Genomic DNA, 115,343 nt, shown 5'->3' on the forward strand with positions numbered 1-115,343 from the left:
ATCTGCATGACGCCCAGGATGCCGACGGAGAAGACGACCAGGGCGGCCATGGCCTCGATGAGGCTGGTGCCGCGAGGGGATGAGCGCGAACGGTTCATGTGGACGCAACCTCCTAGAAGACGACGGCGGCGCCCGCGGGCGCGGAGACGGTGAGCAGCTTGGGCGTGAAGCCCTTCTCATCCTCGGTGCTGGGAGCGAAGGCGATCACGGCGCCCGAAGGCACGTTGCCCGTCATCACCTTCATGGTTCCGTCGGAGTTGAAGCGCAGCACGCCGTAGGGGCGGCCCGAGGGGCTCACACAGAAGTTGCAGCCGGCCGCCAAGTCCTGCGTGGGCTTGTTCAGCTCGGAGGGCGTGGTCTGCGGCGTGGTGAGCGGGATGGCGCTGAAGGGCGCCGGCAGCGGCTTGGTGATGCGGTTGGAGTCCAGGTCCAGGAAGGCCAGCCCACCCGAGTCCATGCCCGAACTCGCCGCCAGCACCAGCTGGTCGTGGATGGTGGCGTTGCGCGTCTCCAGGGTGTTGTTTGGCAGGGTGCGCGTGTAGGCCAGCACCACGTCCGGCTCCTGGGTCAGGTCCAGCGCGTTCCAGCTGATCGCGGTCCCGTCATCGGGGCGCTCCAGGAGCAGGAGGCGCAGCCGGTTGTCGGGCGTCTGGTGGATGAAGATGTAGTGGGGCGAGCCGCGGCTGATGGCACGCATCTGCGCGCTGTTGATCATCGCCGTCATGTCGAACACGGCGTTGTTCATCCGCGCCTTGCCCATGCCGTAGACCATGAAGGTCACGGCCAGGGCGGCCAGGATGATGAGGATGACGACCGCGGTCATCACCTCGATCAGCGTGAAGCCTCGGCGGAGTCGGGTTCGTGCGGGCATGCGAGGTCCTCCTGCGATGCCTCGCCTGTCGCAAAGAGCGGGCCGGCTCGGGCCCCGTGCAAAGCTGCGGAACCACGCGTGTGGGCGCGGCGCGCCTATGCAGCCCGTTGCGGGCCGCACCTCGCAAACTTTGCACGCCTCGGGGAGTGTCTTCCGCTAGACGAGCGGCGCTCCCGCCCCGCCTTGATCCTGGGAGGCGGGAGTCGTCATCCGCGCGTTGCGGCCGCGGCGCAGCAGCATGAACACCACGGGCCCGAGCGCCAGCAGCAGCTGAGGCACGAGCGAGACCGCATCCGGGTAGACGCCGAGCACCTCCACCTTGACGAAGGGGATGGGCATCAGCGGCAGCAGGGCCACCTCCTGCAGCGCGTGCAGGCCCTTGCCCAGCAGCAGCACGGCGGTGATGACGAGCACCACGGTGGACACGTTGAAGAGCGTCTTCATGGGCAGCCGGTAGCCCACGCGGTTCACGAAGAGCACCAGCGCCAGCAGCGCCACGCCGCCCGCCAGCGAGCCCCAGGCCACGCCCGCCGTCGAGTCCAGCGCCAGGCCCTGGAGGAACACCGCCGTCTCGAAGCTCTCGCGCAGCACCGCGGTGAAGGCGATGGTGAACAGGCCCAGCGTGCTGCCGCTGCCCAGCGCGCCCTGCATCTTCTGGCGCAGCTCGCCCATGAAGCGGCTCATGTTGGCGCGCGCGTTGAGCCACAGCGCCGCGTACACCAGCATGCCCACCGCCACGAGCGCGGTGACACCCTCGAGCATCTCGCGGTTGGCTCCGGCCAGCAGGCGCCGCCCGAAGAGGAAGGCCAGCGCTCCCACCACGAGCGCGGACACCCAGCCCGCGTGCACCACGCGCACCTGTCCCATCGCCTGCATCTTGCGCAGCGCCGCCAGCAGCGCTCCGACGATGATGGTGGCCTCGAAGCCCTCGCGCAGCAGGATGAAGAAGGTGAGCCAGAGCACGGACCACATGTCCGCCGCCGTGCCGCTGCCCCGCCGGGCCTGATCCAGCAGCGTCAGCAGCTCGCGCCCCTCATCCTGCAGGTGCGGGCTGTTGCGCTCGGCCGCGAGCCGGGACTTGAGGAACGCCTGCTCCAGCCTGTCCACCAGCGCCGCGTCCCGGGCGCGCAGCTTCACCTCCACGGGCTCCAGGCCGTTGAGGTAGCCCTCCAGCAGCTCGGCGCGCGCGCCCAGCATGTCGCCCGCGGCACCCTTGCGCAGCGCCTCCTCCACGTGGGTGCGCGCCACCAGCAGCGAGCGCTCCTCGTCCGCGTCCGGCAGCTTCTGCCGCAGGCACGCCAGGTTCTTATCCCCGTGCTCGGCGGCGAGATCCGGATCCGTGGCCGTGGCCAGCCGCTCCAGGGACACGCTGGGCGGAGTGCCCTCGCACGGAGGCTGGCGCAGGGTGAAGACGAAGAAGGCGAGCGACCAGCGCTGCTCCTCGGAGAGCGTGGGGAAGCCCGGCATCGCCGTGCCCGGCACGCCGAAGCTGATGGTGTTGAAGGCCTTGTACGGCATCAGCCCGGCCATCGTGGCCGGGTCATGGAAGTTGGCGGGCTTGGGGTCCATCGTCTGCGCGATGGGCACGTCGCCGCGGCCATCCGCGCCGTGGCAGGCGGCGCAGGACACCTTGAAGAGCTCCGCGCCCTGCGCGAGCTTCGGCGGCTGGCGCGGGCTGCGCGACAGGCCACCGGCGAGCACCAGATCCTCCACCAGCGCGCCGCAGTCCTTGCTGACGCCCTCTGGGTCCTTCCCCTGGTCCACCCGCGCCTTCACGTCCTGGATTCGCGGCAGGAAGCCCGCTCCGGCCGGCCCCAGCTCCCGGGCGGCTTCTGCGGCCTCGGCGATGAAGCTCTTCTGCTCGGCCAGCTCGAACTCGGACTGGGTCTCGATGGCGTTCGGGTAGTCCGCCTCCAGGTACTGGAGGATGCCCACGAGCCGGTGCCACGTGCGGGTATCGGACGACTCGCTCCCACCCTCGGCCCCCGCGGTCAGGGGCAGTGCGAGCAGCAGCGACAACAGGGCCAGGGCACGGGTGCGGTTCACAGGCTCACTTGTAGCAGCTTGAGGCCCGTGTCTCAATTTTGAGAATCAAAGTCAAAATTCGCGAGGGTGCGGCGCATCCGTTTCTACAAGCAGGCGCGCCTCAGCGCTCGCGCTCGTAGGTGAGGAAGGCGTAGGGGAGGGCGTCCGCCGTGGCGGCGGGGTGGTGCTCCTCCTCGAGCAGCTTCCACGTGGAGAGGTCCACCTCTGGGAAGCGGGTGTCGCCGGGGATGTCCCGCTCGATGCGGGTGAGGTAGAGCCTGTCCAGCCGCCCCATCGTCTGCGCGTAGAGCTCCGCGCCCCCGGCGATGAAGACCTCGTCCTCGCCCTGGGCGAGTGTGAGCGCCTCGTCCACCGAGTGGGCCACCTTCACGCCCGCGGGCGCGTAGCCCGGCTGGCGCGTCACGACTATCATCGTCCGGCCTGGGAGCGGACGGCCGATGGACTCGTACGTCTTGCGGCCGAGGACGAGCGTGTGGCCCATCGTCACCCGCTTGAAGCGCGCGAGGTCCGCGGGCAGCCGCCACGGGAGCTGGTTGTTGACGCCGATCACCCGGTTGGCCGCCATGGCGACGATGGCCGACAGCTTCATACGGCCACGGGCGCCTTGATGGCGGGGTGCGGCTCGTAGCCCTCGAGCGTGAAGTCCTCGTACTTGAAGGCGAACAGGTCCTTCACGTCCGGGTTGAGCTTCATCCGGGGCAGCGGGCGCGGCTCACGCGAGAGCTGCGTCCGAGCCTGCTCCACGTGGTTGAGGTAGAGGTGCGCGTCGCCGATGGTGTGGATGAACTCGTGCGGGGTGAGCCCCGTCACCTGGGCCACCATCATCGTCAGCAGCGAGTAGGAGGCGATGTTGAAGGGCAGCCCGAGGAAGATGTCCGCGCTGCGCTGGTAGAGCTGGCAGGACAGGCGCCCGTCCGCCACGTAGAACTGGAAGAGCACGTGGCAGGGCGGCAGCTTCATGGAGGGCAGGTCCGCCACGTTCCACGCGCTGACGATGTGGCGCCGCGAGTCCGGGTTCTTGCGCAGGCCCTCGACGAGGATGCGCATCTGGTCGATGTGCTCGCCGTTGGGCGCGGACCACGAGCGCCACTGGTGCCCGTAGACGGGGCCGAGGTTGCCCTGGGCATCGGCCCACTCGTCCCAGATGGTGACGCCGTTCGCCTGGAGCGAGCGCACGCTGGTGTCACCCTGGAGCATCCACAGCAGCTCGTGGATGATGGACTTCAGGTGGAGCTTCTTGGTGGTCACCACCGGGAAGCCCTGGGTGAGATCGAACCGCAGCTGGTGGCCGAAGACGCTCAGCGTGCCGGTGCCGGTCCGGTCACTTTTCTTCGTTCCGTGCTTGAGAACGTGTTCGAGCAGCGCGAGGTAGGGTTTCATGGCAGGTTCGAGGGCATGAAGATCTACACGAAGACGGGGGACGCTGGGGAAACGGGTTTGTTCGGAGGCGGGCGCGTTCCAAAAGACGACGAACGGGTCGATGCGTACGGCGAGGTGGATGAGCTGAACGCGACACTCGGGCTGGCGCGCAGCCTCTCGATGCCTCCGGACCTGGACGGGCTGCTCCAGCGCCTGCAGGACCAGCTGTTCACGGTGGGTGCGGCGCTGGCCACACCCATGGGCACCAAGGCGTCGGCGCACATCCCCACGCTCAAGCCCGAGTGGGTGGAGGCCATGGAGAAGGCCATCGACGGCTTCGAGGCCGAGCTGCCCGCCATGACACACTTCATCCTCCCCGGGGGCACCCAGGCGTCCAGCGCGCTGCACCTGGCGAGGACGGTGTGCCGGCGGGCGGAGCGGCGAGTCGTCCCGCTGCTGCGCGAGGGGAAGGTCCCCACCGAGGTGGGTGTTTTCCTCAATCGGCTCTCGGACCTGCTCTTCGTCCTGGCCCGGGTGGCCAACCACCGGGAAGGCGTCCCAGATGTGAAGTGGATACCGGAGAAGCCTCAGAAGTAGCTCCTTGCGGCCCGGGGAGCGTTAGAAGAGACGTGACGTGAACCCGCTCCCCACCGCCTACCTGCGCCAGCTCTCCGAGGCCGTTGGCTTCGATCTGGTCGGCTTCGCTCGCGCCGAGCCCATCCCGCCCGAGTCGCTCTTGTCGTGGATCGAGGCGGGCTACGCGGCGGACATGGACTGGATGACGGAGCGGGCGGCCGAGCGGCTCGATGTCTCCCAGCTCCTGCCGGGGGCGAAGACGGTGGTGGCCTTCGCCAACAACTACTACCGGAACGATGCGGAGGCGGAGGGCTCGCCCATCGCCCGGTACGCGCGAGGGAGGGACTACCACTCGACGCTGCGGGACCGGATGAAGGCCTTCCGCAAGGCGGTCCAGGAGACGTACCCGGGTATCGGCACCTACGGGAGCGTGGACAGCGGCCCGCTGATGGAGAAGGTGTGGGCGGCACGCGCGGGCCTGGGCTACGTGGGCAAGAACGGGTGCTTCATCACCGAGCCCTTTGGCTCCTGGGTGCTGCTGGCCACGGTGGTGCTGGACGCGGAGGTGGACGCCTACGGCAACGGCCCGCTGGCGGACCGGTGCGGATACTGCCGCAAGTGCCTCATGTCCTGCCCCACGGGCGCGCTGGTGGGTAACGGCCGGGTGGATGCGCGCGCGTGCCTCTCGTACCAGACGATCGAGAACCGCGAGCGCGAGGTGCCCGAGTCCTTCCGCGTGGAGATGGACAACCTCGTCTTCGGCTGCGACATCTGCCAGGACGTGTGTCCGCTCAACCGGCGGCCCGTGTTCGCGGAGCACCCGCGCTTCGCTCCGCGCGCAGTGGCGGGCCTGGGCGTGATGGAGCTGGCCGGGCTGACCCCCGAGCAGTACCAGAAGTTCATCCCGGGCACGGCGCTGGCGCGGGCCCACTACGATGGGCTGCGGCGCAACGCCGTCTATGCGCTGGGTGCGGCGCGGGAGGCGAACGCTCGACAGCTGCTCGAAAAGCTCAGCGGGGACTCGAGCGAACTGGTACGTAGCGCCGCGCAATGGGCGCTTCGACAGCTCGTGCAGTGAGCGACGCATCACCTTCCCCGACACCGCTCGGAAGGGTTTATGCGGCGCTGCTCTTCCAGGTGCTCATCAGCGCGGGGACGTACCTGGCCGCCAAGCGGGCCATGGAGGAGCTGTCTCCCGCGACGACGATCCTCTGGCGGTTCCTGATCAGCGGGGCGATGTTCGTGCTGCTGCTCCTGGTGACGCCCGGCCCGAAGCTGCCGCCGCGCTCGGAGTGGCGGAAGACGCTATGGCTCGGGCTGCTGGCGGGCCCGGTGAACCAGCTGCTGTTCTTCACGGGGCTGGCGCGCACTCCGGCGGCGCATGGGGCGCTGCTGTACGCGATGACGCCGCTGGGCGTGTACGTGACGAGCCTCATCCAGGGCCAGGAGCGGTCCTCCGCGCGAGCGGTGGCGGGCATCGTCACGGCGTTCACGGGCGTGGTGGTGCTCCTGCTGGGCCGCGGGCTGGCCAGCGCGCGCGGTTCGCTGATGGGGGACCTGCTCATCCTGGGCGCGGTGGTGGCGTGGGTGCTCTACACGACGGAGGGGCGTCCCTTCGCGGCGAGCCACGGGCCCATCCGGGCGACGGCGTGGAGCATGGTGGCGGCGACGCTGCTGATGCTCCCGATAGCGCCCTTCGCGCTTCAGCCCGCCCAGGTGCTGAACGCGAGCCTGGCCGCGCAGGGCTCCGTGCTGTACGTCGCGCTGCTCACCTCGGTGGTGGCGTACCTGCTCTGGTACTACGCGCTGTCCAAGGCGCCCGCGTCGAAGGTGGCCATCTTCTCCAACCTGCAGCCGGTGGCCACGGCGCTGGCCGCCTGGGCGCTGCTGGGAGAGGAGCCGCACTGGGAGCTGGCGGTGGGCGGCGTGCTCGTCATCGTCGGCGTCCGGCTCACGCAGGGCGCGAAGGTGCAGCCTGCCCCCTCGACAGCGCCAGAGGAGCGTCCGTCCCGCTGAACTTGGGGCGCGTCAGTCCCCGTTGGGGTCCCACTCGGAGATGTCCTTCTTGGGCTCGGGAGGCGGCTTCGGGCGCGGCGGCTCCACCCGGGGCGCGGGCTTCGGCGGCGGCGGTGGAGCCGGCGGCTCCTCCGCGAGCAGTGGATCCGATTCCTCCGCGGCCGTGGACGCGACCGCGGGCTCGGACTTTCCAGAGGACTTGGAGTCCGAGGGCCTGCTCGGCTCGGAGCTGTCGGTGGACTCGGGCTCCTTCGTGGGCTCGGGCTCCGGCTCGCTTGCCCGGTAGACGCCGCGGCGCGCCGTAGGCTGGGCGGGCTCGCTCGGTGTCGAGGCCGTCGCTGCCGGCTTCTTCTCCGCGGGCGAGCTCTTGCTGGCGGGCTTCTCCGAGCTGTCTTCCGAGGCGCGGTAGATACCGGAACGCGTGCCGCTGCTCGAGGAGGCCGGGGCGTCATCGCGCCACGACTTGTCGTCCTCGGAGTACCGGGCGGGCTCCTCGGGGGGCGCAGAGGGCGGCGGGGGCCCATTGTCCGGCGTGATGCCCAGGCTCTCCCGCTCCTGGAGCGCAAAGTGCCGGTCCCGACACAGGTCGTACTTCTCCTTGCAGCGCTGCAGACAGTTGCCAAGCTTGGCGTAGGTGCGCGAGCTGCTGCCGTACTCGACGGTGCAGTCCTCCCGACAGTCGGAGTTGTCGTCCTTGCAGCCGGAGGGGGCTGACGAGCCCTGAGCGAAGGCCGGCGCGGCCAGGAGGGTGAGCCACAGCAGCGGAAGTGCACGCATGACGGGGCGAGAAGTTAGCAGTCTTTACCCCCCTCTGGCTCGGGGGCCGCGCTATCGTCCCCGCCACCAGCGCCGTGGAGGACACACATGGCAGGCATCCGGATGGGCATCATTGGTGGCGCCGGGCTCCTGGAGTCGCTGGCGGCCACGGGTCGGGCGGATCCGCACATCATCGAGACCCCCTTCGGACCCACCTCCGGCCCCCTCTACACCCTGGAGCTCGAGGGCGTCTCGGTGGCCGCGGTGGCGCGCCACGGCGCCGGACACCAGTTCAGCCCCACCCGCGTCCCCTACCGGGCCAACCTCTTCGCCCTCAAGGTGCTGGGCGTCTCCCACGTCCTCGCCTACGGCATGGTGGGCAGCCTCCGCGAGCACATCCACCCGCGCCACCTCGTCATCCCGGATCAGGTCATCGACCGCACCTACCGGCGGCCCTGCACCTTCTATGACGACCTGGTGGTGCACGTGGAGATGACCTCTCCCTTCTGCGAGACGCTGCGGCACGTCCTCATCCAGGCGGCCGACGGCAACGACACCCAGCTGCACCCCCAGGGGACGTACGTCTGCATCGAGGGCCCGGCGCTCAGCACCCGCGCCGAGAGCGTCATGTACCGCACCTGGGGCGGAGACCTGATCGGCATGACGGCGATGCCCGAGGCCAAGCTCGCTCGCGAGGCGGAGCTGCACTACGCGCTGGTCGCCGTGCCCACCGACTACGAGTCCTGGCAGCCGGCCGCCAGCTCCGACGCGGAGGCGCTCAACGCCGCCCACTTCCAGAACCGCCAGGCCGCCAACGCCCACGCGCTGTCCCTCATCCGCCGGGCCCTGCCCCGGGTGGCTGCCGCGGCCTCTCGTTGCACCTGTGACTCCGCCCTGGCGCTGGGCATCTGGTCGGATCGCCGCCGCATCTCCAACGAGGTGCGCACCCGCCTGCGCCCGCTGCTGGGCAAGTACCTGCCGCCCGAAGTCGTCTGAAGGACAGAAGGAGAGCAGGGGCTCGCTCGCTCGCCTGCTGCACCCGGGCCACCCCATCCCCACCTTGCACTCCCCAAGCCAGGGGAGGCGAGCAAGCCAAGGGGGGCGGATGAGGTTGTTGAGGCTCAAGTACCTGACATGGCGCGAGTTCGGCCGGCGCTTCGTGAAGGAGTTCCAGGAGGACACCGTCACGGACTGCGCCGCGCAGCTCTCGTACTACTTCCTCTTCTCGCTCTTTCCGATCCTGTTCTGCCTCGTCACGCTGGTGGCCTACCTGCCCTTCGCGCACGGGGCGGTGGAGGAGATGATGCAGCGCATCGCTCCCCTGGTGCCGGCACAGGTGATGGCGCTGCTGGACGAGCACCTGCGCTCGCTGTTGAACCAGCCTCGGCCCAGGCTGCTCACCCTGGGCTTGGTGGTGGCGCTGTGGTCGGCCTCGCGCGGAGTGGACGCGCTGCGCAAGGCGCTCAACCTCGCCTACGACGTGCCCGAGTCTCGCCCCATCTGGAAGACGCAGGGCGTGGCGATGCTGATGACGCTGGTGGGCACGCTGCTCATCCCCGTGTCCTTCACCGTGTTCCTGCTGGGCGGCAAGGTGGGGGAGTGGCTCGCGGAGCGGCTGCACGTCGAGACCATCTTCTATCTCGTGTGGTCCTGGCTGCGCTGGCCCTTCACGGCCGCGCTGGTGATGCTGATGCTGGCGCTCTGCTACTACGTCCTGCCGGACGTGAAGCAGCGCTTCAAGTACATCACCCCCGGCTCGGTGATTGGCACGGTGCTGTGGCTGGGCAGCACCTGGGGCTTCACCCAGTACGTGGAGCACTTCGGCAAGTACAACGTCACGTATGGCTCCATCGGCGGCGTGGTGGTGCTGCTGCTGTGGCTCTACATCACCGGCCTCATCTTCATCGTCGGCGGCGAGCTGAACGCCATCCTCGAGCATGCCTCCCGGGACGCCAGGTCCAAGGCGAAGGGCGCACGAGCGCCGGGAGAGTCGCCGCCGCTCGAGCCGCCGCTCAAGACGCCGGGCGCGGCCAAGAGCGCCAGCAGCGCGCGCAAGACGCAGTTCGCCCGCTGGCGGTGGCGCCGGCGCGTGGCCCAGGGCAAGTCCCCCGAGCCCTCCAGCACCGAGCCTCCGAACCCCACGCTCCACTGAGTCGTGGCGCCAGGCGCTCCCTCTTCCGGCGCGGCACCGGCTAGGATGGGGCTCCCAAGGAGACTGTCCGAATGAAGAAGCGGTACCGGTGCCTCGCCTGCAGCCACGTGTACGACCCGGAGGAGGGAGACCCGGCCTCGGGCATCCCTCCCGGGACCGCCTTCGAGGATCTCCCGGCCGACTGGATCTGCCCGGACTGTGGCGCCACCAAGGCCGACTTCGAGCCGCTGGAAGAGTGGTAGCCAGGGCGCTCGCGGGCCCACCGCCCGGTGAGCCCGCGCACCCGGGGCCTACTTCCCGCCGAGCTTCTGCTTGATGGGCGCCAGCCGATCCGCGCCCACCTCCGTGCCGCTCAGCCCGTTCTGGGCGATGTACTTCTCCAGGTGGGCGATGCGGTCCGCGTTGGTGGGGTGCGTGCTCAGCCACTTGAGCACCCCCGGGGTGTTACCCTGCATCTGCTGGAGCTTCTGGAAGAAGGTGATGAGGCCTCGCGGATCGTAGTTCGAGCCGGCCGTGTACCTCGCGCCGTACTCGTCCGCCTCCGTCTCCTCGCTGCGGCCGTGCGCCAGCATCGCGCCGCCGCCCACCAGCTGCGCGGCGATCTGCGCCGCCGTGCCCGGATCCTTGCCCAGCGCCAGCTGGGTGATGGCCTGGATGCCGTACGCGTTCACCATCGCGCGCGCCGAGTGCCGGCCCACCACGTGGCCCGCCTCGTGCGCCAGCACGCCCACCACCTCCGCCTCGGTGCTGGCGGCCAGCAGCAGGCCCGTGTACACGTAGAGGTAGCCGCCCGGCGTGGCGAAGGCGTTCACCGTCTTCGGATCGTTGATGACGTTGACCTTCCACTTCACGCCCTTCCGGTCCCGGTTGGCCTGCTGGAGGATGGGCGTGGCGAGCCGGTTCACGTATTCCAGGATGGCCGGATCCTGGACGTACTGGATCTTCTCCTTCTGCTCGAGCTCCTGCTTCACCTGCAGGCCGAGCTGCTCCTCCTGCTCGTCGGTGATCAGGACATCGGCGACGGCCTTCTCCGCGGTGATGCGCTGCTTGGCACAGCCGGTGGAGAGGCCCGCCGCGACGGTGAGGCCCAGGAATACCGAGAGGATGCGCTGCATAGAGACGTCTCTTCCTTTCCTGACGCTGCGTGAGAGTCGCCGGACTCGTAGTCAGAGGCCCGGGTGGCGGCAAGCATCTCGTGCCGCCCTTTCTCACGGGACGGAGGGAGGTGGCGGGTATGCAACGCTCGTCGCGGCATGCCCCCCTGGCCGTTGCCCCACCGGGGTGCCGGGCGACCCTTGTCTCTACCGGGAGCGGGATGGACGTTTGAAGCCGGCGATCCGCGCACGGACGCCAGGGAGGCCCGAGATGTCACGTCCTTGCTGGGTCGGCTCACTGAGCTTCGGTCTGGTCCATGTGCCGGTGAGGCTCTACGCCGCGGTGGAGCCCAAGCAGGTCCGCTTCCATCTGCTGCACGAGGCGGACGGAGCGCGCATCCGACAGAAACGCGTGTGCTCGGTGGACGGAGAGGAGGTGCCGCTCGACGAGGTGGTGAAGGGCTACGAGCTGCGTAAGGGCCAGTACGTCGAGGTGACGCGGGGCGAGCTGGAGGCGTTCGATCCCAGGTCCAGCCGCATCATCGAGCTGGAGGACTTCGTGGAGCTCGAGGACATAGATCCTGTGTTCTACGAGGCCAACTACCACCTGGTGCCGGAGATGGGCGCGGAGCGCCAGTACGCGCTGCTCGTCACCGCGCTGGCGCGCTCCGGCCGGGTCGGCATCGGGCGGCTGGTCATGCGCCACAAGGGGCACCTGTGCGTGGTGCGCCCGTTCGGCCGGGGCCTGGCGCTCTCCACGCTGTACTACGCGGAGGAGATGATCTCCCAGGACCTGCTGCCCGAGCTGTCCGTGGTGGGGCAGCGCCCCTCCGATCAAGAGGTGGAGATGGTGCTGCGCCTCATCGAGTCGCAGTCCAACACCTTCGAGCCTCGCCGCTACCACAACACCCACCGCGAGCGGCTCCTGGCCTTCCTGGATCGGCGCGCCCGGGCCCAGGCGAAGCTCGTCGAGCCGGTGCCCCCTGCCGCCCCCGCGCCGGATGCCCAGGCCACCGCGGAGCGGATGGAGGCGTTCCGGCGAATCGAGGAGGGGATTGCCGCGCTGCGTCAGGGCGGGCGCGGAGGCGCTCGGGCGGAGCGGCGGGCTGCCTCGCAGGGGGCGCTGCGGTACCGCCCGCAGGCGGCGCGCGAGGTCCGTAGTCGCCAGGGAGAAGGGGCGGAGCACTCCCGGTCTCGCACGGACAAGGGCGAGCGCGAGCCCACCTGAGCCCGAAGGTCCGGGGTCCCTCGGATTTCGACTCCCGTGCCCCGGCTCCTTACCGGGCGAGCGAGCATGCGGCGGCGGAAGGTGGCGGTTACCATGGGCCGCCATGTCCGTCGCGCTCGAAAACCGCCTCGAGGTTCTTCGCTCCCACCCCCGCTTCCGTCCCGAGACCGTCGAACGCTTCGCGCGCTTCCTCGCGAACGCGTCAGATGACGCCCTGTTCCGGACCAGCCCGCTGCACTTCGCCTCGGACGAGGGCGTGCCGGAGAACGAGGCCATCGACCTGTTCCTGCGCGCCACCCACGCGGGCATCCTGGAGTTCACCTGGGGCGTGCTGTGCCCCGGGTGTGGCTCGTTCCTGACGACGCCCGCGGCGCTGCGCTCGCTCCAGAGGGAGCGTGACTGCCAGATGTGCCGCGTCAGCATCCGGGCGGAGGACGACAACATGGAGGTGGCCTTCAGCGTGGCGCCCTCCGTGCGTCGCACCCGCTTCCACCAGCCCGAGGGGCTGGATCTGCGCAGGGATCTGCTGGCGCTGATGTTCTCCCAGAGCCGCACCATCTCGGACGACATCCGCAAGACGGTGTCCGAGTCCGTCCTGGATTCGATCTCCCTGCCGCCCGGCGGTGTCCACCGCTTCACCGCGAAGCTGGAAGCTGGGAAGGCCTACTTCCTGGCCGTGCCGCTCCACCACGTGTGGTGCGAGCTGCCGGCCGTCGCCGACCGGGGCACGAGCTCCGTCGAGGCGGAGCTGATCGACGGCCGACTGCTGCCGGGCCACGTCGAGGTGCGCGCGGGCGAAGTCACGGTGACGCTCCACAACCGCACGCCCGCCACGGCGCGGGTGGCGCTGGTGAAGTTCTGGTTCACCCAGGAGCAGATGTCCTGCGACACCAACGGGCCGCCGTCCATGCACCTGCGGCGCTACCTCAGCGGCAAGCGGCTGGTGACGCACCAGACGTTCCGCGAGCTGTTCCGCGCCGAGAGCATCCCCTCCGAGGGCGGGCTCGAGTTCAAGTCGCTGACGGTGCTCTTCACGGACCTGAAGGGCTCCACGGAGCTGTACGAGCGCATCGGCGACCTGCGCGCCTACGGGCTGGTCCGCGAGCACTTCAGCGTGCTGCGCGACATCATCGCCGAGCGGGGCGGCTCCATGGTGAAGACGATTGGCGACGCGGTGATGGCCAGCTTCGCCGAGCCCACGCCCGCGCTGGAGGCGGCCACGGCGATGACGCGCGAGGTGCGGCGGGTGGCGCGGGACGGCGCGCAGCTGCAGCTCAAGGTGGGCATGCACACCGGGCCCTGCATCGCGGTGGAGCTCAACGAGCGGCTGGACTACTTCGGCCAGACGGTGAACGTGGCCTCGCGCGTCCAGGGCGTGGCGGCCGCCGATGAGATCGCCATCACCGAGCCGGTGTACTCGGCCCCCGGAGCCCAGGACATCATCCGCGCCGCGGCGCTGAACGCCACGCGCGAGCGGGCGCTCCTCAAGGGCGTGGAGGGCGAGACGACCGTCTACCGGCTGCGCTGAACCGGGGCCCTGAAAGCCGAAGAGGCCCCCACTCTCGCGGGAGCCTCTCGGTACACCCGGGGGGCGGCCCGGGGGTGGGGGGACTACTTCAGCCGGCCCTCGGCCGCGTCGTAGTCGATGTTGGAGAAGTACGCGTCCACGTACTTGGCGCGCTCGTTGGCCTTGTAGTCCGGCACGAAGGCGTGCTCCCACGCGTCCATGACGATGATGGGCTTGAAGCCGGCGATGTTGTTCGTCTCGTGCAGGGTGATCCAGTGGTTGGACAGCCACCCGGTGCGCGGATCCTGGAACGTCACCGCCCAGCCGATGCCCGGCATGGTGGAGATGGCGCGGAAGTCGGCCAGCCACGTCTCGAAGGAGCCGAAGCTCTCCTCCATGGCCTTCTTCAGCTTGGCCGGAGGGGTGGCGCCGCTGCCGCCCGCCTTCAGGTTGCCGAAGTAGTACTCGTGGAGGACGACGCCGTTGTACTCGAAGCCCAGCCGACGGGTCATCTCCGCGTACATCGGGTTGGTGCCGGCTGCCTCGCCCTTGGTCGCCATGCCCGAGAGCGTCTCGGTGAGCTTGTTGGTCCGGTTGACGTAGCCCTCGTACAGCTTGAAGTGGACCTCGAGCACCGCGTCGCTGATGCCCTTGAGCCCCTTGCAGTTCGGGAACTGCATCGGCGTGTACTTCTTGTCGGCCATACTGCCTCCCATGCGTGTGGAGATGATGAAGGCACCTCATTAGAGGAGGTGCCAGCGTTTGGCGCGCGCAACTTCTCGCGGGTGTACGCACTTCAACAAGTAAGAAATGCGTCGGCCCCGCGCACGGTGCTATGTGCCTGGGGCGGATGCCTGAGCTACCTGAGGTAGAGAGCGCCCGACGCAACCTGGAGCGTTGGTTTCACGGACACCGCGTGCTGAAGGCCGAGGCGGGTGATACCCGCATCTTCCGAGGCGCGAAGCGCAAGCAGTTCTCCGAGCTCACCGGGCGCGTCGAGTCCCTGGAGCGCCGGGGCAAGTACCTGCTGCTCACCTTCGAGGGCGGCCGGGGCCTGCTGGCCCACCTGGGCATGACGGGCAAGTTCGTCCGGCGCCGCGAGGGCCAGGTGCCGCCTCACAGCCACGCCCGCTTCCACCTGGAGGACGGCACCGTCATCCACTTCACGGACTATCGCCTCTTCGGGCGGATGGAGCCCGCGCCCGCCGCGAAGCTGCACCAGCTCGAGGCCATCCAGGCGCTCGGGAGGGATCCGGTGGCCGACGGGCTCACCGCGCAGCAGCTCCAGGAGGCGCTGGGCCGCTCCCGGATGGACCTGAAAGTCGCCCTGATGGACCAGGGGCGCATCGCGGGGCTTGGCAACATCTACGTGGCGGAGGCGCTCTTCCGCTCGGGCCTGCACCCGTCGCGCAAGCCCGCCACCCTCACGGCCGAGGAGTGGGAGCGGCTCACCCAGGCCATCCACGACACCCTTCGGTCCGCTCTCGAGCAGGAGCAGGGCGAGGAGCCGGTGTACCTGGAAGAGAATCGCTCGGAGAATCCGTTCCTGGTGTATGGCCGGGCGGGCGGGCCGTGCTCGAAGTGCCAGACGAAGGTCCAGTCCTTCACTCAGGGAGGACGCACCACGCACTTCTGCCCGAAGTGTCAACCGAAGCGCAGCAAGAGAGGGAAGCGATGAGCGTCAAAGCCAAGGGCCTCGACCACGTGGCCATCGCCGTGAAGGACCTGGACAAGGCCATCGCCCTGTACCGGGACACGCTGGGCCTGGAGCTGTCCGAGATCGAAGAGGTGCCCGAGCAGAAGGTGCGCACCGCCATCTTCGGCCACGGCAGCGGCCGCGTGGAGCTGATTTGTCCCACCTCCGCGGACACGGGCGTGGCGAAGTTCCTCGAGAAGCGGGGCGAGGGGCTGCACCACATCTGCCTCGAGGTGGAGGACATCGAGGCCTCGCTGGCGGAGCTGAAGGCGAAGGGGGCGCCGTTGATCGACGAGACGCCCAAGCCGGGCGCGGGCGGCGCGAAGGTGGCCTTCATCCACCCCAAGGGCAGCCACGGGGTGCTCGTCGAGCTGAGCCAGAAGCCCAAGCCCTAGTGCGTTGACAGGTGGGAAGGCTGGTGTGGTTGGCGTTGACACCCCTCCCCCCCGTGGCTTAACTCGCGCGCCCTCTGTACTCGGCCGCCCCGAGCGGTCCTGGAGAAAAGTGCCCATGTCCCACGTCCTGCTGGCGGCGTTGCTCGTCGCCTCCGCCACGGCCACCGCCCAGACGTCTCCCCAGAAGACGCCGGTGCCTGAGAGCGGGACGCCCGCGTCGGCGAAGCCTGCTCCCGCTCCCCAGCCCGCGCCCACGCCGGCCACCGCCGCTCCCGTCCCCGACGCGCCCCCGCAGCCGGGGCCCGCCACCCCGCCCGCTCCCGCAGCCGCGGCCCCTGCCTCCGAGGGCGCGCTCACGCCGGAGATGCAGGCGGAGCTGGATCGCCGGCTGGAGGCCGCCCGCCAGGAGATGCGCGAGGAGATCCGCGCGCAGATGGCCACCCAGTCCCTGTCCTCCGACTGGCAGCAGGAGTTCTCCGAGGAGAAGCGCAAGCTGGAGCTGTTCACGATGGACGGCTACTTCCGCGTCCGTCCGAGCCTCTTCTACAAGTTCGACCTGGGCAAGGCGCGCGAGCGGGCGCTGTTCCCCACGCGCTCGGAGAACGAGAACACGCAGGCGGGCGGCAACCTGCGCGTGCGGCTCGAGCCCACCTTCAACGTCTCCGAGGAGGTGCGGCTCAAGCTCCAGGTGGACCTGCTGGACAACATCCTGCTGGGCTCCACGCCGGACTCCACCCAGAGCGGCCGGGACGTGTTCACCATCTTCTCGCAGAGCCAGAACCCACCTCCGGCGGGTACGATCCTCAAGGACTCCATCTTCGTGAAGCGGGCCTACGGCGAGGTGAGCACGCCGGTGGGCATCCTGCGCTTCGGCCGCATGGGCAGCCAGTGGGGCCTGGGCATGCTGCACAACGACGGCAACTGCCTGGACTGTGACTTCGGCGACAACGTGGACCGCATCCAGTTCGTCACCGAGCCGTTCGCCGGCTTCTACGTGACGCCGATGGTCGACTTCAACTCCGAGGGCCTCACCAGCGAGTCCGTGGTGCCGGATCCGCAGCGCGAGTCGTTCGACTACACGAACTCGGATGACAGCCACAGCTACGTGATCGCCATCGCGCGCCGGGACACGGACCAGCAGACCCAGGAGAAGCTGGCGAACAACCAGGGCGTGCTCAACTACGGCCTGCACTTCACCTACCGCACCCAGCGCTGGGACACCGAGGTGACCGGCAGCCCCGTCACCTCGTTCGCCTTCGTGCCGCGCGACGCCACGCTCTACATGCCGGACCTGTGGCTGCGCTACGAGGAGCGCCTGTTCCGCATCGAGGTGGAGCTCGCCGCCATCGCGGGCAGCATCGGCAACCGGGCGGCCACCGCCGGCGATGCGAACAACCCGGCGCAGAACCAGTCGCTGCGCGTGCTCCAGTTCGGTGGCGTGGCGCAGGGCGAGTACAAGGTGCTCAACGGCAACCTGCACCTGGGGCTCGAGCTGGGCTTCGCCTCGGGCGACAGGGCCTCGGGCTTCGGCAACTACCAGCGCGGGCGCGTCGTCAACCCGGGCGGCGAGTCCGTCGACGGGCCCCAGTACAGCTGCGATCCGGGCGGCTGCGGCGACAACGCCATCCGCAACTTCCGCTTCAACCGCGCCTACCGCGTGGACCTCATCCTCTGGCGCGAGCTGATCGGCGCCGTCACGGATGCCGCGTACATCAAGCCCACGCTGCGCTACTCGCTGGCGGACGGGTTCGATGTGTTCGGCGGCGTCGTCTACTCGCAGGCGCTCTACGCGGAGTCCACGCCGTCCACCACCAGCCGCAGCCTGGGCCTCGAGGTGGACGTGGGCGCGCGCTACGAGACCGAGGACGGCTTCGTCGCGGGCATCAACTGGGGCATCTTCTTCCCCATGGCCGGCCTGCAGGAGCCGCCGGACATCACGGCTCGGGACTTCGAGACGGCCCAGGCGATCCGCGGCACGCTCGCGGTCCGCTTCTAGGGCGGCTGTCATGAACCGACTGTCTCGCGGGCTGCTGGTCCTCGTGCCTGTCGTGGGCCTCCTGCTGGGGGCCTGCGGCATCAAGGGGGCTCCTCGCCCGCCGCTGCCTCCGCCACAGCCCCCGTCGGAGACGCAGCCCCCGCCCGCGCCGGAGACCCAGCCGCCGGGGCAGTCCCGGGGGCCCTTCGAGCCCGCCGGACCGGGCCCTCAGGACGCAGGTTCGTGAACCACTTCAACTATCTCCGAGGCAGCCTCCACGCGGAGGAGGTGCCCCTGTCCGCCATCGCCGAGGCGGTGGGGACGCCCACCTACGTCTACTCCACGGCCACGCTCACCCGGCACTTCCGGGTGGTGACGGAGGCCTTCCAGGCCGTGCCGCACCTCATCTGCTACTCGGTGAAGGCCAACAGCACGCTGGCGGTGCTGCGCCTCTTCGCGGAGGCGGGCGGCGGCTTCGACATCGTCTCCGGTGGCGAGCTGGCGCGCGTGCGCCAGGCGGGCGGAGCGCCGGACAAGACGGTGTTCGCCGGAGTGGGCAAGACGCCGGAGGAGATGGAGCAGGCGCTCGCCGCCGGCATCCTCATGTTCAACGTGGAGAGCGCCGAGGAGCTGGAGGCGCTCGATGCGGTGGGGCGGCGGCTGAAGAAGCGCGCTCCGTTCGCCCTGCGCGTGAACCCGGACGTGGATGCACGCACGCACCGCTACATCTCCACCGGGCTGAAGACGTCCAAGTTTGGCGTGCCCTTCGAGGAGGCGGTGGCGCTCTACGCCCGCGCCCGGAAGATGAAGGGCCTGGCCGCCGTGGGGCTGGACTGCCACATCGGCTCGCAGCTCACCCAGGCGGCGCCGATGAAGGCGGCGATCTCCAAGGTGGCGGGGCTGTACCGCTCGCTGAAGGAGCAGGGCTACCCGCTCAGCTACCTGGACATCGGCGGTGGCCTGGGCATCACCTACTCGGACGAGCGGCCGCCCACGCCCGCCGAGTACGCGCGCACCGTGCTCGAGGCGGTGAAGGACACGGGCTCCACGCTCATCCTGGAGCCGGGGCGGGCGCTGGTGGGCAATGCCGGCGTGCTGCTGACGCGCGTGCTGTACCGCAAGCGCACGCCGACGAAGACGTTCGTGGTGGTGGATGTCGGCATGAACGATCTCATCCGCCCGGCGCTCTACGAGGCGCACCACGCCCTGCAGCCGGTGGTGAAGCGGCGAGGCAAGGCCGTGGAGGTGGACGTGGTCGGCCCGGTGTGTGAGTCCAGTGACGTTCTGGCCCGGGGCCGGGCGCTGGTGCTGCCCCAGCAGGGAGAGCTGTTCGCGGTGATGAGCGCCGGGGCTTACGGGATGAGCATGGCTTCCACCTATAACTCCCGCCCTCGGCCGGCGGAGGTGCTGGTGGACGGGGCCGCCTGGCGTGTCATCCGGGAGCGCGAGCGCGTCGAGGACCTCTGGCGCGGCGAGCGGGCCTGAACATATAAGCGGCGGTCATGAAGACCTTCGAAGGCTCCATGACGGCGCTCGCCACGCCTTTCAAGAACGGGAAGCTCGACGAGGACGCCTACCGAGCGCTGGTGGATCGGCAGGTCTACGGAGGCACGAGCGTCATCCTGCCCATTGGCACCACGGGCGAGGCGGTGACGATGACCGCCGACGAGCGGGCCCAGACGGTGAAGGTGGCGGTGGAGGCGGCGCGAGGCCGGGTGCCGGTGGTGGCGGGCGCAGGCTCCAACAGCACCGCGGAGACCATCGAGTCCGTGGGGCGCGTGCGCGAGCTGGGCGCGGATGGGGCGCTCATCGTCACGCCCTACTACAACAAGCCCACCCAGTTCGGCCTGCTGCAGCACTTCCGGGCCATCGCCAAGGCGCACCCCGGCTTCCCGCTCATCGCCTACAACGTCCCGGGGCGCACTGGCGTGGACCTGCTGCCCGAGACGGTGATGTGGCTGTGCGACATCCCCGAGGTGGTGGCCCTGAAGGAGGCCACGGGGAACATGGCGCGCGCGGTGGATCTGGTGGAGAAGTGCGGCGACCGCATCAGCCTGCTGTCCGGGGATGACTTCACGGTGCTGCCCTTCATCGCCTGCGGCGGCAAGGGCGTCGTCTCCGTGTCCTCCAACGTGGCGCCGAGGATGATGGCGGACCTGGTGGCGGCGGCCCGCGCCGGAGACCTGGCCAAGGCGCGCGATCTGCAGGTGCAGATGAACGCGCTGCACAAGCTGCTCTTCGTCGAGTCCAACCCCATCCCGGTGAAGTGGGCGCTGCACCTGATGGGCGTCTTCGGACCGGAGATCCGGCTGCCGCTGACGCCGCTGTCCGAGCCGCAGGCGGCGAAGCTGAAGGAAGAGCTGACGCGGCTGAACCTGCTGTGAGCCGTCGCCCCGAGGATTCCATGCTTCAGACCGTCATCACCGGTGTCTCCGGGCGCATGGGCAGCACGCTGCTGCGGCTGGCGCGGAGCTCCTCCACCATCTCCGTCGTGGGCGCCACGGCCCGGCCAGGCAGCTCCGTGGTGGGGCAGGACGCCGGGGTGGCCGCGCGCTTGAGCGAGCCGCTCGGGCTGAAGGTGGTGGACGGGCTGGGACAGGCGCTCGACGCGGGCGCCCAGGTGGTGATCGACTTCACCCACGCGGAGGCGAGCGTGGAGCACGCGCGGCTGTGCGCGGCGCGCGGCGTGGCGATGGTGATTGGCTCCACGGGCCTCTCGGCGCAGGCGCGCGAGCAGGTGGCCACCGCGGCCCGCTCCATCCCCGTGGTGCTGGCCCCCAACACCTCGGTGGGTGTCAACGTCGTCATCCAGGTGGCGGCGGCGCTGGCTCGGGTGCTGGGCGAGGGCTTCGACGTGGAGGTGGTGGAGACGCACCACCGGATGAAGAAGGACGCGCCCTCGGGCACGGCGCTGCGGCTGGCGGAGGTGCTCGCCCAGGCGCTGGGGCGCACGAGCGAGGACCTCGTCTTCGAGCGCCACGGCCAGGTGGGGGCGCGGACGTCCAAGGAGATTGGCATCCAGGCCCTGCGCGGCGGGGACGTGGTAGGCGAGCACACGGTGTTCTTCTTCGGCGACGGGGAGCGGGTGGAGCTCACCCACCGGGCGACCAGCCGGGACCAGTTCGCCAAGGGGGCGCTCCGGGCGGCAAACTGGGTGGTGGGGCAGCGCCCCGGGCTCTACGACATGGCCGATGTGCTCGGCCTGAAGAGGACATGATGAGCGTCACACGCTACTGCCGCTTCCTTCACGAGGGCCGTGCCTGGCACGGCCGCATCGAGGGCAATGAAGTCGTCGTCCTCAACGCCGCGCCGTGGGCCGGCGGCAAGGAGACGGGGCTGCGGCGCTCGCTGGCCACGCTCACACTGCTGGTGCCCTCCGAGGCCTCCAAGGTGGTGTGCATCGGACAGAACTACCGCAAGCACGCGGAGGAGATGGGCAAGCCCGTCCCGTCCGAGCCGCTCATCTTCATGAAGCCCTCCACCTCGCTCAACGGGCCGCGCTCGCCCATCCGCATCCCCAAGGCGAGCGAGGAGGTGCACTACGAGGCGGAGCTGGGGCTCGTCATCGGCGAGCGGCTGAAGAACGTGGACGAGGCCACCGCCGCGCGCGCCATCTGGGCGCTCACCTGCTTCAACGACGTGACGGCGCGAGACATCCAGCGCCGCGAGGTGCAGCACACCCGCGCCAAGAGCTACGACACCTTCTCCTGCGCCGGGCCGTGGGCGGTGACGGGCCTGGCGCCGGGGGATCTGCGCATCGTGTGCCGGGTGAATGGACAGGTGCGCCAGGACAGTCGGACCTCCGACATGGTCTTCAGCCCGGCGCAGCTGGTGTCCTTCATCTCCCACATCATGACGCTCCTGCCTGGAGACCTGATAAGCACTGGAACTCCCTCGGGAGTGGGGAAGCTGGTCGCTGGGGATACGGTCGAAGTGGAGATTGAGGGAATCGGGACCCTGACCAACCCGGTTGAGATGGAGCCGTGAGCACCGCCAACGTCTACGTCGGGCTGGGGTCCAACGAGGGAGACCGCGAGAGCCATCTCGTCGCGGCCCTGGAGGCCCTCTCGCGCATCGATGCGGTCGCCGTGCTGCGCTGCTCCTCGCTGTACGACAGCGCGCCGGTGGGCCCCGCGCAGCCGCGCTTCCTCAACGCCGTGGTCGCGCTGGAGTGCACGCTGCCTCCGCTGAGGCTGCTGACCATCCTCCAGCGCATCGAGCAGGACCTGGGCCGCCGCCGCAATGGCCAGCGCTGGGGGCCTCGGCCCATCGACCTGGACATCCTGCTGTGGGATGGCGAGCTGGTGGCGGAGGCGAACCTCCAGGTGCCGCACCTGGAGCTGCACAAGCGCCGCTTCGCGCTCGAGCCGCTGGCGGAGCTGGCCCCCGAATTGAAGCACCCGGTGCTGGGCGCGACGGTGGAGGAGCTCCTCGCCCGCCTGGCCCCGCAGGATGTCCGCAGGCGCTCGGCCACCCAATGGCCCGAAGCGAGCCCTCTGGTGAACGAGTCATGACCCTCTCTTTTGCTTTCGCGACCGCGGCCCTGCTCGCCGCCGAGCCCACCAACCTTCCGCCCAACCACCCGCCCGTCCCTCCGGGGACCACTGCCTCTCCCGCGCGGCCTGGCTCCATGCCTGAGGGGCATCCCGCGGTGCCGGGCGGCTCGGCCATGCCCTCGCAGGGCGCCCTGCCCGAGGGCCATCCGCCCATGCAGGGCAGTGGAGCCGCGCCACCGCCGCCGTCCGGGGCGCTGCCCGACGGCCACCCGCCGATGTCGGGCATGGGGCGAGCGCCGCCCAGCGCGGAGGAGCTGCTCAAGCAGCTCGACTCGACGGAGGGCCTGCGCGCGCGGGACAAGACGTTCGAGATCGCCTCCTCGCTCGGCAAGCTCTACTACACGAATGGCCGGCCCTCGGAGGCGATGGTGTACTTCCTCCAGGCCGAGCAGAAGGCGATGGGGACGCGGACACTGTTCGTGGAGCAGCGCAAGAAGCTGGGCAAGAAGCCCGTCCCGAGCGCTCAGGAGGCCAACTGCGGCTTCACCCCGTCCACTCCGGTGGAAGAGATGGGGAAGGTGGCGGAGGAGCGGGCGAAGAAGGGGGACACCGCGGGCGCGGTGGCCTGCGCGAAGGCCGCGCTGGTGCCGGTGGTGGAGGTGGAGGTGCTGCGTGGCAACGCCCTCTACCTGACGGGTGAAAAGGCGGGCGCGCTGGTGGTGTACGAGCGGGCGCTGGACGTGGTGCCTTCCAACCAGGAGGCGCTCTTCGCGCGCTCGGCGCTGCTGTACGAGTCGAAGGGCGAGGACGTGAAGGCGCTGCAGGCGGCGCACGAGGGCTTCGAGGCCTTCATCGCGGCGTATCCCGACTCGCCTCGGGCGGACCTGGCCAGGCAGCTCAGCAAGTTCGCGGAGGAGACGGCGAAGGCGGGCGGCCGGGAGAAGTGGAAGCAGGTGCGCGCGGAAGAGCGGCGCATCCGCCTGTCCCAGCCGAGGCCGTCGGAGCCCATGGCCATGGCACCCATGGCGGGTGCGACGGGGCCGATGGCGGGCTCGGCGGGCTCCATGGGCGGGCAGGGCCAGGATGGGCCGCCCGTGCTGACGCAGGAGATGGTGGACGCCGTCCAGAACACCGAGCGCACGCCCGAGCTGGAGGCCGGCCTGGCGAAGCTGGTGGAGGAGGGCGAGGAGAACCTGGCCAAGGGCCAGTATGACGCGGCGCTGGGGGTGTACCGGCGCGTGGTGCCCTTCCAGCCTGAGAATGGCCGCGCGAAGGCGGGCATGGCCTGGGCGCTGGTGGGGCTGGGCAGGCCCATGGCGGACCGGGTGTGGGGCGTGGCGGTGGGCTCGGATCCGGCGGCGGTGGAGAAGCTGGGCGACACGCTCATGGCCAAGGGTGACGCCAAGGGCGCCAAGGCGCTCTGGGCGAAGCTGCTCCAGTCCGTGCCGGACTACCCGAACAAGGCGGCGCTGCAGGCCAAGGCCAGCCAGTAGGCACCTAGCTCGCGAGCCGCAGCTCGGGAGGCGACAGGCGGCTCACCACGAGCTCCAGGGCCACCTGCGCGCCGAGCATCACCACCGCATCCGCCTCGGCCTCGCGGTAGGCCCGCTTGGCGGAGTGGAGCACCGTCCACGATGCGGGACTGCCGTCCAGCTCCGTGTACGCCTTCTGCACCGCAACCTCTGCCTCTTCCAGGCGCTTCGCGAGCGCCACGCTGTTCGTCGTGTCCATGGAGGCCGGGAAGTGCAGCCGGCGTGCCGGGGCAGGGCGGCGTGGCGGGCGCTGGGAGGCCTGGGCTTGACGGGGCGCGTCACCCGGAGCGTCGGGGGATGAGGCTCCCGGGCCGCTCCTGGCTTGCGAGAAGGTGAGTCAGAGGAACCGCGCGGACAGCAGGTCCTGCACGTCCAGCAGGCCCACGGCGCGACCCTCGGCGTCCACCACCGGGAGCTGGTCCACCCGGGCCTCGCGCATCTGGGCCGCGGCGGTGAGCACCAGCGTCTCCGGGCTCACGCACCTGGGGCGGCGGCCCATCACCTCGCGCACCGGGGTCGTGAAGTCCGTGCGGCCCTGCTCCACCAGTCGGCGCAAGTCGCCGTCGGTGAAGATGCCCACCAGCCGCCCCTGGCGGTCCACCACGTTGGTGGCGCCCGGTCGGCCCGGCGTCTTCGTCATGACGGCCACGGCGTCGGAGAGCTTCGCGGTGTCGCGCACCACGGGGTTGGCCGGGCCGGTACGCATCACCTCGAAGACGCGCTGCACGGAGCGGCCGATCTTCCCGCCGGGGTGCAGCAGCGCATACTCCTCCGTCCCGAAGGTACGCGAGCGCAGCAGGGTCATCGCCAGCGCATCGCCCACCGCATGCAGCGCGGCGGTGGAGGCGGTGGGCACCAGGCCCATGGGGCACGCCTCCTCGATGCGACCGATGTCGAGCACGACGTCCGCCCCGCGAGCCAGCGGGCTCTCCGGCTCGCCGGTGAGGGCGATGACGGGGGTGGCCAGGCGCCGGAACGAGGGCAGCAGCCGCAGCAGCTCCTCGGTGGAGCCGCTGTTGGAGAGGGCGAGGATGACGTCCCCCTTGCCCACGCGCCCCAGGTCGCCATGCACGGCCTCGGCGGGGTGGAGGAAGAACGAGCGGATGCCGGTGGAGGCGAGCGTGGCCGACAGCTTCTGGCCGATGAGGCCCGCCTTGCCCATGCCCGTCACTACCGCCTGACCCTGGCACTCGCGCAGCAGCCCGAGCGCCCGCAGGAACGAGTCTCCCAGCCGCACGCCCAGGATGGCGCGGGACTCGGCCTCGAGGACGCCCTGGGCGTAGGCGAGGGACGCCTCGGCCTCCTCGGTGCGAGGAAGTGCGCTGGCGAGGGCACGGCCGGGAAGGGCACGGAGGCGGGGCTTGTTGGCGGTGGAGCGGCGGGCGCGGGCCATGATCGCCGCTCTTCTACTCTTGGGGAGCGGCGGGCCGCCACCCTTGACGCGGTGCGGGCCATCGGTTACGCGCTCGCACGCCCGGTCCTCGGGCTGGAACGTTCACCCTGCGCACGCAGGTTTTCCCACAAAAGGGGATGAGATGAAGTTCTTCATCGACACCGCGGACGTTGGAGAGATCCGCAAGGCATACGAGATGGGCTGTGTGGACGGCGTCACCACCAACCCGTCGCTGCTGGCGAAGGTCGGCCGCGGTCTCGAGGAGACCATCCGGGAGATCTGCTCCATCGTGGACGGTCCGGTGAGCGCCGAGTGCGTCTCGCTGGAGGCGCCCGCGCTCATCCAGGAGGGGCGCACGCTGGCGAAGATCCACGACAACGTGGTGGTGAAGATCCCCATGGGCGTGGAGGGCATGAAGGCGGTGAAGGCGCTGACGGCCGAGGGCATCCGGACGAACGTGACGCTGGTGTTCTCGGCCAACCAGGCGCTGCTGTGCGCCAAGGCGGGAGCCACCTACGTGTCTCCGTTCGTGGGCCGGCTGGACGACATCTCCGAGGATGGGATGGAGCTCATCTCCAACATCATCGAGATCTACCGGAACTACGACTTCACCACGCAGGTGCTGGTGGCCAGCGTGCGCAACCCCATCCACGTGCTGCAGGCGGCGCGGCTGGGCGCGGACGTGGCCACGCTGCCCTTCAGCGTCATCAACCAGCTGGCGCAGCACCCGCTCACCGACATCGGCATCAAGAAGTTCCTGGCCGACTGGGAGAAGGTTCCCAAGAAGTAGAGCGCCAGCGCAGGGGCTGGAAATGGGACGGCCACCGGCTCCAGGGCGGAGCGCGGTGGCCGTCGTGCTTCAGGCGGTGCCGCTAGGGGTTACTCCAGGGTGCCGGGAGCCGATGCGGCTGCGCTGGTGCCGAGCGTGGTGATGGTCACCGTCAGGACGTCCGGTACACAGGACCCGCCGCCAGTAGAGCCCTTGACCTCCGCGATGTTCACGTGGTGCTTCCAGTCGTAGAAGAGGGTCTTCCAGATACAGATTGGGGCGTCGGGAGTGCACTCCTGGTTGTTGGAGGCGTTGACCCGCAGCCTTTCGATACCAAAGCCGTAGCCATCCAGCATCGTGCCACTGATCCGGACGCTCCCCTTGGCCGCGCTGTGGCTGATGCCGTACTGGCTGTTCGCCAGCTGAGGCCGGTTGAAGTAGTCGTCGAAGAAGAACGTATTGACGAACCAGCCCTGGTTCCGAGGCACGCAGCCCCAGGGGTTGGGGAGCAGGTAGCTGTTGTAGCTGACCGGGAAGCCCGAGTAGAGGATGTAGGTTGCGGTCCAGATGGAAGTGTCGTTGTCCCACCTCCCATTGGGGCCGTTCCACTGACCATCGGCAGGGGCTTCGTCGATATACGTTTCGCCCAGATCCCAGACGCCGTTGTCGTTTGAATCGACCAGGGGCTCGCCCTGGTCGATGAACTGCTCTCCGGAATCCCACTGACCGTTGTTGTTGGTATCCGAGAAGTACTCTTCGCCTCGCAGGTAGGCGATGACCGTGACGAGGCTGTCACGAGGGTTCTTGAGGACACTGCCTTCCGTGGCGGAAGGCTCCTCCTGCCGAGGCTGCGGATACTGATTGGGATCCGCGGGAAGGGGAGTGACGTTCAGGGGGAAGGGCGTGCCGCCCGTGGTATTGAAGAGCACCTCACCCGTGCCTTCGAGATCATTGTTGCCAGTGGGCGAGTAGGCCTTGGTCGCGACGGAGTTGGGGATGTTGCCGGCCTCGACCTTGAAGTTCACCGTGGTTCCGGTCCCCACGGGGTTGTTGTAGCGGTCCACCACCTTCACGTCGCAGCCGATGCTGAAGGGGCGAGGCTGGCCAGGAGAGGTGGACGCGCGGGTCCCGATGTTGGCCAGGTCACACCGGAGGTTGAAGCCCTGGTTGGACACCTTCGCTCCACGGATGCCGATGTTGGGGCTGTCCACCTCGACGCGGCCCTGGATGGCGACGGCATGCACCACGATGGCGCCAATGGTCGGTCCCGAGGACACGATCGCCGTCGCGATGCCCTGGGGGTTGGTGACGGCGGAGGGCGACACGGTGGTGCCCGTAGGCGGGTTCGGAATGCTGAAGGTCACCGGGATGCCCGCGACCGGCTGACTCGTCGAGTCCACCACCTTGAACGAGACCTGGGCCTGCTCGTTGAAGCCCGAGCCCTTCACTCCCATGATGGTGCACGTCACGCCGCCGCACGTGGTCGTCGTGTGGGTGATCTGCTGGATGTTGGTGATCTTCACCGCCACGCTCGCCTGAGCGCCTGACGCCGTGTGACGGGCGCGAACCGTCGCGTTACCCGTCGGCCCGCTCTCCACGAGCCGCACCATCGCCTTGCCCGCACCGTCCGTGCTCGCCTGGACGGACTGCGCCGGGGTATCGCTGGCGTTCACCTGGAGGCCGCCGAAGTTCGTATCGAAGGTGATGGACTCCCCCGGCTTCGGGGCGTTGTTGGTCCCGGTCAGCGTGGCGGTGATCTCCGCGTAGTCGCCCACGCTGGTGAAGACCGAGGTCTTGGAGCTGGCCACCGTCAGCTTCGTGCCACCGTCACCCGAGCCGCTGCCGCCATCGGGGTTGCCCGAGCCGCCGTCCGGGTTGCCCGAGCCGCCGTCCGGGTTGCCCGAGCCACCGTCCGGCGTGGTGCTGGAGCCGACCGTCAGGGTGACGGCCCCGGTGGCCGTGCCCCACGTACCGTCGATGCGCACGTTGCCCGCGCACTTCGGGTCCGCGGCCTTGTCGCAGGTGAAGCTCGTCGTCGCCTTGCCGTTGGCGAGCGTCACCGTCTCCTCAGCGGCGCTGTTACCCAGCGCGCCCGCCGCCGCCTTCAGCGTGACGGTCCCCGTGCCGTTCGAGCCGTCGCCATTCGTCGCGGTGATCGTGATCGTCGAAGCCTGCCCCTGGTTGCCGATCTGCCGGGGGGCTGCGGACAGGAGGAGCTCCGGCTCATCTTCGGTCGGCTCGCCACCGCCGCAGGCGGCGATGATACCCAGCGCGACCGCCAGGGCGGCGCCCAGGCGCCAAATCGGACGTTGCATAATCTCAGAACTCCTGATGATAGAGAGTGGAGCAGCAGTATTTTCGACGGTTCGCCGTTCGTCAAAGCGGCGATATTCCGCCTATCCCCACTCGGCGAGGAACCATGGACTTCCAGCTCACGGACTCTCAGCGCGCCCTCCAGGAGACTGCGCGCAAATACGCTCGCGAGGTCATCCGCCCCAAGGCCGCCCACTATGATGAGACGGCAGAATTCCCCCGGGAGCTGATCTCCGCCGCTCACGAGCTGGGCCTCGTGAACCTGGGCGCTCCCGCCGAGTATGGCGGCTCGGGGCTCACCCACCTGGAGCAGGTCATCGTCTGCGAGGAGCTGGCCTGGGGCTGCTCGGGCGTGGCCACCTCGCTCTACGTGAACGACCTGGCCAACCTGCCCATCCTCCTGGCCGGCACCGAGGACCAGAAGAAGCGGCTGCTCACGCACTTCGGCGAGCGCCCCAAGCTGGCCGCCTTCTGCCTCACCGAGCCCGCCGCCGGCTCGGACGTGGCCGGCATGAGCACCACCGCCCGCCGCGAGGGGGACCACTACGTCCTCAACGGCTCCAAGTGCTTCATCAGCAACGGCGGCTACGCCGAGCAGTTCACCGTCTTCGCCACGCTCGACAAGAGCAAGCGCCACAAGGGCATCTCCTGCTTCGTCGTCGAGGGCAAGCCCGCCGGGCTCACCATCGGCAAGCACGAGAACAAGATGGGCCAGCGCGCCAGCAACACCGTCTCGCTCACCTTCGACGAGGTGCGCGTGCCGGTGGCCAACCGCGTCGGCGAGGAGGGCGAGGGCTTCCGCATCGCCATGGAGACGCTGGACAACAGCCGCCCCGTCACCGCCAGCTTCTCGGTGGGCATCGCTCGCGCCGCGCTCGAGCACAGCCTGGAGTACAGCTCGCAGCGCCAGACGTTCGGCAAGCCCATCCGCGAGCACCAGGGCATCCAGTTCATGCTCGCCGACATGGGCATGAACATCCAGGCCGCGCGCCTGCTGGTGCACCAGAGCGCCTGGCTGCTCGACAGCGGCCAGAAGAACACCCTGGTCTCCAGCTACGCCAAGTGCTTCGCCGCCGACATGGCCATGAAGGTCACCACCGACGCCGTCCAGGTGTACGGCGGCTACGGCTACATCAAGGACTACCCCGTCGAGAAGCTGATGCGCGACGCCAAGCTCATCCAGGTCTACGAGGGCACCAGCCAGGTCCAGCGCATCGTCATCGCTCGGGAACTGTTCAAGTAGAAAAGTTAATCTTCGGTTCCCGTCGGATTCCCGTTGCTCCGGCGGGAGGCGGATGCCTATTACTCCAGGCTGCTCGCGCGGTGCGTCAACATCCCGCGCGCCCAAGGAGAAGGACCGCCGTGAAGATCCTCGTCACCGCCAAGCGCGTGGAAGACCCCGAGTCGAAGATCAAGGTGAAGCCGGATGGCTCGGGCATCGTTCAGGAAGGGCTGAAGTACAAGATCAACCCCTTCGACGAGATCGCCGTGGAGGAAGGCCTGCGGCTGGTGGCCAAGCACGGCGGCGAAGTGGTGGTGGTGTCCATCGGCGGCAAGGAGGTGCAGGAGCAGCTGCGGCACGCCCTGGCCATGGGCGCCCACCGCGCCGTGTGGGTCAACCACACCGGGCCGCTGGATCAGCTGGGCATCGCCGGGCTGCTCCAGAAGGTGGCCGAGAAGGAGAAGCCGGACATCGTCGTGCTGGGCAAGCAGTCCATCGACGATGACCAGAACCAGGTGGGCCAGTACCTGGCCGAGTTCCTGGGCTGGAGCCAGGCCACGTTCGCCTCCAAGGTGGAGTCGCTCGAGAGCGAGCAGGAGAAGAACAAGGTGCCCGCGCTGGCCGTGGGCGCCGACGGCAAGTCGGTGCGCGTGGTGCGCGAGGTGGACAACGGGCTGGCCACGCTGGAGTGCGCGCTGCCGGCCGTCGTCACCACGGACCTGCGCCTGAACCTGCCGCGCTACGCCAGCCTGCCCGGCATCATGAAGGCCAAGAGCAAGCCCATCGAGGAGCTGACGCCGCAGAAGCTGGGCGTGGACGTCGCTCCGAAGATCCAGGTGCTGAAGATGTCCTCGCCCCCGCCGCGCAAGGCCGGCATCAAGGTGCCGGACGTCGCCACGCTGGTGGACAAGCTGCGCAACGAGGCCAAGGTCGTCTAGGCCCGATCCTTCAACTGCTTCGAGACTCTGGAGTCCAAGATGCCGACCATTCTCATCGTCGCCGAGCAGCAGCCGGACGGAAACCTGCGCAAGGCCTCCCTCAACGCCGTCTCCGCGGGCCGCGCCCTGGCCGAGAAGGCGGGTGCCGAGCTGCACCTGGTGCTGCTGTCCAAGGATCCCTCCAAGGTGGCCGAGGAGCTCAAGGGCCTGGGCGTGAAGGCGGTGCACACCGCCGCCGCGCCCGAGCTCGAGCACTACCTGGCCGAGGTGTACACGCCCGTCATCGCCGGCCTGGTGCAGGAGCTGAAGGCCGACTACGTGGGCATGGCGTCCACCGCCATGGGCAAGGACCTGATGCCCCGCGTGGCCGCTCGCCTGAAGGCCGCCATGGCCACCGACGTGATGGCCTTCAATGGCAGCGGGGCGGATGTCACCTTCACCCGTCCCATGTGGGCCGGTAACGTCTTCGCCGAGGTGAAGCTCACCACGCCGGTGAAGGTGTTCACCCTGCGCGCCACCGAGTTCCCCGCGGCCCAGGGCGGTCAGCCCGCCGCCGAGGTGAAGACGTTCTCGCCGAAGCTCGAGGCTTCCAAGACGAAGTTCGTCGACTTCAAGGAAGTGAAGAGCGCGCGTCCGGAGCTGACCGAGGCCCGCGTGGTCGTCTCCGGCGGCCGCGGCACCAAGGGCGACTTCAAGGAGATCGAGGCCCTGGCCGATGAGCTGGGCGCGGCGGTGGGCGCCTCCCGCGCGGTGTGCGACGCGGGCTGGGTGCCCAACGACCTGCAGGTGGGCCAGACGGGCAAGGTGGTCGCTCCGCAGCTCTACATCGCGGCGGGCATCAGCGGCGCCATCCAGCACCTGGCCGGCATGAAGAGCTCGAAGACCATCGTGGCCATCAACAAGGACCCCGAGGCTCCCATCTTCCAGGTGGCCGACTACGGCCTGGTGGCGGACCTCTTCAAGGTCCTCCCCGAGCTGCGCCAGGCGCTGCATTCGCTGAAGTAGCGCTCGGGCTCCGCATTCGGGGCCTGGAGCGGAGGGGCGGTGGCGAGACAGGACTCGCGCCGCCCCTCTGTCGTTGCGGGCTACAGGTTGAGGTCCGGCTTGCCCTCTTCGTCCTTCGGCCCGTCCTCGGGCGTCGGCGGTGGCGCATCGGGCGTGGGCGGCGCCAGCTCCCGCCGTGTCCCACCGCCCACCTTGTCCATCAAATCGATGGGCGGCTGTCCGGGCACCTCCACCTGGAGCACCTGGTAGGTCCAATCCTCGGCGCTCTTGGTCGCCTCGACGTGGAGCAGGCCGGCGGCCTTGGAGCCCTGAAGGGGGATGCCGAACCGGGCGCTGCTCTGGCCGTTGATGTACTGGACGGAGGTCTGCCAGTCCGAGCCCTCCTGGATGGGCGTGCCGAGCGTGGCCTGCACCTCCGAGTCCGAGGTGGCGATGGCCACGGCATTCACGGCCGCCGGGTTCTTCTTCGCGGCGGTGAAGCCCGTGAAGACGGCGATGGCGCCGAAGCACATGCACGAGGCCACGATGCCCAGGCACCCCACGGGCACCGCCCACTTCCAGTTCCGGCTCCACCAGCTGGGCTGTGGCGCCATGTTGCCTTCCGGCGTCATGTCTGCCCCTCCAAGGCTCGGCCCACCGTGACGGGGAGGGCGCGGCACCCGTCATATGCGGTTCCCGGGAAGCCACCCAGCGCCTTGTTCAGGGGGCAGGCGAGGGGCTGACGATTGGTGCGGACCGAGGGGAGGGGGTAGCATGGCCGCGTACTTCATGAGCCTGGGGGCCCCTGGCCGGAGGGCGAGCCGCCGGGAGATGGCCGTGGCTGCATTCCTTCCCAAGAATGGACGCGAGCGGCTCGCGGGCGCGGGCGCGGACGTGCTACGCGCGGTACCCCGGATCCACCCGGACGCTGGCGTGCAACGTGTGTCGGGGAAGCTGAAGGCGGCAGGGCCCGATGACTTCATGCACCACTTCGAGGACGAGCAGCGCCAGGTCTCCGAGGTGGCCGAGCGCATCGTGGAACTGGTGGACGGACGGCGGACGGTGGCCGACATCGTGGCGGTGCTGTGCGAGGAGTTCGAGGTGGAGCCGGAGGCGTGCCGTGAGGACACGGTCGCCTTCGTGAGACTCCTCGTGGAGAAGAAGGTGCTGGTGCTCGGCTCGTGAGGGCCGGGCACTCAGGCCGTGAGCGGCGGGCCGCTGGAGCCCGCCGAGAGGGTGAGAGACGTATGCGCCGAGCGGTATGGCAGTGGCTGCTGGTGGGCTTCGCCCTGGTGTGGGGCGCCTCGGGGTGTAACTGCGGCGAGCCGCCCGTCGAGTCTCAGCTCGAGGTGGCCTTCGATCGGCCCAAGGACGGCGATCGGCTGTCGGCGGTGGACGACGCGGATCCCGCCACGGACGGCTTCCAGTACGAGGTGGTCGCGGTGGCGCGCGACACGGCGGACCGGCCGCTGAAGCTGGCCAGCGCGAAGCTGGAGGTGCGCGGGCCCAACGAGCAGACGTGGAACGCGGGGCCGGAGGCCGTCATCGACGGGGCCACGGTGCGCTTCCCGGGCACGCTGCTGCAGCCGCGCACCAACCTGCTGCAGGTGACGGTGGAGGAGGCAGGCTCGCGCCGCACGGCCACCCAGCGCATCAGCGTGACGGTCGCCCCCGAGCCGCCGTCCGTCGATCTCACCCAGCCCGCCGAGGGCCAGGTGCTGCGCGAGAAGGATGACGCGGATCCAGACACCGCGGGCTACCAGCTCCACTTCTCCCTGCGCAGCTCCGGGCTGGCCGGGAAGGCAGGCACGCTCTACTGCGAGAACGCGTGCGGCGTGCCGCCCACGGACTTCACCGTGAACAGCAGCGGGCTGACGCAGGTGTCGGTGACGCTGACGCAGTCCGCGTGCGAGGCCCAGCAGGCCGCGTGCTACGCGGTGGTACGCAACGGCACCCAGGAGGTGACGTCCAGCAAGCGCAACATCCAGCTGGACACGGTGGCTCCGCGCGTGGAGCTGGCTTCGCCCGTGGCGCCCGTGACTTCCACGACCTTCAAGGTGGAGGCCACCGTGGGCTGCACCGAGCCCGGTGTGGTGGCGACCCTCTCGCGAGAGGGCATGCCGGACATGCCCGCTCAGGTGGTAGGCCGTGGCGTGACGTTCCCCGCCGTCACCGTGCCGACGGATGGGCAGTACACCTTCACGCTGCGCGTGGCCGACGAGGGGGGCAACGTCACCACCCGGCAGATCCCCGTCACCGTGGCGAGTACCCCTCCCACCCTCAAGCTCGTCGTGCCGAAGACGATCACCTCGGACACCGTGGATGGGCGGCTCGACAACGGCCTGCAGGCGACCGTGAGCGTGCAGGCGGACTCGCTGCCCGTCGGTACGGAGGTCCGGCTCTTCACCTCCGTCAACAGCCAGTTCGCTCGCCCGCAGCGGGCCGTGACGGCGACGGTGGGTGGCAACCGCGTGGCCACCTTCACCGCGCAGCTCGCCGAGGGGACCAACCCCGTGCAGGCCTGCGTGAGCAACGCCGCCGGCCTGGAGCAGTGCGCGGCCGAGTCCGTCACCGTCTCCACGAGCCGACCCGTCTGCCGCATCATCACTCCGCTCGCGGGTGCCCTCACTCGCACCTCGCCCACGGAGGTGCAGGTGGAGTCGGGGGCCGGCCCCGTCACCGTGGTGGCGTATGACCTGGACGGCATGGAGCGGGGCCGCGTCAGTGGGACGGCGTCCTCTGGCTCGGCGCGGGTGTCGATGCCGCTGGCGGCGGACGGTGAGTACCGCCTGGTGGCTTCCTGCCCCGGTGGGGGAACCAGCCAGGCGCTCTCCCTGGGCGTGGATACCACGGCTCCGGCGCTGTCGTTCAACGTGCATGGGCTGCCCACCGGGCAGACCACGCTGGGGCCCGAGCTGAACGATTCCTCCCTGAGCCCGGGCATCCAGGTCTCCCTGGATGTGACGACCGAGCCGCGCGCTTCGGTGCTCGCCACGGGCTGTGGCATGACGGTGGGGGTGGCCGGGCAGGCGGATGCGAGCGGCGCCCTCCTGCTGCGAGATGTCTCCGTGCCGGACAGCGGGACGTGTGAGCTGCGGCTGACCTCCACGGATCCCGCCGGGAATGTCACCACGACGACCCAGGCCCTGACGCTGGTCTTCGCTGGCAGCTCGCTGCGCTTCGTGTCACCCCAGGCCGGGCGCTACCTGGGCGCGACGGACGGGGTGATCCGGGATGACGGAGGGCTGCTGGTGTCCGTGGGCCTGGAGGTGGGGGCCACCGCGGCGGGAACCCTCCGCTTGCTGCGAGGTACGACGGAGATCGCCTCCTTGCCCGTGGCGGCCAACGAGACGCGGAAGACCTTCACGAACGTCGCCCTGGAGGATGGCGCCAACGTGCTGCGCGCCGAGCTCACCGGCCCCGGAGGCACGGTCGCCTGCGCGACCATCCTCCTGCTGGTCGACACCGAGCCGGGGAACATCACCCTGATCATCCCGACGACCGCGCCCGACCCTTACAAGGTCAGCCTGGATGCGGCACCGGCGCTGAGTGGCATCCAGGCCCAGCTTCAGTACAGCGCGCCCAACCGCTCGCCGAGCGCCGTCGTGGACATCTGCACGAGCGTGGCGCTCGTCCAGGGCGCTACCCCCTGTCGCGATGGGTCGGGCTGGTTCACTCTCGCCGCGAACGTTCCCCCCTCCGTCCCGAACTTCACCTATCCCGACGGCCGGTACGCGCTGAAGGCCGTGCTCGATGATGGGGCCATCTCCGTCTCCCAGGAAGTCACCCTCAGGGTGGACAGCGTCGAGCCCGTGGTCCGCTCCGTGGAGCTGCTCGGAGATACCAACGGTGACAAGCGACTGAACGCGGAGGAGCTCCCTACCGGAGCACCTCAGCTCCAGGTCGCCGTGGACGGCCTGGAGGATGGGAGTCCGGTGCAGGTGCGCGACCTGGAAAACCGGAATGTGATCTACGGCGAGGGCCGCGCCTCGGGCGGCCGAGCCACCGTCTCGCTGACGGCCATGCCGACGGGAGTGGCGGACGACTATTCCGTCGTCGTCACCGTGACGGACGCCGCGGGCAACCAGAACCGGGTGGACAATGACACGGTGTTCTACCCGCTCAATACGGCGGCCCGCTTCTCGTTCGTCCTCGATCGCGTGTTGCCTGTCCTGGTGCTGACCTCGCCCACGCGGACCTCGCTAGGGAAGGCGGACGACGCATCGACCGCCGGTGGCTTCCAGCTCAGCGTCACCGTCAACACCGCCGCGGACGTGGGGACGGGAGGCGTCCACATGGAGCTGTCGCCCGCTGGCGAGGTCGTGGACCTCACCCCGGCCTCGCTCGTCGCCAGACACGACTTCACCCTGCCGGAGACGGGGAAGGTGACGTACACGCTGACGGTCACCGCCACGGACACCTCGGGCAACCGCAGCGCCGCCGTGGTTCGCACCCTCACCGTGGACCAGGAGTCGCCGACCGTCACACTGGTGACGCCTACCGAGGGCACCTACGACAGCACCGAGGTGCCCGTTCAGGTGGACGTGGGCGGAGGGGACGTCGGCTCGGTGAGCGTCTTCTCGCAGGTGGGCTCGAGCGCCCTGGTGCTCATCGGCAACCTGCCCGTCGTGTCGGGGGTTGCGCAGGGCACCCTCAACTTCCCCATCGGGCTGCAGACGGTCTCGGTGCAGGCCAGCGACGCCGCGGGAAACACGGCCAGCGACTCGGAGCCGAACGTGGAGGTGCGCCAGGCCGGCTGCGACATCACCCTCACCGCTCCGGCCTCCGCGGTGGCCACGCTGCTCGCGAAGGATGACCAGGATCCGTCGACTCCGGGCTTGCAGTACCGCGTGAAGGGCAACAGCCAGTCATGCCGTGGCGCGGTGGTGTCGCTCTATCGAGGGACCTCCACCACGCCCGAGGCCACCACGACGGTGGACCCGGTGACGGCGGGCTTCTTGTTCGATGTGACGCTCGCGGACGGCGAGCAGACGCGCCTCACCGTGGAGATCATCAACGTCTCCTCCATCCGCACCATCGACTACGCGGACGTGACGGTGGACATCACCCCGCCGCTCATCACCTCCATCTCGCCGACCCCGACGACGCTCTACTTCGTGGCCAGCTCCAATGCGTACCTCTTCCCGACGCCCGCTCCCGATCGGGTGGTGGATGGCTCTCCGGGGCGGGATGCCGACGCGACCTTCACCCTCACCGTGGCCCAGGGCGTCGGGAGCAAGGTCCAGGCCTTCTACCGCGGCGTTCCCGTGTCGGCGGAGCGCCCCGTCGTGCTTGATCCGGAGACGCTGCCTGTCCCGGTGACGCTGCCCCACGACACCGTGGGCACGCTCGAGCTGCGCGTGCAGGACGCCTCGGGGAACGTGGCGCTCCATACCGTGGCGGCCACCGTGGACGTGATTCCGCCCACGGCTCCGACGGTGTCCCGGACGCTGGTGGCGGGGCAGGAGCGCGCGGCGAAGGTCAACGTGAGCTGGACCGCCAGCGGGGATGATGAGCTCTCGGGGATGCCCGCGGGCTATGACCTGCGCTGGACCGTCAACGCCCAGCTCAAGAACGGCATCACGGACGAGAACGCGTTCGCCAGCCCGAAGGTGAAGCAGGAGACGGGCAGCCTCCTGCCGGCCACCTCCACGAGCTACGAGCTGACGCTGCCGCCCCTGGCCAGCTACTCCATCCAGCTGCGGCCGCGAGACGAGGTGGGCAACTACCCGCCGTTCCAGGTGGCGGACTCGGCGCTCATCCCCAACTTCTGGACCACCAAGACGCTGAACAACCCCGGCGCCTCGACCGCCAGCTACGGCCTCTACATCACCTCGCGTGGAGACCTGAACGCGGACGGCTTCGATGACCTGGTGGTGGGGGCGTCCTTCGGCACTCCTGGAGCGGCCTACATCTATTACGGCTCGAACAACCCGCAGGTCGAGAACCGCCAGGATCTGACGCTGCCCGAGGGGGGCAACCAGTTCTATGGAGGAGACTTCGACGTCGGCGACGCCGGCAATCCCACGGCGGACCGGGTGCAGGACCTGCTGATCAGCGCGCGCGGCTATTCGAGCACCAGCGGGAGGGCCTTCCTCTACTTCGGGCGCAAGGGCACGACGGTGGACACCACGGGCGCCATCGAGTTCCGCCTCCCCACCAGCATCAACAACGCCTCCCTGGGCGGGACGGCGAAGATGATTGGCGACATCACGGGCGACGGGCTGCAGGAGATCATCCTCAGCTCGCACGGCGAGAACCCACCCAAGGCGTACATGTTCTATGGGCGCTCACCGGACGAGTGGCGCGCCCTGGGAAGCGGCTGCAACGCCAGCTCGGCCTGCGTGGTCCCCGCGAGCAGCGCGAACAAGATTTTCTCCGCGCCCGCGGGCACCTCCTTCTTTGGAAGGAATCGCGGCTATGTCCGGCTCGGGGACATCACGGGTGACGGGGTCACGGACTTCACCATCCCCTCGTCCCACGAGACGCAGAACAAGGTCTATGTGTACTCGGGAGCCACCGTGCGCTCGTTGCCTGGGAGCGCGGTCTCCATCTCCGATGCGCTCCAGGTGCTCAGCCAGCCTACTGGGGCCACGGCGACCAACGGCTTCGGTACCGAGGCCGCCGGAGGAGTGGATCTGGCCGGCGGACCGGGGCTCGACCTCGTGGTGAGCATGGCGGTCGAGAACAAGGTGTTCGTGTACCGGGATGGGAACGCGCAGGGCTTCACGACGTCCCCGCTGCTCATCCTGGGCGGAAGCCGGTTCGGCACGGCCCTGGCGCGCGGTGACCTGAACGGTGACGGTCGTCCGGACATCGCGATCGGGCAGAACCTCCAGCCGGGAGGTTCCGCGTACGTCTTCTACAACCGCGGGGTGCCCGGGGCGGAGTTCGACACGGTGGCGGAAGACGGCTTCTTCCAGTCCAAGCTGGAGTCCAACAGCTCGTTTGGCATCAGCCTGAGCATCCTGGACTACAATGGGGACGGAAAACCCGATCTGGCCGTGGGAGACCATCAATCGAGTCCGGCACGCGTCGTGGTGTACTATTAGAGGGGAGCCATGACGACGGCGCAGCCGAAACCAGCCGGGAAGAAGAAGGTCTACGTGCCACCCCAGGTGCGCTCGGAGAAGATCCTCGTGCCCGATCTCTTCCAGCCGAGCTGCTTCGTCGATCCCGAGAACCCCCCGAACTGCCTGTAGGCTTCGGAGCTCGAATGCGGCTGCTGCGCTTCGGTGACTGGAGCGTGGGAGTGGATGAGGAGCTCCTGACCCGGGCCGGCGAGCGGTGCACGCTGGCTCCCTTCCTGGCGCCTTCCGAGGGCTCCGTCCGGCTGCGGTTGAGGGCCAGGACGGTGCCGGCGGGGCAGGGGGCTCCGCTCGATCCCCGCAACCCGTCCGGGGCTCGCTTCCAGGTGCAAGGGGACGTGGTGGACGTGGAGCCCCCGCGCGCGGAGCTCGACACCGAGCTGGCCCTGCGCGTGGGCATGCAGCTCGCCACGCTCCGGCAGGGCGGCCTGCTGCTGCACGCGGCGGGCGTGTCCTTCCAGGGGCGTGGCGTGGTCGCCATCGGGCCGAGCGGGGCCGGTAAGTCCACGTGGACGCGGCTGTGCGCCCGGGCCGCCGGGGCGGACGTGCTCTCGGATGAGGTGGTGGCGCTCCTTCCGGACGGGTGGGCGGAGGGCAGCCCGTTCTGCTCGGACCTGGATCTCCCCTCCACCCTGGCGCGAGCACGGCTGGTGGCGGTGCTCCTGCTGCGCAAGGGCCCGGAGGAGCGGATGGAGGAGGTATCCGCCGACGAGGCCATCCCGGCGCTGATGGGGCAGGTGTTCCGGCCGCTCCCGGGGGAGGCCACTCCGGGAGACATCCTCCAGCGCCTGGCCGGCATCTCCGAGAAGGTTGCCCTGAGACGTTTCGTCTTCCGCAAGCATGAGGCCGCGGCGGGCTTCGTGCGAGAGTGGCTCGATGGCCAGTAGGCATCCCACGGATCTGGCGGCGCTCGTCGAGGCGACACCTCCCGGCCGGCAGCTCTGGCTGCGAGGCGCGGGGCGGAGCCTGTATCCGCTGCTGCGGAGCGGAGACTCGGTCCGGGTGCTGCGGTGCGAGCCGGAGGCGCTCGTCCGAGGGGACATGGCGCTCGTGAGGGTGGGGCGCAAGCTCGTCGCGCACGTGGTGGTCTCCACCCAGCCCGTGCTGACGGCTTCCCTGCTCGGCGGGAAGGATCCGGTGGGCGAGCCGCTCGGGCGCATCACCGCGCTGCGTCGGGGGCCCCTGCTCCTTCCGCTGCCCCGGCTGGCGAGCCCTTCGCTCTTCCTGGGGCAGCGGCTCCTGTCCCGGCTGTGGACGCGTCCCCAGGCCCGCTCGGTCTTCCGGCGACTTCGGGACTTCTCCGTGTCCGGATGGTCCCGCCCGCTGCGGCAGCGGTGGCTCGGGAAGCTCGAGGTCCGGCTGCTCCGGGAGGAGGACCTGGACGCGCTCCTCGTGTTCGCGGGAGAGCGGCTGCTGGTGCCCTCGAGCTTCCTGCGCCAGCAGCTCCTGGACCGCTGGACGCGCCAGGAGGGGATGCTGGGCGCGGCGGTGGGCGCCTTCGATCCGAGGGGGCGGCTGCACGGCTTCGCGTACATGGATGACTACCGCCAGGAGGGCCTGCAGCTGGAGGGGCTCTGGGTGCGCTCGCTGGTGGTGGCGCCGAGGGCTCGCCGGATGGGCCTCGCCTTCCGGATCATCCACTGCCTCCTGGAGGAGGCCCGGCGGCAGGGGGCCGATCGGCTCTTCGCGGACATCGACGACGACAACATGGCCTCGCTGAGGACGTTCCGGAGGGCCGGCTTCAAGGACTCCTCCGCCGAGCTCACCCGGCGAGTGAACTCGGAGTGGAGCGCCTCGGGCGGGCTCAAGCCCCTGGTCGTCGTGGAGCGCGCGCTGGATTGAGGCTCAGGGGGATTGCGCGAAGCGGACGGGTAGGCCAAAAGCTCCGCTCCGGATTCGCATCGAGGCCCCGTTGTCCGAGACAGAAGCCCCCTCAGAGCGCCAGGGCCGCCTCCGCGCGGACGGAGCGCTGGTGCTCCTCACCGTGCTGTGGGGTACGACCTTCGTGGTGGTGAAGGACGCGCTGTCGCATGGAGACCCCTTCACGTTCCTCTCGCTTCGCTTCGGCGTGGGGGCCTCGGTGCTCAGCGTGCTGGCCGGGCGCCAGCTGTTCTCCCCGACTCACCTGCGGCGCGGGGCCGTGCTCGGTGTCTTTCTCTTCCTGGGCTTCGCGCTGCAGACGGTGGGGCTGACGGACACCACGCCCTCCCGCTCGGCGTTCATCACCGGGATGTACGTGCTGCTGGTGCCGCTGGTGATGCTGGCGCTCTTCCGGCGGGTGCCGCGCGTCTCCTCGCTGGTGGGCGTGGTGCTCTCGGCGATGGGGCTCTACTACCTCACGGGGGCCGAGGTGGGCTCGGAGCGGCTCTCCACGGGAGATCTGCTCACGCTGGGGTGTGCGGTGGCGTACGCCTTCCACATCGCCTTCACGGATCGCTATGCGCCCCGGGAGGGTGTCCAGGCCCTGGTGGCGGTGCAGCTGTGGGTGGTGACGCTGCTGTCGGTGGCATGCCTGCCCTTCGTGGAGGTGCGGGTGCAGTGGGCGCCGGCCTTCATCGGGGCCGTGCTCTTCTGTGGGGTGTTCGCCAGCGCCATGGCGCTCAGCGTGCAGACGTGGGCCCAGGCGCGGACGACGGCCGTGCGCGCGGCCATCATCTACTCGCTGGAGCCCGTGTTCGCCGCGGGCTTCTCCCTGGTGCTGGGCTACGAGAAGCTCGGAGTGCGCGAGTGGGTGGGCGGTGGGCTCATCATCCTGGGCGTGCTGGTGGCGGAGCTCGGCTCCGCGCTGTGGGTGCGGTGGCGCGCGCGGGAGGCGGCCCAGGTGTGAGGCGGACGTGGACGGCGGGCGCGAGAGGGAGCCTGGGTGCTGGGGCGACGGGCGGACGGGCGGTACATTGACGACACACGGTGTCGGGGGCGCGTTATAGGGGGAGCTTCCGCATGAGCGTCGAGCTGAGGCGAAATGGACTGCACCTGACGGGGACCCCGCTGTCGCTGGACGCGACGCGCAAGACACCCCTGTCCTTCGTGAGCCACGGCCACACCGACCACATCGCGCGTCACGAGCGGACCATCTCCACGGCGGCCACGCTGCGCTTCATGACGCACCGGCTGGGGCCGGTGGGCTCTCCGCTCGCGGTGCCGTACAACCAGATCTTCGAGCTGGGCTCGCTGTCGCTGGAGCTGCTGTCGGCGGGGCACATCCTGGGCAGTGCCCAGCTGCGCGTCATCCGCCGGGATGGAAAGCGCATCGTTTATACCGGGGACCTGAACGTGGTGCCCTCGCTGACGGCCGAGCCCGTGCAGGTGGCCGAGTGCGACACGCTGGTCATCGAGGCCACGTTCGGCCATCCGCGCTACCGCTTCCCTCCCAAGGAGGAGGTGCTGGCGCAGGTGGAGGCGTGGGTACGCCAGCAGCTCGAGCGGGGGGCCTTCCCGGTGCTGCTCGGCTACCCGCTGGGCAAGAGCCAGGAGGCGATGAAGTACCTGTCGGGCCGGGGCTTCGGGCTGGTGGCGCATGCGTCCATCCTCGAGGTGACGGAGCTCTACGCGGAGCTGGGAGTGCCCATCGGGCCGGTGCGGCGCTTCGACGGCAAGCTGGAGCCGGGCGAGGTGCTCTTCTTCCCTCCGCACCTGTCGCGCGCGGGAGGGCTGTCCGGGCTGTGGCCGCGAGCAACGGCGGTGCTCACGGGCTGGGCGCTGGATCCGGGCGCGGCGTACCGCTACGGGGCGCAGGTGGCGTTCCCGGTGTCGGACCACGCGGACTGCCCGTCGCTCGTGAAGTACGTGAAGGCCACGGGAGCGCGCGAGGTGCTCACCCACCACGGCTTCAAGAAGGAGCTGGCGCAGGTGCTCCGGGACAAGGGCATCGACGCGAGGGAGCTCGGGGGCAAGCCGCAGCAGCTCGCGCTCTTCTGAGGAGGGAGCCATGGGCACGCAGCTCACCGGACGCACCGTTCGCGTCCTCATCGGTCCCGAGCCGAAGAACCTCGTCACGCGGGACATGCCCGAGGTGAAGGTGAGCTTCGAGGGCTTCGTGGGAGACAGGCACGCGGGGCTGGTCCGGCCGGCGAGCGTGCACACGCCGTGGTTTCCCCGAGGGGCGCTGGTGCGCAACACGCGTCAGGTGTCCATCGTGTCCACGGAGGAGCTGGAGCTCGTCGCGGAGGCGCTGGGAGTGCCGCAGGTGCTGGCGGCCTGGCTGGGAGCCAACCTGGAGCTGGCGGGGGTGCCGCACCTGACGCGGCTGCCGTCGGGCACGCGGCTCTTCTTTCCCGAGGATGCCACGCTGGTGGTGGACGCGGAGAACGAGCCGTGCCGGAAGGCGGGCAGGGCGCTGGAGGCGCACTACACGGGGCGAGAGGGGCTCGCGAGCCGCTTCGTGAAGGCAGCGCACCAGCGGCGCGGGCTGGTGGGCTGGGTGGAGCGGCCCGGCATCATCCGCCCGGGAGACAAGGTGAAGGTGACGCTGCCTCCGACGGTGACGTACTCCGTGCCCCCTGAGCCTGGCGCCAGCGGTTCCGCGTCGAGGGAGTAGAGCGGCACCGTCTCCCGTGCGGGACTGTGAACGCGTGGCGCGGACACCTGGGTTGTGGTGGCTCCCTGCGTGGGAGCGTTGGCCCGAGTTGTGCTCTGGCGTTCCAGGGCATGTCTGGACCCCATGACCTCTTCGTGCGCTTCACCTTCGGCCAGCCCGAGCGGGCCGCGGCCGAGCTGCGCGCGGTCCTGCCTCCACACGTGGTGTCCGGGGTGGAGTGGTCCACGTTGAAGCGGGAGCCGAGCTCCGTGGTGGATCCCGAGCTGCGGGAGACCGAGAGCGACCTGCTCTTCTCGGCCCGGTTCTCGGGTGGGAGGCCACTGCTCTTCTATGTCCTGCTGGAGCATCAGTCATCGGTGGACCGATGGATGGCCCTGCGCATGCTCCGCTACGTGGTGCGCCAGTTGGAGCACTGGAGGAAGGAGCACCCAGGCAGCGCGCTGCTCCCCGTCATCATTCCCCTGGTCCTGTACCACGGGCCGGGTGGTGGCTGGAGTGCCCCGCGCAGAATGGAAGAGCTCTTCGATGTGCCCGGCGAAGGGGAGGTGCTCGAGGGCTGGAACGCACTCGTCCCCCGCTTCGAGTACCTGCTGGATGACCTGACGACCGAGCGTGAAGAGTCGCTCCTCGCGCGCCCTGGGCCGCCTGTGGTGCGGCTTTCCCTGTTGGCGCTGGTCTATGGCCGTTCCGAAGACCTTGTGCAGCGGCTGCCGGGCTGGGCGGCGCTGGTTGCTCAGGTACATTCCTCCCCAAACGGTGTTGATGATCTGAATGTCGTCTTCCACTACCTGCTGCGTGTGGCGGACGATGCTGCGCAGGACGCCACGGTAGGTATGTTAAAATCAGCAGTAGGTGCACAGCGGGCGGAGGAACTGATGACGACCTGGTTCGACAAGCACTTCGAGCACTGGCGTCAGAAGGTCAGACTCGAGGCGCAGGCCGAGGGTAGGGCTGAGGGGAAGGCTGAGGGGAAGGCTGAGGGAGAGGCCAAAGGGAAAGCCGAGTCCGTGCTCCGGATTCTGGCTGCGAGGGGTATCCCTGTCGACGAGCAGAGTCGGCAGCGCATCCTGTCGTGCAAGGACCTGGAGACCCTCGATCGGTGGTTCGATGAGGCCCTGAAGGCCACGAGTTTGGCGGATGTCCTGGAGGACCTGGCGCAGTGAGCAGCCTCCGGCTCACTTGGGGCCTGGGACGTTCGACCAGAAGACGTACGACACCAGGAGCCACACCGGGAGCAGCAGGACGAAGGGAGTGACCGTGGCCTTGGAGAACCAGCGGAAGAAGCGACCGCTGGAGATCCGGTACACGCCATTCACCAGCGCGAGCCCCACCGTGTAGGGCACGGCGCTGAGGGCCCACGCCGCCAGCCCGCTCCCCGCATACAGGAGGGCATCTTCCAGGACCATCAGCCCTCCCGCTCGCGCCCGCTCACTCCATCGTCGACTGGACGATGAGCTTCTCCTTGCCGCACACGTCGCAGCGCAGGTGGACGAAGAGATCCTCCTCGCTGTCCTCGGGCACCTCGCCCTCGGGCACGCCCAGCTCCGTCTTCGCCAGCGCCGCCACCTTCGTCGGGATGTCCGCCGCCTTCAGCGCCTGCACGTACGTCATCTCCCGGTCGTGGCACTCGCGCGTCTCCGGTCCGGTGAGCCACTGCGGCTCCATCCCCTCCGGCAGCCGGCTCACCAGCTCCAGGTTCGCCACCGACTCGGCCAGGTACGCCAGCCGCCGCAGCCGCGCCTCGTCCGGCAGCGCCGCGAACACCTGGAAGCCCTCGAACAGCGCGTTGCGGTCCTCCGCCGTCGCCAGCTGCGCCAGCTCCATCGCCGGCTCGGCCGAGTCCAGGGCCTCCTCCCAGTTGTTCTCCGGGTTGAAGCCCGCCTCCAGCAGCGCCGTGTACAGCTGCGTCGCCGCCAGCCGCCGCCGCGCCTCCTGCAGGTGCTCCACCACCTCGTGCGTCAGCCGCAGCTCCAGCAGCGCGCCCGTCACCCGCGGGTCGATCGAGCCCGTCAGGTCATCCACCTCCACCTCCGCCCGCAGCGCGTCCTTCAGCACCTTCGCCGCCGAGAACCGGAACTGGGGCAGCACGCCCACCTCGCGCAGGTACATGGCCGCCGCCGCCGCGTCCTTCCCACCCATCCGCAGCGACTTCTGCGCCCGCTCCACCGCTCCCGGGTCCGCCGCCGGCTTCTTGTTCTCCAGCCGAGACTTCACCGCCTCGCGGTACATGGCCTCCAGCGAAGAGCCCGGCGGCAGGCGCTGCGGCACCAGCGGCCTCAGCCCCGGCACGTCCAGCACCCACACCGGCGGCGCCGCCTGACGCTTCAGCGCCCGGAAGAACAGGGCGCCCGGCGTGTCCTGCGGCTTGAACGGGGGCAGCTCCTCCCCGATGGGGCCCATCACCGCCGCCGCGGCCGAGCCCAGCGCCTTCTCCCGCTGCTCGCGCGTGAACGCGGTAATCCCCTGCGCCGGAGGTGGCGGCGGGGGAGGGGCCTCCTCACCGTCCAGGCCCACCACCCGGTCCATGTCCACGTCCTCCATCTCGAGGTCGTCCAGCCCCTTGGCCCCGGTGAAGTCGCAGCGCAACAGCTTCAGCTTCTCGAAGGTGGCCCCCTCGAGGTTGGCGCCGCGGAAGTCACAGTCCTGTAGCCGTCCCCCGTGGAAGTAGGAGTTGGACAGGTCTGAGTCGCGGAAGTTGATCTTGGAGAGGTCGCAGCGTTCCCACTCCGAACCCACGAGCCCCAAGCCCGACAGGTCCGCGTTGGCGGAGAAGAGCTGGGTGAACGTGGCACCGGTGTGGTCGCTCGGCACCTGACCGGCCTTGCGGAGCTTGTTCCACTCGGCCGAACCATTCTGGAGAAGCTTCTCGATACTGGGAGCCTTCGGCATGGACCGGCCATTATTCGTATGGTCTGGTCCCGGCGCAAAACAAATGATCGAGTACCGAATCGAAGAGGACAGTACGGGCATGCGGCTGGACAAGTACCTCCGCAAGCGCCTGGCCTCCGTCCCCACCAGCCACCTCTTCAAGATGATCCGGGTGAAGAAGGTCCGGGTGAACGGCAAGAGGGCCCAGCCCGAGCAGCTCCTGGCCGCCGGTGACGTCATCACCATCCGCGGCGACGAGAAGCAGCTCACCGGCCCCAGCCCCTCCGGGCCCCGCCCCCCTCCGCCACCACCCCCCGTGGACCCCAGCGAGCTGGTCATCCTCCTGGAGGACGACTGGATGATGGCCGTGGACAAGCCCAGCGGCATGGCCGTCCACACCGGCAGCGGCATCACCGGCGGCACCCTGGTGGACTATGTGCGCGCCTACCTGGGGCCCAAGGCCGTCCGCAATGACTTCACCGCCTCGCCCGCCCACCGGCTGGACCGCGAGACGTCCGGCGTCATCCTGGTCGCCAAGCGCCGGCCCGCAATGGTCCACTTCACAGAAGTTTTCACCGAGGGTAAAGCCCGCAAGCGCTACCTCACCCTGGTGAAGGGGAAGATGTCCAAGGACTCGGGTGTCATCGACCTACCACTCTCCGAGCACCAGCAGACGGCCGAGTCCAAGGCCCGTCGAGGGGTGAACATGCAGGAGGCACTCACCCGATGGAAGGTCATCCGGCAGTCGAGCGAGGTGGCGCTGCTCTCCTGCTCCATCGAGACCGGGCGCACTCATCAGATAAGAAGGCACCTGGCCGCAGTAGGCCACCCCGTTGCCGGGGACCGGAAGTATGGTGACTTTGGCTTCAACCGGGACGTGCGGGCCCGGTGGGGCTTGAAACGTTTGTTCCTGCACGCCGAGCGCATCGAATTTCCTCACCCCCAACACGGCGGGAAGGTGACGGTGGAGGCGAGGTTGCCTCCAGAGCTGAAGGACATACTCAAACGAGCTGCGCTGGAACCGTCATGAAGACTCCCGAACCGAAGACTGACCGCAGCCGCTCCAAGCTCGTGCTCGACGGGGTGAAGAAGCGCCCCTGGTGGGTGTTCCCCCTCAAGCTCGCGGGCTGGATGGCCCTCACCGGCGCCACGGCGGGAGTCGTAGCCGTGGTGGCGGTGTACTACATCTTCTCGCCAGGGCTGCCCGCCATCCCCAAGGTGGACGAGTACTGGCCGCCCATCGTCAGCGAGGTGTACACGGACGACGCGGTGCTGGCCGGCGAGTTCTACAACCAGCGGCGCAAGGTGGTGCCCTACGAGCGCATCCCCAAGCGGCTGGTGCAGGCGTTCATCGCCAGCGAGGACTCCAGCTTCTTCGACCACATGGGCGTGGACATCCTGGGCACCGCGCGCGCCGTGACGAAGACGGTGGGCACCAAGCTGGGGCTGCGCAGCGGCGGCGTGCAGGGCGGTTCCACCCTGACGCAGCAGACGGCGAAGGCGGTGCTGATTGCCGCCGAGGGCTACAAGGAGGCCACCGCGAAGACGCCCAAGCGGAAGATCCGCGAGGCGCTGCTGGCCCGGCGCCTGGAGGCGGCGCTGACCAAGGAGGAGATCCTCTACCTCTACCTGAACAACGTCTTCCTCGGGCACCACAGCTACGGCGTGCAGAGCGCGGCGGAGAACTACTACCGCAAGGACGTGAAGGACCTGACGCTGGGAGAGATGACGCTCATTGCTGGCCTGCCCCAGGCGCCCAGCCGCTACTCGCCCTTCCTGCGGCCCGAGGCGGCCAAGAAGCGCCGCTCCTACGTGCTGCGCCGCATGCTCGAGGAGGGGATGATTACCCGCGAGGAGCACGACACCGCCAACGCCGAGCCGGTGAAGGTGTATCCGGTGGAGGACGTGTTCCACGAGTTCGCCCCGTACTTCGTCGAGCAGGCCCGCCGCGACATCGTCGAGCGCTACGGCAACCCGGCGCTGCTGGACCAGGGCCTGAAGATCTTCACCACCATGGACAGCGAGCGTCAGCGCGCGGCCCAGGAGGCGGTGCTCACCGGACTGCTGGAGCTGGACAAGCGCCAGGGCTGGCGCGGCGCCCTGATGAACCTGCCCACGGAGGAGGAGCGCAAGGCCTTCGTCGAGCGCGCCAGGAAGGCCATGGGCAACGAGGAGCTGGTCCTCAACCGCTTCTACGTGGCGCTGGTGACGAAGCTCGACGACGACGGCAAGGGCGCCGACATCCAGGTGGGGCCGCACGCCGGCCGGCTGCCGCTGCTCGGCATGCACTGGGCGCGCAAGGTGAACCCCGAGTCCTACTACTCGCCGGGGGCGATGATCTCGCACGTGAAGAAGGCCATCGCCGTGGGCGACCTGGTCGTCGTGCGCCACGTGCTGAAGAAGGACCTCACGGACGACAAGGAGCAGTGGGACAAGAAGCTGGCCGAGGCCATCCCCGCCGACGAGGCGGTGCCGCTGGACGAGAAGCAGCAGGTGCCGGGCTCGCTGTCGCCCGGGCCCATGAAGTCCAACAGCACCGGCCCGAAGATCTTCCGGCTGGAGCAGGTGCCCGAGCCACAGAGCGCGCTCGTCTCCATCGATCCGCACCGGCAGTACCTCACCGCCATGGTGGGCGGGTACGACTTCGACGACAACGAGTTCAACCGCGCCTTCCAGGCATGCCGTCAGCCGGGCAGCTCCTACAAGCCGCTGGTGTACTCGGCGGCCATCGAGAAGCTCAACTGGACGGAGGCCACCGTCATCGTGGACTCGCCCATCGTCGAGCACGATCCGGACACCAAGGTGGCCTGGAAGCCGGAGAACTACACCGAGGAGTTCGTGGGCGACGTGCTGCTGCGCAACGCCATGATCAACTCGATGAACATCCCCGCGGTGAAGACGTTCGGCGCGGTGGGCACCAAGAACATGGCCGAGTGGGCCCGCACCCTGGGCCTGTCCACGCCCATGAACATGGACTTCTCCGCCGCGCTCGGCTCCTCGTGCGTCTACCCGGTGGAGCTGGCGCAGGTGTACGCCACCTTCAACCGCTACGGCCGCAAGAAGCCCACCTACTTCATCCGCAAGATCGAGGACCGCTTCGGGCGCACGCTCGAGGACCACACCGCGTTCGATGACCCGTGGGCGCCGCTGCAGGACCGCGTGGCCGCCAGCTACGCGCGGCTGTTCGAGCCGGGCGAACAGGTGATGAGCCCCGAGACGGGCTTCATCACCACGCACCTGATGCGCGGCGTGGTGCTGGAGGGCACCGGCGGCCCGGCTCAGCGCCTGGGCAAGCCGTCCGCGGGCAAGACGGGCACCACCAACGACTCGTTCGACACGTGGTTCTCCGGCTTCACGCGCGACTTGGTGACGGTGGCGTGGGTGGGCTACGACCTGAACCCGCACCCGCTCAACCGCTTCGAGACGGGTGGCCGCGCCGCGCTCCCCATCTGGCTGGACTACATGAAGAAGGCCCTCGCCGAGCGGCCCCAGGGCGAGTTCGTCCCCTGGCAGAGCATGGAGATCGTTCGCCTGCCCATCGACAACAAGACGGGGAAGATCGCCTCCGAGAGCTCCAAGAACATGAAGGTCATGTTCTTCAAGAAGGGGACGGAGCCGAAGGAAGTGGCCCCGCAGAAGGGCCAGATCGACGAGCAGCAGTTCCTGATGGGCCAGCAGTAGCCCCGGCCCTCCGCCTGGGGGCCCCGGAGGACGGGGCCCTCAGCGCACCCGGCGCGCGATCGCGTCGAAGAGCGGGTTCGGCATCGCCGTCACCACCTTCATCAGCGCGCTCGTCTGCCACGGGAAGGCGAACACCGGCACCCCGCGCGTGATGGCCCTGGCCATCCGGTCCACCGCGTCCTCCGTCTCCAGCAGGAAGGGCATGGGGTGGCGGTTGGGCGCCGTCATCTCGCTCTTCACGAAGCCCGGCTGGATGCAGGTGACGCGCACGCCGGTGCCCTGCAGGTCCACGCGCAGGCTCTCCAGGAAGGTGGTGAAGAACGCCTTGGAGCCGGAGTAGGCGGCGTTCTGCGGCAGCCCCCGGAAGCCCGCCAGGCTGGAGACGCCCACCAGGTGGCCGCGCTGGCGCTCCACCATCCGTGGCAGCACCGCGCCCAGCGTGGCCGCCGCCCCGGTGACGTTCACGTCGATGATCTGCTTCACGCGCTCCCAGTTGAAGCGCTTGCCGTCCGTCGGCAGCCCCACGCCGGCGTTGGCCACCACCAGCTCCAGCCCGCCGCAGTCCGCGTCGATGCGCTGGATGCGCGCGATCGTCTCGTCCGTCCTGGAGACGTCCAGCTCCAGGGGCTCCAGGTTGCCGCCCGCCGCGCGGGCCTCCTCTGCCAGGGCCTGGAGGTGCTCGCGCCGCCTCGCCGCGGCGAACACGCGCGCGCCCCGCTTCGCGAACCACAAGGCCAGTCCCCGCCCCAGGCCGCTCGAGGCTCCGGTGATCAGTGCCGTGCCGTACCTGCTCTCCGCCATCGGTGCTCTCCCGCGTCAGCGCCGTTCGAACTCGCCCAGGTCCTGTACCACTCCGCGCGTGGGATTGCCCTGCGCGTCGAGGTGGAAGGTGACCAGCGCCGTGCCCAGCGCCTCGTTCTTCCACTTCACCCGGAAGGTGTCGTGGTGCCAGTGCTCGGCCTCGCCCTCCCACCCGGCGAAGCCCACCCGCAGCCGGCCCTTGTCCGCCGAGACGGTGAGCTCTCCCAGCAGCGGCCGGGAGTAGGTGCCCGCGTAGCGCTCCAGCGGCAGGCTGGGGCGCGTGCCCGTCATGCGCGCGGCCTCCTGGGCCTGCTCGGCCTCCTTCTGCTTCTTGCGGTACTCCAGCGAGACTTCCAGCCGTAGCTTGTTCCAGTCCTTCACCGGCGCGCCCAGGTAGCTGTCCACCACCCGGTACACCAGGGCCTCGGGGAAGGACGTTCGCGGCCCGTTGGTGAGGACGATGACGCCCAGGGCCTCCTCGGGCAGCAGCGCGGCCGAGCACGTCATCCCGTCCATGCCCCCGGTGTTCCACACCATCCACCGGCCCCGGTGGTCCTTCAGCAGCCAGCCCAGGCCGTGGGCGTCCAGGTGGCTCTCCGGGAAGAGCCGGCGGGTCAGCGCGTCGCGGCGCAGCGGCATCTGCGGCGTGTGCAGCTCCTCCACCACCTCCGGGCTGAGCACCCGCTTGCCCTCCAGCGTGCCCTTGCCGAGCAGCATCAGCAGCCAGCGCGCCAGGTCCCGCGCGTTGGAGTGAATGGCCGCCGCCGGGCCTACCGCACTGCCGTCCATCCAGCGAGCGGGCCTCGGCTCTCCCGTCCTGTCCACGTGCGGCGTCGCCACGTTGCTCAGCGCCGCCAGCTCCTCCACGTGCGTGCCCGTGGAGCTCATCCCCAGTGGCTCGAAGAGGCGCTTGCGCACGAGGCTGTCCCAGCTCATCCCCGCTCGCGCCGCCGCGGCCTCGCCCGCCACCAGGTACATCACGTTCGAGTACGTCACCGTGCCGCGCAGCCCCGCCTGCTGCTCCAGGTGGCGCAGCCGGGCGATGATGTCCTTGCGCGTGTACTTCGTCCCGTACCACAGCGCCTCCGCGTCCTCCTTCACGCCGCTGCGGTGCGAGAGCACGTCCCGCAGCGTCAGCTCCCGCGTCACGTAGGGGTCGGCCAGCGCGAAGCCCGGCAGGTGCTCGGTGACGGGGTCGTCCCAGCCCAGCTGCTTCGCGTCCACCAGCAGCCCTACCGCCGCCGAGGTGAAGCCCTTCGTGAGCGAGCCGATGGCGAACACGGTGCGCTCATCCACCGGGGCGGGCTTGCCCACCTCGCGCACGCCGAAGCCTCGGGCCAGCACCACCTTCCCGTCCTTCACCACCGCGATCGACACGCCGGGGACCTTCCAGTCCCGCATGGCCTGGGTGACGTAGGGCGCCAGGTCCGCCAGTGGCGCGGGCTCGGCCGGGGGCGCGGCGGCGAGCACGGTGATGGGCAGCAGGGAGACGAGCGCGGCGAGCATCATGGCTCCCGACGCTGAGCCAGCGTCCGCCCTCCGTCAAGCCGTGGGCGAGGCCAGCGGCAGCTCCACCTCGAAGGTGGCGCCATGGCCCGGCTCGCTGGAGGCCCGGATGCTGCCTCCGAACGCCTCCACGAGGTGCCGCGTCAGGTAGAGCCCCAGCCCCAGCCCGCCGAAGTGCTCCGCGGAGACCGCGCGCTCGAAGCGGTCGAAGATGCGCGGCAGGTGCTCCGGCGAGATGCCGATGCCCTCGTCCGCCACCGTGAGGCGGGCCCCGTTGGCCACCCGCTCGACCAGGATGTGCACGGTGTGGCCGGCGCCGTACTTCAGCGCGTTGCTGAGCAGGCTGCTCACCACCTGCTCCAGCCGGATGCGATCCCAGTGCCCCACGACGGGCCCGTCGGCCCGGACCTCCAGCGGCGTGTGCGTGCGCAGCGCCTGGCCCGCGAAGCGGCTCACCACCTCATGCACCAGCGCCGAGAGGTCCAGGTGCTCCAGGTCCAGCTCGAGCCGGCCCACCTCGAGCCGGGACACGTCCAGCAGGCTCTCCGCCAGCGTGGACAGCCGCTTGCACTGGCGCTGGAGCACGGTGACGTGCTCCTTCATGCGCGCGGCATCCACCTGGGCGCTGTGCCGCTCCAGCTCGCGCTTGAGCGTCTGCAGGCGGAGGTTCAGCGGGGTGAGCGGCGTCTTCAGCTCGTGCGAGGCGACGGCCAGGAACTCGTCCCGCAGCCGCACCGCCTCGCGCGAGGCGCTGTAGAGCAGAGCGTTGTCCACCGCCAGCGCCGCCCGGGCCGCCAGCTCCATGGCCAGCCGCAGGTCCGCCTTGCGGTAGTGCCGGTGCGAGCCGGAGTACGCGAAGGTGATGGCCCCCAGGGTCCGCCCTCGCGCCTGCAGGGGCGCCACGAGGTACGACTCGAGCTCCAGGGCACGCAGGGCGCGCAGGTGCTCCGCGTCTCGCGCCGCCCGAGGCAGCTTCGTCGGCGGGACGATCTCCCTCAATTCCGGCTGGCCGTCGCGGATGACCCGGCCAGGGCCGTAGGCGTCTTCCAGGCGAGCGGGCCAGCGGTGCTCCAGCTCCCAGGCCAGCGCGGCCTTCTCCGGCGCCCGGTGCCCCACCGCCAGCCGGCGGATCGTCCCGTCCTCCTCGAGGATGTCCACCGTGCAGAGGTCCGCCACCACGGGCACCGCGAGCCGGGCCACCTGGTCGAGCGTCGCGCGGAAGTCGAGCGAGGCCGAGAGTGCCTGGCTGGCCCGGGCGATGAACCGGGCCTTGCGCTCGGCCCGCCGTGTCCTGCGCCGCAGCCGCAGCGTCTCCACGGCGGTGACGACCCGGCGCGCGAGCTCCTCGGCTACCTCCAGCTCCTGGAGCCCGTAGGGCGCCTCGGGCTCGCTGCGGCCCAGCAGGAACATGCCCAGCACGCGCCGACGTCCCCTCAGCGGCACCAGCAGCACCGAGCGGGGCTTGAACTCCTCCAGGCCCGCGAGCGGCTCCGGCAGCGTGGCCACCTGCCGGCGGATCTCCACCGGGTAGTTCGCGAAGAGCCGGGCCACGCCCGTCTGCAGCACGTCGAGCAGCGGGTTGCAGGCCGTGTCCGAGCGGGAGTGGCTCCCCAGGGCGCGCAGCTGGGCCTCACGGTCAGGATCCTGATGGAGCGCCGCCACCCTCCGCAGCCTCCCGCGGGGGCCCGCCAGGTCCACGAGGCAGAAGCTGGCCAGGCCCTGCGCGGTGCACAGGCGTGCCACATCCCGCAGCAGGCGCCGCAGGCCGCTCCGTCGCTGGGTGAGCAGGCGTCCGGCCGCCGACAGGAACTGGAGGGAATGAAACGGGGTGGGGCTGTGAGACAGGCGCTCCTCTTCGTGCGACCCGCGTGTCACGAGGGCCTCCAGAGGCTCATGGTGCGTACCCCTCTCGCGCCCGTCTCTGGAGCCGTTCATCAGGAGGCTGGAGCTGTTCGTATCCATGGATTCGAGCGGTCAAGAGAGGCCTACCCCTCTTAGGTAAGTCCTCTTGTACGAACGTGCTGCATGGTCAGGACCGCGTGCTCCCGCCGCGGCGCCTGCTCCGCTTATTCCCCGTCGCGTGGGTCTGCCTCGCTCGGTCTCCCGTCGAGCGCCGGGCGTCTTCCCCTGGTGGCCGCCCTCGCGGGGCGTCAGCACCCTGAGGGAAGGGGAGGAGGAGAGAGGCCATGGAGTATCTGAACTGCTTGTTGGTCATCGATGACGACCACGACATCCGGCTGTCACTCCAGGACGCTCTCGAGATGGAGGGGTACCACGTCGCCACCGCGAGCTCGGGCCGAGAGGCCCTGGAGTCTCTCGAGCACGGCCTGCGACCGGACCTCATCCTGCTCGACCTGATGATGCCCGACATCAGCGGATGGGCCTTCCGCTCCTGGCAGCGCGCCCACCCGGAGTTCGCGTCCATCCCCGTGGTCGTCGTCTCCGGCCAGGGCCTCAGCCCTCCCGAGGTCGCCCGGCTCGGCGTGGACGGGTACCTCGCCAAGCCGTTGGACCTGGATCACCTGCTGGACACCGTGGCGCGCTTCGTCCCGCCCAGCCACCAGCCCGGGGTCGCCTCCTGGTAGGGCGGGCGGGCCCCGCGGCTCAGAGCCGGGGCCAGTAGGGCTTCAGCGCCTGCCGGCTCCGGGCCAGCGCGTGCATCGCGTCCGACGTCGTCTCCCCGTCGGGGAACGAGTCTCCCCGGCCCGCGAGCACCTCCACGCAGGCATGCACGGACTGCGAGAGGCCCTCCAGCGAGTACCCGCCCTCCAGCAGGAGCACCAGCTTGCCTCCGCAGACGCTCTCGGCCAGCGAGCGCATCGCCGCGCACATCGCCGCGAAGCCTCGCTCGGTGAGCATCATCCCCCCGATGGGATCGCTCCGGTGCGCATCGAACCCCGCCGAGACGAGCACCAGCTGCGGCCGGAACTCCTCCGCGATGGGCAGGAACAGGTCCTGGAAGATGGCCGCGTAGTCCGCGTCCGTGGCGCCTCCCGGGATGCCGCAGTTGACGGTGAAGCCCGCGCCCGCGCCCGCGCCCACCTCGTGCGACGCGCCCGTGCCCGGGTAGTACGGGTACTGGTGCACCGACTGGTAGAGCACGTCCCGCCGCTCCCAGAAGGCCGCCTGGGTGCCGTTGCCGTGGTGCACGTCCCAGTCGAGCACCAGCACCCGCTCGGCCCCGTGCCGGCGCGCCGTCTCCGAAGCGATGGCCACGTTGTTGAAGAGGCAGAAGCCCATGGCCCTCCCGGGCTCGGCGTGGTGCCCGGGGGGGCGCACCAGCGCGAAGGCATTGCGCGCCCGGCCCGCCATCACCTCGTCCACCGCCTGCACCGCCGCCCCCGCGGCCAGCACCGCCGCGTCATAGCTGTCCGGCGAGGCATGGGTGTCCGGATCAATCTCCGCGAAGTCCCCCGCGATGCCCAGCAGGTACTTGCGCAGCTCCGGTGTGTGCACGGAGGCCAGCTCCGCCTCCGTCGCCGAGCGCGGCTGTCCTACCTGCGTCCCCTCTATCGGCGCGCGGGCCAGCACCGAGAGGATGCTCCGCAGCCGGGCCGGGCTCTCCGGGTGGCGGGGGCCGGGATCATGCTTCAGGAACAGGGGGTCGGTCAGCAGCAGGGTGGGGGGCGTCATCCGGCACACTCCTGGGCGGAGAGGCTAGGACCTACTCCCCCCGTGCACCAGAATCCACGGTGATCCCGGATTCTTCCGGTCGTGAGGGGAGGAAACGACCTTCCCGTTCCTTGCCCTTTGTTGGATTCCCTCCTTTGATGGCGTCGCCTTGGCTCGTCGCTTCCAGAAATTCGGTCTTCGAGGAGTTCTCTTCGGGTTCTTCACCGCGGCTCAGGCCATCCTCTTCCTGGCGCTGTCGTTCGTGGTGCCGGACTGGGTGAAGGAGTTCCTGGACACGCGGCTCGCCGTGCACGGGCACGCGAAGGCCCAGGAGATTGCCCGTGTCATCGCCACGGAGGGGCTGTCCGTCCAGCCGGGGGATCCCCTGCGGGCGGTGCTCGACCCCATGCGCCGGGACGATGACTTCAAGTTCGCCGTCATCGTCAACAAGGAGGGCCAGCGCGCCGCCACCGTGGGCAGCCCGCCGGGCGACCTCGACGCCATGGCCACCCGCTTCGTCCGGGAGGGGATGCCCGCCGAGCTCGACCTGGAGAGCGGGGATCGGCTCATCACCGAGCCGCTGGAGGGGGACAGGGGGTGGGTGCTGGTGGGGCTGAACTTCTCCGCCATCAACAAGGCGGTGTACGCGCTGCGGCTGAAGGTGCTGGGCGTGTTCGGCGTGGGGATGCTGCTGTTCCTGCCCCTGTTCATCTTCGTCACCCGGGCGCTCATCCTCCAGCCGCTGGACGCGATGATGTCCATGGCGCGCCGGCTGGCGGAGTCGGACCTCACCGGCCGGGTGGAGGTGGTGACGCAGGACGAGCTGGGCAAGCTCGCCGAGGCGCTCAACCGCATCGCCCAGAGCTGGCGCGAGACGCTGGGCCGGGTGCGCGGCGTGTCCGAGGGCCTGGCCGGCGTCATCGAGCAGATCTCCCGCACCGGCACCACCGTCTCCTCTGGGGCGGGCACCGTCCAGGCGCGCGTGGAGGAGACCTCCTCCTCCATGGTGGAGATGCTGGCGAGCCTGCGCGGCATCGCCGACAACGTGGAGGTGCTCTACCAGAGCGCCGAGCAGAGCAGCTCCTCCATCGTGGAGATGGCCGCCACCAACGACGAGGTGGCCGAGAACGTCCAGTCCATGGCCGCCAGCGTGGAGGAGACCACCAGCGCCATCGAGGAGATGTCCTTCTCCATCCGCGAGGTGGCCACCAACATCTCCGCGCTGTCCTCCTCCACGGAGGAGACATCCACCTCCATCAAGCGGATGGACTCCTCCATCGGCCAGGTGGAGACGAACGCCAACGAGACGGCGCGCCTGTCCGAGCAGGTGTCCGAGGACGCCCAGTCCGGCGTGGAGTCGCTGCAGAAGACGCTCACGGGCATCGACCGCATCAAGGAGACGAGCCGCACCGCCGCCGGCGTCATCGAGAGCCTGGGCAAGCGCATCTCGGACATCGGCAACATCCTCAACGTCATCGACGACGTGGCCGAGCAGACGAACCTGCTGGCGCTCAACGCCGCCATCATCGCCGCCCAGGCGGGCGAGCATGGCAAGGGCTTCGCGGTGGTGGCCGAGGAGATCAAGGACCTGGCCGAGCGCACCGGCGCGTCCACCAAGGAGATCGCCGACCTCATCCGCAGCATCCAGGACGAGAGCCGCAACGCGGTGGCGGTGATGAACCAGGGCGTGCGCAACGTGGAGGAGGGCGTGCAGCTGGGCCGCGAGGCGGAAGGGGCGCTGTGGAAGATCAACGACAGCGCCCAGAAGGCCACGCAGATGGTGAAGGCGATTGCCCGCGCCACGGTGGAGCAGGCCCGCGGCAGCCGGCAGGTGACGACGGCCATCCAGCGCATCTCCGAGACGGTGTCGATGATCTCCAAGGCCTCCAACGAGCAGGCCAAGGGCAGCGATCAGATCATCAAGAGCGCCGAGCGGATGAAGGCCATCACCGCGCACGTGCAGCGCAGCAGCCAGGAGCAGACGCAGGGCAGCAAGCAGATCACCCGCTCCATCGAGAGCATCAACGAGATGGTCACCCACCTCAACCGCGCCCAGAAGGAGCAGACCAAGGGCAGCGAGCAGGTGCTCAAGGCCGTGGAGACCATCAAGGGCGTGTCCGAGCACCAGACGCGCTCCGTCAAGCAGCTCGAGGAGGCGATCGACCACCTGCAGAAGCAGGCCGAGGTGCTGCGAGGCGAGGTGCGCCGCTTCCGCGTGTGAGTTCGGGGTCGGCCGCACCCACAGTGCGCCGCCGGGCCATGGGTGCTAGGAATGCACCTGCATGTCGTCCAAGCCAGTCTCCGAGCGCGCCGTCATCTTCCTGATCGGGGCGGTCCAGTTCGTCAACATCCTCGACTTCGTGATGGTGATGCCGCTGGCGCCCTACTACTCGGGGGCGCTGGGGATCGACTCGGCGCACACCGGCATCATCGCGGGCAGCTACACCGCGTCGGCGAGCATCGCCGGGCTGCTGGGCGGCTACTTCCTGGACAGGTATGACCGGCGCAAGGCGCTGGCCGTCTCCATGCTGGGGCTGGTGGTGGCCACGGCGGCGGGCGGCCTGGCCACGGGGCTGCACTCGCTGATCGTCGCCCGTGTGTGCGCGGGCATCTTCGGCGGCCCCGCCACCTCGCTGGCGCTGGCCATCATCGCGGACATCATCCCCTCGGAGCGGCGGGGCAAGGCGATGGGCGCCGTGATGGGCGCCTTGTCGGTGGCGCAGGTGATGGGGGTGCCCCTGTCGCTGAAGGCGGCGGACCTGGCCGGCTGGCGCGCGCCCTTCCTGGGGGTGGCGGCCATGGGGCTGCTGGTGGTGCTGGGCGCCATCTTCTTCCTGCCGCCGGTGCGCGGCCACCTGGAGAAGGGGACTCGGGCCGAGCACCCGGTGGGCGTGTGGGAGCTGCTGGGCCGCAAGGACGTGCAGCTGTCCTACCTGATGTCCGCGCTGGTGATGATGAGCGGCTTCATCCTCATCCCCAACATCCCCGCCTACGTGGTGCACAACCTGGGCTACCCGCGCGAGCAGCTGTGGAACCTCTACCTGGTGGGCGGCGTGGTGGGCTTCGTGACGCTGCGCCTGGCGGGCTCGCGGGTGGACAAGATGGGCGCCTTCCGGGTGGGCACCGCGGGGGTGCTGCTGGGCATGGCGCTCACCTACATCGGCTTCGTGAGCTACCCGGTGTGGTTCCCCATCCACGGCATCTTCATCGGCTTCATGGTGGCCATGGGCATGCGCAACGTGGCCTACAACACCCTCACCTCGAAGGTGCCGGAGAACGCCGTGCGCGCGCGCTTCCTGTCGCTGCAGTCGGCCATCTCCCACATGGCCTCGGCGCTGGCCTCGGCCGTCCTGGCGCCCATGCTCCTGACCACCCTGCCGGACGAGAGCCTGGCGGGCATCGACCACGTGGCGGAGGTCTCCATCGTCCTGGCCATGGCCATCCCGCCCCTGCTCTACGTCGTCGAGCGTCGCGTCCGGGCCCAGGCCGCGGCCCGGTCCACCCCACCCCTGGCGGGGACCCCAGCCCTGGCGTCCTCGGGCTCCGGAGACCCCTAGGCTGGCGCCCCGAGCAGCTTCCGGCCGGGCAGGGACTGTGCTGGACGGACGCTGGCGAGCGCCTCCCCGTTGCGCTGGACGCCCCATGGCGCGATAACCCCGAGACGTCTTCCCGCGGAGCTGTCCTACATGTTCAACATCGGCGCAGGCGAGATGGTGTTCATCCTGATAGCCGCGCTGCTCGTGCTGGGGCCGAAGCGGCTTCCGGAACTGGCTCGCGGCATCGGTCGGTTCCTGCGCGAGTTCCGGAGGCAGACGGACGAGGTTCGCGGCGTGGTGGTGCGCGAGTTCTACCAGATGGATCAGGAGATCCAGCGCGAGCCCACCCCGGCGGCTCCGCCTCCGTCGACTCCCGCGCCGCACGAGCTGAGCCCGCCCATCCAGCCCTCGCTGCCGCTGCCCCCGGACATGTCCCTGGGGCTTGAGCACGCGTCCCATCCCCACCCTGCGCCGGACGGCGCGGCGCTGGGGGCGGCGGCCCAGGCCGGTGGCCCGGTGGCTCCGGAGGGCACTCCGGGAGCGCCTGTCGGCGGCCCGGTGCCTCCGGCTGGCAACGCGGTGGCTCCAGCTGGCAACGCGGTAGCCCCGGTTGGCAACACGGTGGCCGCGGCTGGCATCCCGGTGGGGGCGCCGCCGGCCAGCACGGGTGGGGCAGGCTCGGAGGACGAGGAGCCCCTGCCGCGGTTTGATCCCATCCCGGGCACGGTGGCCCGAAACGCACCGAAGCAGAGCTAGCCTTGGATCCATCCCACTCGGAACCCGAACTGCGCATGTCGCTGGCGGAGCACCTCACGGAGCTCCGCTCGCGCCTGCTGAAGTGCACCATCGCGGTGCTCGTCCTGGGCGCGGCCTCCCTGGTCTTCGCCCGGCCCATCTTCGGGCTGCTGATGAAGCCGGTGCTGGAGGCGCTGCCCGCCGGAGGGCGCTCGCTCGTCTACACCTCGGGCATCGAAGAGATCAACGTCCTGATGAAGGTGGGCCTGTACTGCGGCCTCTTCCTCACGACGCCCGTCATCCTCTGGCAGATCTGGGGCTTCGTGTCGCCGGGGCTGTACCCGGAGGAGCGCCGCTACGCCTCGCCCTTCGTCTTCCTGGGCTCGGTGGCCTTCATCGCGGGCGCGCTGTTCTGCTACCTGGCCATCCTCCCGTCCATGTTCCAGTTCCTCCTGAACGAGACGGACTCCACCGCGCTGGGGACGCAGCTGGACACCGCGAAGCTGCGCACGGAGGACGCGATGCGCTTCCTGCGGATAGGAGACGCGGAGCGTGCGGGGCAGCTCGCCCGGGAGGTGAGCACGAGCCTGCAGGCCACGGGTGAGTCGCAGCTGGTGAACCCCGAGGTGGTGCCCTCCGAGGCGGTGGAGATGTCCGCGCGCCTGGAGGGGCTGGGGCAGCTGCTGGACGCGGCGGCGGAGGGCTTCGGCGCTCCGGCGCGGCTGGTGCTGCGCCAGGCGGTGGAGAAGCGGGTGGTGGCGGTGGAGGCGTTCGGCCGCCAGGACTTCGCGGCCGCCGCCACGGCGATGGATGAGGCGGCCAGCCTGCTGGCCGGTGTGGCTCCCACGCGCACCGAGGAGCTGGCGGGGATGTGGAAGCTCCAGAAGGGGCTGGCGGCGGGGCATGCGCGGCACGAGGCGCTGAGCTGGACCAGGCCCATGCTCACCATGAACGAGCAGCTGTCGCTGGTGCTGGTGCTCATCCTGGCCTTCGGCGTCATCTTCGAGCTGCCGCTGGTGATGGCGCTGCTGGGCATCGTGGGCGTGGTGCAGAGCAAGTGGCTGTTCCGCTACCAGCGCCACGCCTTCGTGGTGTGCATCATCCTCGCGGCGCTGCTCACGCCGACAGGTGACGTGGTGAACCTGTCGCTGATGGCTGGCCCGATGTTGATGTGCTACGAGCTGGGCGTGCTGGCGGTGTGGATGATCGAGCGGAGGCGGGCGCGCAACGAGGCCTCCACGAGCATCACTCCCTCGCCATGAAACAGCTGACGCCTCCACGCAGGCGCCTGGTGGTGAATCTTCGCTACCTCCGGGCCCTCACCAAGCGCTTCCGCACGACGCTGATGCTGACGGCGGCGCTGTTCCTGGGCGCGCCGCCCGTGTACCAGTGGCGGTGCCTGGCGCCGGGCGGAGAGCACGTGAGCGCGGGCAAGGCGCTGCAGCACGTGTACTTCCTGCTGTTCGGTCAGCCCTCGCTGGACTGCGGGGATGACTGGGTGGCCATCCTCTTCAACATCCTCATCCCCCCGGTGGGCATCGCCCTGGTGGTGGATGGCGTGGTGCGCTTTGCCTACCTGTTCTTCGCCAAGCACAAGAGCGACAAGGAGTGGATCGAAGTGATTGCCGAGACGATGAAGGGCCACGTCATCGTGTGCGGGGCGGGCCGGGTGGGGTACCGGGTGGTGGATCAGCTGCGCGCCATGGGCAAGGACGTGGTGACGGTGGAGAAGCGCGCGGACGGGGCCTTCGTGGGGGTGCTGCGCGACGAGCAGGTGCCGCTGCTCATCGACGACATCCGCAGCCCGCAGTGCCTGCCGCGCATGAACGTGAAGGCGGCCTCGGCCATCGTCTGCGCCACGGACGACGATCTGGCCAACCTGAACATCGCCCTGGACGCGCGGCGGCTCAACCCCAACATCCGGGTGGTCATCCGCCTGTTCGATGACGACCTGGTGGCCAAGGTGCGGGACACGTTCAAGGCGGAGGCGCTCTCCAGCTCCTCGCTGGCGGCGCCGGCCATGGCGCTGGCGGCGCTGGATCCGCGCATCGTCCACTCGTTCCGGATCGGCGGGCACCTGATGGTGGTGTCCATCTTCGAGGCGCGCACGGGGCTTCCGGGCATCACCATCTCCGAGATGCGCGATCGCTTCGGGGCGCTGGCGCTGGCGCTGCGCCGGGGGCACGAGGAGAAGCTCCACCCGAACGGTGATCAGCGCATCCAGCCGGGGGACCTGCTCACGGTCCAGGCGGAGTATCCGGACTATCGCCGGCTGCGGGCCTTCACGGGCGAGTCCCAGCCGCCCATCTGGTCGGACAACGAGTACGCCCTGCCGTCCGGGCCGCCGCGTATGACGGGGACCGACTGAGCGCGTAGCGAGCGGGGCTGGCGGGGCTCGGACGGTTGTCGGCTGTCGGTGCGAGCGCGTAAGAAGGGCGGTCGTTTCAGGAGACCGCACCATGCTTCGCATTGCTCCCTTTGTGTTGCTCGCGCTCGTCGCGGGCTGTGCCTCCGTCCAGCGTCCGGCTCGAGCGCAGGTGACGCTGACCACCGCCGGGGATCCGCGGGTGGGCACGTACGTGTCCTCTCCGTGGTCGTTCAGCACCTCTTCGTACTGGATCGAAGGGCCCGAGGGGCTCATCCTCATCGACGCGCAGTTCCTGCCCTCGGAGGCCGAGGAGTTCGTGAGCTGGGCCGAGCAGGTGACGGGGAAGAAGGCGGTGATGGCCATCGTGCTGCACCCCAACCCGGACAAGTTCAACGGCACGAACATGCTGCGGAAGCGCGGCATCCAGGTGGTGACGAGCGAGCAGGTGCGCACGCACATCCCGCACGTCCACAAGATCCGGACGGAGTCGTTCTTCGATCGCTACAAGCCGGACTACCCCACGGAGCTGCCGCTGCCGGACAGCTTCGGGTCGGCCACGACGGAGCTGAGCGCGGGAGGCGTGACGGTGAAGGCCCACGTGATGGGCCCGGGCTGCAGCGAGGGCCACGTGGTGGTCGAGTTCGAGGGGCACCTGTTCCCGGGAGACCTGGTGGCGAACGACTCGCACAGCTGGCTGGAGATCGGGAAGCCGGATGAGTGGCTCAGGCGCGTGGACGAGATGAAGGCGCTGAAGCCGAAGTACGTGCACCCGGGCCGTGGGCCCTCGGGGGGCGCGGGGCTGCTGGACATGGAGCGCGCGTACCTGGAGCGCGTCATCGCCGAGGTGGCGGCGGAGAAGCCGCAGGGCGCTCCGAACAAGGAGGCCCTGGAGCGCATCCGCTCGAGGATCCTGGCGGCCTACCCTGGGATGCGGTTCGAGGTGTTCCTGGGCATCGGGCTGCCGGCCGAGTGGGAGCGACAGGCTCGGGCCGCCAGCTCGGCGCAGTAGGTCTCAGTCCTCGAGAGAAGAGGACCCCCGGTGGGTCGACACTTGTACCGAACTGGTATGACAGGCAGACCAGTTCGTACAGCTCGCGCCGGCCAGGGGCTCCTTCACGATGTGGGGTGAGCGCAAGAACCGGGTTGTCCGGGGGCGGCGCTGGCTTTACGGATGAGGCATCCTCCTCGGAGCCTTCGAGCCATGGCCACCAGCGACTACGCCCGGATCGAGCGCGCGATCCACTTCCTCGACACACGTGGACAGCAGCAGCCCGCCCTCGCCGAGGTCGCCGCCCACGTGGGGCTGAGTCCCTTCCACTTCCAGCGCCTGTTCACGCGCTGGGCCGGCATCAGCCCCAAGCGCTTCCTCCAGTTCCAGACGATGGCGCACGCCCGGCAGCTCCTCGCCGAGCGCCGCAGCCTGCTCGACGCGACCTATGACGCGGGGCTGTCCAGCGGCGGGCGCCTCCATGACCTCTTCGTCACCTTGACGGCGATGACGCCGGGCGAGTTCAAGCAGGGCGGGGCGGGCCTGACGCTCCGGTACGGGGTGCATGCCTCCCCCTTAGGGGACTACCTGCTCGCCGTCTGTGAGCGCGGCATCTGCGCGCTGAGGTTCCTCACGGGAACCTCTCCGGACGAGATCGTGGCGGAGCTTCGGGCCGAGTGGCCGCGCGCCACGCTGGTGCAGACTGCCGAGGCCACGCGTCCTTACGCCGAGCGCATCTTCCCCGAGCGGAAGCCGAGCAAGCTCCAGCCGCTCAGCCTCCTGGTGAAGGGGACGAACTTCCAGCTCAAGGTCTGGGAGGCGCTTCTGCGCATCCCCACGGGAGCGGTGGCCACCTACGAGGACATCGCCCAGGCGGTCGAGTCACCGCGAGCCGTCCGGGCGGTAGGCTCCGCGGTGGGCGGCAACCCCATCGCGCTCCTCATCCCGTGTCACCGCGTCATCCGGAAGACGGGGGCGTTCGGCGAGTACCGGTGGGGCCTGACGCGCAAGCGGGCGATGCTCGCCTGGGAGTCCGCCCGGCACTCTTCGGACGAAGCCGCCTGAGGCGTCTGGGGGAGGCTGCCCAAGGTGTAGCGGCGCTCAAGCTTCGATCTCGAACACGAGCGAGACGCGCTCGCCAGGAGCCACGGGGAGCAGTCCCTCTCCGGTGGCCAGCGCTCCGGCGGAGGCTGTCCAGGGCTCCACGCAGACGAAGTCGCGCCCCGGCAGCGTCCAGACGACGAGCCGCTGGAACTCGGGGCCCCACGACAGGTGCAGCGGCCGACGCCCCGGCCCGCGCTGGAGCACGGTGCCCGCCGTCGAGTGGTCGAGCAGGTGCAGATCCACCTCTTCGCCCGTGAGGTCCAGCCCGGTGAAGGGGACGACCTTGCCCTGCCGGTTGTCCCAGGCGCGCGTGGCGTCCGTGCGCACGGTGGCCGCGGCCTTGTCCGCCTGGGTGACGGAGAAGTACGGGTGGAAGCCCAGGTGCAACGGCAGGGGCCGCGTGTCCCGGTTCTCCACGTCGAAGTCGAGCGCGAGCTGCCCGCCGTCCAGCGCGAATGTGAGCTGCGCGTCGAAGCGCCAGGGGAACTGGCGCAGCGTCTCCTCGGAGGAGCCGAGCCCGAGCACGAGCAGGTCCTCCTCCGCCTGCCGCACCGTCCACGGCAGCTTCCGGGCGAAGCCGTGCTGCGCCATGGCGTACGACTGCTTGCCCACCGGGTACGTGTCGCCCGGGAGCTTCCCGGCCGTGGGGAAGAGGACCGGAATCCCTCCGCGCACGTTCTTGGAGAGGTCCACCACGCTGCTCTCGTCCAGGTAGAGCAGCTCATCCCCCTGCACGCTCATGCGCGTGACGAGAGCGCCGCGGCTGGGGATGATCTCCACGCGGGAGTCCCCATCCACCAGCGCATATGTCTCCAGTCCTCCGAGCCCCTGGAACGACGGCATGGCGCGCTCAGCCCTGCATGAAGGGGTAGGGCACTCGCGTGGGCGGAGCGAAGTTCTCCTTGATGGTGCGCGGGCTCGTCCAACGCACCAGGTTGAGCATGGAGCCCGCCTTGTCGTTGGTGCCCGACGCTCGCGAGCCGCCGAACGGCTGCTGCCCCACCACCGCCCCCGTGGGCTTGTCGTTGATGTAGAAGTTGCCCGCCGCGTGGCGCAGCTCGCTCATCACCGTGGAGATGGCCTTCCGGTCCCTCGCGAACACGGCCCCGGTGAGCGCGTAGCTGGCCGACTGATCGCACTCGCGCAGCGTCTCCTCGAAGCGCGCGTCCGGGTACACGTGGACGCCCACCAGCGGCGCGAAGATCTCCTCCTGCATGATGCGGTGGCGCGGGTTGGTCAGCTGCACCAGCGTGGGCTTCACGAACCAGCCCTCGCTCCGGTCCGCGTCTCCGCCCGCGACGATGCTGGCCTCGGCGCCGCTCTGCTTCGCCAGCTCGATGTACGAGGACACCTTCTTGAACGACCTCTCGTCGATGACGGCGCCCATGAAGTTGCGGAAGTCCGTCACGTCGCCCATTCGCAGCTCGGAGATGAACTCCTGCAGGCGCGCCTTGAGCCGGGGCCACAGGGACTCGGGGATGTAGACGCGCGAGGCCGCCGAGCACTTCTGTCCCTGGTACTCGTAGCCGCCGCGCACGATGGCCGTGGCCAGCGCGTCCAGGTCATCCACCGCCGAGGCGTGGGCGAAGATGAAGTCCTTGCCGCCCGTCTCTCCCACCAGCCGCGGGTACTGCTTGTAGCGCTGGATGTTCTCTCCCACCGTGCGCCACATGCTCTGGAACGTCGGCGTGGAGCCCGTGAAGTGCACCCCGCCCAGGTGCGGGCTCGTCAGCGCCGCCTTGCCCAGCGTGGGCCCGTCCCCCGGCAGGAAGTTGATGACGCCGTCCGGCAGCCCCGCCTCGCGCAGCAGCTCCATCACGTACCAGGAGCTCAGGGCCGAGGTGGGCGCCGGCTTGAACAGCACCACGTTGCCCAGGATGGCCGGCGCGGTGCACAGGTTGAGCGAGATGGACGTGAAGTTGAACGGCGCCACCGCGAACACGAAGCCGTCCAGCGGCCGGTAGTCCAGCAGGTTCCACGTCTGCGGCGGGCTCAGCGGCTGCTCGGCCAGGAGCCGCTCGGCGAAGTGGACGTTGAAGCGCAGGAAGTCGATGGCCTCGCACGCCGCGTCGATCTCCGCCTGGTGCGCCGTCTTCGACTGGCCCAGCATGGTGGAGGCGTTCAGCAGCGGGCGGTAGCGCGTGGCCAGCAGCTCCGCGGCGCGCAGGAAGATGGCGGCGCGCTCGTGGAACGGCATCCGGCTCCACTCCTCCTTCACCGAGAGCGCGTTCTGGATGGCCTGCTCCACGTGCCCGGCGTCCGCCTCGTGCACCGTGGCCAGCACGTGCGAGTGCTTGTGCGGCATCCGCACCTCGTCCGTCTTCCCCGTGCGGAGCTGCTTGCCGCCGATGATGACGGGGATGTCGATGCGCTCGGAGGCCATGCGCTGGAGCGCGGCCTGCAGCGCGGCGCGCTCCGGAGAGCCGGCGGTGTAGGGGAGGACGGGCTCGTTCTGGGGCGGGGGAACACGGGCAATGGCGTTGATCACGCGGAACCTCGGGTTCGAGAGGCGAAAGGGGCGCGGAGCATAGCCCTTTGTCCCCGAGGTGGGAGCGGAAAGCCCGGCGGGTTTTCCCTGCGTGACAGACCGCGATGACCGGGCGCGTCAGCCCTGCTGGGCGAGCTCGAGCCCGGGCGCTTCCACCCGAGGCCCCCGGCTCAGCAGGGCGTGCAGCTGGGCGATGAGCTCCGGAGGCTTCACCGGCTTCTGCAGATAGACGTCCGGCTGGCTCACGGCGGGCTCCTCGAGCCGGGGCGGGTAGCCGCTGAGGAAGGCGACCCTCAGGTGCTGGAGCCTCGGTTCCAGCCGCACCCGGCGGCACAGCTCGTAGCCATCCATCCCGTCCATGCTCACGTCCGACAGGAGCACGTCCGGAGGGCTCGCCAGCATCTGCTCCAGCCCGGCCTCTCCACTCGGCGCCACGGAGCAGTCGAAATCTTCCGCCAGCAACAGACGCAGGGTCTCCCGCATCGTTCGGGTGTTTTCCACGATGAGCACATGAGGCTTCACGATGATGACGCTCCCGGAGGACCTCGGCGCAGGCTCGGGACCGTGAGCGCCGGAGAGGTGTGCTTGGGGTGACGAAAGCACTCCAGGCAGAGGAAGGAAAGAAACGGGTCCACTGGGACCCAGGCGAGGTTCTTCAGAGGATGCCTGCTCGGGTGACGGAGGGACGAGGACACTACCCGAAGGGGAACGCGGAGGCGGGGACGGAGCGTCAGCCCTGCCGGAGCGAGGCGTCCGGTGGCCCCGTCCGATGTAGGTCCAGGAGAGACGCCATGTGCAGGTACGCCATGTACGGCCCCTACAAGGAGCACTACGCCTGCTTCCAGTGCCGCAAGAGCTTCAAGTGGCCGCTGGATGCACGCCAGAAGCCTTCGAGGGAGCAGCAGCCGGAAGAGGTGAAGTGCCCTCAGTGCCGCGAGCCGATGGCGGACATGGGGCTCGACTTCCGGCCGCCGAGGCAGCGGGACACGCGCCAGTGGGAGAAGGTGCAGCAGCTGTTCGTGCGCGGGTACACGTACCACTCGTGCGGCTGCGGCGGGCCCGGCTACCGGCCGCGGACGCTGCGGGAGATTCCCGAGTTCCTCGCCAGCCTGGGGCCCTGCTCCGCGGGAGATGCCCTGCTGCGACGCATCAGCGCACGCGAGCAGGGGGGCGCGCGATGGAAGCGGGAGACGAGCCGCTCGGAGAACCAGCGCAGGGTCTCCGACCACTGGCCCCGCCGCTCGGTGCTCACGAAGGTGCGTGCGAGGTAGGGCGGCCCGGGAGGCCGCCGTGGACTCCCGGTCCACCGTGAGGCGCCCTCACTCCTCGGGCGGTGGGTTCACCAGCCCTCGGCGAGAGACCTCGGAGTCTGCCTCCTCGTCACCCCGCGCCTCGCGCTCGGGCACCTGCTCCTCCTGCCACTCCTCGCCGCGCTCGACGCGCTCTTCCCACTCCGTCTGCGCGATGGTGCCGAGGCTGGCGTCGGCATCCCTGGCCGCGAGCTCGCGGGCCCGTGCGGCCGAGTCCCGATCCATGGCATCCGAGACCTCGCCGCGGTTGCGCGGCTGGAAGTTCTCTCCCGGCTGCATGCTTGCCTGCCGATCGTCCGCGATGTCCCTGGGCGTGTCCTTCGGGTTCTTGCCAGCCATGGCGTCGTCTCCGTGGTGTGGTCGAGCGGGGATCCGCTTGGCTCAAGTTCGGCACGGGGGAGGCTCGGACAACCTCCCTCGCGCACGAGGGACTGCTCGCCCGCCCGTGCGAGGGACGGGCTTCTGCCGGAGGTGAAGCCGTGTGCTCAGCGTGAGGAACGCTTCTTCTTCCTCTTCTTGCCGCGCGGCGGCTCGTCGGAGACCGGCTGCACCTCGGCGGGGACCTGCTGGGGGGACCCGGCAGCTTCGCTGGAGGGCGGGGCTCGCAAGGCACGCAGCTCCTGGCCCGTCTCCTTGATCACCCAGCTCAGCCACACCAGGTTGGGCACGCCCCACATCAGGAGCGCCAACAGCTTCAGCAGGCCCCCGTCCTCATGGGGGGTCAAGCCCAGGAAGGGGAACACGATGGAGCCCGTTCCCCAGCGCTGGCTGTAGCCCCATGTCAAAGGAGCACCGAGCGTCGTGGACCACATCAACAGCCACAGCACCACGCCCCTGCCACCGATGCGCCGGCTGTCATAGGCGGCCTGGACGACGGAGGCGCTCACCAGCAGGGCGATGATCAGGACCCACTCCCACTCCAACAAGGTCAAGAGGAAGGCAATGGGGACGGCTCCGTTGAGGAGCCCCAGCGAGTTCCAGGGGTCGAGCGGTGGCGGCACGCGCTGAGGAACCGCGCGGGCCGGGGGAGCGGCCGGCGGAGCTTCCACCCGAGGAGGCTCGGGTTGCTCGGCGGCCTTGGGACTGCTGGGCTCGGGGACGCGCGGCGGGCCCTCCGAGGAGGGGGGCGCCACCTCAGGCTGGGACAGCGTGAGGGGTTGCACCTGCGGCAATCCATCGCGCTCAGCCACCGTCAGCCAGCCGCGCGCGGTGGTATGGAGCGCCCGTACCGCCTCGCGCACCTGGTTCATGGACAGGCGGTCGCCCGCGCGAAGGGCTTGAATGAGCCGCCGCGACTCCACCCGAAGCGGGTCATGCGCCTGCGCCGCGCGCGAGGCCTCCTCGAGGAAGGCCTGAGAGGCCTGCACCCGGCCAGGAGGCTCCTTCGGGTCCACGTAGCAGGCCAGCAGCTCCGAAGACATGGAGGCGGAACTCCACCGGAGCGGGCGCAGCTTGGGGCGAGGCTGGAGCGTGGGGCCGTTGGGGGAGAGGAGGACCAGGCCAGGTGGCAGCAGGGGCCTGGCGAGGGGCAGTTCCACCAGCCAATCGGCTCCCGTGTCGTGCAGCAGGAAGTCGGTGTCCGGAAGTTCGCCCCTGGCCACCTGGGCTTTTCCAGGCTGGGGAGCCAGCTCGAGACGCAGGCTCAGCTCCTTCCAGGTGCTCTGGCGCAGCTGCCGCCGCACCTTGCGCTGGTACAGCAGCAGCGAGGCCCCTCCGGCCACCAGCACGATGACAGCCAGGAATCCCAGCGTGAGCACCAGCCCCGAGTCCATGCGGCCGAGCATATGGCAGTCCAGGTCTGACACGCTCAACGCCTGCTGCCGCGCTGCCTCGGCCGTCAGCCCCGTCGCGACAGAATGGCGCCGATGTCTCCGACCAGGGAGATGAGGGCTGGCGGTACACCCTCCACCCGGATCCTGGACGTCTCCTCCATGCAGAACTCGTACATCTCGCGGCGGACCTGCTCGTTCAGCACCAGCGCTCGGGCCTCCTGGGGCCGCCCTGCCTCGAGCGCTCTCAGCACCTGCTCCCTGGAACCTCCCATCCGTTTGAACAGGAGCTCGGGAAAGCGGTTCAGCCCGGCCTTGAGGTCTCCGAAGGGCTCGTGATGCTCATCGAAGTAGTCGTCGAAGTCGTCGAGCACCTGCCGTATCACCCCCAGCGCTTCGGCGGCCTGGCTGACCACCGGATCAGGCTGGCGACCTCCCAGCAGCTGCCCGCACTCCACTCCCGCCTTCACGTGCAGCCCCGTGATGGCGTGGATCATCCTCAGGTACTGCTCGAGCATGAGGGGCTGGAAGTCCGTCAGCTTCTTGAGCTCGAGCTCGAGGATCGCGCCCCCGTACGCTCCCTGCACGAACGAGTTCAGCACCTGGTAGATGCGGACCTGGCAGTCCACCGGCGTTCCGGCCAGGGTCATCGCTTCGGTGAAGGCGTCGAGCGCCTGCGTGCTCATCACCACCGCGTGCAGGACCGCCGGCATGACGCCCACCTGGCGATGCAGGCACAGCCTGCCCGCGCGATACATCGAGTCGTCGAGGGCGTCGTCCACGGTCAGGATGGATGCGTCCAGGAGCGACGCCCCGCGGAGCACCGCCTCGAGCGACGCTGGAATCACCCGGCCGGTGGCGTGCTCGAAGCCGATGCGCACGTAGTTCGGCAGGGACTTCTCGGAGGGGTGAAGCTCTCGCACCGATTCCTCTTCTGGCCTATGCCGCCGTGCGCCTCTCCGTGGCGGCCGAGACGATGATGTCGAGCGCCTCGGCAACACGGTCCTGATGCGTCCGGTGCCCCAGGATGCAGACCCGGATGATCTGCCGCCCTCCGGCGACGGCGCTCATCAGGAACACCCGGCCGCTCGAGTTGATGCGCTGGAGCAGCTCGACGGTCGCCTGGTCCGCCTCGGCCACCGCGGCCGGGCTCGCGTCACGCGGCCGGACCCGGAAGGCGACGGTGCTCAGCTCCGGAGCCCACGGCAGCTCCAGCGTCGGGACCGCCGCGAGCCTCCGATGGGCCTGCTCCGCCAGGTCGAGCTTCTCGTCGAGCTCCGCGCGAAACGCGGCCACTCCATGCAGATGCAGCGGGAGCCAGACCCGCAGGCCGCGAACCTCGCGGGTGAGCTCCGGGCTCAGGTCCGAGTAGTTCGGCAGGCTCTCGGTGGACTGGGCGTCCTGCATGTAGGAGCCACGCTCCGCGTGCGCGGCGGCCAGCAGCGCGGGCTCGCGGACGACGAGGGCCCCGGTGCCGAAGGGAAGGAACAGGCTCTTGTGCGGATCCAGCGCGATGGAGTCCGCCTGCTCGAGGCCCGCCAGCCGCTGCCGCCCCCGAGAGGTCAGCCGGAAGAAGCCGCCGTAGGCCGCGTCCACATGGAGCCAGAGGCCCTCCTGCCTCGCCAGCGCCGCCATCTCCGAGAGCGGATCGATGGCCCCGGTGACGGTGGTCCCCGCCGTGGCGGCGAGCAGGAAGGGGCGGCGCCCCGCCTTCCGATCCTCGCGGATCAACGCGGACGCGGCGCAGAGGTCCATCCGCAGCTCGTCCGTGCATGGCACCACGCGGACGTTGCCGCGCTTGATGCCCGCCAGCCATGCGGCCTTGGCCACGGAGTGGTGCGTGTACTCGGTGACGTAGATCGTCCCTTGCGCGATGTCCTCGCCGAGGCGGCTCTCCCGGGCGGTGACGACCGCGGAGAGGGTGGCCAGCGAGCCCCCCGTGGTGAGGAACCCGGAGCTGCCGGCCGGCATGCCGCAGACCTCCTGGGCAATCCAGCGCAGGACGCTCTCCTCGAGCGCGGCGAGCGCCGGAGCGCCGAAGGCAAAGCTGCCATAGCGGTTGATCGCCCGGGCATAGAACTCGGCCAGCGCCGAGACGTAGAGGCCTCCGCCCGGCACTCCCGCCATGAACCCAGGGCCCGCCGTCTCGAAGGCGCAGTCCCGGGCCTGGTCCACCCGGCCCAGCAGCTCCGTCAGGTCACCTGCCTGCTCGGGGGGCGGACGGAAGAGGGCGGCGATCAGCTCCGCGGCGGCGGCCGGGTCGACCGGGTTGTCCGCCCGCCGCTCCGGCAGGGCTTCCATGAAGCGTGCGATACGGTCGACGACCTGCCTTCCCATCTCGAGCACGCTCGAGGGGGACGGCTCCAGGGCAGGGCTTTGCGCGGTGTGCTTCGAAGACGATCCCACTGGGGGCATCGAACGAACCTTGAGGGGGCAGGAGCGTGCGCGTTCGGAAGGCCGCGATTCTGATGAATCCCGCAACCTGGGTCCATAGGGGGGCCCTCGGCCCTCTCGTGCGGGCTCAGTGCCGGTCCTTTTGCAGGCGTCGTGCCACCGGACTTCGACTTCCCGCGCCAGGCCCGGGCTGTCCAGGCCTGGCTCGTGCCGGGGTGTGGCTGCTGCTCAGCCCGGCAGGGGAGCGGTACGGCTCAGTACATCGTCGCGGTGTAGCGCAGGCTGACCTTCAGGTTCTTGTACTCGGCGGTGTTCGAGCTGTACCCCTTGGGGGACCAGTCCTTGAAGTAGGTGCTGAAGGAGTGCGTGACGCTGGGGTACACCTCCTTGCTGCTCTCCCAGACCTTCGCGCGCACCACCAGGCTGTTGGCGTCCTTCTGGAGCTTGGTGACCACCCGCGTCTGGCCCAGGCCGATGCTCTCGTTGTCACCGCGCTTCACGTTGCGCCCGCTGGCCACGAGCACCTCGTCCACGTAGACGTCGTAGTTCATCTCCCCCTTGCCGAACGTCTCGCCGTTGGCGTGGATGTACAGCTCGTGCAGGGCCACGGAGATGGTGCTCGTCTTCCCGACGCAGGAGGGCACCGTGTAGCTCGTCGTCGAGGCCACCACGAGCGGCTGGTAGTTGGCCACGTAGCGCACCGTATAGGACAGCGGCACGCCCGGAGCGCTCGGCGAGAAGTTCGCCCCGGACTGGAAGTAGTTCTGCAGGGAGACGACCTTGTCCAGCCCGGTGCCGATCACCTCCACCGCGCTGCTGGCGGAGCCACCCAGGGCCAGCAGCGTCATCTTCGTCTCGCGCAGCACCCGCTGCTGCTCGGCGTCCAGCGTGATGGAGCCGCCCGCCCGGCCCTTGGTGAAGACCGCGTCCAGCGTGGCGCTCACCTTGGAGCTGTCCTCGGAGGACTCGAACTTCACCAGCAGCCGGCGCCCGTACGTCACGGAGCTGACATAGCCGGCCGGGTTGCCGCTGAAGATGAACGGGCGCAGGTCCGCCACCGTGGTGGAGGGCGTGAAGAAGGCCGAGGGGTCCGTCGGCGCCCCGAAGGACACGGTGTAATAGGCCTGGGTGAAGTCCACCAGGAAGGTCGTCTTGCTCTGCGTCCACGACTGGCCGAAGGTGGTGTTGAGGGTGGCGCCGGCGAACTGCGCCGCGATGCCCGCCTTCACCGAGCCCTCGTTGAGCGAGTGCGCCTGGTGCATCGTGTAGGCCACCTTGGCCGCGAAGTTGACGCTCTCGGAGGTCAGGATGCTGTGGATGGCGTCCTGGGCGCTCGCCAGGCTCGGGGACTGCAGGGTGCGGCTGTAGATGTACTCGGTCGGCGTCGAGCCGTCGATGCGGGCGTTGGTCAGGGTGATGGTCCCCGGCGCACGCGCCCCGCCGATGGGCGACAGCAGCCCGAGCGCCAGCGACTGGCCCTGCACGATGGAGCCCGGCCAGAGCACATCCGCGTTCGGATCAAAGGAGACGAGCTTGTCGAAGTGGTTCGTCTCGGAGACCTCGGTGTACGTGCAGAGGTTGATCGTCGAGTCCCGCACCTCCTCCTGGGTGGTGCTGCTCTCGCTGTGGCGGGTGCCCGGCAGGATGAGCGGCGAGATGCCCGTGAGGTAGTCGAAGACGGGCTGATTCTGGATGTCCTGCTCTCGGACGGAGAGCTCGGGGCCCGAGGCCTCCTGCACCGCGGGCGGGCGCGTCTCTTCGGTACCGGGCTCGCCACAGGCCTGGAGGCCCAGGACGGACAGCCCCATCAGCATCAACGAATGACGAACATTTCGCATGTCTCGATGTGTCCAGGTGGAGGGTGGAACGCAGACGCGCCGCCGCTGCCAGCGGCCTCGCGGGGGCTGTCCGTATACCCTGTCACATCGAGAAATTCACGCCAAAGTAGGAGAACGTGACTGGCCGGTCTACTGGGGGATTCCCCCATGTCGTGTCTGGTGAGAGGTGTCACCAGGAGTGACAACAGTTGTCACCAGGGGGGAGCGTCGTGGAGCGGTCAAATCATTGAAATCTGGTTTGTCCGAGAGGCGCCTGGTCTGGCACGCGCGATGCTCCGGGGGCCGCCGACCTTCCTTCCTCCAAGGAGAACCCGATGTCTCGAATGAGCATGCCGCGCTGTGTGTCATTGTTGGCTGTGATTGGACTGGGCGGATGTGCCGGCGACGAGTGGGAGGCTCAAGAGCCCCTCTCCCAGCTGGAGAGCGCCGCCATCGTGTCCAGCCTCTCCGAGGGCGACTACGTCATCCGCTCCGCCAGGACGGGCAAGTGTGTCGACGTCGCCTCCTCCAGCACCGCCGATGGCGCCAAGGTCCAGCAGTGGGACTGCAATGGCACCAATGCCCAGAGGTTCCACATCTCCCCCACCTCCGATGGCTTCTGGAAGATCATCAACGTCAACAGTGGCAAGGCGCTGGACATCAAGGGCGTGAGCACCGCCCAGAACGCCGAGCTCCACCAGTGGTCGTACGTGGGCGGCGGCAACCAGCAGTTCCAGTTCATCGCCCGCGGTAACAACCAGTTCAGCTTCCACCCGCGCCACACGGGCATGGCCATCGATCTGTACTGGGGGTCGGCCGACAACGGCACCATCTACGTGCAGTACCCGTACGGGGGCGGCGACCACCAGCGCTTCACCCTGGACAAGGTGGGCGGCACCACGCCGCCTCCCGCCACGGGGCTGGCCAGCATCCTGAGCGAGGCCACCTTCAACGCCATGTTCCCCGGCCGCAACGGCTTCTATAGCTACTCGGCGCTGCTGGCCGCGGCCAGCACCTTCCCCGCCTTCGCCACCACGGGCGACACCGACACTCGCAAGCGAGAGGTCGCCGCCTTCCTGGCCAACGTGGGGCACGAGACCGGCGGGCTCGTGCACATCGAGGAGATCAACAAGAGCGTCATGTGCGACACGAGCTGGGGGCCCCCGGGCTGCGGCTGCGCGCCGGGCAAGTGGTACTACGGCCGTGGCCCCATCCAGCTGTCGTGGAACGGCAACTACTGCGCCGCGGGCAACGCGCTGGGCGTCAACCTCAAGGACGACCCGGACCTCGTGGCGCGCGATGCGGCCATCGCCTGGCGCACGGGCCTGTGGTTCTGGATGACCCAGACGGGCGCGGGCTCCATGACGGCGCACGACGCCATGGTGAACAACCGGGGCTTTGGAGAGACCATCCGCACCATCAACGGCGCGATGGAGTGCGGCGGCAGGAACCCCGGCCAGGTCCAGAGCCGCGTGAACAACTACCTCAACTTCACGGGCCGGCTCGGCGTGAGCGCCGGCGGCAACACCGGCTGCTAGAGAGCGCTCCCGTGAGCCCCTGTCGTCCTGCCCGTCACCCTCCCGGGCCATCCGCTCGCCGCCGCGGCGCTCCTGCCGGGTGAAGTGGCAGCCCTTGGCGGGTGGTTCTGGCCCAACTGGTATGACAAGTGGACCAGTTGGTCCGGACCGCGACCGACGGGGGCCTCCCTCCCGGGGCCTTCTTCGCAGCCGCCCTGTCTCAGGCGCCACGGTTGCCGCATCCCTCTGGTGTCCGGGAACCGATTCCTATACTTCCCGGCTGCATAGCGAGGAGCGTGTCGCGATGGGGTTCTGGGACAAGCTGCTGGGCCGGGGCAATGCCCGCGAGGGGCGGCAGGAGTCGGAGAGGGGGACCGCGGAAGCTCGCGTGTCCGAGCTGCTCGAGGAGGGGGTTCAACTGGCGTCGCAAGCGAGCTTCGAGGCCGCGGCGGAGCGCTTCAACGCGGCGCTCGTGCTCGTGCCGAACCATTCGCTGGTGCTGCTCAATCTCGCGAGCACCTATCAGGACCGTGGCAGCCGGGAGCAGCGGGGCGCCAACCGGCCGGAGGTGCTCGCGCAATATGGTCGCGCGGCCGTCGACCTCTTCGAGAGGGCGCTCGCGGGGGCGCCGCCGCTGTCGGCCCAGGCTCGAACGCAGGTGCTCATGCGGCTGGGGCGGCTGCTCCGCATCCTGGGCGAGTACGAGAAGTCACGCGAGGCGCTCCTTCGCGTGGTGCGCGATGCCGAGGCCGGCGAGCAGGCCAAGGACGCGGCGCGCGACGAGCTGGTCGCCACGCATGCGCGGCTGCTCGGCCTTCCCCAGCGCCAGCACTCGGAGAGTGAGGCGCGGCGCTTCAACGCGCTCTGGGAGGAGGCCACCTCGCCCATCCAGGACCTGCTGGGAGGGAGAGCAGGCACCATGGGCCCGCTCTCCGAGGAGAATGCGCGCCGGCTGGAGAGGGCGCGCCCGCTCCTCCAGCAGGCGCTGGAGCTGGTCCCGGACAACTGGGCCGCGGCGTGGGTGCTGGGCGTGGTGGAGCGACGCCTGGGTAACCACCCACGAGGGTTGGAGTGTCTCACCCGGGCCTTCGAGCTCAACCCCTACAACCCGAATGTGGGCCGGGAGGCGTCCATCTGCGCCGGACTCGCCGGGCGCATGGATGAGGCGGTGCGCTTCAGCGAGGCCGCCAGCGCGGTGGACCCTGACGACATGGGGCTGCTGGCCAACCTCGCGCTCAACCTGCTGTTGGCCGGGCGCGTCGCGGAGGCCCTGCCCCGGGCGCGGATGGCCGTGGCTCGCGCACCCAACGATCCCATCTCTCGAGCGGTGCTCTCGCTGATCGAACAGGTCTCCTCGGGAGGCATGTCCCTGGAGGAGGCGAGGCAGAGCGTGCTCTCGAGTGGGTAGGGGATGGACTCGCGCCGCGTGCCCCCTGAGGCCCCCGGGCGGGCCTGTACGCGAACATCCCTACCGTAGCAACCCGGTGCCCTCTCCTCGAGCGGGCACTCTCGGGCGGGCCTTCGCCTCGCTTCCCGGGAGCTCCGCCAGGTCTCACGAGCGCCTCAGCGCCCCTCCCTGGTCAGCCTCTCGAGCCGCTGAATGGAAGTGCCGGATCGCCCGGCCCGAGCGCCATCGTGCTTGGAGCCGCCTGCACAGCTGACTGGGTGACAGCCGAGCGGCGAAGGCGAAGCGATCATCCACCAATCAACGGAAGCCCTGGCCCGCGGTTACCTCGACTCCGGGATTGCTGGCGTTGGGGTACCGTCCCCGCGCGTCGGTACCGCCCATTCCCGTTCTGGTACGCAAGCTTCATGACGCAGCGAACTCAGGCTGACAGCAGCCACGGCTCCGGCGGCTTTGCGCTCCGCGGCCAGATGGGCGCGCTCCTTCGCGCCAAGGACTGGTCGAAGACGCAGCTGGGCCCCATCGAGTCCTGGCCCCGCACCCTGCTGGGCTACGTCTCCATGGTCCTCGAGATGCCCACGCCCGCCATCATCTTCTGGGGCCCGGACCAGACGCAGCTCTACAACGAGGGCTATGCGGTCATCATGGGGCCGCGCCACCCCCGCTACCTCGCCGAGTCCTATCGGGAGTGCTGGCCCGACACCTATCCCGTCATCTACCCCTGGATGCGCAAGGTGCTGGAGCGCGGTGAGGTCATCCAGGTGGAGAAGGAGCTCTTCACGCTCACCCGCTACGGCTTCACGGAGGAGGCCTACTTCACGTTCACCTTCAGCCCGCTGCGGGACGACAGCGGCGCCATCGCGGGAATCCTCCAGCCCGTCGTGGAGGTGACCCAGACGGTCCTCAGCGAGCGCCGCGCCGAGACGCTCCGTGCGGTCGCCTTGGGCTCGACCGGCTCGGATGCGACGAAGGAGGCCTTCGGCGCCTTGTCCTCCAACCCGAAGGACATCCCCTTCGCCCTGTTCTTCCGCCGCCCCGAGGGAGCAGCGGAGCTGGAGCTCGCGGAGAGTGTGGGCCTCGAGGCCACCGCCGTGAGCCTGCCGGGATTCTTGGCGGTGGCCCGCCGGGTCCTCCAGTCCGCCACGCCCGAGAAGCTGGAGGATGCTCGGGAGCTGCTGGGCCCCGGGAGGATTGGACCGTGGGACGAGCCGACCCGAGCCGCCTTCGTCCTCCCGGTGAGGCGCTCGCCGGCGGAGGCGCCCCAGGGCGTCGTCGTCCTGGGCATCAGCTCCCGACTGGCCTTCGACGACAGGTACCGCGAGTTCTTCGAGGCCGTCTCATGGGAGCTCGCCGCCGGTCTGGCCGCGGAGCGGGCGAAGAAGGCCGAGCGGGAGTCGCAGGCGCGCGAGCAGGCCGCGCGCGCCGAGCTGGAGATTGAACGGCAGCGGCTGCACACCGTCTTCATGCAGGCCCCCGTGGCCATCACCATCCTGCGCGGCCCGGAGCACGTCATCGAGCTGGCCAACCCCCGCATGTGCGTCCTCTGGGGGCGCACCCTGGAACAGGTGCTGGGCAAGCGCCACTTCGAGGCCCTTCCCGAGACGGCGGGACAGGGGGTCGAGACGCTCTTGCGCGGGGTGCTCGCCACCGGCACGCCGTACGTTGGCACCGAGCTGTCGGTGAGGCTGGCGCGGCTCGAAGGCGGCGCCCTGGACGACGCGTACTTCAACGTCGTCTACGCGCCGATGCAAAGCGCCACCGGGCAGATCGAGGGCATCCTGGTGGTCGCCTCGGACGTGACGCAGGAGGTCCAGGCGCGGCGCCGCGCCGAGGGCTTGAAGGCCCAGGCGGAGGAAGGCGTCCGCCTGCGTGACGAGTTCCTCTCGGTGGCGAGCCATGAGCTGAAGACGCCGCTCACGCCGCTGGCGCTGCGGCTCGCCCAGATGAAGCGGGAGGCACAGGGCACGCAGCCTGGTCATCGCCCCCGTGAGCGCCTGGTGCGCCACCTGGAAGTGGCGGAGCGTCAGGTGAAGAAGCTCGCCGAGCTGGTGGGCGACCTGCTCGACGTGTCGCGCCTGAGCACCGGGCGCATGAAGCTCGAGCTGGAGTCGGTGGACCTCTCGGCCCTGGTGCGCGAGGTGGTCGCCCGGTTCGAGCCCGAGGCGGAGCGGGTCGGCTGTCTGCTGGGAGTGCGCACCCACCCCTCCGCCGTCGGCTGGTGGGACCGGCTCCGCCTGGAGCAGGTGGTCACCAACCTGCTGTCCAATGCGCTCAAGTACGGCAGGGGCAAGCCCGTCCAGATCTCCGTGGACCGTGACGGAGAGAGAGCCCGGCTCACGGTCCGCGACGAGGGCATTGGCATCGCTTCGGCGGACCTCCAGCGCATCTTCAACCGCTTCGAGCGGGCCGTGTCGGAGCGCCACTACGGCGGCCTGGGACTGGGGCTGTACGTGACGCGGCAGTTCGTGCAGGCGATGGGCGGCACCGTGGAGGCCGAGAGTGTCCTCGGCCAAGGCGCCACGTTCACCGTCGAGCTGCCAGCGGACCCTGCCGGAGGGGCAGGGCCGCCAGCCGCGTGACGGCCGCTGCTCGACTCAGAGCAGGTACCAGCGAGCCTCCCAGTACAGGAGGAGCTCACCCAGGGCCTTGCGGACCGGAGCGGCGTCTCCTCCCAGCCGCCGAGAGGACTCGACGGCCGCGAACAGCTCATCGAAGTGGGCCTCGATATCCGCACGCTGGGTGACTTCGCGGGTTTCCACGCTCCGGAGCCTGGCCTCGATGTCGCTCACCGTGGCGGCGTCCTGCTCCCGGAGCGGCTCGAGGGCTGCCCGGACCCGAGCCATCAGCTCGCTGGCAGGCACAGGCTGTTCCAGCTCCAGGCTCCACGTGCCCAGGTCCCGCGGTCCGGTGCTCTGCAGCGAGGTAGCCGAGGCGGACACGGAGTGGCTGCCCGAGCTCTCGGGGAGGCGGACGAGGAACCGCCACCCGTGGCTCTCGCCCTTCTCCAGCGAGTCCTCCCAGACGATGCCATGGCCGCCCGGAGCGAGGGTGCCCTGAGCCGAGGCCCACAGCGCGGTGAGCTCGGGAGGCAGTGTCTCCACAGAGTTCAGCCGGGTGGCTCGCAACGGACTGGCCAGCCGCAGCTCGACACCCATCACTCCCAGCGGAGCGGGCTCGGACGGCGGAGGCAGGACGGCGGCCACGGAGCGGCTGAGGGTGAGCGCCGCGTTGGCGGCGGGGAGCGCGCTCGAGAGGTCGACGCCGAAGGTGACCGCTCGGCCCTGGCCGAAGGTAGCCAGCGCCCCCGAGAGCTTCTCGCTGCTCCCGGACCAGGTCGCCACGGGCTGCACGGACGCCTTCAGCGCCTGGAGGAGCGCGCCTCCGCCCGGGCTGCTCAGGTAGGCGGGACCCCGGAGCGCGGAGGAAGGCAGCTGCACCTGGCTCTGCTCCGTCGAGCCCCGGAAGTTGACTCCGAGCACCTCGCGCAGCAGCGGCATGTCCTCCGGCCGCGAGCGGATGACCACGAGACCGGTGTGTCCGGTGAAGACCTGCTCGGTCAGCTCTCGCGACCAGGCCTTGCGCACCTTCACGGCCTCCGTGTCGGAGGGCCTGGGCTCCAGGGATGCCACCGCCTCACCGCACTCGCTGCCCGTGCTCCCCAGGCTGAAGACGATGACCACGTTGGCCACGCCCGCTCGGAGGGACTCGAGGAAGGCGGCCTCGTCCGTCATGACCGTGAGGAGTCGGTCGGAACCGCCCAGCTCGGTCTCGAGCAGCCCCTGCACTCGCTGCACCTCGGAGCTGGTGGGGCTGCAGGTGCCGGCGCGGATGAGCGCCAGCACACGCGCGAAGGACGCGGAGGTGCTCGGAGAGAAGGTCACCTGCTGCTGCTGGAGGGAGAACCGCACGGTCTTCTCCGTGACCCAGCCGGCGAGATCCTCGGCACGAATCGTCAGCGTGTAGCTGCCGTCCGTGGTGAGGCTCGTGCCAGACACGAAGGGAACACCGTTGAGGCGAACCTCCTGGATGCTCAGGTGCGTGTCCTGGAGGTCGATGACCGGCGTGACGGCGCTGGAGTACTGCGCCCCCTCCGAGACGCCGGTGACGGTGATCGTCGGGGCAGTCTGGTCGACGGTGAAGGTCACCTCCCGCTCGGACTGGTTCCCGGCACGGTCCCTGGCCGTGGCCCGCAGGGTATGGGCACCCTCGGCGGTCACCACGGTTCCGGGGCCGAAGGGCTGGCCATCCAGGGTGATGGAGGACTCAAGCAGATCCCGGTCCCGGATGATGACGACCGGGACGACGTGCTGGCGGAAGACTCCTCCCTCCGTCACTCCGCTGATGGAGATCGTGGGCGCGGTCATGTCCACCGTGAACCGCACGGTCTTCACGGTCTGGTTCCCGGCGAGGTCCACGGCCTGGACCACCAGCTCGTGTCGCCCATCCGAGGTGACCGCCGTGCCAGAAGTGAACGGCATGCCATCCAGCATGCTGCTGACCGAGGCCAGGTGGTCGTCCGTGGCCTCCACGACAGGAGTGGGGGCGTTCTTGATCAGGGCGCCATCCGTGACGCCCGTCACGTCGACCTGAGGCGGTGCCGGGTCGACCACGATGGAGGCGCTGAGCTGGCGGGTGTTGCCCTCGGCGTCCACCGCGAAGAAGGAGATGTTGTTGTTGCCCTCCCACAGGCCGGCGTCACCGCTCCAGGTTCCGTCGAAGGCGGTTCCACCCACCCGCGTCAGGTCCCTCCTCCGAGCGCCAGGGACCTTGGCGTAGACGCTGACCACGCCGGACTCTGGATCGATGGCCTGGAGCACCGGGTGGACGGAGCCCGGGAGGAACCGGCCATTCACCAGGTTGATGATCCGCAGGGTGGGCGCCTGGCCATCCAGCAGTCGGAAGGTGGCCGAAGCGAGCTCCTGGACCGAGCCATCGGGCCGCTCCGCGAGCAGGTAGGCCGCATAGCTCTTCAGCGGCAGACCGGTCGTGGAGAAGTCGTACTGGCCGGAGAGGGTGCCACCCACCTCGATCGGCTGGGCCGGCAGCGCGTACGAGTCCAGGGTCTGCTCGGTCTGGGCGTCGATGATGGCCACGCGGAGCACGAGGCTCGGCTCCGGGGCCGTGCCCACGTTGCCCGCTTCGAAGGTGACCGTCAGAGGCTCTCCGGCCCGGATGCCCGGAGGCGAGCCCTGGCCGAGGACCAGGAGGGTCCCCATGACTCGCGGGCGCCCCACGATGGAGAACTGCGTCGAGGCCGTCGCGAGCTGCTGCGTTCCGAGCATGACGACACCGTGAGCCACGTACTGCCCGGGAGGCAGCCCGGCGGAAGCCAGCTCCGAGCTCACCGAGTAGCTGGCCCCCTGGGTCAGCAGCGGCAGCGCGGTGGACTGGCCCTGCACGGAGTTCCCCGCCACATCCGTCACGGTGAGGACGTAGCTGGCGCCGTCCACGAAGCTGTTCCTGGAGTCGTTGCGCACAGTCGCGGTCAGCGCGAGGGGCTCGCCAGGGCCGTAGCTCGAGCGCGATGCAGCGAGCCGCAGGAGCGTGGCACGGTCCGCGTTGATGCTGAACGGCACGCTCATCTCCGTGACAACCTCGGCGCCCTGACGCACCACGGTCTTCACCTGGTACGAGCCCGCCAGCGTCCGACCGACGGCGATGGGGCGCGTGAAGGTCCGGCTCCGGCCCGCGCCCAGCGGCGCGAGGTGCTCGACCTCACCCAGCTGGAACACGGTCTCCCCGTCCAGGGTGACGAGCCGGGTCTCCACATCGAGGGTCCTGGCAGCGCCCGGATTGGCCACGGTGATGGTGGCCAGGCTGTTGCCGTCCACCTCCACCGTCTGCGGCGAAACGGCGAGGGCCACCACGAGCTGGTCATCCGACACCAGCGAGAAGGGGTAGCGCACCCGGTTGTTGTCGCGCACCGGATCCTCCACCCGCTGCTCGGGATCGACGATGACCTCGAGGAGCTGCGGTCCCTGGAGCGTCGGATGCGAGAGCGGAACGACCAGCGTCGTCGCCCCACCCGAAGCAAGAGCCGGCAGGGAGAGCGGCGCCGGAGTGATGGACTGGCCATCCGGAGAGAGCACCGCCACCGAGAGGGTCGTGGCAGGCGCCGAGCCACCGCCCTGGTTGCGGACGGTCACGAACGCGTCGAACGGGTGTCCCACCTGGGGAACCTCGGGGCGGAGCTCCACCTCCGCGACGAGGTCCGGCAGCGTGGCCGCATCCAGCGTGATCTGGATCGGCGCCGAGGGGAGTCCCGTGCGCTGAGCGCCATCCGTGGCGGTCGCGGAGAACACGGTGGTGCCGGGCTCCAGGCGCACGCCGGTGAACTCGAACCGCGCCCCCCACTCCAGCCGGGAGAGGCCCAGACCGTTCGACGTCAGCAGCGTTCCGTCCTGGGTCCAGGACAGCCAGAGGCCGGAGAAGCCGCTGAACCGCTGCTGCCGACCGTCCTCCTGGAGCACGAGGAAGCTGCCGCTGACGAAGGCGAGCCGGCGACCCTCTCGCGAGAAGGCCGGAGTCCGCTCCTGCTCCGCGTCGTGGGTCAGCTGTACGGAGGCCCCCGTCGACACGGAGACGGTGTGCAGGTCCTTCCGCCCGTCGCGAGTGGCGACGAGCGCGATGCGCCCCGCATCGGGAGAGACCGCATAGTCCCGCTCGATGGAATCCGCCTCGAACAGCGGACTGGAAGCACCCGACACCGGGTCCATCCGCAGCAGCCGCATGGACGCGCCGCTGCGAGTGAGGACGAAGAGCGAGCTTCCAACCGGTGCATGGCGAGGCGCCATCAGCGGAGCGCCCGCCGCGCCGGTGAGCGACCGCTGGGCTCCCGTCACGGTGTCCACCACGACCACGGAGGACGACATGTCGAAGAGCGCCACCTCATAGGCCAGCTCGCGAGAGTCCGAGGACCAGGTAGCGGAGGTCTCGTTGCCCTGGGAGGCACTGCCCGCCTTCCGCACCTCACCCGTGTCGAGATCCGCGATGTGGATCTCGCTCCGGTACGTCGTCCTCGAGGACACCTCGATGGCCACGCGCCGACCATCGGGCGAGAAGGTCGCCGCCTGGATGAATGCGAACGACGAGCCACTGAAGGTCCCGAGCAGCTCACCGGTACGCGACTGGACGGCCAGGGCCTGAGTCGCCGTCGGGCTCTGCTGGACGACATACGCCAGCCGCTGACCATCCGCCGAAGCCCAGCCGGAGCCCCGCGGAGGGAGGTTCAGCTCCACGGGGATCGACTCGACGCCGAGGGCGCCAGCAGGGGCCTGGGCCACGGACACGCCGTTGCGGAGCAGGGTGACGTGCGTCCCCAGCTCGGTGAGGCCGGAGATGGCCACGGTCGGGCTGGAGACGGTCACGGGCTTGCCCGCCACGGTGGGATGCAGCAGCCGCGGCGCGGCCGGAGGCGTCGAGTCCACCGGTACACCCGTGACGATCAGCGACGGGCTGCTGAGGTTCCCGAGCGCATCGAGCGCGAGGATCCGGTACCGATACAGGGTGCTGTCGTTGAGCGGCAGATCGACGAGCCCCGTGGTGAGGATGGACTCGGCGCCAGCAAGGACCTCGAAGGGGCCCTCCGCGCCGATGGCCCGCTCCACGCGGTAGGCCACGGCGCGAGCATCCCCAGGAGCCCAGCTCACGGAGAGCGCGCCGCCCGAGGCCAGGGGCTCGACGGTGACGTCCACGGGAGCCGCCGGCGGAGCAGCCGCCACCGTCGCCGTGACGTCATTCGAGGCAGGGCCACGGAAGCCGCGCGCGTTGAAGGCATGGACGCGGTACGTGTACGTGCCATTGCGAACGCCGCGATCGATGAAGCTGTGCGTGGCAGCCGAGACAGCAGGCAGCTCCACCGTTCCCGCGCCGTTCTCGCGAACGAGCACGTAGCCCGCGACGTTCGTCGCATCCCCCGACACGGAGAGCGAGAGCGAGACGTCCGACTCGGTCACGCCAGTGAGGGCGAGGGTGAGGCTTGCGGTGGGGGCCGGGTCACTCACCACCGTCACGGCCTCGGAAGGAAGGCTGTGGTTGCCCACGGCATCCGTCGCGCGAGCCTGGAAGGTGTTGTCGCCCGGAACGAGGGGAGCGGTGAACACGAAGCGGCCCTGTGCATCCGCCGTGGTCGTGCCGACCACACCCTCCTGATTGAACACCTCGACCTGAGCGGCCGGGGGCACCTCGCCGCCCATCACCTTGACGGTGGTTCCCGGAGTCTCGGTCACCTCGGCCACCAGCGTCGGGGCGTAGATGTCGACGGAGACCTCGGCGGGCTCGGAAGGAGTCCCGCCGAAGCCCATCGCCCGCAGGCGGTAGGTATGCCGCCCCGGAGTAACGGCGCTGATCTGAGCGGAGCTCCCGCGCTCGAGTGGCAGGGCATCCAGCTGCACATCGGCCAGGGAGGTGAGGCCCACGAGCGTGCTGAGGAACGTCACCCGGACGGCCTGGACCTCCACGGGCTGATCCAGCGCATGCGTGGCGTTGAAGAAGGCCTGGGTCGCCACCTCGGAGGCCAGCGGCACCCACAGGCCGGCGATCTGCGCCTCCAGCCGCACGCGGGACGAGCTTCCCGTCACCAGGGAGAGTCCTCGCAGGAGGACCGGCTCGGTCAGCGTGAGCGTCCACGCCTGCGGGAGCGTGCCCGAGGGCCTCCAGGCCGTCGAAGCACCGGCCTCGTCATAGGCACTGGCAGGAGTGCCGGAGGCAGTGGACGTGGCGGAGGCAGTGCCAGGCCAGCGCTCAGGCGCCAGGGTCACAGGCACTCCGTCCTCGGACAGCTCGAAGCCCGCCAGCAGCCCCGCAGGGTTGGAGTCCGTCCAGGAGACCTGGACCTGATCTCCATCCACGAGCGCGCTCACGGCCGGCTTGGAGGGAACCGCCTCGCGCAGCACATGGATCGAGGCAGGCGTGGGGTCCACCTTGTTCGAGCTGTCCTTGGCGACGGCCCGCAGCTCCATGATGCGACCGCTGATCTGCGAGAGAGGCAGGCGCACCGTGAACGGCACGCGCGTGACCGGACTGCCCACTGCCGTGAACGGACCGGTGGCCGTGCCGCGGCTCTCGAAGCTGACCGAAGCAACGTCCTGATCGTCGCTCTGGGCGAGCAGCCAGGTGTCCTGGCGCAGGCGCTCGAGCTTCCCGGGCTCCGTGATGCGAGCCACGGGGGCTCGCGTCTCGATGAGGACAGGGCCTCGGGTCGAAGCAGCGCTGACGTTCCCCGCCCGGTCGATGGCGACCAGGGAGTAGGTGTGCGATCCATCCGGGACGTTCAGGTCCTGGTAGCTCCGGCTGTCGGCCGGGAGCGCATAGGGCCGCAGGTCCTGGGGGCTCGTATTGCCCGGGCTCCCGAGCGGTGCGCCATCGCGGAAGAGCACGAACCCGAGCAGGTCCTCCTCGGCGGTCGCGTTCCAGGCGAGGGTGACGTTCGATCCCGCCGCCGTGGCGCTGTGGAGCGTCGGCGTCAGAGGAGGCTGGTTGTCGACCGTGAACGTGACACGGGCCTCGCTCACGTTGCCGATCAGGTCCTCGGCCTCCAGCCGCAGGGTCTGGATGGAGCCCTGGGGCAGGTCCTTCGCGGCGAGCTCGCCCAGGCGCCCGGCGCTCACGGGCACCAGGGCCCGCGCCAGCGGCGTGAAGGCGACGGGCACACTGCCAGCGCCAATCGACACGCGGTACTCGCGGAAGTCCCCCGGGCTGTAGGCGGTGCCGCGGAGCTCCACGGTCCCACGCACCTGCTCCCCAGTCGTCGGCGCGAGCCACGACACCATCGGCGGCGTGGAGTCGATCTCCACCAGCGCCTCGGGCGAGGAGTTGCTCGCGTTCCCGGCCGCATCACGCGCCACGACGGAGTAGCGGAAGCGCCCATCCGTGAGCCCGGCGTCCACGTAGGAGTGGATGTTCGCACCCACGGTCGCGATGACGGCGGCGGAACCACTGCCGGAGGACCGGCGGACGTCATACGTCGCGACATCGCTCGAGGGACTCTGCTCCCAGGTGAGCGTGACGGTGTTGGGGCGCTGCACGGCCGCGGACAGGACGGGGGCCGCCAGCGGCGCCAGGGAGTCGACGGTGAACGACGCCTCGTCCACGGTCTCGTTGCCAGCCGAGTCACGGACACGGAGGCGCGCGATGTAGGAGCCATCCCCCACGGACGCGAGCGTCGTGAACACCCCCGAGGGTGGCGGCTGCGTCGAGCTGGCGAGCTGCTGGAACGAGGTCTCCGAGGCGGACGTGCCACGGCCGAGCTCCAGCTCCCACTGGGACAGGTTCGCGTCGATGGCGGAGCCGCGGAACACGAGCCCCTCTCCACGCGTCGCGCCACGAGGCTCGGAGAGCGTCGCCACGGGCGGCCTGCTGTCGAGCATGAACGAGAGGAGACTGTCGGCCGTGTTGCCCGCGGCGTCCTCCGCCTTCAGGTGCAGCTCGGCGGGGCCATCGGACTCGTAGCTCACGGCCCACTGGTGCAGCAGCCCAGCCGGCGGCAGGCTCGGGCCCGAGAACAGCGTCTGTGTCCCCTGGGAGGTGTGGGCCTCGAGGCTCACCGAGCGGAGGTGGGCATCCTCGGCCTGGCCGTGGATCTCCACAGGAGCCGCGCTGCCCGACAGGACACCGCCATTGGCCGGCGAGAGGAACGAGACGACAGGAGGCGTCGTGTCCACGGTGAAGGACACGGACTGCTCGTGGGTGTGGCCCACCCGGTCATGCGCCTCGAGCACGAGCTGATGCGTGCCCTCGGCGAGCCCGCTCCGGACAGAGAGGATTCCCGAAGTGGCCGTGGTGCCGCTGGCGATCAGCTGCCCGGTGCTCTCTCCGGGAGAGAGATGGGTCAGGGTCCAGCTCTCGAGATGGGCATCCTGGACGGCGCCCTCCACGGTGAACGTAGCCCCGCGAACGCTCCCCGCCACCGGCGAGCTGAACAGGAGCTGAGGCTTGCTCACGTCGAGCTCCAGCGAGGCAAAGGACTCCTCGGAGCCCGAGCTCGAGCTCGCCGACACACGCACGGTATAGACACCCTCCGGGAGCCCCTGCAGGGTCGCCCCGGTGATCGGAAGCGGGTTCGTACTGGCGGGCAGGGACGTGGGCTGCACCAGCGTCCGCAGCGGCTGCCCCGCGCCATCCAGGAGCGTGGCGCTCACGGTCGCGGGAGCAACCAGCGTGACACTGAGGGTCGCCGAGTCCGAAATCCCATCTCCGTCAGGGGAGATGAGCGAGGGCGCCACGAAGGCGGCCCGCAGGAGCGATGCCGGCTGGTGCTGGAACCGACGCAGCACCTGGTGCGAGTGGCCGGCCTTGTCCTCGGCCACCAGCCGCAGCGTGTACTCGCCATGCGGCAGGTTGGCCAGGGACACCTCACCCAGCACGCCCGAGGCAGGCCCCTGCGCCGAGCCGATGGCGGTGTAGCTCGTCGGAGACGCACCCTCACCCAGGGACAGCTCATACCGAGCCATGTTCAGGTCGGTCGCGGCGCCGGTGACGGTGAAGGAACCGCCCAGCACCTGGCCCTCCGCCGGGAAGTCGATCCGAGCCACTGGCGCGGTCGTATCCAGACGAACCAAGGCGGTGGCCTCGCCAGTCATGCCGCAGGCCCCCGTCACGCGGACCCGCAGCGGGTAATCGCCGTCGGGCAGCCGCGAGCCGTTCGCCAGGAGCCCGTTCCAGCTCAGCGACGCATTCCCCTGGGGCACCTGGCCCTGGAGGAGCGTGTGGGCCTGGGTTCCCGCTTGGACGGTGACGGTGAAGGACACGTCCTGATCCACGGAGACACCCATCGCCGCGGTGTCGAGCACGCCATCCGCATCGGGAGAGAAGAGCACCGGCGACAGCGTGAGGGCCCCGATGGACGGGGGCGTTGCCACCTCCACGACCGTGGGCATGGCGCACCAGGAGGTGCCGCTCACGTCTCGTGCGCTCAGCAGCAGCTCGAACTGGCTGCTTCGGTGGGAGACATCGATCGTCCCCAGGACACCCTGGACCGCGCTGGGGCCCGAGGCGTTGAACTGAGCCTGGAGCACCCGCTGCGGCTCGCCGTTCAGCTCACGGAGGAACAGCTCATAGGACTCCAGGTGATCGTCGGAGACGACTCCCTCCACGGTCAGGAACCGCTCGACGGCGCCATTCGAGCCGCGACGGCTCTCGGGGCAGACACGCCCCACGGCCATGGGGCGCGTGATGACCGTGTTGGCAGGCGTCTTGTCGATGAAGACGGGCAGCTCGGCGGCCCTCGAGATGGCACCATCGGACCACGTGGCCGAAGCGCGGAGCTGGTACGTGCCCTTCGGCAGCGTCCTGGAGTCGACGCGGACCGAGGCGTTCACGACCGCGGACCCGAGAACGACGTCGGAGACCTCGGGCTGCGCGACCAGCTCGCCCTGCGCGGTGACGAGCTGCACGCTCAGCGCCTGGAGCTGCTGCCCCGCGCCCCCGTTGCCCTTGAGGCGGGCCGTGTAGACGGGCTCGTGGATGGAGCACAGCGGTGCGTCCGCATCCCGGAGGAGGGAGGAGAACTCCAGCTTGCCCTGGGGCAGCTTGAACTCCGCCTCGTCATTGCAGCCGGGATCGAGCAGCCGGAGATCCGAGGGCAACAGGTTGGGCTGGGTGGAGACCCGCGTCCCATCCGTGAGCGTGGTCCGGGCCCGCAGGGTGTGCAGGGGCGAGTCCGGGAACAGGGAGCGATCGATCGGGTGGAGCGGGGACGTTCCCTCGAAGGCCCCGAAGCGAGCGACGACCACCTCCCGGCCATGATCCTCCACGAACACCTCGACCGAGCGGAGCCCCTTGCGGAACGACTCCGAGACGGACAGTCCGTCCTGGCTCACGGTGACCTGGGGCTTGCACAGGTTGACGGAGAGCTGGCTGGTCAGAGGCCGGCCGCTCCGGTGGGTGCCCAGGAAGTTCACGGTGTACAGGCACTCGGGCAGGCTCGCGGTGGAGAGCGTCTCCAGGACGCGAAGGCCCGTGCTCATGCGGAAGAGGGTGGCGTTGGCGGGGAACTCCGTCACCGCGTGCGTGTCCACCGAGGTGAACCGCCACCTGGCGCCGGGCATGAGGTCCTCGGGCAGGGTCTGGCCATCCCCCACGAGGGCCGAGAGCACGGTGGCCTCACCTCCACGCGTCTTCACGCACGCCGCGTGGACCTGCGATTCCCCACCGCTCGAGGAGCCATCGGTGAGGCGCACGGCGGCCGTGAGCGTGTGGCCCTCGGAGTCCAGGGCGCGGATCTCGAGCTCGGAGACGCCACCGGCCGAGCGCGCATCCCAGAGAACCATGCTCTCGCCCAGCGGAGTGACGTTCTGGGAGTCCAGGATCCACGGCCCCGAAGGCGTGCGGTACGCGATAGAGAACGACGTCAGCGGGCGTCCGTGGGTGGTGTTGAGGCCGAAGGCGAACCTCCCACCCTCGACGCGAGGGAGGACCGCGCTTCCATCCGGGCTCGTCGTCGCCTTGGTGAAAGGCCGCACCCGAGGCATCACCTGTCCGGGCAGCAGCCAGTGCCGGTGGACCTGGTCGGCGCTGCCACCAATCGTCGCGAACAGCTGCTGACCCAGCGCGAGAGGAGCCGTCAGCGCCTGGTTGCCGGCCTGGTCCCTGGCACGGAGCCGGAAGGGGCCGCGCAGCAGCTCGATGGCGATGGCCCGCGCATCATCCACGGCCTGGGTGCCCGTGAAGATCGGCCGGCTCACGGAAGGATCCTCGGGCGAGGAGACCTCGAACGCCCACTCCTTCAGGTTCGCGTCCTGGATCTTCCAGGTCGTCCCCGCGGCCACGATCCGGACGAACTCGGAGGTGCGAGCCGAATCGCTGGTGGCCGCATCGGGGTCCAGGTCCTGCGGGAGGACGTCCATGTACTGGTAGGGCGCGGGCAGGTTCATGCTCCCGCTCTCCGCCAGGGTGAGCTGCGCGACGGGAGGCGTGGTGTCCACCACCACCGAGAGGCGCGTGCCGTCGATGCTCAGCGTGTACACCCCATCCGGGACGCGCTGGCCCTGGGCATCACGTCCATCCCAGGCCAGCGTGAAGCTCCCGGTCTGCGGGTGGTTCAGGAACCACTGCTGGACGACCTGGTTGCGAGCATCCAGGATCTGGAGGTCCGCGATGGTGGCCCGGGTGATGGTGTAGCGAAGCTCGGTCGTGTCGAGGACACCGTCACCGTTGGGGCTGAAGTACTCCGGAGCGCGCGACACGTTGGCCACGGCGGGGCTCAGGCTGTAGCCAAAGGCCACGGTCCGGGTGCGGACGTTGCCGGCGCGGTCCTTCGCGAGCAGCTGGGCCTCGTACATGCCCGGCGCGGGAGGAATCCACTCCGTCAGCAGCCCGTTCTGCACGGGGGTGACGGAGGTGGCGATCGTCACGAACGGCGCCGTGGAGCCATAGGCGCGGACGCCGAGCTGCCACTCCTCGAAGTTCAGGTCGGTCGCCGTCCCTTGGAACGTCATGCTCGCGGCCGAAGGAGTCCGGGTCGCGGTCAGCCGCACGAAGAGGTTGTCCCTCGTGATGACGGCGCTGAGGGGCTCGCCAGTGCTCTCACCGGTGCTCACGAAGCCGAACAGGAAGCTGCCTCCCGGAGACCAGCGCAGCCCCTGAACGTCGTAGGGCAGGAGCATTCGTGCCGGGCCGGAGACCGGGACCGTCCAGAGCTGGGCTTGGGTGCTCAGCAGCGGCCTGTGGCGGAAGACCGTGCCGCCGCTGATGGGATTGACGGCGATGGCGGCTGCGTTCGGGACGAAGTCAGACGAATACGGGGCTCCCGTGACGAGAATCTGGATCCCCCCGGTCCTAGGCTCCTTGCGCTCGAGCCTCGGCGCGATGGGCAGAATGGACTCTCCTCCGTACTCGTCCGAGACAGGCTCCATCAAGCCAGGCGCTGCGTAGGAGATCGCCTCGCCGGAACCGGCCCAGTCGTGGCGGAGATCCAGGCTGGGGGTAGCCCCGGCCCACACGGTGCCGTCCGACAGGACGCCCGAGATCGTACCGAAAGGCAGGAACTGCTGACGGGCACCATCCGACAGCCGGAGGAAGAACAGCGCACCGTCTTCATCGACCACGGACAGGCGATCTCCTTCAGGAGACAGGCGGAGCTCGGCTGGCTTGGAGCCGCTGCGGGCCAGGATGCGCCGCTGCGTCCCATCGACCCGGACCTCCTCGAAGGTGAAGTCATCCGCGGCCTGGTCCTGGCTCACGAAGTAGAGCCGAGACCCATCCCTGCTGAAGACAGGCGGCAGGGAGTACTGGAGGTACTGGCCCTGCTCATCGCTGTCCATGGCGACCTGGAGCAGGCTTCGCTGCTCCACGGACAGGATCTCCAAGGTGGTGCACCTGCCGCTGCTCGGACACGTTCTGTAGCCATGGAAAGCGACCCGACGCGTGTCAGGGCTGATCGCCAGCCCTCCTGAGTTGGGCGCGTAGTCGGCACAGGACCAGCCCTCCGGCGTGAGCCGCCGCGCAGGAACGCCTCCGAGCGGCTGGTAGTAGATACCGCACCGCTCGGTTGCCGTTTCATGGCCGTAGAACACGACGCCGCTCTCATCCGGCATGGCGGCGGCCACGCCATCCCAGGGGCGGGCAGAGGCCGTGTCCTGCAGGTTCTCCACCTCGAGAGAAGAGGGAGCGGAGCTGTCCAGCAGCGTGCGGTTGGTGTCCACCACCGCCGTCAGCGTGCCCAGGAGCCGCTCCGTGGCGGGAGCCAGGGTCCTCACGTGGATGCTGTAGGCACCGTCGGGAACGACCCGGCCCTCCGCGGAGCGGCCATCCCACGAGAGGCTCGATGCAGCGGCCGCGGCCGCCGTGAGGGTCCGCACCGTGCGGCCCTGTCCATCCTCGATACGCGCCTCCACCGCCGCCTCGGCCGCGAGACGGTAGGAGACCTCGGTCGTGTCCCGCAGGCCATCCCCGTTGGGCGAGAAGTAGGGCTCGGAGAGCGCCAGCACCGCGTCCTGGACCGACACCTGCCGCTCGGCGCGGTTGTTGTCCGCGCGCTGCTCGGGCACGGATTGTCCGGCGTTGACGACCGCGACCAGCTTCTGCGGGCCTCGAAGACCCGTGGTGTTCCACGGGATGACGGCCTCACCGCTCTGGCCCGGCTCGATGGTGGCGATGACGGCCTGGCCGATGGACTCCTCGCTCCCGCTGGACGCCACCCGCCGCAGCTCGACCGGAACGTTCCGCGCGCGCTGCCCGCCCGCGTTCATCACCGACACCGTCACCGGCGCGGTGGTGTTCTCTCGCGGGAAGGCAGGGTTCGGCTGGATGCCCGCGGAGGAGACGACCAGATCCGCGATGGGCACGGGCGAGAGGGCGAGGAAGGTCCGGTTGTCGTCCTCGTCGAACTCCGAGACCGCCTGGGCACCATCCAGGACCACGTGGAGGCTCTTCGGCGCGTTCTGGGGCAGGGTGAGCGTCCCCGTGACGGCAACGGAGGCGCCAGCAGCCAGAGTCGAGACCTGCTCCTGGTGGAAGCGCGTCCCGCCAGCATCAGGCGCCCCGAGGTAGAGGTCCACCGTGAAGCCCTGGGCCCCACCCTGGCCGCTGTTGCGGACCGTCACGCTCACCGTGGCCGACTGGGTCTCCAGCGGCGGCTCGGGGGTGATGGTCAGGCTACCCGCCACCGGCACGAGGTTGGGCAGGGCCGAGGCCTGCACCGTGAACAGGGCCGAAGCCGTGTTGTTGGCGGCGTCGAGATCATTCGGGTACTGCACCTTCAGCACGGCCTTCAGCGAGCCCGCGATGTTCGCGCGCCAGACGAGCTGGCCCGTGGCCTGCCCTCCCGCGCCGATGAGCTGGGCAGGCAGAGGCAGCGTCGCGAGCACGGCCCCACTGCCGGAGAGGAGCTCCAGCGTGCCTGCGGACTGCGCCTCCACCGTGCCGCCGTTGGCGAGGGCGTACTGGAAGGTGATGTCCTGCCCCTGAGCCACCGTCGCGGGAGCCGTCAGCGACGCGACACGCAGGTCCACCCCAGGCGTCAGCCCGAGCTTCACCGTCTGCAGGTTGTTGGTCTCGACGGGCTCCGTCACCGCGTCGCTCGGGTCCACCTCCACGGTGATGACCCCCGCGGCCTGCAGGGAGGAGAGCTGGATCGGCCAGGTCACGAGCTGGCTCGACTGCGCGCTCAGCGTCAGCTGCGAGGTGGCCAGCACCTGCGTTCCCATCCGGACCACGACGCCCACCGGCTGTCCCACGGCGGTCTTTCCGAGGTTGCCCACGCGCGCGGACACCTCCACCTGCGCCGGGAGACGGTTGATGGCTGCCGGGTTGACCGTGACGCTGCCCGCCTGGATGAACAGATCCGCCGCGCTCGGAGCCGCCGAGACGGTGAAGGGAACGGCAGCCCGGTTGTCGGAGTCCTTCCCCTCGTCGATCTCTCCGTTCGGGTCCACCACGAAGAACGCCTGGCTCGAGCCCGCCGAGTGGCGGGTGTCCAGCGCCACCTGCACCGAGATGCGCTCACCGGGCTCGATGGAGGCCAGCCGGGCCGCCGTTCCCAGCACGTTGCCATGGGAGTCGAAGGCCTGGACCAGGACGTTCTCGGCCCTGGCATGGCCCGTGTTCGAGACGCCCACGGTCGCGAGCACGGTCTCTCCCTCCATCACGGAGGAGGAGGGGAGCGAGACATCCGAAGCGCTCACCGTCAGATCCGGCGTGAGCAGGATGCGCAGCGCCCGAAGGGCCAGCGCCGAGTCCACCACCGAGCCCTCCCAGCTCCCATCCTGGCGCTGCCGGCTCAACAGGGCCTGCCGGGCGCCGAGCGCCTCGACCGGCGTCAGCTGCCGCCACTGAGACAGCGCGAGCACCGCCCAGCCCGTCGCGGAGGCTCGCAGGCCCTCGTCCATGAAGCCCCGCGAGCTGTAGCGCCCGTGGAAGAACTGGAACGCCCTGCTCGCCGCCTGCGTGATGGCCGGCGTCCGAGGAACCCGGAACAGGTACTCCAGGGCCAGGGCCGTGGGCTCGAACCGGCTGGGGCCTCCCGGCAGCGCGGCCCACCCGCCATCGGCGTTCTGGGAGCCGAGCAGGAAGTCCGTCACCGCGGGCGTCGAGTCGGCCGAGGCGGGCGGCAGCGTCAGCGCGAGCCCCAGCAGCGCCGTGTCGAGCAGCGTGGAGCGGTAGCCCGGAGAGAGCCCCACGCCTCCCGTGGACTGCAGTCGCGCACGCAGGCTGGCCAGGGCCGCCGCGTTGGAGCCCTGGGTCGCCAGCGACAGGCGCGCGAGCCCATCCACATCCGTCGGGTGGCGGCCCTGCAGGTAGCTCTGCGCGCTGCCGAGCGCGGCCGAGACACCCTCTCGGGAGAGGAACATGCGCAGCGCCTCCATGGCCTGCTGCGTCTCGCGCAGGGTGGCCCCCGGCGTTGCGCCCCAGCTCCCCGCCTGGCTCTGGCGAGACAAGAGGTACGAGATGCCGAGCTCCACGCCTGGAGTGCTGGTGACGGAGTCCGGGGCCTGCTCCACGAGCTCCGTCTCGAAGACACCGCGCCCGCGGGTGAGGAAGAAGAAGTGGTTCGCGAAGGTGTGGCGGAGCGCGTCGGCGTAGGCCAGCTGCGCGGGCGTCGCCGTCTGCCCCTGAGGCGTCAGGAGGATGAACGCCGCTCGGAGCTGCTTCTGGGCGCTCGAGGAGGTCGGCGTCCGGGCGCCTTCTGCCTGGATGATCTGGGCGATGCTCACCGCTCGCGAGGTCGCCGAGATGCGGGTGCCAGCCGCGGGAGGAATGGCGGTCGGATCGCTGAGGGCCTCATCGGGCGTAGGAGACAGCAGGGTCAGCGGCCCCACCTCCTGGGGGCTCAGGAAGCCCATCAGGTAGAGGTCCAGCGCGGAGTAGCGGCGCCGCTGCGCCACGGACTCGTAGCTCGCCGGGCCGCGAGCCTCCCAGTCCGAGCCGTAGAGCACCGAGGCCTCCGAATCGAGGAAGAAGCTCCAGTGCGTGCCGTCCCTGCCGAGCAGCTCCTCGCTGCGGAGGCTGGAGGACGACTCCCAGAAGCGGGCCTGCCCCGACCACTGGTGCGCCACCTCGTGGGCGAGCACCCCCGCCTCGTACTCGAGAGAAGGAGGAGGGGAGGATCGCAGGCCGCCCAGGTCGATGTAGCCCTTGAGGCGCCCGGCGCTGCCGAACGCCAGGCTGCCGTTGAAGACTGGCTTGCCCGTCCCGGCCACGTCGTTGCTGACCAGCGTGTGGAGCCCTTCGGCGTCCCTGCCCAGCTCCACGCTGAACGTCGGCAGCACCACCAGGAAGTCGTACGAGTCCGTATACGTCTCGTAGAACTTCTGCGCCACCTGCTTCCGCGCCTGCAGCCCCGTGTCGGAGTCCTCGGTGCGATCGTAGGGGAGCCCCTCGTGCTCCAGGACCACGATGTCTTCACTGGCGCGGCCCGCTCCGGGCAGCAGGGTGACGGCGAGCACCCACGCGAGCATCACGGGGCGGATCCACTTCCATCCTTCTTGGCGGCTTGGCATCGGTTCTCTCGGTGCAGTCAGTCGAAGCGACCGCCCCCAGTGCACGCCCCGCGCCGTCGGCTCTCCCGCGAGCAAGCCCTGTGGTTTCACGCGCTTGCGAAGCCGTCGAGGAGCTGTGCACCCGGAGGCGAAGTCCCGGCAGTCCATGGCGCGAGACGGTGCAGTCCAAGGAGCGAGACGGTGTCCGGGCGGCTCGGGCCCCGCAAAACGCAGACGCCCACGCGCGAGGTGCGCATGAGCGTCAGTCACGACAGCATCTCTGTGACGAGCGCTGGCCTACGGAGGCGTCATCTCCGAGCAGCCCGAGCTGGCCGTGACCTGGAAGGCCAGATCATCCCGGTCGTTGTACCCATCGCCCGCGCACGAGCTCGACGCGCCCATGTAGCGCATGGCCGCGCGCACCGCCTGAAGGCCGGTACCGCTCGAGGGCAGGGTGTACGTGGCCCTCAGGGTGTTCGCGCCAGGACCCGCGGGCGTCAGGACCTTGAACAGCGTCCACGCGGGATTGTGGGCGTCCTCGGTCGAGTACAGATCCACCCTGTTGCCGAGGGAGTACGCCCAGAAGGAGACCTCGACGGTGACCTCCTTGCCCGGCGCCAGCTCGCTCCCATCCGTCGTGTACACCCGGATCCGGTCGATCGACTCGTCCGCGTGGTAGGTGCCCGCCGAGCCGTCGAGGCACGTGCCTCCCAGCGTGTTGGGCGCGTGGGGCTCGGGGCCCAGCGGCCCGCGACCATCGAACAGCTCGCCGGAGTCGCACCCCGAGGCGCTCTCGCCGCACACGGGCACCTGCAGCGTGGCGTCATGGCTCGCCGTCGCCACCGACAGCGCTGGCGCCATCGCCCCGGTGAGCACGAACGCCGCGTCCTCCCCGGTGCCCCCCGGCGGCTCACACGCCACGACCAGGCTCATCACCCCCGACAGCAGGAACACCGACTTCCGACTCGTACCTCTCCATCCCATGACTGCGCTCCAACGTGGATTGAGCCCCTGGCGACCTCCAGCGGAGTCCAAGGGGTGCATGTGCGGTGACTCGGGCGGGCCCGCTCGCGTGTCGGGCCCAGGTCGCGGGGAAGCCCAGTGCACGCGGCGGTCCAGCACCGCTTCCGCGCGCCACCGCAGCGCTCCGCTGGCCGAGCGAGCAGGAGACACCAGCGGTTCCGAGAACTTGGAGCGAGCCCGGCGGTTCCGAGTGCCGAGGGACAAGCCCCCTACCGTCCGCGAGCAGAGACTGGCAGTCCATGCCACGAGACGGTGGAGGAGGGAGAAGCTCCCATCGGGGAGTGAAGCTCGTGTCCCAGGAGGCCTGTTGAAGAAAGCTCAGGCGGGCCTTCGCCTCTCTGCTTCCGGGGGAACTCCACATGCTCCACGAGAGCCGCTACCCATCATGTCGTTCCGTCGTGCCGGTGCTGCTGCTGCTGTGGCTGGGTTGCAGTCCCTCGGGTCCAAGATTCCCGAAGGCCCGAGGGCGCCAGCTCCCAGGAGGCCCGACAATTCCGGACGGCGGTGAGCGGGCAGGCGATGATGGCTCCGGGCTGGGGCTCCACCGGCTCCTTGTCCGCGGGCCGGCGGTGACGCGAGCGGCGTGTGGTGACTGGCTTCACTTCCGCACGACGTGACAGAGATGGTCCTTCCTGCGGTCGAAGACAGGGCTGCACCGCAGCAGCGGTGCTCTCGGAGCCCCCTTGGCGAGAGGCTTTGTCTCCTGGGACATCTTGCACAGCGAGCTCTCCAGGTCGTACCAGTGGCAGGATGCCGCGCTCATGGCCTGCAGGGGGCCCCAGCTCGCGGAGCGGCTCTTCTCCTCGTTGCACACCTCTTCCTCCGGTCCTGGGTTCACACACCGGAGCGCCGGCCCGTGGGCCGCATCCGCACCCGAGGGCTCCAGCCCCTCGCACCACCGCCTGAGCACGCGCTGCCGGCAGGTCTCGAGCGTGTCGCGATACGGCGTCTGGGTGAGCTCGAAGGCCCGCAGGGTGGAAGACAGCCCCACGGCCTGGGCCTGGCCGCTATTGTTCGGATCGTAGACGCCGTGGCTCCAGAAGGGGCGGACCTCGCGGAACGCGGCGAGCGCTGGAGCAGCCCTGAGTGGCACGCTGCAGGCGTCTCCAGCGGCTGCTCCCACCAGCGTCCTCGAGACGGTCTCCAGGGAGCAGGGCTGGCAGGTCACCGCCTCGCGCTGCACCGCGACAGGGATGACCGGCAGCTTCCCTGTCCGCAGCCACTCGAGCTCGGCATCGTCTCTGGAGGCGGGCCGGGTCCGGGAACACAGCCACACGGACTCAGGCGTGTCGTTGGCGTACATCAGGTAGTGCTGCCCGGCCTCGAACGGGATGCTGCAATCGCCGCCCCCGCCCGTCGGGAGTTGAAGCTTCGTTCCGACCTCGAGCTTCCCCTTGAAGACCTCGAGCACCTCGACGGAGGCCTTACCGCCGAAGGGGCGTTCTTCTACAGACAGGACCCGGCCGTAGTAGATCGCCGCGGAGCCCTGACGCGCCTCACGCAGGTTCGTGGCGAGCTCGGGCGAGCCCCCCTCGCAGCTACAAGCCTCGGAGGAGGCAGGCCAGCCCCAGGCCAACAACACCAGTCCCATGCCTGCCAATCGTATGAGCATGGTGAAAGCCTACCACCTCCAGCGAGTGCTACCGCGCCAGCTCCGGGTGGCGGTGACGGGCCCGTTACTACACCCGGGGGCGAATCGTTCACGAGCGCTCCTTTACATGCAACTTTGTTGCATATAATGTCCGGTCCCAACACGACCCGAGGAAGACGATCATGGCCAACGAGCAATCCGACCCTTGGGGACAGCACGCCGCGACGTACGCCCGGTTCGGCTCCCCATTCACCGGGTACATCGGGCAGTCGCTGTTCCTCTCGGTCGCGGGGCGGCTGCCGCGCGAAGCGCGCATCCTCGAGATTGCGTGTGGCACCGGTGATCTCGCGCGCGCCGCGGTCCTGCACTGCCTCGAGGAGCGGCGCACCACGGGCAGGTGTGGCAGCGTCGTCGCCACGGACTTCTCGCCTGGGATGGTGGAGCTCGCGAAGAGGACCCTCGCTGCCTTCGGCGTACCCGACGTCGCTCGATGCGAGGTTCAGGACGGGCAGGCGCTCGGTTTCGACGCGGACAGCTTCGACGCGGTGTTCTCGGCGTTCGGCATCTTCCTCTTCCCGGATCGAGCCGCGGGCTGGCGCGAGGCGGCGCGCGTGCTGCGTCCGGGCGGGCTGTTCGCGACGGCGGTGTGGCGAGGGCCGGAAGACAACGCCCTGGCGCGGCTCCAGATGGCTCCGGTCATGTCGGCCCTGCCGGAGCGGGTTCGCGCCTCGCTGCCGCGCCCGCCCTGGCTCGACATCGCCTCGGCCGAGGGGCTCACGAAGGAGGTCCGCGCCGCCGGGTTCGTGGCACCGGAGGTCTCGGTGTTCAACGCGGTCCTGACGGCGCCAACCCCCCGCGCGATGTGGGACATGATGCGAGACAACCCCGTCTCGCGGTTGATGCTCTCGGCGTGCTCCCACGAGGAGCTCGCTGCCGTCGAGAGGTCGGTGCTCTCGACCTTCGAGGAGATGGCGGGGGGGACGGACCGGCCGGTGCGGTTCGATGCATCCTGCCACTTCCTCATCGCGCGCCGCGCATGAGCCCATTGCGGTGACTGGAGCGAGAGCAATGGCGAACCCAGTCACACCCATCCGGTGAAGCGGGCGGACAGCCCGTCGGGGTTCAAGGAGGCATGATCGATGGCCGCGGAAGCATCGCTCGTACTCATCCGGGATCTGGTCGTGCGCTATGGCGAGCGGGCGGTGCTGAACCAGCTCTCGCTGACGGTCGGCGCCGGCGAGGTCTACGCCCTGCCTGGCGGAAATGGAGCGGGCAAGTCGACGACCTTGTAGGCGCTCCTGGGCTTCGCGCGGCCTGGAGCGAGCGGCTCGGGCACATCCTGCCGGGCGTGGGCGTGCAGCTGGCGCTGCATCGCCTGGCCGACACCGATCCTCGGGCGCAGATGGGCTATCGCCTTCCGCCCCCGAGACGAGGGCGGTCGCTGGCCGGCCTCGCTGCTCGCAGGCCTGGCGCCGTCACCGTGCTGGTGGCGGCGGCAGGCCTCTCCTACCGCGGTTCCAAGGACTTCCGTTTCACCAGCTGGACTTGGTGACGCCGGTCAGGTGGCCCGCCAGCGCCTTCTCCCGGAAGGCGATGCGCGACATCCTGAACTTGCGCAGGTTTCCGCGCGGGCGGCCGGTGATCGCGCAACGGAGGGTGACCCGGATCGGGTTGGAGTCACGCGGTAGCTTTGCCAGCGCGCTCTGCGCCGCCATGCGTTCCTCGAAGGTCGTCGCGGTGCGGATGGCCTCCTTCAGCGCCGCTCGCCGCGCCGCATACTTCACCACCATCTTCTTGCGCTGCTCGTTCTTCGCGATCTTGCTCTTCTTCGCCACGATGTTCCCCTTTCAGAACTGCTCGCCCCGCTCGCGCAGCTCACGCAGCACGCGGTCGATGCCACGCTTGTTGATGATCCGGATCCCGTGCGCACTCACCCGAAGGCGCACGAGACGGTTCGCGGCTCGGCTCAGTCGACGGCGTCAATCGAGAGCATGATGCGACGCTGCCCGTGGGGAACGGCCGGTGAGCGATGGACGACACCGTTGCCGGCATTTCCAGGCCACGCCTCTCCCTTGAGCAGGGCCACGTCGAACGGCTCCAGTGCCCGCGGGCGACCTCCCGGGCGCAGCACCTCCCCTGTAGGGCCCAGGCCCCCACGCACCACATCGCCGTTCTCCAGCCACTCGGTGGCGGGGCCCGCGTAGGTGCACAGCAGCCGGACGCCGACCCGATCCACGTGGAAGCGCGGGCACATCTCCCGGTCGAGCGTGGTGAGCCGCACCCCCAGCCACCTGGCTTCGAAGAGATCCGCATAGAGCCGCACCACGCCGTGCAGCTCGTCGAGCCACTCTTCACGCTCGCGTGTGTCGGGCAGCTCCGCCAGCGCGGGGCGCAGGTCCACACACTGCGCGTCCATCCGCGTGGCCACCCGTAGCAGGTGCTCGGCACAAATGCCGTTCAGCCACTGGCCCAGGGTGGGCTCCAGGCTGCGACGCCACACGCAGAGATTGATTCCCTCCCGGTAGATCTCCGTGAGGTCCGCGGGCTCGGAGACGAAGAGATGAGAGCTTCGCCAGGCCCCCACCGCGCGCGCTTCGCGAAGTGCGGTTTGCATCACGCGCCCCTCGCCTCGTCCGTGGTGTCGTCCGTGCGCACCACCTCCCAGGCGGGGAAGGGATCCTTCAGCCGTGTCCACCCCTTCGGCCCCCGCTCGAGCTCGCGCGAGGTGAGCAGGCACTTCTCGAGCTGGCGGCGGATCTCCTCGTGGTCCGCGTCCTGCGTGATGAAGACGAGCTCCTGACGGCGGTCTCCGTAGGGGCCCTGGAGCTCTCGTTGGATCTCGGCGCGAACCTCGGGATCCTCGGGCCACTCGTCGCGCGGCAGCGCGGCCCACCACAGCCCCGCGGGCTCGAAGCTGCACGCGCCGCCGGCCTGGGCCCACACGCCGGTGATGTCCATGCGCGTGGCGAGCCAGAAGAAGCCCTTGCTGCGCAGTACTCCCTTCCAGCTCCCATGCAGGAAGTCCCAGAAGCGCTGGGGATGGAACGGCACCCGGCTGCGGAAGACGAAGCTGCGGATGCCGTATTCCTCCGTCTCCGGCGTGTGCTCGCCGCGCAGCTCCTTGAGCCAGCCGGGAGCGCGACGTGCGCGCTCGAAGTCGAAGCGTCGCGTGTCGAGCACCTCGGAGAGAGGCACCCGCCCGCGCTCCGCCAGGACCAGGCGCGCCTCCGGGTTGAGCTTACGCAGGACGCCCTGGAGCCGCGCGAGCTCCTCCGGGGAGACCAGGTCCGTCTTGTTGAGCACCAGGACGTCGGCGAACTCCACCTGCTCCACCAGCAGGTCCACGACGGTCCGCTCATCCTCCTCGGCGGCGGCCAGCCCGCGCTCCGCGAGCCCGTCTGCGCCCTCCCAGTCCTTCAGGAAGTTGAAGGCGTCCACCACCGTCACCATCGTGTCCAGGCGCGCCACGTCGGACAGGCTCCTGCCCGCCTCGTCGGCGAAGGTGAAGGTCTCCGCCACGGGCAGGGGCTCCGAGATGCCGGTGGACTCGATGATCAGGTAGTCGAAGCGCCCCTCTCGAGCGAGCCGACCCACCTCCTGGAGGAGATCCTCCCGGAGCGTGCAGCAGATGCAGCCGTTGGACAGCTCCACCAGCTTCTCGTCCACGCGGCTGAGCGAGGCGCCGCCCTGGATGAGCCGGGCATCGATGTTCACCTCGCTCATGTCGTTGACGATGACGGCGACGCGCCGGCCCTCGCGGTTGTTGAGGAGGTGGTTGAGCAGCGTCGTCTTGCCCGCGCCGAGGAAGCCAGAGAGCACGGTGGTCGGCAGGCGCTTGTCCGGAAGGGGAGCACTCACGGCTTGCCCTCCACGAACAGCACGTGCTTGCGCACGCGGGGGTCGTACTTCTTGAGCTGGAGCTTGTCCTGCGACTTCCGCTTGTTCTTCGTCGTCGTATAGAAGTAGCCGGTGCCGGCGCTGGAGACGAGATGGACGATGGTTCGGTTGCCCTTGGGCATGAGCTGACTCCGCGTGCGCGCCACGCCGCACGCTGAAACGGGGAAAGAGGCTCCAAGCCCTCGAACGAGACGACTGCGCGCCAGGCCGCCGCGAAGCGGGCCTCTCCCTCCTCGAGAGGGGTGGCGCCACCATCGTGTCCACGGGATTGGAGGAGAAGGGCCCGGCGCATGCACCGAAGCCCCGACGATCACAGCCCGGGATCAGCGGACTGGAGGCGAGGACTTGGGCGCGAGCGCCAGCAACGGAACGGAGGGCTCGAGGCCGTGCCACTCCCGGAGTCCGAGCGGACCCCGAGGTTCATCCGTCCGCACGAGCTCGCGAGCCCCGGGAGCGCCCGCCTGTCGCGGCGCGATCCAGGCCAGCAGACAGCGCTCATGAGGACCCTCGCCCTCCGCTCCACGCGAGAGTGCTTCGACATCGTCCCGCTCTCCACCCGAGCGTGCGCTCTGGGATGGAGCCGCCGACTCCTCCCGCGAGAGCTCCTCGAGCGCCTGGTGCTCGGGGCAGAACCGATGAGCGTGCGTGCTGGAGTGCAGCAACGCCAGCAGCGGGAGCGCCAGCCACAGGGCCGCGAGGATGGCTGCGCAGGCGCGCTGGGGCTGGCGGAGACGTCGACTCATTCGAGAGTGAAGATGTAACGTGGTTGCAATATGAGGTCAAGGGAGGAAAGACGCATCATCGGGCCGGTGGTGCGCGCCTGGGGACGCCCAGCAGCCCCACTCAGCCCGGAGTCACGCGCCCGCCAATCTCCGGGAAGCGCTCATACGCGCGCAAGAGCGCCGCGAGGTGCGCGGGGTTGTCGAGATCAAGCGGCGTATCCGTGAGTCGATCCTGCCGGGCGCGGCGGGAATGAACCGGTATGCTTGTCATACCAGTCGGCCTCGAGCGCGGGCCTCAGCCCCGCGATGGACAGCCCCCATGGGGCGCGTGCGAGTCCCAAGGTCTGGGAAGATAGGAACGCTCTTTCCCATACTCCCGAGGAGCCCGGCAGCGGGTTGCCGAACAACGCGCGCCGTGCAGTATCCTCGTCGCGTGACGACCCTGCGCACGCTCACCGACCTGATGGACGAGGTGCACGGCCGCGCCCGCGAGTGGGCATCGCCGCAGGAACTCGGCGTCGATCGCGACACGGTCAGGGCCGCCTGGCTCGCGAGCGACGATCCGCTAGCGATGCTGCTCCTGCTGGCCGCGCTGCATCCCCGCCGCCACGAGGAGAAGTGCATCGAACTGGCGACCGGGATGTCGTTCTTCCGTCCCATGCTGCTCGAAGCAGACTCGATGAGTCGCCGCCGCAGCGGCATGAATTTCAATGGGGCGAGTCCGTTCCGCTTCATCAAGCTCTGGCAGCTGCTGCGCGCCGCCTGGCGGGTGATCGATGACACCGAGCGGTCGCGGCTCGAGCCCCAGCTCGCCGCGGCGATCCGTGTCGTCGTCCCCGATCCGTTCACGCTCGTCGGGCCCGCCACATAGGTCCCGGGGTGGGCGGCCTCTTCAAAAGCAACCCTTGTTCAGGTCTGGATAGAGCTGGCCTGCGCAGGGACTGGACAGACCTTGCACAAAGCCTGACCCGCATACATCGTGAGCAAGCTTTGGCAGCGCCCCCTCTGGAATGGCCTCTTCGCTCGCAGGGTACCAAGGCACAGGAAACGCCAGTGACGCGGGAGCTGCCCTATGCCTTCGCCAACTTCAGACACAGCGCGGACGAATCACATCCCTCCGATCCAGGACTCTGGCAGCCTGCGCGACTTCCTGGAGGCGGCGCCGGATGCCATCGTCATGGTGGACGACACAGGCCACATCGTGGCCGTCAATGTCCTGGCCGAGCAGATGTTCGGCTATTCCCACGACGAGCTGGCGGCTCAGCCACTGGAGCTGCTCGTGCCCGAGCGGTACCGGCAAGCCCATGAGCTCCATCGCCAGTCCTACATCAACGCGCCCAGGACGCGCCCCATGGGCGCGGGCCGCTCGCTCACCGGCCTCAAGAAGGACGGGAGCGAGTTCTCCATCGAGATCAGCCTGAGCCCGCTCCGGACGGAGAAGGCGCTCTACGTCATCAGCATCATCCGGGACATCACGGAGCGCCGTCGCGCCGAGGAGCAGATCAAGGCCTCTCTGCGCGAGAAGGAGGTGCTGCTCCGGGAGATCCACCACCGGGTCAAGAACAACCTCCAGGTCACCTCGAGCCTGCTCAAGCTCCAGTCCGCCTATATCCGGGACCCTGTCGCCAAGGAGATGTTCGCGGAGAGCCAGAGCCGGATCCGCTCGATGGCGCTCGTCCACGAGAAGCTCTACCGGTCGAGCGATCTCTCCCGCGTCGACTTCGCCGACTACGTCCAGAGCCTCGCCTCGCTGTTGTTCCGCTCGTATGGGACCGACCCCCAGCGCATCTCCCTCAGGGTGGAGGGCGGCCCGCTCCTGCTCAGCATCGAGACGGCCGTGCCGTGCGGACTCATCGTCAATGAGCTGCTCTCCAACAGCATCAAGCATGCCTTCCCCAATGGCAGGCAGGGGAACATCGTCGTCGGTGTCGGGACGGACGAGCGGGGGTGTGTCATCCGGGTGGCGGATGATGGAATCGGGCTCCCGGAGAGCCTCCGGCTCGAGCAGACGGAGACCCTGGGGCTGCAGCTCGTCCGGACCCTGGCAGGCCAGCTTCGCTCCAGCATCGAACTGAACCGGGCCGGGGGGACCTCATTCAAGCTCCACTTCACGGAGGTGAGGGCTTGAATCCCCTGCAGCCGGACCTGCCCAACGTCACCGGAGCGAGGGTCCTCATCGTCGAGGACGAGAGCATCATCGCCAAGGACATCGAGCTGAGCCTCAAGAGCCTGGGGTACCAGGTCTGCGGCATTGCCGACACGGGGTTGGGAGCCATCGAGAAAGCCGAAGAGACCCGGCCCGACGTGGCGTTGATGGACATCCGCCTGCGGGGAGACATGGACGGCATCGACGCGGCGAGGCGGATCCACCAGCGGCTCTCCATCCCCATCGTGTTCCTCACTGCCTACGCCGACGAGGCGACGCTCGCGCGGGCCCAGCTCGCCACCCCCTTCGGCTACATCCTGAAGCCCTTTGACGAGCGGGATCTGCACGTCTCCCTGGTCATGGCGATGTGCAGACACAAGGCCTATGCCGAGGTCGAGGAGCGCGTCCGGGAGCGCACCCAGGAGCTGGCGCGCAGTGAGGAGCGCTTCCGGCTCCTGGTGAACTCCGTGAAGGATTACGCCATCGTCATGCTCGATCCCGAGGGCCACATCACCAGCTGGAACGCGGGTGCCGCGAGCATGACAGGCCATGCCTCCGAGGAGATCCTCGGGCAGCCCCTGTCCAGCTTCTATCCCAAGGAGGAGCGCCAGCGGGGCCAGCCGGCGAAGGGGCTGGAGGAGGCGGCCCGAGAGGGGCGCTTCGAGCAGCAGGGGTGGCGTCAGCGCAAGGATGGCTCCACCTTCTGGGCGCATCTCATCCTCACCGCCGTTCGGGATGAGCAGGGCCAGCTGCGCGGCTTCGCCGCGGTGACACGGGACCTCACGGAGCAGAAGAGAGCCGAGGAGGAGCGCGCCGACCTGCGCGCGCGCGAGCAGGAGGCCCGCCTCCGGGCCGACCTGGAGCGTGCGCGCCTCTACTCCGTGGTGATGAACATCCCCGCGAGCATCTCCATCGTCCGCGGCCCCCACCACGTCTATGAGCTGTCCAATCCCACCAACAAGCACCTGCTGGGCAGAGACCCGGTAGGGCAACGGCTGGTGGACCTGCTCCCCACCTCGCGCGAGCGCGGCCTGGTTCAACTGATGGACCGGGCGTACGAGCAGGGAGAGACCATCGCCAAGACCGAGTTCGCGATTCAAGTCCCCCTGCCGGAAGGAGGCCAGGAGGAGCGCTTCGTGAACTTCGTCTGCCAGCCGCTGCGAGGCCCTGATGGCCAGCCCGAGGCCGTCTTCACATTCACGGTCGATGTGACGGACGAGGTGAGGACACGGCGCAAGCTGGAGGACCTCGCCCGGGAGCGCGAGCGGCTGGTCGCCGAACTCCGGGAGGCGATCCGGGTCCGCGACGAGTTCCTCTCCATCGCCGCGCATGAGCTGAAGACGCCGCTGACCGCGATGGAGCTGCAGCTCTCCCTGCTGGATCGGACCGCCACCGGTGTGTTGCAGGGGACGGCCTCCGCCGCGGAGAAGCTCGTGACGAAGATCCAGCAGATCGCGCGGCAGGTGGAGCGCCTCACCGGGCTGACCGCCAACCTGCTGGATGTCTCACGGGCGGTCGCCGGCCGCCTGATGATCGCTCCCGAGGACACCGACTTCGGCTCCGTGATCGAGGATGTGTTGGACAAGTTCCTGGAGCAGGCGGAGCGCGCGGACTGCGAGCTCCGGGTGGACCTCGAGCCGGGCTGCGTGGGGCACTGGGATCGCCTCCGCCTGGACCAGATCGTGACGAACCTGCTCTCCAACGCCATCAAATACGGCGCGGGAACGCCCGTGGAGCTCCGCCTCCGCTCCCAGGGCGACAGCGCCATGCTGACCGTCAAGGACTTCGGCATTGGAATCGCCATCGAGGACCAGACCCGCGTCTTCGAGCGCTTCGAGCGCGCAGTGTCCTCGCGCCACTTCGGCGGGCTCGGGCTCGGGCTCTGGATCGTCAGGCAGGTCGTCACGGCCATGGGAGGAGCCATCACCGTGAAGAGCGAGCCTGGGAGCGGCTCGGAGTTCACCGTGGTGCTGCCCAAGATGCCCCCCGTCCAGCCCCAGGCAGCGGCCGGTGGCCAGGCAAGTTAGCGCCTGGCCTCGAGTTCAGAGCGGGTTCGCGACCGCGACGCTCGGGCAGCCCCACGGCGCAGGTGGCGCCTGGAGGCTACGGCTGGAAGTAGAAGGAAGTCACCGAGCGCGAGGTGTCCGCCTGAAAGGTGGAGTAGGTCGCCGGGTGGGCTCGGAGGTGGAGCAACCCCCTCTCGGAAGTGGTGAAGCCAGCGCTCATGCTGCAGACGCGCAGGTTCGGGTCCGAGGTCAACTGGCACGGAAGCGTGCGCCCAAGGTTGTATTGGATGAACTCGGAGAGCCTCGTCACGTTGTCGCCCTTGTAGAGGCGGACCGAGAGCGCACGGTCCGTGCCATCCCAGCTACTGGGCACGGTGAACACCATCATCGTCTGCGAGCTCTTCAAGTCCAGCGTCTGGGCCGTCTCCGGGGTGTACCACTTGGGAGTGTGGCTGTTCAGGAAAGGCGTGAAGGTGGTCGTCGTCCAGGCGGAGACCGCATTGGTGGCGGCGTCGCGGGTGCGAACCCGCCAGGTCCACGGCGCGCTCCCCAGCGGCAGTCGCACGGGGAAGGACTGAGAGAAGTAGGTGAAGCAAGTCCCAGGGCTGTCCGAGGAGGTGCAGCTGTTGCTCTCTTGCATCTGGAGGACGCCGCTGGAATCGAGCACCTGGATTTCAAAAGTGAAGAAGCTGGCGGGGTAGTTGGGATTGGGGGGCGGCATCCAGCGGAAGCGAGGGTAGTAGTCCGCGGCGCGCTCCCCCTCCACGGGCGAGGTCTGGACCGGCATGGGAATGCCTCCCGGTGTGCACGTGGTGGTGCAGCGGAAGGTGTCGTCCGCGGGCGTGGCCGTGTCCTTGCCGGAGACCTGCTCCCATCTGCCACTGTCCTGGGTGGTGAGGTTGGTGTCCGGGTCCATGATGCGCGCGGTGTCCGCCAGGGGCGTCTTGGCCGAGTGCGACTTGCGGCCGGTGCCGAAGCACGTGCCGGTGGAGTCTGCCGTGCACTCATTGGGGGCGGCGAAGGCGAACGACCAGAAGTACAGCTTGGGGGCGGCCACATGCCGGCCCGCCACGTCTGTCCACTCCAGGAAGTCTGGGAAGTAGGTGGTGCGTCCGATGAGGGGGATCATCGCGTCGTTGGCGTCTCCGCCCAGATCGTTGACGCCCGACGTCTTCGTCCACTCGAACACCACGCCCTTGGACTTCAGAAAGGAGACGTGCTCGCGGATCGCCTCGGTCGTGTACCGGTTGTTGAAGTAGGGCTTGATGGGGAGCCGGCTCCAGTAGGGGTCCAGCAGCGCCACGCGCTTGGGCTTGCGGCTGGCGGCCAGCGACGTGTCGTCGTACGCCAGCCGCGTCATGCCAAGGGCCATCTGGTTGCCCAGGGAGTGGCCCACGATCCGGATCTCCGGACCGGCATACTTCGAGAGCGCGGCCTTGTAGGCGGTGTAGAAGAGCTGACGGGCGGGCGCCGGAGCCTGGCTCGCGGTGTTGAACGTCCCATCACACTTGCGCCAGCGCAGGCGGTAGTCGTTGGCCGTCGTGGCGAAGTTGTTCGTCCAGATCTTGGCCTCCGGGCCGATGGGCGTCGGCAGCACATCGTCGTCATCCGCCAGCTGCGTCCAGTGGAAGATGCCCACGTTGTAGCCGGCATCCACCCAGGCATTGGCGACGTTGACGTTGCCCACGTCCCAGAAGAACTCCTCGCGGCCATTGGAGGTATTCGTCCCCGCCACGAGGTTGTCTTTGACCGTGCCCTTCTGCCAGCCGTGCACGTAGATGACCGTGGGCTTCGTCTTCGAGTAGTAGCCCGAGATATCTCGCCCGTCCGTATAGGCCTTCTTGGAGGTGTTGTTCTTGCCGTACCAGTACAGGCCATAGTCCAGGGAGTTGCAGTCGTAGGGCTTCGCGCTGCCGCCTTGGGCGACGACGGCCGACTGCAAGGTGGCGAGCTCGTCCTCACTCAGCACGGTGGGGGCCTGCTCGCCGAACTGCTCCTCGCTCCCCCACTCGGGTGGACCACACGCAATACTCAGAGCCACCGCGGGGACCAGCACATACAGGGCCGTTCTCATCTTCTCTCCTGGGAAGCGAGGAAGTCCGTTCTCCAAGCAAGGCTGAAGCCATTACCAAGTGGCTGAATCCATTGATGTAGGCTGCACCCGTTCGTCAGCGGTGGAGCGCGCCCGCGCACTCCACGTGTCCCAGCGTCGGGACACCTCTGGCGGTCGCGGGATGCTTGCGTTCGCCGCTCCCGGGGGCCGCATCCAGAAGTCACACGCGCGCTTCACACCTTTTTGGGGGTGCGTCTGTCTGTGCGGAGGACGTCACGGTCCTTCGAACTTCCTTCCCAGAAGAGGCCCCCTCATGAAGACGCACGCTCTGAAGCACCGCGGTGCCCCCCCGAAGTGGTCCGCCCGCATGATCGCCGGCGCGGCACTCCTGCTGCTCCCCGCGGCGACCTGGGCGGCGGAGGACGCGTGGGTCCCGGACCACGCCCACGCCACCTTCTTCCGCAACAACACCCTGCAGGACTTCACCGTCCAGGCCATGAGCCAGGTGAGCACGACCTCGGGGTGCTTCGTCGCCCCCGAGGACTACAAGTTCACCAACGGCACCCAGAACGTGCCTGTCGGCGCGGGCCGCGTCACGGAGGTGCTCAACATCGATGACACGGATCACTGCCTGGAGAGCGGCGATGTCTGGCGCTTCGTCCTCGCCATGAATGGATGCCCCACCACCCACGAGTTCCGGGTCCGCGGAGACGGCGCCCTCTCCGTGCGCGGCATCCCGTTCGTGACCTCGCCCCTCCTCACGTCGCTCGACTTCTGCGGAACCCTGGTGCCGACCCGGCTGTTCGCCCGGGGCTCCTACTACGAGTCCGGCGTCTACATCACGCTCGGCGTGGACCCGTACTCCGGCCTGGGGCCCACGCGCCAGCCCAGCGATCCCGACCAGCTCACGGTGACCAGCTACAACACGTACCTCGGCACCGCGTCCAAACCCGAGCGCTGCGAGCGCGCCGATGCCATGGCCCGGGTCCTCCCGCAGCTGGACACCGATGTGCTCGTCCTCGAGGAGATGAACCTGCGCGAGGCCGACTGCTTCGACGGCGTGGAGCTCGCCGCGTACCTCTGGACCGGCGACATGACTTCCACCAATGACGACCACATCGAGAACGACAGCTACGCGCGCTCCACCAGCGGGAGCGGCACCAGCCCCAATGGAGACGACAAGTATGGGCCCGCCAACGGCGCCTTCCCCTACATCAGCCAGTTCGTGAGTGGCATCCCCGTCAACGGGTTCGAGTTCGAGACGGGCGGCGTCGTCATCCTGAGCAAGTACCCCGTGACCATGATCGCCAACCGCACCTATGGCGACCGAAGCACCCCCGAGCAGAAGGGCTTCATCGTCGCCCGGATCCACAAGAGCGTGCTGGGGGCGGGCGCGCGGGACTACTACATCGTCGCCACTCACACGGATTCCGACGCGGATTACCGGCAGCCGCAGATCTGGGAGCTGTCGACCCAGCTGTCCCAGCTGGTCGCGAACCAGAGGATTCCGGCGGGCGCCCGGGTGATCCTCGCGGGAGACCTCAACACGACCGCCAAACAGGGTGAGCTCAGCCCGCTGGCCGTGGACGTCCAGTACTCCCCGGGCCCCGGCACCGAGAGCTACGGCCAGCAGACGCTGGCCAGTTACTACCCGTACAGCCGTGACTCGCGCGTGAACTTCTATCACAACACCGGCAGCACCGGGACCATCGACTGGGTGCTGCCCATGAGCGTTCCCACCGGGGGCTACGACTTCGCCGACCCCCGCTCCTTCAGCTGGCACGTGTTCCCGATTCGCGAGACCCGCTTCAAGTTCGCCGAGCTGTCCGATCACTTCGCCGTGACGGGTCGGTTCACGTACTGAAGCCGAAGCCCGGGAGGCTCCCCGCGAACAGCTTCCTGGGCTCCAGTTGCGCCGGGGCGGAGCCGTCATGGTGGAGGCTCCTCGACCTCGAGGTCCTTCATCCGCACCTCGATCAGCGCGCGTTGCTTGCCCCCCGTCGGCGGGGGCCGGCACGCGCCGCTGGCGGCGGGGTCTTGATGAAATCCACGAAGGCGCGCAGCGGTGTCGGAAGGTAGCGACGACCGGGGTAGTAGAGGAAGGGCCCGGAGAAGCTCAGCCACCACGGCTGGAGCACGGGCACCAGCTCTCCTCGGTCCAGGAAGGGCCGCAGCCAGTCCTCGAACAAGTAGATGATCCCGCAGCCTGCCACCGCGGCATGCACGGCGAAGTCCGTGGCACCTCCGAAACCGGCGACGAGCGGTCCTTTCGGCTCGACGTGGACCGTCTCTCCGCTCCGCTCGAACTCCCAGGCGTGCAGCGGGCCATTCGAGAAGCGCCACGCCAGGCAGTCGTGTTCGAGCAGCTCGCGGGGATGCGTCGGCTGGCCACGGCGAGCGAGGTAGGCGGGTGACGCGGCGGCGGCGTAGCGCTGGACGCGCGGGCCGATGGGCACCGCGACCATGTCCTTTTCGAGGGACTGGCCATAGCGGACGCCGGCGTCGAAGCCCTCCGCGACCACATCGATGCGACGCTCATCGGCGACGACTTCGACACGGATGTCGGGATACTTCGCGAGGAACGGAGGCACGATGCGCGGCAGCACGAGCTTTGCGACCGCGGTCGGAACGTTGAGCTTCAGACGACCCGCGGGGCGATCGCGGAAGTCGTTGACCCCATCGAGCGCGGCGCGCACCTCGCCGAGCGCCGGGGAGATCCGCTCGAGCAGGCGCTTTCCCGCGTCGGTGGGGGTGACGCTGCGGGTGGTGCGATGGAGCAGCCGAACCCCGAGCCGCGCTTCGAGTCGGCGGATGGCGTCACCCAGGCGTGAGGCGCTCGTACCGGCCGCACGGGCGGCGCTGCGAAAGCCGCCCTCACGGGCGACCGTCAAGAACGCGGTGAGGTCGTTCAGGTCATCCATCGATTGTGCAGATTAGCGCACAGCCCGTGCGGACTGTGATGGCTTCTCGCGCAGCGGTGGCCTCGCATATTTCGGGGGGCAACCCGTTCGAAGGAGGACCTCATGACCACCACCCCCCTCGCAGGCAGCTACCCTCTCGGTTCGTTCTCGGTTCGTCGCGTCGGCTACGGCGCCATGCAGCTCGCCGGTCCCGGCGTCTTCGGTCCGCCCAGGGATCGCAGGGCCGCAGTTGCCGTGCTGCGAGAGGCCATCGCTCGGGGAGTCGACCATGTCGACACCAGCGACCTCTACGGACCTCACGTCACGAACCAGATCATCCGCGAGGCGCTGCATCCGTATCGCGACGGCCTGGTCATCGCTACGAAGGTCGGCATGGTGCGCGGTCCTGCGGGCTCGTGGGAGCCTGCGTTCTCCGCGGCCGACATCGAGGTTCAGGTTCACGACAACCTGCGCAACCTCGGTGTGGACGTGCTCGACGTCGTGAACTTTCGTGCGAGCTTCAGCGCCACGGGCCCGGCCGAAGGCTCCATCGAAGCGCCCCTCAACGCGCTCGCGGAGCTTCAGCGTCGCGGCCTCGTGCGGCACATCGGGCTCTCCAACGTCACGCCGACACAGGTCGCGGAGGGGCGGAAGCTCGTCGAGATCGTCTGCGTACAGAACCACTACAACCTGACGCATCGCCACGACGACGCGCTGATCGACGAACTCGCCGCGAGCGGCATCGCCTACGTGCCGTTCTTTCCGCTCGGCGGGTTCACGGCGCTGCAGTCCAGCGCGCTCGACGCGGTGGCCGCGCGCCTGGGCGCGACGCCGAAGCAAGTTGCGCTCGCGTGGCTCTTGCGTCGCTCGCCGAACGTGCTGCTCATCCCCGGAACCTCGTCGCTCGCGCACCTCGAGGAGAACCTCGCGAGCGCCTCGCTGGTGCTGGGCGCTGAAGACGTGGCGACGCTGAACCGTGTCACCGCGCACACCTGACGGCCGTGCGTTCGCCGCGGGACGACGCGTGGCAGTCGAGAAGTCCTGCCCATGCACATCAGGCGCTCAGCCAGATGAGTGAGCAGCGTCCCGTCCTCGTCCACCCAGGGCTGCCGACAGGCGGGGAGAGGCTACCTTTTGTCGAGGTGAGGACCATGGAAGGTGTGGCCAGCGGCCTGACAGGCAAGGAAGCCCTCGGCTCGGACAGAGGCACAAGCGAAACACGCAAGGAGCGGCCTGACGGAGCTGGGCGGTGGAAGGGCATCCTTGGCAGGTTGAGACGGGAGTGGAAGCGCAACAAGCTGAGTGACGCGGCGGCCGCTCTCACGTTCTACGGCGTCCTCGCCTTCTTTCCCTTCCTGCTCATCATCGTCGCCCTGGCGGGCCTGGTCATCCAACCCGCGCAGGTGCAAGCGCTCGTCGGTGAGCTGGGGCGCGCGGCCCCCCAGGCATTCAGCCAGCTCCCCTCCGAGCAGCTCGCGGAGCTCACCTCCGGGCCCCGCAGGGGGCTGCTCACGTTCAGCGCATTGGCCGCGGTGTGGTCGGCGACCGCTGGCGTGGTGAATCTCATGAAGGCCCTCAACACCGCCTACGGTGTGACGGAGGGCCGTCCGCGCTGGAAGGTCTACGGGTTGGCGCTCGGGATGGTGCTGATGGGAGTCGTCCTGGCGCTGCTCGCGGGGCTCGTCGCGGTGGCCGCGCCAGCGCTTGCGACCCGGCTCGGACACCCCTGGACGATGCTCGCTGGCTGGCTGAGGTTGCCCCTCGCGGCGCTGCTGATGATGATCCTCTGGGGAACTCTCTACTCCGTACTCCCGGATACTCGGCGGAGGGCCAGGTTCATCATTCCCGGCTCCGTGGTGGGAGTGCTCGTCTGGCTGGCCGCTTCGCTGGGCTTCTCCGCCTATGTCTCGCACGTCAGCACGTTCGGCATCACCTATGGAGCCTTGGGAGGCATCGTCGTCCTGCTGCTGTGGATGTGGATCTCCTCGCTCGCGCTGATGCTGGGCGCCGAACTCAACGCCGTCCTCGCTAGCCAGCGCTCGGAAGACAAGAGCTGAGCCCACCTCGGTTCGGGGCAGGCGCCGCACCTGCTGACCCTGGTGGCCCGAGGCTCGAGCTACTTCATACGGCTCGCCAATCGGAAGGGTCTAGGACGAGCTCGGAGGGCTGCCGCCGCCTTCGTTGTCCCAGCCGTCCTCCCTCTGGCCCGAGCTCTGCCATGCGGCCGCAGCGTCCTCATGGGGCGGCAGAGGCGAGCTGCTCCAACTGCCGAAGTCTAGAAGCCGAAGGGTGCGCTCCTCGTCGCTCAAGTCGTAGGTCATCCACTGGCCGCCTACGAACACGCGATGCTTTCCCGGTGAGATGTCGGTGACCTCCAGCCAGTGCGGGAGCACAGGAGGGGAATGAAATGCGTCCTGGGCCGCCTTGGACAACGTATCCAGCCGAGACTCGAGTGAAAGGCGCTCCTCGGGAGAAAGCTGGCGGTAGGCCTTCGCAAGCTCCGGCGGGATGATGACGTGATAGGAAGAAGACATCATGGTGTACCTTGGCTTCCCCCATGCTCGACGCGTGGAAGGTCACCGCTGAAGGGGAACCTTTTAAAGATAGTCACGGCCGGGCGAGACCCCAGTGCCCTATGGAGGAGGCAAGCGGGCGCTTGGATGATGTCACTGGCGCGCCCGCCAGAGGCGGCACATGCACCGTGGAGCCCCGCGCGGCCAGGCTGACCTGCTGGGCCAATGGGTACGT

The 115,343-nt window shown here is 69.3% G+C and carries 91 protein-coding genes; 53 read left to right on the forward strand and 38 right to left on the reverse strand.

Annotated features, from left to right (window positions below; all coding sequences use genetic code 11):
• The 5 genes from KY572_RS48265 to KY572_RS39945 form a co-directional block, all read right to left on the reverse strand.
• Positions 1-98 (reverse strand): type IV pilus modification PilV family protein (locus KY572_RS48265; protein WP_407660092.1); only part of this gene is annotated, 98 nt, incomplete at its 3' end.
• Between the two features lie 14 nt (positions 99-112).
• Positions 113-871, reverse strand: a complete 759-nt coding sequence (locus KY572_RS39930; RefSeq protein WP_224248990.1) for a pilus assembly FimT family protein — start codon at positions 869-871, stop codon at positions 113-115.
• A gap of 156 nt (positions 872-1,027) precedes the next feature.
• On the reverse strand, positions 1,028-2,917 hold the full coding sequence (locus KY572_RS39935) for an FTR1 family protein (protein WP_224248991.1): 1,890 nt from the start codon (positions 2,915-2,917) through the stop codon (positions 1,028-1,030).
• A gap of 100 nt (positions 2,918-3,017) precedes the next feature.
• Positions 3,018-3,506, reverse strand: coding sequence for a dihydrofolate reductase (locus KY572_RS39940; RefSeq protein ID WP_224248992.1), 489 nt, complete (start codon positions 3,504-3,506; stop codon positions 3,018-3,020).
• On the reverse strand, positions 3,503-4,297 hold the full coding sequence (locus KY572_RS39945) for a thymidylate synthase (protein ID WP_224248993.1): 795 nt from the start codon (positions 4,295-4,297) through the stop codon (positions 3,503-3,505). The genes KY572_RS39940 and KY572_RS39945 overlap by 4 nt, the downstream gene beginning before the upstream one ends.
• Before the next feature lie 15 nt (positions 4,298-4,312).
• On the opposite strand from KY572_RS39945, the gene KY572_RS39950 reads away from it, so the two are divergent.
• The 3 genes from KY572_RS39950 to KY572_RS39960 are packed head-to-tail and all read left to right on the forward strand — an operon-like array spanning position 4,313 to position 6,868.
• Complete coding sequence (locus KY572_RS39950) at positions 4,313-4,873, forward strand: cob(I)yrinic acid a,c-diamide adenosyltransferase (protein ID WP_224248994.1); 561 nt, start codon at positions 4,313-4,315, stop codon at positions 4,871-4,873.
• 37 nt (positions 4,874-4,910) lie between these two features.
• A complete protein-coding gene (queG, locus tag KY572_RS39955; RefSeq protein ID WP_224248995.1) occupies positions 4,911-5,930 on the forward strand; it encodes a tRNA epoxyqueuosine(34) reductase QueG in 1,020 nt (339 codons plus the stop codon).
• Complete coding sequence (locus tag KY572_RS39960; RefSeq protein ID WP_317987964.1) at positions 5,927-6,868, forward strand: DMT family transporter; 942 nt, start codon at positions 5,927-5,929, stop codon at positions 6,866-6,868. The genes queG and KY572_RS39960 overlap by 4 nt, the downstream gene beginning before the upstream one ends.
• A gap of 12 nt (positions 6,869-6,880) precedes the next feature.
• On the opposite strand, the gene KY572_RS39965 is transcribed toward KY572_RS39960, so the two are convergent.
• Entirely contained in the window at positions 6,881-7,645 is a 765-nt protein-coding gene (locus KY572_RS39965) for a hypothetical protein (RefSeq protein ID WP_224248997.1), read from the reverse strand.
• Between the two features lie 87 nt (positions 7,646-7,732).
• On the opposite strand from KY572_RS39965, the gene KY572_RS39970 reads away from it, so the two are divergent.
• From KY572_RS39970 to rd, 3 genes are all read left to right on the forward strand, one after another.
• Entirely contained in the window at positions 7,733-8,620 is an 888-nt protein-coding gene (locus KY572_RS39970) for an MTAP family purine nucleoside phosphorylase (protein WP_224248998.1), read from the forward strand.
• Positions 8,621-8,729: 109 nt separating this feature from the next.
• The gene (locus KY572_RS39975) at positions 8,730-9,776 is read left to right on the forward strand and encodes a YihY/virulence factor BrkB family protein (RefSeq protein ID WP_224248999.1); all 1,047 of its coding nucleotides are present in this window, start codon (positions 8,730-8,732) and stop codon (positions 9,774-9,776) included.
• A 71-nt stretch (positions 9,777-9,847) separates the two neighbouring features.
• Positions 9,848-10,018: a rubredoxin gene (gene rd, locus KY572_RS39980; protein WP_224249000.1), complete on the forward strand. Its 171-nt coding sequence runs from the start codon at positions 9,848-9,850 to the stop codon at positions 10,016-10,018.
• 48 nt (positions 10,019-10,066) lie between these two features.
• Here the strand turns inward: rd and KY572_RS39985 are convergent, their stop codons facing one another.
• Positions 10,067-10,891 carry a M48 family metallopeptidase gene (locus tag KY572_RS39985; protein ID WP_224249001.1) on the reverse strand — a complete coding sequence of 275 codons (825 nt, stop codon included), beginning with the start codon at positions 10,889-10,891 and terminating at the stop codon, positions 10,067-10,069.
• 250 nt (positions 10,892-11,141) lie between these two features.
• On the opposite strand from KY572_RS39985, the gene ku reads away from it, so the two are divergent.
• The gene (gene ku / locus KY572_RS39990) at positions 11,142-12,098 is read left to right on the forward strand and encodes a non-homologous end joining protein Ku (protein WP_224249002.1); all 957 of its coding nucleotides are present in this window, start codon (positions 11,142-11,144) and stop codon (positions 12,096-12,098) included.
• Between the two features lie 103 nt (positions 12,099-12,201).
• Positions 12,202-13,626, forward strand: coding sequence for an adenylate/guanylate cyclase domain-containing protein (locus KY572_RS39995; RefSeq protein WP_224249003.1), 1,425 nt, complete (start codon positions 12,202-12,204; stop codon positions 13,624-13,626).
• An 83-nt stretch (positions 13,627-13,709) separates the two neighbouring features.
• Here the strand turns inward: KY572_RS39995 and KY572_RS40000 are convergent, their stop codons facing one another.
• Complete coding sequence (locus KY572_RS40000; protein ID WP_224249004.1) at positions 13,710-14,309, reverse strand: superoxide dismutase; 600 nt, start codon at positions 14,307-14,309, stop codon at positions 13,710-13,712.
• Positions 14,310-14,455: 146 nt separating this feature from the next.
• Here KY572_RS40000 and mutM point away from each other — a divergent pair, with 146 nt between their 5' ends.
• The 10 genes from mutM to KY572_RS40050 all read left to right on the forward strand — a co-directional run bounded on the left by mutM (position 14,456) and on the right by KY572_RS40050 (position 23,660).
• Positions 14,456-15,283 carry a bifunctional DNA-formamidopyrimidine glycosylase/DNA-(apurinic or apyrimidinic site) lyase gene (gene mutM, locus KY572_RS40005; protein ID WP_224249005.1) on the forward strand — a complete coding sequence of 276 codons (828 nt, stop codon included), beginning with the start codon at positions 14,456-14,458 and terminating at the stop codon, positions 15,281-15,283.
• Positions 15,280-15,696, forward strand: a complete 417-nt coding sequence (gene mce, locus KY572_RS40010) for a methylmalonyl-CoA epimerase (RefSeq protein WP_224249006.1) — start codon at positions 15,280-15,282, stop codon at positions 15,694-15,696. The genes mutM and mce overlap by 4 nt, the downstream gene beginning before the upstream one ends.
• A gap of 115 nt (positions 15,697-15,811) precedes the next feature.
• A complete protein-coding gene (locus tag KY572_RS40015; protein ID WP_224249007.1) occupies positions 15,812-17,692 on the forward strand; it encodes a TIGR04551 family protein in 1,881 nt (626 codons plus the stop codon).
• Between the two features lie 10 nt (positions 17,693-17,702).
• On the forward strand, positions 17,703-17,918 hold the full coding sequence (locus KY572_RS40020; RefSeq protein ID WP_224249008.1) for a hypothetical protein: 216 nt from the start codon (positions 17,703-17,705) through the stop codon (positions 17,916-17,918).
• On the forward strand, positions 17,915-19,156 hold the full coding sequence (gene lysA / locus KY572_RS40025) for a diaminopimelate decarboxylase (RefSeq protein WP_224249009.1): 1,242 nt from the start codon (positions 17,915-17,917) through the stop codon (positions 19,154-19,156). The genes KY572_RS40020 and lysA overlap by 4 nt, the downstream gene beginning before the upstream one ends.
• A gap of 17 nt (positions 19,157-19,173) precedes the next feature.
• Positions 19,174-20,055 carry a 4-hydroxy-tetrahydrodipicolinate synthase gene (dapA, locus tag KY572_RS40030; protein WP_224249010.1) on the forward strand — a complete coding sequence of 294 codons (882 nt, stop codon included), beginning with the start codon at positions 19,174-19,176 and terminating at the stop codon, positions 20,053-20,055.
• Between the two features lie 20 nt (positions 20,056-20,075).
• Positions 20,076-20,888 (forward strand): 4-hydroxy-tetrahydrodipicolinate reductase, encoded by an 813-nt coding sequence (gene dapB / locus KY572_RS40035; RefSeq protein WP_224249011.1) that lies wholly within the window; start codon positions 20,076-20,078, stop codon positions 20,886-20,888.
• On the forward strand, positions 20,888-21,658 hold the full coding sequence (locus KY572_RS40040) for a fumarylacetoacetate hydrolase family protein (protein ID WP_224249087.1): 771 nt from the start codon (positions 20,888-20,890) through the stop codon (positions 21,656-21,658). The genes dapB and KY572_RS40040 overlap by 1 nt, the downstream gene beginning before the upstream one ends.
• A complete protein-coding gene (folK, locus tag KY572_RS40045) occupies positions 21,655-22,185 on the forward strand; it encodes a 2-amino-4-hydroxy-6-hydroxymethyldihydropteridine diphosphokinase (protein WP_224249012.1) in 531 nt (176 codons plus the stop codon). The genes KY572_RS40040 and folK overlap by 4 nt, the downstream gene beginning before the upstream one ends.
• The gene (locus KY572_RS40050; RefSeq protein WP_224249013.1) at positions 22,182-23,660 is read left to right on the forward strand and encodes a tetratricopeptide repeat protein; all 1,479 of its coding nucleotides are present in this window, start codon (positions 22,182-22,184) and stop codon (positions 23,658-23,660) included. Before folK ends, KY572_RS40050 begins: the two co-directional genes overlap by 4 nt.
• 4 nt (positions 23,661-23,664) lie before the next feature.
• On the opposite strand, the gene KY572_RS40055 is transcribed toward KY572_RS40050, so the two are convergent.
• Positions 23,665-23,898 carry a hypothetical protein gene (locus KY572_RS40055; RefSeq protein ID WP_224249014.1) on the reverse strand — a complete coding sequence of 78 codons (234 nt, stop codon included), beginning with the start codon at positions 23,896-23,898 and terminating at the stop codon, positions 23,665-23,667.
• A gap of 138 nt (positions 23,899-24,036) precedes the next feature.
• A complete protein-coding gene (locus KY572_RS40060) occupies positions 24,037-25,092 on the reverse strand; it encodes a KpsF/GutQ family sugar-phosphate isomerase (RefSeq protein WP_224249015.1) in 1,056 nt (351 codons plus the stop codon).
• A gap of 142 nt (positions 25,093-25,234) precedes the next feature.
• Between KY572_RS40060 and fsa the strand changes: the two genes are divergently transcribed.
• Positions 25,235-25,882 carry a fructose-6-phosphate aldolase gene (gene fsa, locus KY572_RS40065; protein ID WP_224249016.1) on the forward strand — a complete coding sequence of 216 codons (648 nt, stop codon included), beginning with the start codon at positions 25,235-25,237 and terminating at the stop codon, positions 25,880-25,882.
• An 89-nt stretch (positions 25,883-25,971) separates the two neighbouring features.
• Here the strand turns inward: fsa and KY572_RS40070 are convergent, their stop codons facing one another.
• Positions 25,972-28,176 carry an Ig-like domain-containing protein gene (locus KY572_RS40070; protein ID WP_224249017.1) on the reverse strand — a complete coding sequence of 735 codons (2,205 nt, stop codon included), beginning with the start codon at positions 28,174-28,176 and terminating at the stop codon, positions 25,972-25,974.
• 104 nt (positions 28,177-28,280) lie between these two features.
• Here KY572_RS40070 and KY572_RS40075 point away from each other — a divergent pair, with 104 nt between their 5' ends.
• The 3 genes from KY572_RS40075 to KY572_RS40085 all read left to right on the forward strand — a co-directional run bounded on the left by KY572_RS40075 (position 28,281) and on the right by KY572_RS40085 (position 31,339).
• Positions 28,281-29,417 (forward strand): acyl-CoA dehydrogenase family protein, encoded by a 1,137-nt coding sequence (locus KY572_RS40075; RefSeq protein WP_224249018.1) that lies wholly within the window; start codon positions 28,281-28,283, stop codon positions 29,415-29,417.
• A 119-nt stretch (positions 29,418-29,536) separates the two neighbouring features.
• Complete coding sequence (locus KY572_RS40080) at positions 29,537-30,334, forward strand: electron transfer flavoprotein subunit beta/FixA family protein (protein WP_224249019.1); 798 nt, start codon at positions 29,537-29,539, stop codon at positions 30,332-30,334.
• 39 nt (positions 30,335-30,373) lie between these two features.
• A complete protein-coding gene (locus KY572_RS40085) occupies positions 30,374-31,339 on the forward strand; it encodes an electron transfer flavoprotein subunit alpha/FixB family protein (protein WP_224249020.1) in 966 nt (321 codons plus the stop codon).
• Positions 31,340-31,419: 80 nt separating this feature from the next.
• Here KY572_RS40085 and KY572_RS40090 read toward each other — a convergent pair whose 3' ends face one another.
• The gene (locus KY572_RS40090) at positions 31,420-31,950 is read right to left on the reverse strand and encodes a cytochrome c oxidase assembly factor Coa1 family protein (protein ID WP_224249021.1); all 531 of its coding nucleotides are present in this window, start codon (positions 31,948-31,950) and stop codon (positions 31,420-31,422) included.
• A 142-nt stretch (positions 31,951-32,092) separates the two neighbouring features.
• Here KY572_RS40090 and KY572_RS40095 point away from each other — a divergent pair, with 142 nt between their 5' ends.
• The 9 genes from KY572_RS40095 to KY572_RS40135 all read left to right on the forward strand — a co-directional run bounded on the left by KY572_RS40095 (position 32,093) and on the right by KY572_RS40135 (position 44,106).
• On the forward strand, positions 32,093-32,503 hold the full coding sequence (locus KY572_RS40095; RefSeq protein WP_224249022.1) for a PqqD family protein: 411 nt from the start codon (positions 32,093-32,095) through the stop codon (positions 32,501-32,503).
• Positions 32,504-32,565: 62 nt separating this feature from the next.
• Positions 32,566-38,370, forward strand: a complete 5,805-nt coding sequence (locus KY572_RS40100) for an Ig-like domain repeat protein (RefSeq protein ID WP_224249023.1) — start codon at positions 32,566-32,568, stop codon at positions 38,368-38,370.
• Positions 38,371-38,379: 9 nt separating this feature from the next.
• Positions 38,380-38,520: a hypothetical protein gene (locus KY572_RS40105; RefSeq protein WP_224249024.1), complete on the forward strand. Its 141-nt coding sequence runs from the start codon at positions 38,380-38,382 to the stop codon at positions 38,518-38,520.
• 14 nt (positions 38,521-38,534) lie between these two features.
• A complete protein-coding gene (locus KY572_RS40110; protein ID WP_224249025.1) occupies positions 38,535-39,293 on the forward strand; it encodes a potassium transporter TrkH in 759 nt (252 codons plus the stop codon).
• Positions 39,283-40,248 carry a GNAT family N-acetyltransferase gene (locus tag KY572_RS40115; RefSeq protein WP_224249026.1) on the forward strand — a complete coding sequence of 322 codons (966 nt, stop codon included), beginning with the start codon at positions 39,283-39,285 and terminating at the stop codon, positions 40,246-40,248. The genes KY572_RS40110 and KY572_RS40115 overlap by 11 nt, the downstream gene beginning before the upstream one ends.
• A 70-nt stretch (positions 40,249-40,318) precedes the next feature.
• The gene (locus tag KY572_RS40120) at positions 40,319-41,233 is read left to right on the forward strand and encodes a DMT family transporter (RefSeq protein ID WP_224249027.1); all 915 of its coding nucleotides are present in this window, start codon (positions 40,319-40,321) and stop codon (positions 41,231-41,233) included.
• A 113-nt stretch (positions 41,234-41,346) separates the two neighbouring features.
• Positions 41,347-42,324, forward strand: coding sequence for an MBL fold metallo-hydrolase (locus KY572_RS40125; protein WP_224249028.1), 978 nt, complete (start codon positions 41,347-41,349; stop codon positions 42,322-42,324).
• Between the two features lie 10 nt (positions 42,325-42,334).
• Complete coding sequence (locus KY572_RS40130) at positions 42,335-42,943, forward strand: MOSC domain-containing protein (protein ID WP_224249029.1); 609 nt, start codon at positions 42,335-42,337, stop codon at positions 42,941-42,943.
• A 134-nt stretch (positions 42,944-43,077) separates the two neighbouring features.
• Positions 43,078-44,106: an Rpn family recombination-promoting nuclease/putative transposase gene (locus tag KY572_RS40135; RefSeq protein ID WP_407660087.1), complete on the forward strand. Its 1,029-nt coding sequence runs from the start codon at positions 43,078-43,080 to the stop codon at positions 44,104-44,106.
• Between the two features lie 12 nt (positions 44,107-44,118).
• Here the strand turns inward: KY572_RS40135 and KY572_RS40140 are convergent, their stop codons facing one another.
• Both KY572_RS40140 and KY572_RS40145 read right to left on the reverse strand, forming a co-directional pair.
• Positions 44,119-44,349, reverse strand: coding sequence for a hypothetical protein (locus tag KY572_RS40140; RefSeq protein WP_224249031.1), 231 nt, complete (start codon positions 44,347-44,349; stop codon positions 44,119-44,121).
• Between the two features lie 22 nt (positions 44,350-44,371).
• Positions 44,372-45,832: a pentapeptide repeat-containing protein gene (locus KY572_RS40145; RefSeq protein WP_224249032.1), complete on the reverse strand. Its 1,461-nt coding sequence runs from the start codon at positions 45,830-45,832 to the stop codon at positions 44,372-44,374.
• A 43-nt stretch (positions 45,833-45,875) separates the two neighbouring features.
• Here KY572_RS40145 and KY572_RS40150 point away from each other — a divergent pair, with 43 nt between their 5' ends.
• Together KY572_RS40150 and KY572_RS40155 are read left to right on the forward strand one after the other, a co-directional pair.
• The gene (locus KY572_RS40150) at positions 45,876-46,841 is read left to right on the forward strand and encodes an RluA family pseudouridine synthase (RefSeq protein WP_224249033.1); all 966 of its coding nucleotides are present in this window, start codon (positions 45,876-45,878) and stop codon (positions 46,839-46,841) included.
• Entirely contained in the window at positions 46,838-49,492 is a 2,655-nt protein-coding gene (locus tag KY572_RS40155) for a penicillin-binding protein 1A (protein WP_224249034.1), read from the forward strand. Before KY572_RS40150 ends, KY572_RS40155 begins: the two co-directional genes overlap by 4 nt.
• 39 nt (positions 49,493-49,531) lie before the next feature.
• Here KY572_RS40155 and KY572_RS40160 read toward each other — a convergent pair whose 3' ends face one another.
• The 3 genes from KY572_RS40160 to KY572_RS40170 are packed head-to-tail and all read right to left on the reverse strand — an operon-like array spanning position 49,532 to position 53,674.
• Positions 49,532-50,293 carry an SDR family NAD(P)-dependent oxidoreductase gene (locus tag KY572_RS40160; RefSeq protein WP_224249035.1) on the reverse strand — a complete coding sequence of 254 codons (762 nt, stop codon included), beginning with the start codon at positions 50,291-50,293 and terminating at the stop codon, positions 49,532-49,534.
• 15 nt (positions 50,294-50,308) lie between these two features.
• Positions 50,309-51,802, reverse strand: coding sequence for a serine hydrolase (locus KY572_RS40165; protein WP_224249036.1), 1,494 nt, complete (start codon positions 51,800-51,802; stop codon positions 50,309-50,311).
• A 33-nt stretch (positions 51,803-51,835) separates the two neighbouring features.
• On the reverse strand, positions 51,836-53,674 hold the full coding sequence (locus KY572_RS40170; protein WP_224249037.1) for a sensor histidine kinase: 1,839 nt from the start codon (positions 53,672-53,674) through the stop codon (positions 51,836-51,838).
• A gap of 311 nt (positions 53,675-53,985) precedes the next feature.
• Here KY572_RS40170 and KY572_RS40175 point away from each other — a divergent pair, with 311 nt between their 5' ends.
• Positions 53,986-54,384 carry a response regulator gene (locus KY572_RS40175; RefSeq protein WP_224249038.1) on the forward strand — a complete coding sequence of 133 codons (399 nt, stop codon included), beginning with the start codon at positions 53,986-53,988 and terminating at the stop codon, positions 54,382-54,384.
• A 19-nt stretch (positions 54,385-54,403) separates the two neighbouring features.
• Here KY572_RS40175 and KY572_RS40180 read toward each other — a convergent pair whose 3' ends face one another.
• Positions 54,404-55,432 (reverse strand): histone deacetylase family protein, encoded by a 1,029-nt coding sequence (locus tag KY572_RS40180; RefSeq protein ID WP_224249039.1) that lies wholly within the window; start codon positions 55,430-55,432, stop codon positions 54,404-54,406.
• Between the two features lie 148 nt (positions 55,433-55,580).
• Here KY572_RS40180 and KY572_RS40185 point away from each other — a divergent pair, with 148 nt between their 5' ends.
• From KY572_RS40185 to KY572_RS47945, 7 genes are all read left to right on the forward strand, one after another.
• Positions 55,581-57,632 carry a methyl-accepting chemotaxis protein gene (locus KY572_RS40185; RefSeq protein WP_224249040.1) on the forward strand — a complete coding sequence of 684 codons (2,052 nt, stop codon included), beginning with the start codon at positions 55,581-55,583 and terminating at the stop codon, positions 57,630-57,632.
• A 61-nt stretch (positions 57,633-57,693) separates the two neighbouring features.
• Positions 57,694-58,968, forward strand: a complete 1,275-nt coding sequence (locus KY572_RS40190; protein ID WP_224249041.1) for an MFS transporter — start codon at positions 57,694-57,696, stop codon at positions 58,966-58,968.
• Positions 58,969-59,097: 129 nt separating this feature from the next.
• Complete coding sequence (locus tag KY572_RS40195; RefSeq protein ID WP_224249042.1) at positions 59,098-59,703, forward strand: Sec-independent protein translocase subunit TatA/TatB; 606 nt, start codon at positions 59,098-59,100, stop codon at positions 59,701-59,703.
• A 35-nt stretch (positions 59,704-59,738) separates the two neighbouring features.
• Entirely contained in the window at positions 59,739-60,944 is a 1,206-nt protein-coding gene (gene tatC, locus KY572_RS40200) for a twin-arginine translocase subunit TatC (RefSeq protein WP_224249043.1), read from the forward strand.
• A complete protein-coding gene (locus tag KY572_RS40205; protein ID WP_224249044.1) occupies positions 60,941-62,050 on the forward strand; it encodes a potassium channel family protein in 1,110 nt (369 codons plus the stop codon). Before tatC ends, KY572_RS40205 begins: the two co-directional genes overlap by 4 nt.
• Positions 62,051-62,141: 91 nt before the next feature.
• Positions 62,142-63,059, forward strand: a complete 918-nt coding sequence (locus KY572_RS40210) for an MBL fold metallo-hydrolase (protein ID WP_224249045.1) — start codon at positions 62,142-62,144, stop codon at positions 63,057-63,059.
• 192 nt (positions 63,060-63,251) lie between these two features.
• On the forward strand, positions 63,252-64,103 hold the full coding sequence (locus KY572_RS47945; protein WP_317987966.1) for a bifunctional transcriptional activator/DNA repair enzyme AdaA: 852 nt from the start codon (positions 63,252-63,254) through the stop codon (positions 64,101-64,103).
• A 36-nt stretch (positions 64,104-64,139) separates the two neighbouring features.
• Here KY572_RS47945 and KY572_RS40225 read toward each other — a convergent pair whose 3' ends face one another.
• The 3 genes from KY572_RS40225 to KY572_RS40235 all read right to left on the reverse strand — a co-directional run bounded on the left by KY572_RS40225 (position 64,140) and on the right by KY572_RS40235 (position 67,233).
• Positions 64,140-64,985, reverse strand: a complete 846-nt coding sequence (locus KY572_RS40225; protein ID WP_224249046.1) for an aldose epimerase family protein — start codon at positions 64,983-64,985, stop codon at positions 64,140-64,142.
• Positions 64,986-64,992: 7 nt separating this feature from the next.
• Entirely contained in the window at positions 64,993-66,630 is a 1,638-nt protein-coding gene (pruA, locus tag KY572_RS40230) for an L-glutamate gamma-semialdehyde dehydrogenase (protein ID WP_224249047.1), read from the reverse strand.
• Positions 66,631-66,747: 117 nt separating this feature from the next.
• Positions 66,748-67,233, reverse strand: coding sequence for a response regulator (locus KY572_RS40235; RefSeq protein ID WP_407660090.1), 486 nt, complete (start codon positions 67,231-67,233; stop codon positions 66,748-66,750).
• Positions 67,234-67,421: 188 nt separating this feature from the next.
• Here KY572_RS40235 and KY572_RS40240 point away from each other — a divergent pair, with 188 nt between their 5' ends.
• Positions 67,422-67,901, forward strand: coding sequence for a hypothetical protein (locus tag KY572_RS40240; RefSeq protein WP_224249049.1), 480 nt, complete (start codon positions 67,422-67,424; stop codon positions 67,899-67,901).
• 48 nt (positions 67,902-67,949) lie between these two features.
• On the opposite strand, the gene KY572_RS40245 is transcribed toward KY572_RS40240, so the two are convergent.
• The 5 genes from KY572_RS40245 to KY572_RS40265 form a co-directional block, all read right to left on the reverse strand.
• Positions 67,950-68,279 carry a hypothetical protein gene (locus KY572_RS40245; protein WP_224249050.1) on the reverse strand — a complete coding sequence of 110 codons (330 nt, stop codon included), beginning with the start codon at positions 68,277-68,279 and terminating at the stop codon, positions 67,950-67,952.
• A 146-nt stretch (positions 68,280-68,425) separates the two neighbouring features.
• Positions 68,426-69,724 (reverse strand): hypothetical protein, encoded by a 1,299-nt coding sequence (locus KY572_RS40250; RefSeq protein ID WP_224249051.1) that lies wholly within the window; start codon positions 69,722-69,724, stop codon positions 68,426-68,428.
• 53 nt (positions 69,725-69,777) lie between these two features.
• Positions 69,778-70,632, reverse strand: coding sequence for a polyprenyl synthetase family protein (locus KY572_RS40255; protein ID WP_224249052.1), 855 nt, complete (start codon positions 70,630-70,632; stop codon positions 69,778-69,780).
• Between the two features lie 16 nt (positions 70,633-70,648).
• On the reverse strand, positions 70,649-72,046 hold the full coding sequence (locus KY572_RS40260) for a pyridoxal phosphate-dependent decarboxylase family protein (RefSeq protein WP_224249088.1): 1,398 nt from the start codon (positions 72,044-72,046) through the stop codon (positions 70,649-70,651).
• A gap of 311 nt (positions 72,047-72,357) precedes the next feature.
• A complete protein-coding gene (locus tag KY572_RS40265; protein ID WP_224249053.1) occupies positions 72,358-73,941 on the reverse strand; it encodes a thiol-activated cytolysin family protein in 1,584 nt (527 codons plus the stop codon).
• 314 nt (positions 73,942-74,255) lie between these two features.
• On the opposite strand from KY572_RS40265, the gene KY572_RS40270 reads away from it, so the two are divergent.
• The 3 genes from KY572_RS40270 to KY572_RS40280 all read left to right on the forward strand — a co-directional run bounded on the left by KY572_RS40270 (position 74,256) and on the right by KY572_RS40280 (position 79,421).
• Positions 74,256-75,458, forward strand: a complete 1,203-nt coding sequence (locus KY572_RS40270; protein ID WP_224249054.1) for a glycoside hydrolase family 19 protein — start codon at positions 74,256-74,258, stop codon at positions 75,456-75,458.
• Positions 75,459-75,741: 283 nt separating this feature from the next.
• Positions 75,742-76,845: a tetratricopeptide repeat protein gene (locus KY572_RS40275; protein ID WP_224249055.1), complete on the forward strand. Its 1,104-nt coding sequence runs from the start codon at positions 75,742-75,744 to the stop codon at positions 76,843-76,845.
• 404 nt (positions 76,846-77,249) lie between these two features.
• Positions 77,250-79,421, forward strand: coding sequence for a sensor histidine kinase (locus tag KY572_RS40280; RefSeq protein WP_224249056.1), 2,172 nt, complete (start codon positions 77,250-77,252; stop codon positions 79,419-79,421).
• A 15-nt stretch (positions 79,422-79,436) separates the two neighbouring features.
• Here the strand turns inward: KY572_RS40280 and KY572_RS40285 are convergent, their stop codons facing one another.
• The 3 genes from KY572_RS40285 to KY572_RS40295 form a co-directional block, all read right to left on the reverse strand.
• Entirely contained in the window at positions 79,437-96,236 is a 16,800-nt protein-coding gene (locus KY572_RS40285; RefSeq protein ID WP_224249089.1) for a CARDB domain-containing protein, read from the reverse strand.
• 318 nt (positions 96,237-96,554) lie between these two features.
• Positions 96,555-97,241: a hypothetical protein gene (locus tag KY572_RS40290; protein WP_224249057.1), complete on the reverse strand. Its 687-nt coding sequence runs from the start codon at positions 97,239-97,241 to the stop codon at positions 96,555-96,557.
• Between the two features lie 637 nt (positions 97,242-97,878).
• The gene (locus KY572_RS40295; protein ID WP_224249058.1) at positions 97,879-98,871 is read right to left on the reverse strand and encodes a hypothetical protein; all 993 of its coding nucleotides are present in this window, start codon (positions 98,869-98,871) and stop codon (positions 97,879-97,881) included.
• 182 nt (positions 98,872-99,053) lie between these two features.
• Here KY572_RS40295 and KY572_RS40300 point away from each other — a divergent pair, with 182 nt between their 5' ends.
• Complete coding sequence (locus KY572_RS40300) at positions 99,054-99,911, forward strand: class I SAM-dependent methyltransferase (RefSeq protein ID WP_224249059.1); 858 nt, start codon at positions 99,054-99,056, stop codon at positions 99,909-99,911.
• Between the two features lie 99 nt (positions 99,912-100,010).
• Positions 100,011-100,163 (forward strand): ATP-binding cassette domain-containing protein, encoded by a 153-nt coding sequence (locus KY572_RS40305; RefSeq protein ID WP_224249060.1) that lies wholly within the window; start codon positions 100,011-100,013, stop codon positions 100,161-100,163.
• A gap of 240 nt (positions 100,164-100,403) precedes the next feature.
• Here the strand turns inward: KY572_RS40305 and rpsN are convergent, their stop codons facing one another.
• The 6 genes from rpsN to KY572_RS40340 form a co-directional block, all read right to left on the reverse strand.
• Positions 100,404-100,706: a 30S ribosomal protein S14 gene (gene rpsN, locus KY572_RS40310; protein WP_224249061.1), complete on the reverse strand. Its 303-nt coding sequence runs from the start codon at positions 100,704-100,706 to the stop codon at positions 100,404-100,406.
• Positions 100,707-100,837: 131 nt separating this feature from the next.
• Positions 100,838-101,485: a DUF1826 domain-containing protein gene (locus tag KY572_RS40320; RefSeq protein WP_224249062.1), complete on the reverse strand. Its 648-nt coding sequence runs from the start codon at positions 101,483-101,485 to the stop codon at positions 100,838-100,840.
• Positions 101,485-102,729: a zinc metallochaperone GTPase ZigA gene (gene zigA, locus KY572_RS40325; RefSeq protein ID WP_224249063.1), complete on the reverse strand. Its 1,245-nt coding sequence runs from the start codon at positions 102,727-102,729 to the stop codon at positions 101,485-101,487. The genes KY572_RS40320 and zigA overlap by 1 nt, the downstream gene beginning before the upstream one ends.
• Positions 102,726-102,890: a 50S ribosomal protein L33 gene (rpmG, locus tag KY572_RS40330; protein WP_224249064.1), complete on the reverse strand. Its 165-nt coding sequence runs from the start codon at positions 102,888-102,890 to the stop codon at positions 102,726-102,728. Before rpmG ends, zigA begins: the two co-directional genes overlap by 4 nt.
• A 201-nt stretch (positions 102,891-103,091) precedes the next feature.
• Positions 103,092-103,511: a hypothetical protein gene (locus tag KY572_RS40335; RefSeq protein WP_224249065.1), complete on the reverse strand. Its 420-nt coding sequence runs from the start codon at positions 103,509-103,511 to the stop codon at positions 103,092-103,094.
• 100 nt (positions 103,512-103,611) lie between these two features.
• Entirely contained in the window at positions 103,612-103,761 is a 150-nt protein-coding gene (locus KY572_RS40340) for a DUF5953 family protein (protein ID WP_224249066.1), read from the reverse strand.
• Positions 103,762-103,923: 162 nt separating this feature from the next.
• On the opposite strand from KY572_RS40340, the gene KY572_RS40345 reads away from it, so the two are divergent.
• From KY572_RS40345 to KY572_RS40355, 3 genes are all read left to right on the forward strand, one after another.
• Positions 103,924-104,361 (forward strand): hypothetical protein, encoded by a 438-nt coding sequence (locus tag KY572_RS40345; protein ID WP_224249067.1) that lies wholly within the window; start codon positions 103,924-103,926, stop codon positions 104,359-104,361.
• 201 nt (positions 104,362-104,562) lie between these two features.
• On the forward strand, positions 104,563-105,618 hold the full coding sequence (locus KY572_RS40350; protein WP_224249068.1) for a sensor histidine kinase: 1,056 nt from the start codon (positions 104,563-104,565) through the stop codon (positions 105,616-105,618).
• Positions 105,615-107,663, forward strand: coding sequence for a hybrid sensor histidine kinase/response regulator (locus KY572_RS40355; protein WP_224249069.1), 2,049 nt, complete (start codon positions 105,615-105,617; stop codon positions 107,661-107,663). The genes KY572_RS40350 and KY572_RS40355 overlap by 4 nt, the downstream gene beginning before the upstream one ends.
• A 76-nt stretch (positions 107,664-107,739) precedes the next feature.
• Here the strand turns inward: KY572_RS40355 and KY572_RS40360 are convergent, their stop codons facing one another.
• Positions 107,740-109,716, reverse strand: a complete 1,977-nt coding sequence (locus tag KY572_RS40360; RefSeq protein WP_224249070.1) for a hypothetical protein — start codon at positions 109,714-109,716, stop codon at positions 107,740-107,742.
• A gap of 292 nt (positions 109,717-110,008) precedes the next feature.
• Here KY572_RS40360 and KY572_RS40365 point away from each other — a divergent pair, with 292 nt between their 5' ends.
• Positions 110,009-111,559 carry an endonuclease/exonuclease/phosphatase family protein gene (locus KY572_RS40365; protein WP_224249071.1) on the forward strand — a complete coding sequence of 517 codons (1,551 nt, stop codon included), beginning with the start codon at positions 110,009-110,011 and terminating at the stop codon, positions 111,557-111,559.
• A 112-nt stretch (positions 111,560-111,671) separates the two neighbouring features.
• Here KY572_RS40365 and KY572_RS40370 read toward each other — a convergent pair whose 3' ends face one another.
• Positions 111,672-112,616 carry a LysR family transcriptional regulator gene (locus tag KY572_RS40370; RefSeq protein ID WP_224249072.1) on the reverse strand — a complete coding sequence of 315 codons (945 nt, stop codon included), beginning with the start codon at positions 112,614-112,616 and terminating at the stop codon, positions 111,672-111,674.
• Between the two features lie 102 nt (positions 112,617-112,718).
• On the opposite strand from KY572_RS40370, the gene KY572_RS40375 reads away from it, so the two are divergent.
• The gene (locus tag KY572_RS40375) at positions 112,719-113,591 is read left to right on the forward strand and encodes an aldo/keto reductase family oxidoreductase (RefSeq protein ID WP_224249073.1); all 873 of its coding nucleotides are present in this window, start codon (positions 112,719-112,721) and stop codon (positions 113,589-113,591) included.
• 275 nt (positions 113,592-113,866) lie between these two features.
• A complete protein-coding gene (locus tag KY572_RS40380; RefSeq protein WP_263452375.1) occupies positions 113,867-114,652 on the forward strand; it encodes a YihY/virulence factor BrkB family protein in 786 nt (261 codons plus the stop codon).
• A 90-nt stretch (positions 114,653-114,742) separates the two neighbouring features.
• Here KY572_RS40380 and KY572_RS40385 read toward each other — a convergent pair whose 3' ends face one another.
• Positions 114,743-115,132 (reverse strand): hypothetical protein, encoded by a 390-nt coding sequence (locus KY572_RS40385; protein WP_224249075.1) that lies wholly within the window; start codon positions 115,130-115,132, stop codon positions 114,743-114,745.
• Between the last annotated feature and the right edge of the window lie 211 nt (positions 115,133-115,343).

This window comes from Hyalangium gracile (assembly GCF_020103725.1).
Lineage (GTDB): Bacteria > Myxococcota > Myxococcia > Myxococcales > Myxococcaceae > Hyalangium > Hyalangium gracile.

What these genes read in the sequence shown, in the direction of transcription:
- KY572_RS39930 (WP_224248990.1), bottom strand. Translation starts at nt 871, where the DNA reads ATGCCCGCACGAACCCGACTCCGCCGAGGCTTCACGCTGATCGAGGTG.
- KY572_RS40245 (WP_224249050.1), bottom strand. Translation starts at nt 68,279, where the DNA reads ATGGCTGGCAAGAACCCGAAGGACACGCCCAGGGACATCGCGGACGAT.
- KY572_RS40290 (WP_224249057.1), bottom strand. Translation starts at nt 97,241, where the DNA reads ATGGGATGGAGAGGTACGAGTCGGAAGTCGGTGTTCCTGCTGTCGGGG.
- KY572_RS40305 (WP_224249060.1), top strand. Translation starts at nt 100,011, where the DNA reads ATGGCCGCGGAAGCATCGCTCGTACTCATCCGGGATCTGGTCGTGCGC.
- KY572_RS40375 (WP_224249073.1), top strand. Translation starts at nt 112,719, where the DNA reads ATGACCACCACCCCCCTCGCAGGCAGCTACCCTCTCGGTTCGTTCTCG.
- KY572_RS40300 (WP_224249059.1), top strand. Translation starts at nt 99,054, where the DNA reads ATGGCCAACGAGCAATCCGACCCTTGGGGACAGCACGCCGCGACGTAC.
- KY572_RS40095 (WP_224249022.1), top strand. Translation starts at nt 32,093, where the DNA reads ATGGCCGCGTACTTCATGAGCCTGGGGGCCCCTGGCCGGAGGGCGAGC.
- KY572_RS39985 (WP_224249001.1), bottom strand. Translation starts at nt 10,891, where the DNA reads ATGCAGCGCATCCTCTCGGTATTCCTGGGCCTCACCGTCGCGGCGGGC.
- rpmG (WP_224249064.1), bottom strand. Translation starts at nt 102,890, where the DNA reads ATGCCCAAGGGCAACCGAACCATCGTCCATCTCGTCTCCAGCGCCGGC.
- dapB (WP_224249011.1), top strand. Translation starts at nt 20,076, where the DNA reads ATGCTTCAGACCGTCATCACCGGTGTCTCCGGGCGCATGGGCAGCACG.
- KY572_RS40280 (WP_224249056.1), top strand. Translation starts at nt 77,250, where the DNA reads ATGACGCAGCGAACTCAGGCTGACAGCAGCCACGGCTCCGGCGGCTTT.
- KY572_RS40385 (WP_224249075.1), bottom strand. Translation starts at nt 115,132, where the DNA reads ATGATGTCTTCTTCCTATCACGTCATCATCCCGCCGGAGCTTGCGAAG.
- KY572_RS40335 (WP_224249065.1), bottom strand. Translation starts at nt 103,511, where the DNA reads ATGAGTCGACGTCTCCGCCAGCCCCAGCGCGCCTGCGCAGCCATCCTC.
- KY572_RS40225 (WP_224249046.1), bottom strand. Translation starts at nt 64,985, where the DNA reads ATGCCGTCGTTCCAGGGGCTCGGAGGACTGGAGACATATGCGCTGGTG.
- tatC (WP_224249043.1), top strand. Translation starts at nt 59,739, where the DNA reads ATGTCGCTGGCGGAGCACCTCACGGAGCTCCGCTCGCGCCTGCTGAAG.
- KY572_RS40205 (WP_224249044.1), top strand. Translation starts at nt 60,941, where the DNA reads ATGAAACAGCTGACGCCTCCACGCAGGCGCCTGGTGGTGAATCTTCGC.
- KY572_RS39940 (WP_224248992.1), bottom strand. Translation starts at nt 3,506, where the DNA reads ATGAAGCTGTCGGCCATCGTCGCCATGGCGGCCAACCGGGTGATCGGC.
- KY572_RS39970 (WP_224248998.1), top strand. Translation starts at nt 7,733, where the DNA reads ATGGCAGGCATCCGGATGGGCATCATTGGTGGCGCCGGGCTCCTGGAG.
- KY572_RS47945 (WP_317987966.1), top strand. Translation starts at nt 63,252, where the DNA reads ATGGCCACCAGCGACTACGCCCGGATCGAGCGCGCGATCCACTTCCTC.
- KY572_RS40295 (WP_224249058.1), bottom strand. Translation starts at nt 98,871, where the DNA reads ATGGGACTGGTGTTGTTGGCCTGGGGCTGGCCTGCCTCCTCCGAGGCT.
- KY572_RS40365 (WP_224249071.1), top strand. Translation starts at nt 110,009, where the DNA reads ATGAAGACGCACGCTCTGAAGCACCGCGGTGCCCCCCCGAAGTGGTCC.
- KY572_RS40105 (WP_224249024.1), top strand. Translation starts at nt 38,380, where the DNA reads ATGACGACGGCGCAGCCGAAACCAGCCGGGAAGAAGAAGGTCTACGTG.
- KY572_RS40265 (WP_224249053.1), bottom strand. Translation starts at nt 73,941, where the DNA reads ATGCGAAATGTTCGTCATTCGTTGATGCTGATGGGGCTGTCCGTCCTG.
- KY572_RS40350 (WP_224249068.1), top strand. Translation starts at nt 104,563, where the DNA reads ATGCCTTCGCCAACTTCAGACACAGCGCGGACGAATCACATCCCTCCG.
- KY572_RS39950 (WP_224248994.1), top strand. Translation starts at nt 4,313, where the DNA reads ATGAAGATCTACACGAAGACGGGGGACGCTGGGGAAACGGGTTTGTTC.
- KY572_RS40190 (WP_224249041.1), top strand. Translation starts at nt 57,694, where the DNA reads ATGTCGTCCAAGCCAGTCTCCGAGCGCGCCGTCATCTTCCTGATCGGG.
- mutM (WP_224249005.1), top strand. Translation starts at nt 14,456, where the DNA reads ATGCCTGAGCTACCTGAGGTAGAGAGCGCCCGACGCAACCTGGAGCGT.
- KY572_RS40040 (WP_224249087.1), top strand. Translation starts at nt 20,888, where the DNA reads ATGAGCGTCACACGCTACTGCCGCTTCCTTCACGAGGGCCGTGCCTGG.
- KY572_RS40150 (WP_224249033.1), top strand. Translation starts at nt 45,876, where the DNA reads ATGATCGAGTACCGAATCGAAGAGGACAGTACGGGCATGCGGCTGGAC.
- KY572_RS40110 (WP_224249025.1), top strand. Translation starts at nt 38,535, where the DNA reads ATGCGGCTGCTGCGCTTCGGTGACTGGAGCGTGGGAGTGGATGAGGAG.
- KY572_RS40180 (WP_224249039.1), bottom strand. Translation starts at nt 55,432, where the DNA reads ATGACGCCCCCCACCCTGCTGCTGACCGACCCCCTGTTCCTGAAGCAT.
- ku (WP_224249002.1), top strand. Translation starts at nt 11,142, where the DNA reads ATGTCACGTCCTTGCTGGGTCGGCTCACTGAGCTTCGGTCTGGTCCAT.
- KY572_RS40090 (WP_224249021.1), bottom strand. Translation starts at nt 31,950, where the DNA reads ATGACGCCGGAAGGCAACATGGCGCCACAGCCCAGCTGGTGGAGCCGG.
- KY572_RS40070 (WP_224249017.1), bottom strand. Translation starts at nt 28,176, where the DNA reads ATGCAACGTCCGATTTGGCGCCTGGGCGCCGCCCTGGCGGTCGCGCTG.
- mce (WP_224249006.1), top strand. Translation starts at nt 15,280, where the DNA reads ATGAGCGTCAAAGCCAAGGGCCTCGACCACGTGGCCATCGCCGTGAAG.
- KY572_RS40140 (WP_224249031.1), bottom strand. Translation starts at nt 44,349, where the DNA reads ATGGTCCTGGAAGATGCCCTCCTGTATGCGGGGAGCGGGCTGGCGGCG.
- KY572_RS40165 (WP_224249036.1), bottom strand. Translation starts at nt 51,802, where the DNA reads ATGATGCTCGCCGCGCTCGTCTCCCTGCTGCCCATCACCGTGCTCGCC.
- KY572_RS40085 (WP_224249020.1), top strand. Translation starts at nt 30,374, where the DNA reads ATGCCGACCATTCTCATCGTCGCCGAGCAGCAGCCGGACGGAAACCTG.
- KY572_RS39965 (WP_224248997.1), bottom strand. Translation starts at nt 7,645, where the DNA reads ATGCGTGCACTTCCGCTGCTGTGGCTCACCCTCCTGGCCGCGCCGGCC.
- KY572_RS40020 (WP_224249008.1), top strand. Translation starts at nt 17,703, where the DNA reads ATGAACCGACTGTCTCGCGGGCTGCTGGTCCTCGTGCCTGTCGTGGGC.
- KY572_RS40055 (WP_224249014.1), bottom strand. Translation starts at nt 23,898, where the DNA reads ATGGACACGACGAACAGCGTGGCGCTCGCGAAGCGCCTGGAAGAGGCA.
- KY572_RS40115 (WP_224249026.1), top strand. Translation starts at nt 39,283, where the DNA reads ATGGCCAGTAGGCATCCCACGGATCTGGCGGCGCTCGTCGAGGCGACA.
- KY572_RS40285 (WP_224249089.1), bottom strand. Translation starts at nt 96,236, where the DNA reads ATGCTCGCGTGGGTGCTCGCCGTCACCCTGCTGCCCGGAGCGGGCCGC.
- KY572_RS40370 (WP_224249072.1), bottom strand. Translation starts at nt 112,616, where the DNA reads ATGGATGACCTGAACGACCTCACCGCGTTCTTGACGGTCGCCCGTGAG.
- KY572_RS40250 (WP_224249051.1), bottom strand. Translation starts at nt 69,724, where the DNA reads ATGCTCGGCCGCATGGACTCGGGGCTGGTGCTCACGCTGGGATTCCTG.
- KY572_RS40145 (WP_224249032.1), bottom strand. Translation starts at nt 45,832, where the DNA reads ATGCCGAAGGCTCCCAGTATCGAGAAGCTTCTCCAGAATGGTTCGGCC.
- KY572_RS40360 (WP_224249070.1), bottom strand. Translation starts at nt 109,716, where the DNA reads ATGAGAACGGCCCTGTATGTGCTGGTCCCCGCGGTGGCTCTGAGTATT.
- KY572_RS40050 (WP_224249013.1), top strand. Translation starts at nt 22,182, where the DNA reads ATGACCCTCTCTTTTGCTTTCGCGACCGCGGCCCTGCTCGCCGCCGAG.
- KY572_RS40240 (WP_224249049.1), top strand. Translation starts at nt 67,422, where the DNA reads ATGTGCAGGTACGCCATGTACGGCCCCTACAAGGAGCACTACGCCTGC.
- KY572_RS40130 (WP_224249029.1), top strand. Translation starts at nt 42,335, where the DNA reads ATGGGCACGCAGCTCACCGGACGCACCGTTCGCGTCCTCATCGGTCCC.
- KY572_RS40100 (WP_224249023.1), top strand. Translation starts at nt 32,566, where the DNA reads ATGCGCCGAGCGGTATGGCAGTGGCTGCTGGTGGGCTTCGCCCTGGTG.
- KY572_RS39975 (WP_224248999.1), top strand. Translation starts at nt 8,730, where the DNA reads ATGAGGTTGTTGAGGCTCAAGTACCTGACATGGCGCGAGTTCGGCCGG.
- dapA (WP_224249010.1), top strand. Translation starts at nt 19,174, where the DNA reads ATGAAGACCTTCGAAGGCTCCATGACGGCGCTCGCCACGCCTTTCAAG.
- KY572_RS40000 (WP_224249004.1), bottom strand. Translation starts at nt 14,309, where the DNA reads ATGGCCGACAAGAAGTACACGCCGATGCAGTTCCCGAACTGCAAGGGG.
- KY572_RS39945 (WP_224248993.1), bottom strand. Translation starts at nt 4,297, where the DNA reads ATGAAACCCTACCTCGCGCTGCTCGAACACGTTCTCAAGCACGGAACG.
- KY572_RS40060 (WP_224249015.1), bottom strand. Translation starts at nt 25,092, where the DNA reads ATGGCCCGCGCCCGCCGCTCCACCGCCAACAAGCCCCGCCTCCGTGCC.
- KY572_RS40125 (WP_224249028.1), top strand. Translation starts at nt 41,347, where the DNA reads ATGAGCGTCGAGCTGAGGCGAAATGGACTGCACCTGACGGGGACCCCG.
- KY572_RS40260 (WP_224249088.1), bottom strand. Translation starts at nt 72,046, where the DNA reads ATGGGAAGGCAGGTCGTCGACCGTATCGCACGCTTCATGGAAGCCCTG.
- KY572_RS40075 (WP_224249018.1), top strand. Translation starts at nt 28,281, where the DNA reads ATGGACTTCCAGCTCACGGACTCTCAGCGCGCCCTCCAGGAGACTGCG.
- KY572_RS40270 (WP_224249054.1), top strand. Translation starts at nt 74,256, where the DNA reads ATGTCTCGAATGAGCATGCCGCGCTGTGTGTCATTGTTGGCTGTGATT.
- KY572_RS40275 (WP_224249055.1), top strand. Translation starts at nt 75,742, where the DNA reads ATGGGGTTCTGGGACAAGCTGCTGGGCCGGGGCAATGCCCGCGAGGGG.
- KY572_RS39995 (WP_224249003.1), top strand. Translation starts at nt 12,202, where the DNA reads ATGTCCGTCGCGCTCGAAAACCGCCTCGAGGTTCTTCGCTCCCACCCC.
- KY572_RS40195 (WP_224249042.1), top strand. Translation starts at nt 59,098, where the DNA reads ATGTTCAACATCGGCGCAGGCGAGATGGTGTTCATCCTGATAGCCGCG.
- KY572_RS40160 (WP_224249035.1), bottom strand. Translation starts at nt 50,293, where the DNA reads ATGGCGGAGAGCAGGTACGGCACGGCACTGATCACCGGAGCCTCGAGC.
- KY572_RS40320 (WP_224249062.1), bottom strand. Translation starts at nt 101,485, where the DNA reads ATGCAAACCGCACTTCGCGAAGCGCGCGCGGTGGGGGCCTGGCGAAGC.
- KY572_RS40340 (WP_224249066.1), bottom strand. Translation starts at nt 103,761, where the DNA reads ATGACAAGCATACCGGTTCATTCCCGCCGCGCCCGGCAGGATCGACTC.
- KY572_RS40210 (WP_224249045.1), top strand. Translation starts at nt 62,142, where the DNA reads ATGCTTCGCATTGCTCCCTTTGTGTTGCTCGCGCTCGTCGCGGGCTGT.
- KY572_RS40175 (WP_224249038.1), top strand. Translation starts at nt 53,986, where the DNA reads ATGGAGTATCTGAACTGCTTGTTGGTCATCGATGACGACCACGACATC.
- rd (WP_224249000.1), top strand. Translation starts at nt 9,848, where the DNA reads ATGAAGAAGCGGTACCGGTGCCTCGCCTGCAGCCACGTGTACGACCCG.
- KY572_RS40015 (WP_224249007.1), top strand. Translation starts at nt 15,812, where the DNA reads ATGTCCCACGTCCTGCTGGCGGCGTTGCTCGTCGCCTCCGCCACGGCC.
- fsa (WP_224249016.1), top strand. Translation starts at nt 25,235, where the DNA reads ATGAAGTTCTTCATCGACACCGCGGACGTTGGAGAGATCCGCAAGGCA.
- KY572_RS40155 (WP_224249034.1), top strand. Translation starts at nt 46,838, where the DNA reads ATGAAGACTCCCGAACCGAAGACTGACCGCAGCCGCTCCAAGCTCGTG.